The organism is Hymenobacter cavernae, assembly GCF_014641455.1.
Taxonomy (GTDB): domain Bacteria; phylum Bacteroidota; class Bacteroidia; order Cytophagales; family Hymenobacteraceae; genus Hymenobacter; species Hymenobacter cavernae.
The window spans coordinates 260,710-365,421 of the sequence record NZ_BMHT01000004.1; the positions used below are offsets into that span (position 1 = coordinate 260,710).

The window sequence follows — 104,712 nt, forward strand, 5'->3', positions numbered from 1 at the left end:
TTTGAAGCCACGATGCCCTACCGCGAAGGCTTCGTGAAGTACATCCGGACCAGCTACGTGCCCGACGTGCAGAACGGGCAGGTGCTGGGCTTCTACACGCTGGTAAATGACATCACCGAGCAGGTGCAGGCCCGCGAGCAGGTGCAGCGCCTCAACCAGGAGCTGGCTGCCATTAATGAGGAGCTGGCCGCCATCAACGAAGAGTTGCAGGCTAGCAATGAGGAGCTTATCGATGCTAACCAGCAGCTCCGCATCACCAACGCCGACCTCGACAACTTCGTGTACGCCGCTTCCCACGACCTCAAGCAGCCGGTGAATAACCTAGGTGGGCTGTTTGAGGAGGTGCGCCGCAGCGTGGTGTTCGTGGAGAAAGCCGAAGAGCAGATGCTGGTGCCGCTGATTGAAGGAACCCTGCGCCAGCTCAGCACCACCATCGACGATTTGGCCGCCCTGGGGCAGGCCCAGCAGGCCACGTCCCCACCCGAACCTATTGTGCTGGAGGAGCTTACCCACGAAGTACTCACTGTTCTGGAGCCGCAGGTGCGGGCCGTGCAGGCTCATATCACCACCGATTTCAGCGTGCAGCCGACCCTGACCTATGCGCGCGTACACCTGCGCACCATCCTGCTGAATCTGGTGGGCAATGCTCTGAAATACGCCGATCCGACTCAACCCAGCCGCATTCACATTGCCGTACGGCTCACGGCGGGGCAGCCGGTGCTAGTAGTGCGCGACAACGGCCTGGGGTTCGACGCCGACCGTCACCGCGCCGATCTGTTTCAGCTCTTTCGGCGGTTTCATACCACGCCGGCCGGTACGGGGGTGGGTTTGTACCTGGTCAACCGCATCGTGCAGGCCCACGGCGGCCGCATCGAGGTCGAAAGTCGGGAGGGGGAAGGTGCCCTGTTCCGCGTCACGCTGGGGCGAGCCTAGCACCTAGGTTGCGGGCCAGCGGCAGTGCCTGACCTAGGTTGCTGCTAATGGTTTTACCGGTACTTTAGCCTGGGGCGCGGCGGCTATGCGTGGCGCTTGCTGCCCTTGATGAATGGACTATTTGTAAACCAACGATGAAGGCCCAACTACTTCCCGAGGTGAAAACAACGACGTTGAGCGCCAAGCCGCACTATGCCATCTTGGACGGCCTGCGAGGCGTTGCGGCGCTCACAGTAGTAGCCTTTCACCTGTGCGAGGCGCACGCCACCAGCCACCTCGACCAGGTGATCAACCACGGCTACCTGGCCGTCGACTTCTTCTTTCTGCTGTCCGGCTTCGTTATCGGCTATGCCTACGACGACCGCTGGACCCGCATGACGCTGAAGGACTTCGTGAAGGTGCGCCTGATCCGGCTGCAACCGATGGTGGTGCTCGGCATGATTATCGGGGGCGTTTTTTTCTACTTTCAAGCGTCCAGCCTGTGGCCTACCATCAGCCAGGTGCCGGTTTGGAAGATGCTGCTGGTGATGATCATTGGCTTTACCCTGCTGCCGGTGCCCGTGTCGATGGATATTCGGGGCTGGCACGAAATGCACCCACTCGATGGGCCAGCCTGGTCGTTGTTCTTCGAGTACATTGCCAACCTATTGTATGCGCTCGGGGTGCGCAAATTCTCCAACACGGCGCTGGCGGTGCTGGTTTTCTTGGCGGGCGCGGCCTTGCTCCACTTCACCGTCACGAGTCCGGCCGGCGACGTCATCGGCGGCTGGTCGCTGGAGCCTGCGCAGCTGCGCATCGGCTTCACGCGGCTGATGTTTCCGTTTTTTGCCGGCCTGCTGCTTTCGCGCGTGGCAAACCTAGGTAGAGTCCAAAACGCTTTTCTGTGGTGTAGCCTGCTGCTGCTATTGGTGTTGGCGTTTCCCAGAGTAGGCGGTGCTGAGCATGTGTGGCTGAACGGTTTGTACGATTCGCTCAGTATTATTCTGGTTTTTCCGCTAATCGTATGGCTAGGTGCCAGCGGGCAGATTTTCGGAAAAGGAGCCGCCCGCCTCTGCACGTTCCTGGGCGATATTTCCTACCCGATCTACATCACCCATTACCCACTCATTTACACCTACACGGCCTGGGTAAGTGCCCGTAAACATGCTGTGGGCCAGGACTTTCCGCTGGCACTGCTCACGTTTGTCGCCAGTATTCTGCTGGCGTATGCCTGCCTGAAGTTTTATGATGAGCCTGTCAGAAGGTGGCTGAAAAACAAGCTGCTGGCGCGGGCCTGAACACGGCTGGCTGCTTACGGACTTTGGCCTTTTCTCGGGGTGGCCGAAACCTTGGCCCATGCTTAAAAACCTGTATGACAAATAGCTATATAGCCCCGCTGTCGAACTTTATTGTCTAGCTTCGCGTAGTATCCCCTCACGAGTGCGAATACCTGTTCCTGTTCTTTCATCACTTACACCAAAACACTGTGAAATCTACAAAAGCTTCATCCTGGACGGTTTGGACCACGGCTTTCGCCTTCTGCGCTGCCACTGCTCTTTCTTCCTGCTCGACCACGAGCACCGAGACGCCAACCGACTCTACCGGCACTACTACCACCGGTACCACCAGCGGTTCGGATGCCACTGGCACTACGTCGAGCGGTAGCACCACCGACGCCAGCACCACCGGCACTACGACTACCGGCACAACTGCTGGCACTACGACCACTGGCACCACTGCCGGTACTACGGCTGGCAGCACTACCACCGGCACTACGGCCGGTAGCACCACTGCTACTACCGGTACCACCAGCGGTACGACTAGTGGTTCAACTGGCGGCACAACTCGCTAGAAAACAAGAATAACCGCCCATCACGGCGCGGTACCATCAAAAAGCCAGCTGCTCGAATTCGGGTAGCTGGCTTTTTGCTTAAAGGGAAATCAGAAGCTAGGTTTTGCCCACGAAAGGAGGGCGGAACCTGGCTTTTTTGCTTCTGGTGAAGCTGGGTTTGGGCGTTGTCATTCCGAGCTAAGCGAGGAATCTGGGTTAGCGACCTAGGTCCGTTCCTCAGATTCCTCGCTTAGCTCGGAATGACACATCCGCTGGCCTTCAATACTGAACACGTTGTCCGGTTGTGGACAATATTTTAAAGCTAGGTTTTGCTTGATTTCTGTGCAAGTAACTGATATAAAGTAGTTTATGAATTTGGTGCGCTGCTTGGCTATTTCTATCAGCCGCCGCTCTGTGCTGGTGCAAAAGCGGACAATGCTTCTCCTAACCTAGCTTCGAAAACAAACCCGACGACCTCATGGAACCAACCCTGACCAAAAGCCCGCTGCTGACCGGCGCCCCCGCTGCCATCTTGCTCAAGAACACGCCCATGATCAAGCTGCTCGACATTGAAAAAGTGTACCACACCGACACCATCGAAACGGTGGCGCTGAACCGCGTGAACCTGACCATCAACAAGGGCGAGTTTGTGTCGGTGATGGGACCGTCGGGGTGCGGCAAATCCACGCTGCTGAGCCTGATGGGCCTCCTGGACGAGCCCACCGGTGGCACCATCGAAATCGATGGCCGCGCCGTGACGAGCTACTCCGACAAGGAGCTGGCCCGCGTGCGCAACCACAAAATCGGCTTCATCTTCCAGAGCTTCCACCTGATCAACGACCTCTCGGTGCTCGACAACGTGGAGCTGCCCTTGCTCTACCGCGCCGGTATGAGCGGCAAGGAGCGGCGGCAGCGCGCCCAGGCGGCCCTCGAAAAAGTCGGCCTGATTGCCCGCACCAAGCACTTCCCCAGCCAGCTCTCCGGCGGGCAGCGCCAGCGCGTAGCCATTGCCCGCGCCCTGGCCGGCGCCCCCGAAATCATCCTGGCCGACGAGCCCACCGGCAACCTCGACTCGGTGATGGGCGACGAAATCATGGACCTGCTGCTCGGCCTCAACCGCCAGGAAGGCACCACCATCGTGATGGTGACCCACGACGAAAACATGGCCCACAAAACCGAGCGCCTCATCCGCTTCTTCGACGGCAGCCAGGTGAGCTAGGGTCTTGGGGTCTTAGGGTCTTAGGTTGTCGTTCACCCCGGACTCCTGAAGCCCAGTTCCCATGTATCCAAGCCCTCAAAATCCAAGCCCCTAAGATCCCAAGCCCCCAAGACCCATGTTATTTAGTTATTTAAAACTCGCCTGGAAGGTGCTCTTGCGCCGCAAGTTCTTCACCTTCATTAGCCTCTTTGGCATTGCCTTCACCCTGATGGTGCTGCTGGTGGTGGTGGCTATGTTCGACTACACCGTGGGCGCCCACTACCCCGAGTCGCGCCTCGACCGCATGGTGTTTGCCAACTTCCTGCACGTCAAGTTCAAGGACGGAGGCAACATGAACACGCCGCTCAGCTACCATCTGCTCGATAAGTACGTGCGGACGCTGCGCACCCCCGAGAAGGTGGCCATTGCCTCGAACTTTCACGCCACCCCTAGCTACGTGGGCAACCGCAAGCTCGACCTGGACCTGCGCTACACCGACGCCACCTTCTGGCAGGTGCTCGACTTCAACTTCCGCGAAGGCAAAGCCTTTCAGGAAGCCGACGTGAAAGCGGCCGCCCACGTAGCCGTCATCAACCGCACCACCGCCCGCCAGTACTTCGGTACCGAAACCGGCGTGGTGGGGCGCACCATCGTCGTCAACCAGACGAATTATCGCGTGCAGGGCGTCGTGGATGATGTGCCGGCCATGCGCTTCTGCTCCTACGCCGATGTGTGGGTGCCCATCACGACCAGTCCCGACGACCTGCAACACGTGCAGCTCAACGGCGACTACCTCGCCATTATCCTGGCCAAATCGTCGGGCGATGTGCCGGCCGTGCAGGCCGAGTTTGAGCGGGCCATGAAGCGCGTGCCGCTGCCCGACCCCAAGGGCATGGACTACCTGGATCTGCACGCCGACCGGCTGATGGCCTCGTTCTCGCGGCAGCTGATGAGCCCGCTCACGGAGTACAAATCCGACGGCCTGGAGCTGCTCTACCCGATTCTGGCCGGTCTGGCGCTGCTCTTTATGCTGCTGCCGGCCCTGAACCTGATCAACATCAACGTGAGCCGCATCATGGAGCGCTCGTCCGAAATCGGGGTGCGCAAGGCGTTCGGCGCGACGGGCGGCAAGCTGGTGAGCCAGTTTCTGGTCGAGAATATCTTCCTGACCCTGATCGGCGGCATCCTGGGTTTAAGCCTGGCTTATGTGGCCCTGCAACTCATCAGCGGCTCCGACCTGCTGGCCTACGCTCGCTTCGAGCTGAACTGGCAGATTTTCGCCTGGGCGCTGCTCGTCACCGTCTTCTTCGGAGTACTCTCGGGCGTGTATCCTGCCTTCAAAATGTCGCGCCTCCAACCCGTGCAAGCCCTGAAAGGCAGCGGGAAATAAAGATGAAGGTTAAGTAGGAACAATAAAATAGAAACGTCATGCTGAGCCTGTCGAAGCATCTCTACCGCAATGGTAATCAGAGTGCTCTTGCAACGAAGCGGTAGAGATGCTTTGGCAAGCTCAGCATGACTCCTTAAGAAAGCCATAACCATGATACGTCACCTCTTTACCTTGATCTGGAACCGGAAACGGTCCAACTTCTTGCTTATGAGCGAGATTCTGCTGTCGTTCTTCGTGTTGTTTGCGGTGAGCGTGCTGCTGGTGAGCAACTACTACAACTACCGGCAGCCGCTGGGCTTTCAGTACGAAAACGTGTGGGAGCTTGACGTTAATCCCGGCCAGGATACCACCGATCACAAGGAGATGCTGCGCTTGCTGGTGCAGCGCTTGCAGAGCACGCCCGGCGTAGTGGCCGTTACGAACACCAGCACCAATACGCCGTTCTCGTTCAGCAACATGGACACCAACCAGTACACCTACAAAGGCAAGGCGGGACCCCAGACCGAGCGCTACGATACAGACGATGAAACGGCCAAGGTGCTAGGTCTGAATGTGGTAGCTGGCCGGTGGTTCGACCGCCGTGATGCCGCCGCCACGCGCCCGCCCATAGTCGTGAACCAGAAGTTTGCCGAAAAGCTGCTGGGGCAAGAAGCGCCGGTGGGCAAAGTGCTCGTTAGCAACGACGGCAAGCGGGAGTGGCAGATTATCGGGGTCGTGGACACGTACCGCTCCGGCAGCGACTTCGCCAGCAATGATCCCGCCGTATTCGACCGGCGTGCGCTGCAAGACACGGCTTTCAAAATGAGCAACAACGAAGTGCCCGTGCTGCTGGTGCGCGTGCAGCCCGGCAGCGGCGCCGTGCTGGAGCAGCGGCTCGTGAAGGAAATCAAGGACATCACCAAGGGCTGGGTGGCCAAAGTGAATACGCTGACAGAAAACCGCCACGACAAGCTCAAAGTCGTGCTGACGCCGATGATTGCCCTCGGAATCATCGCGCTGTTCCTCATCATCAATGTGGCCCTCGGTCTGTTTGGGGTGCTGTGGTACAACATCAGCCAGCGCAAGGCCGAAATTGGATTGCGCCGGGCCATGGGCGCCACCGGAGCCGGCATCGGCAAGCAGTTTCTGGGCGAGATGCTGGTAATAACGACGCTGGGTGTGTTGGGCGGCATGCTGCTGGCGGCGCAATTCCCACTGCTCGGTGTGTTTGGCATCGAACCCCCGATTTACGTGCTATCCATCCTGCTGGCGGCCCTGCTGATTTATATCCTGACGGCGGTGTGCGCCTTCCAGCCCAGCCGCATTGCCGCGGGCATTCAGCCGGCCGTGTCGTTGCGTGAGGAGTAGGCTAGGTTGTGGATCGAAATCGGGGGGCGGCCCCCGATTTCGACCTGATTTAGCTCGATTTCCGGGGTCGGAGGGCCGATTCCGAGCCAAAAAGGCTCGATTTAGTAGGTCTGACCCTCGAATTTGTGCCAGTTTGGGTCGAAATCGAGCCAAATCAGCTTAAAATTGGGCCAGACAGGCTCGATTTAGTAGGGCTGACTCCTTAAATTGAGCCTTTTTAGCTCGAAAAGGTACCTCCGACCTACTAAATAGAGCCAACACCGGCCGGTAGGCGGCGGTGCCGGCTCCTGAAAGCACCACCAACCTAGGTTTTTTGCCGGAGCTGCTCCCGTCGGCAGCCATTCATCGTTCTTTTTCTCCCTTACCGCTACGCTCAGGCGCTTATGATCCTCCTAGTCGACGACGATATTGCCGTGCGCACCTCGCTGAGTCTGCTGCTCAAGCAGGCTGGCTACGCCACCAAGGCCGCCGCCACGCCCGAGGAGGGACTGCGCATGGTGCGCGAAGCCGTGCCGCAGCTCGTGCTCATGGACATGAACTACTCGCTCGACACCTCCGGCCAGGACGGGCTGCGGCTGCTCGGGCAAGTGAAGGAAGTGGCCCCGCAGGTGCCGGTCATCCTCATCACCGGTTGGGGCTCCATCAGTCTGGCTGTGGAAGGGATGAAGGCCGGCGCGGCCGAGTTCGTGACCAAGCCCTGGAACAACGAGGCCCTGCTCCAAACCATTCGCACCGCCCTGAGTCTGGCCCAGGCCAGCGCCGCAGCGCCCGCCCCCGACGAAGCCAGCCTAGGTCGTCGCCAGCTCGATAAGCAGTTCAACTTCAAGAATATCGTGGGGCAGGATGCGCAGCTGATGCAGGTGCTGCGCAACGTAGGGCAGGTAGCGGCCACCGATGCGTCGGTGCTGATCGAGGGCGAATCGGGCACAGGCAAGGAGCTGATTGCGGAAGCCATTCACCAGAACTCGCACCGCCGCAACAAGCCCTTCGTGAAGGTGAACCTAGGTGGAATTTCGGCGTCGTTGTTTGAAAGCGAGATGTTCGGCCACCGGCGCGGCGCCTTCACCGACGCCAAAGCCGACCGCCAGGGCCGCTTCGAAATGGCGAACGGCGGCACCATCTTCCTCGACGAAATCGGGGAGCTGGACCTAGGCAGTCAGGTGAAGCTGCTGCGCGTGCTGCAAGACCGCACCTACGAAGTGCTCGGCGACTCGCGCAGCCGGTCGTTGGATATTCGCGTGATCTGCGCCACCAACCGCGACCTGGCTCAGGAAGTACGCGAGGGTCGTTTTCGGGAAGATTTGTTTTACCGCATCAACCTTATCACGGTGCGCCTGCCCGCCCTGCGCGAGCGCCCGGACGACGTGCCGCTGCTGGCTCAGCACTTCGTGAACACCCTGCGCACCACCTACAACCGGCCCGCCCTGAAGGTGAACACCCGCGCCCTGCATTGGCTGCGCGAGCAACAGCTGCCGGGCAACATCCGGGAGCTGAAAAACCTGGTAGAGCGTGCCGTGCTGGTGAGCGGCAAAGACGAGCTAGGTCCGGAAGACTTTCAGGCCCAGGCTCAGCGCGCCGTAACGAAAGCGCCCGAGCCCGGCGAACTGCCCGCCGTGGGCCTGATGACGCTCGACGAGATGGAAGCTCAGATGATTCGCAAAACGGTAGATTTCTACTCCGGCAACCTCTCGCGCGTGGCCAAAGCGCTGGGCCTGAGCCGCGGAGCGCTGTACCGGCGCCTGGAGAAGTTCAATATTCCGTACGATGCAGCGCAGTAGAGCCTTTCGTAGAGACGCAATATTTTGCGTCTCCTCGCTGCACGATTGATGCTAGCATGGAGCAGCCTCAACAACATCAGCAGACAAGAGACACAAAATATTGCGTCTCTACACCCTTCGGCGCATGACGCTACGCACCAAGTACATTCTGTTCGTAGTGTTCATTCACGCGGCCATTGCTGGGCTGGCGTTTCAGTTTCGGGCGTCGAACATGTGGCTGTTTATCGCCACCGAGGTGCTGCTGCTCATCACGGTTTACATCAGCATTCAGCTTTACCGCGGCTTTGTGCGGCCCCTGAACCTGATTGCGGCCGGCACCGAGGCCATTCGCAGCCGCGACTTTACCATGAAGTTTTTGCCCGTCGGCCAGACGGAAATGGACCAGCTCATCGGCACCTACAACACCATGATCGACGAGCTGCGGCAGGAGCGCATCACCCAGCAAGAGAAAAGCTTTCTGCTGGAGCGCCTGATTGCGGCCTCGCCGGCGGGCATTCTGCTGCTAAACTTCGATGGCAAGATTGAGGGCCTGAACCCGGCGGCGGAGCACTGCCTGCACCTGCCCGCGGCGGAGCTGGTGGGCCGCAAGCCGGCCGAGCTGCCGGGCGAGTGGGGGCGGAGCCTGGGCTTGTTGCAGCCGGGGCAGCCGCAGCTGGTGCAGCTCTCGGGCGTGCAAACCTACCGGGCCAGCACCTCGCACTTTCTGGATCGGGGCTTCACGCGCTATTTTATCGTGCTGGAAGAGCTGACCCAGGAGCTGATCCGGCAGGAAAAGCAGGCCTACGAGAAGCTGATCCGGATGATGTCGCACGAGATAAACAACTCCATCGGTGCCGTCAACTCCATTCTGCAATCCTTCCACTACTACGCCCCGCAGCTCACCGACGACGACCGCCCCGACTTCACGGAGGCCCTCGACGTGTCCATCAACCGCAACACGCACCTGGCCAACTTCATTGCCGGCTTCGCCAACCTCGTGCGCCTGCCCGCGCCCACGCCGCGCCCCACCGATGTGCACGAGCTGCTGAAAGCCACCTGCCGCCTGCTACAGGTGCAGAGCGAAAAGCGCAACATTCGGTGGCACTGGGACCTAGGTTCCGGTTCGCTATTCGCGGAGCTTGACGCGCAGCAGATGGAGCAAGCCCTGCTCAACATCTGCAAGAATGCCCTCGAAGCCATCGGCCAGGATGGCAACCTGTGGGTGCGCACGACGGCGCAGCCCGCGGCTATTTTCATCGAAAACGACGGCCCCGGCATTCCGCCCGAGGTAGCGCCGCGCCTGTTCACGCCCTTCTTCAGCACCAAGCGCGACGGCCAGGGCATCGGCCTGACGCTGATTCGGGATATTCTGTTGCAGCACAACTTCCGCTTCAGCCTCGAAACCCTACCGACCGGCCGCACGCAGTTTTTAATAGCAATGAACAATGAACAATGAGCAATGACGACTTAGGAATATAACTGCTCATTCTTCATTGTTCACTGCTCATTGCCTACGTCCAGCGGCTGAGGAACTGGTTGAACGGCTCTTTGTACTGGTCGCCGACGGAGATAGTGGCGGAGCCGATTTGCACGGTGTTGCGCGTCACGGCCCGGATCTGATCCAGCGCCACGATAAAGGAACGGTGAATGCGCATGAAGCGGCGGGGCGGCAGCCTGTCTTCCAGCGCTTTAAGGCTGGTGAGCGAGAGCAGCGGCTTGGAGCCATCGGCCAGGTGTACCTTCACGTAGTCCTTCAGCCCTTCGATGTAGAGAATCTCGCGAAACGCCACGCGCACCAGCTGGTATTCTACTTTCAGAAACAGGTATTCTTCTTCCGGTTCCGGCGCGGCGGGCGCGGCGGGCGCGGCGGGTGCGGGTAGGGCAGGAGCGGCGCCCGGCAGCTGAATCACCTCGGCGTAGGATTGCGCCTTGGTGGCGGCGCGTAAAAACTCCTCGTAGTTGAAGGGCTTTACCAGATAATCCAGGGCATCGACCTTGTAGCCATCGAGGGCAAACTGGTGGAACGCCGTGGTGAAAATGATGCGCGGACCTAGGCCCGGCCGGCCCTTGTCCAGCACCCGCGCCAGCTCAATGCCGGTTAGGTCAGGCATCTGAATATCCAGAAAAATCAGGTCGACGTCTTGCTCTTGCAGGCCGCGCAGGGCTTCTACGGCGCTGCTGTAGCGGCCTACCAGTCGCAGAAAAGGCGTTTGCTCGATGAAGGCGCACACCATGCCCAGGGCTAACGGCTCGTCGTCGACGGCAATGCAGTTTAAGGTCATAGGGGAGAGTAACTGAGTAATGATGGGATCTTGAACGGTGTAGCGCGAAGCTCCCGCTTCGCGCATCGTTGAACGATAATCGTTTGTATAACCTAGGTGCCAGTCGTTCAACGATGTAGCGCGAAGCTCTGCTTCGCTTATCGTTGAACGATTAATCGTGCATCAACCAACCTAGGTGCCAGTCGTTCAACGATGCGCGAAGCGGGAGCTTCGCGCTACATCGTTCAATGGATACGTGAAGCCGGTGCTTGGTGCTACAACCTAGCTCACCTGTAGCGTGAGCACCACCTGAAACTCGTTGTCAGTGGTCGACTCGGTGGTGGTCAGGTCGTAGCGGTCGGGGTAGAGCAGGTCGAGGCGGCGGCGCGTGTTGGTCAGGCCGATGCCGCTGCCGGTGTCCAGCGTGAGGGCGTGTTTGGGGAAAAGCGTGTTGCGCACTTCCAGGGCTAGCTCGGTGCCGCACTGCTGCACACTGACGTGAATCTGGCTGAGCTGGGTGGCACTCACACCGTGCTTAAAGGCATTTTCGACGAAGGGCAGCAGCAGCATCGGAGCCACGGGCACGTCGTGCAGGGGCTCGGGTTTGCTGAACGTGACGGTTACTTTATCGGTGAGGCGCAGCTGCATGAGGGCCATATAGTCTTGCAAAAAGGCGATTTCCTGGCTGAGCAGCGTGGTGCTGGCCTGCGTTTCGTAGAGCACGTAGCGCATCATGCGCGAGAGGGTGTGCAAGGCCTGCCGGGCCAGCTCCACGTTCACCACGGTGAGGGCGTAAATGTTGTTGAGCGTGTTGAAAAAGAAGTGCGGATTGATCTGGGCCTTCAAAAACGACAGCTCGGTTTTGGTGCGCTGCTGTTCCAGCTCCTGCCGCAGCAAGGCGTCGGTTTGCCACTTCTGCACCACCGTGGTGCTGGTGCTGATGCCGAGCACCAGCAGCGTAATCAGCAGGGCGCCAATGTCCAGAAAGCGCCGATTGGGTCGGCGCGGGCCGCCCCGCCCCTGAAAAATGTGCTCCATCAGCTCCGGCAGGTGCAGCCAGCGCTCCAGCCAGTAATTAAAGAAACAGAGAGCGGCCGTAGCCACCAGGGCCGTTACTACAAACCAAAGGGTATGGTCACGAAATAATAACCTAGGTACCCACACCAGCGAGTTCAGGTAAAACAAGCCAATCCAGAGGAAGAATAAGCTAGCCTGTTTAATCCAGAATTGAGGGGGCAACGGAAGCCAGCGCGGCTGCAAGAGCACCAGTACCGAGCCCATCACCACCCAAACTAGCACATGAATCAGCGGCGATACGTAGCGCTGCAACGAAGAAGAAGCCATTGAAGAATAGAATAGAGCTGCACGAAAAATCAGCCGTTAAACTTACAAGATGCTACCGATAAGCACCCGCCAGACCGGCCACGAGCCCGATTCTGCCGACCAGGAGGTGCTTTTTACGGTCGGGTATGCGCGCATAAGCCATTGTTTTTACAGTTTCTGCGTAAACAAATAGCTGTGAAGCGGTTATACCAGCAGCATCGGCAGAGAAACGGCGACTGGCGTCTGCCGGGTGGTTGAAATCAGCGTGCCTCCAAAGACAGAAAGGCTGCCTCCATCGGTATTCCCGGCCGCGCGGTCTACTTGGCGGTTCGCATGCTCGTGCTGCGCCGTTATTTTGCCAAACCTAGCTTTTAAATATAATCCCGTTTGCCAGCCGCTACGCTGCAACGGTAGCCCCACCAACGCCGTCGTATGGCACGCATCTTTCGGTAGCTAATTAGCAAGTTCCTTCCCCTCAAGTTAAGCCCACATTTGGGCGGCGTAAATCACTCATGAAAAAGCTTTTATTCGTTCTTACCCTGACTAGCTATTCGGCTCTGGCACAAGGGCCTCCTGCCGGTGCACCGGGTGGGAGCACCCGGCCGCAGCCAGCGGCGGCCGTTCTTTCGGGAACTTCAACCGCCGCGGGTAGTGGCAAAATCACGGGTACCGTGGTCGACGCGGCTACCAAGAAGCCTGTGCCGTTTGCCACGGTGGCCCTCATTAATACTGCCACCGGCAAGCCCGTGGACGGCGCTTCCTGCGACGACAATGGTAAGTTTACGATCAGCCAGGTAGGAGCCGGCACCTACCAGCTACAGGTAAGCTTTCTGGGCTACAAAACGGTAACGAATGGCCCGCTGACCGTGACGGAGCGGGGCGGTACGCTCAACCAGGGCACCATCGCGCTGGGAGCCACCACGCAGCAGCTCGGCGAAGTAGTGGTGCAGGGCCAAAAGCAGCTCATCGAGGAGAAAGTAGACCGCCTGGTGTACAACGCCGACCAGGACGTGACGGCCAAGGGCGGCGACGCCACCGACATCATGCGCAAAGTGCCGCTGCTGGCCGTCGACCTCGACGGCAACGTGACGTTGCGCGGCTCTTCCAACGTGACGGTGCTCATTAATAATAAGCCTAGCACCATCGTGGCTAGCTCAGTGGCGGACGCGCTCAAGCAGATTCCGGCCGACCTGATTCAGACGGTGGAAGTGATTACCAGCCCTTCGGCCAAGTACGACGCCGAAGGCTCGGCTGGTATCATCAACATCGTGACGAAGAAAAACACGCTGGCCGGCAAAACCCTGAACGTGGACATCGGAGGCGGCAACCGTGGGGCTAGCCTGAACCTGAACGGCAACTACCGCAAGGGCAAGATGGGCTTCAACCTAGGTGGTTTCGGCCGGAGCCAGTATAACGTGCACGGCTCCTTCAACAACAACCAGACGATTCGCTCCGAAAACGGGGATCTGAACACGATCCAATCGGCCGACACGCGCAACCGGGGTTTGTTTGGCAACTACCAGCTCGGCTGGGATTATGACATTACGGAGAAATCGTCGCTGACGGCAAACATCCGGTACGGGGTGCGTAACAACATCACGAACCAGGATAACCTGCTGACCGAGACCTACTCGCTGACGGACTACGCGCTGCTGAGCTCCAATGCCCGCAACGTAGAAACCAAGGACCTCTCGGGCACCGTCGACGCGAACCTGACCTACACACACACCTACGCGCCGCAAAAGGAGCTGAGCATCCTAGGTTTGTACAGCCGCAACAACCGCACGAACGACTTCGTGGCCGATCTGCTGACGAACGATGATATCAGCCAGCAGCGCAACAACAACGAGAGCTACAACCAGGAATCGACGATTCAGGTTGACTACTCGACGCCGTTGCAGAAAAACCAGCTGCTGGAATTTGGCGGTAAAGGCATCTTCCGGCAGGTGAACAGCCACTACACCTACTACCTCACGGAGCGCGCCACGGGCGCGGAGCAGGTGGATGTTAATCGCCCGAATAATACGCTGAACTACAATCAGAACATCACGGCCTCGTACCTCTCGTACACCTATACTACCCAGAACAAGTACACGCTGAAAGCCGGTGCTCGCTACGAGTACACGTTTATCGATGCGCACTTCAGCAACAACTCGGAAGGCCAGCTCAGCAGCATTCCGAACTACGGCAAGCTGATTCCGAGCCTGAACCTGTCGAAAAGCTTCGAGAAGGGCCAGACCATTAAGCTAGCCTACAACCGCCGGATTCAGCGGCCGGGTATTCAGTTTCTGAACCCCAACACCAACTCGTCCAACCCAACGAACATCACCGTCGGCAACCCGTATCTGGCCCCCGAGCTGACCGACAACTTGGAGCTAGGTTTCAGCACGCAACTGAAGGCGTTTTACATCAATGCTTCCGTATTCGGCCGGCGCAGCAACAACTCGATTACCAGCGTGCGCGATACGTTCAGCCTGCGCACCGGCGACCCGGTGAACCCCGTGTTGCAGCAGGGTATTCGGACGAGCTACCAGAACATCGGGCGCGAGGATAACTATGGTATCAACCTGTTTACCAACGCTACTTTCTTCTCGAAGTGGCAAATCGGCGGCGGCATCGACCTCTACTACGCCGACCTGACCAACAACGTAGCGGACCCGATCTACCGGGCTTCCAACTCGGGATGGGTAATATCAGGTCGCCTAAACAGCAGCCTCACGCTCCCGAACGACTGGACCATCCAGGCGTTTGGCGGGGCTCGCGGCCGGCAAATACAGCTGCAAGGCTACCAGGGCACCTTCGCTTTCTACAACCTAGGTATCCGGAAGCAGTTCAACGACAAGCGCGGCAGCTTCGGCATCTCGGGCGAAAACTTCGCCAACTTCCCCTTCGTGGTGCGCTCCGAGCTGACGTCGCCCATCCTGACGCAGAGCACCAAAACGAGTTTCTATAACGCCGGTGTGCGCTTCAACTTCAGCTACCGCATCGGCAAGATCGGCGTGGAGCAGCCCCGGAAGCGCCGCAGGTCGATTGAAAACGACGACATAAAAGGCGGCGACAATGGCGGCGGTGATGTTGGTGGTCAGCCCGCCGCGCCGCAGCAGGCAGCCCCTGCTGCACCAAGTGGCGGTCGACGCGGCGCACGGCCGTAGCTCACGCCTCCCACTAGCAAGTAGCCAAATTTTCAGTCTGCTTATAAAACAAAGAAGCCACCTAACAGGTGGCTTCTTTGTTTCTAGTAACTATCATGAAAATCGTTTGTAGTCGCTCTAGCGCTGGTTGATTACCTAGCTCAGTAACACGTCTTAACCATTTGCGGAGTGGGAAGGGCTAGCTATTTTTCTTCGCTAGATACTTCGTTAGAGGGCATTTCTTCAGCCCGCGCAAGCCTTCTACCACGGCCCCGGCGTTCATCTTCGCACCGGCCTCAATGGTGTGGGTGTGGTCGGTGGTGTTGAAGTAGGTGGCTTTCACTTTCTCCTCGCCTTCCTTGTCATATTGGTCGGCAATAATCTTGTTCAGGTCGATGAAGTACGCGCCGCCCTGCTTGGCGGCTTCGGCGGCCCACTGACCGTAGTCTGCGCTGGCACGGTTGGCTTTGCCATTCTGCCAAGTGTTGCGTGGAATGGGCGAGCAGACCAGCGTAGTGGCGCCTTTACCTTTCGCCTCGCTGATGAATTTGCGCATATACCAGCCGTAGGAGTGCACCACTTCCTGCTTCTTGGTGATGGGGTTGAACACTTCCTGACTTTCCTCGCCGTTACCCTTGATGGTGCCGCGCGCCCGCGCCGTGTCGGCTAAGGGACCGTTGTCGTTGTGGCCGAACTGCATGATGACAAAGTCGCCGGGCTTGATCTTGGTCAGTACCTTTTCCCAGTGGCCTTGGGTTTGAAAGGTGCGGCTGCTGGTACCACCTAGGGCATCGTTCTCCACCCGAATGCGGGTTGTGTCGAAGTAGGCGCCGATGTAGTTGCCCCAGCCCCAAAGCCCACCGTCGCCCTTGCCTTTGCCGTTCTTCACCGTGGAATCGCCAATGAGGTAGAGGGTCGGCTTGGGGCTAGCTTTGGGCGGCGCAAACGAGCAAATCAGCAGTGTCAGAAACAGCATACTCGCTGCCGTCCCGATCAGGGCAACAAGGCGCGTGCTACGGCTGATGCACGGGGTGGTGCCGTTAAGTTGCTCGAAAGAAGAGAGGTGTAAGTTGGTTTCCTCGGAGTAATTCATAAAGAATAGGTTAGCGTTTCGCCAAGTACTTATTCAGCTGTATTTTCTTGTTGGCCTTGATGCCATCCACGACCGAAGCCGCATTCACCTGAGCGCCGGCTTCGTTGGTGTGGGTGTGGTCGCCCGGGAAAAACTTCTTCACTTCCTCCGGACCTAGTTTGTCGTATTTGTCGGCCGTGATGCCGTTGAGGTCAATGAAGGCAATGCCCTCCTGCTGCGCTACTTCAGCGGCCCACTTGCCGTAATCGTTGCTGGCGCGCTGCACTTTGCCGTCCTTCCACTCGTTGCGTGGAATCATGGAGGCGATGATCGGCGTGGCGCCTTTCGCCTTGGTTTCGCGCACAAACTTGCGCAGGTAGTACCCGTAGGTGTGCACCGTTTCGGCGTGACCATCGGGCCAAGTGAGTTGCTTGATTTCCTCGCCGGTGCCTTTCAGCACGCCGCGCCGGCCAGCTTTGGTGGTATCGGGTGCACTACCTTCGTTGTGGCCGAACTGCATGATGACGAAGTCGCCGGGCTTGAGCATGGAATCGACTTTGGCCCAACGCTTTTCGGAAATAAACGTGCGGGTGCTACGCCCTGCCATAGCCCGGTTAACGACCGCTAAACGCGTAGTGTCGAAGAAGCTAGCAAGCTTGCTGCCCCAGCCCATTTGCGGGGCGTTGGTGTTGCGCACGGTCGAGTCGCCGATGAGGTAAAGGGTGGGGCGCTGCGGCTTTTGGAACGCCGCCAGCAAACCTAGCACCGCGAGCAGCACCGCAGTCCGGAGCCGGATATCCGCAAAACGGCGGGACGTGTTTCTGGGCATGGAAGTGAGAGGAGAAGTGCGGAGTGCCTGGCCTTGCAGTCGTTCGCAAAACCGTACCCACACGAAGGTGGAAAGAACAGTAGTGGAAGGTAGTGACCAGCACCGCGTTGTCGCCTCCTGTACTCTCCTGTTAGAAAGATGGTGGAAGGTAGTTCTACCGAAGTAGCAGCAGAACGGCAAGGCTAGGTTTGGCTAACCAAAGTTTGCCTTTCCCACATCTGTCATCTTCCCGCGTCTGCCATCTTCTCGCGTCTGTCATCCTGACGAAGGAAGGACCTTCCTCTCTTTATCCTCAACGCTTTTAAACGCCTAAGCCCTTAAAGCTAGCTTTAGTGCCTTATGAAAAGAGGTCGTTGGGCACACATAGTTAGACTTGGCGTTTATCAGAGGGAGATCCTGCGCAAGCTCAGGATGACAGACGTGGGGAAATGACAATAGGTAAAGAGAATATCAGATTAGTAAAAACAGATACACCCCGAACCAGCTATTGCCGACCCGGGGTGTCAAGGGTGTAATCTGTTTTAGTTATAGCTTGATAACTTGCCGCGTAGCGGTGCGGTGGCCATTGGTGGCTCGTAGTAGGTACGTGCCGGAGGCTAAATTACTGAGGTCAAAGGTATTGCGTTGGCTAGGTGCCAGCTTCAGGCCGGTGCGAACCGGGCGACCCATCAGGTCATAGAGGGTGGCTTCGGCGGCTAGGTCGGCTTCGATGGTGAGCTGGCCGCTAGTGGGGTTGGGGTAAGCTGAGAGACCGGTAAGTTCATTCGCTTTGGGCTCCGTAGCTAGCACCCGTTCGCCTTGGGTGAACCACACGCCCCATTTGGCCCCAGTGACGAGCACGGAAGGATTGCCAGCGGGCTCGATTTTGCTGGCTTGCAGGTCCGTCACAGCCACCACCGTGTCGCTGTCTATGTCGAGGGCGGTGAAGAGCATCTTGTCGTCTTTTTTGCTGAATGAAGGCGTGCCGGCTACTTCACTTTCCTCAAAAATTGTCTTTATGTCGTTGGTTTCCAAGTTAGCAGCCATCACGTAGAAGGGGTAGTCGCCGCCGTTGTCATCGAGCATATCGAAGGCCATGATGTTAGGCGAGTTCTTCGATAAAACCGGGTTGCCGATGCTAATGCCGTCGGGCAGGTTTTGCACCAGCTTCTGGATGCGGCCGTCGCCCCAGGTATTCTGAGCGTTATTCCACACCCGCAGAAAGCCGATGTCCCAGTAGCTTAGCGCATTGCCCTGCGCGTTCCGGATCGAATTAAAGGCATCATAAATCAGGTATTCGCCTGAGTAATCCCATTCCAGCGCGTCGGCATATACGACGCCCGTAGCGCGGCCACCCGCGGTGGTGGGCAGATACAGCCCGTAGCGCACAATCTGGTTGGTTTTCAGGTTGAAGATGTAGATAGAGGTGTCCTGTGCCGTCGTGACGGCGGCTAGCTTGCTGCCATCCTTTGAGATAACCACGTTGCTCCAGATCGGCTGATTCTGCACAATAGACTCGGTGGGTGAGCTTTTGAGCTGAACGGCGCGAATCCGGTGGGTGGCATCCACGAACACGGCCACGTTGCCCTGATCCGTGATGCTCGGTTTGGAAATTGCCTCCGTATTGGAGAGGCGACTAAAGCCAATGAGTTGTGGATCAGTTACATACAGCGTGCCGCTCACGCTTCGGTCGGTGTTGTAGAGCATCACGTAATCCTGACCAGGATTGGTGGGCAGAGTGCCCGGCGCGGGTTGGGTGGTGCCGTTCAGGATGCCGACAGCGTCGAAGGCAGCGCGGGCGGCATTTACCTCGCTGGAGTTATCGCCATAAAGGTCGGTGGCGGCCTGAATAACGCCGAGGCGCAGGTCCAGGAACTGAGAGGAGCGGGTCAGGTAGGTCGTCAGGGTGCGGTACCACACCTGCTCGGCGTGTTCCTTGCCGATGGCGGTGGCGAATTTGTAGAACGCCCAGTTCGGAATGCCGCTGTTGATGTGCACGCCGCCGTTGTCCTGCGAGCCGGTGTACAGCTCACTCATGGTGCGTGGCTGAAAGCCCCGGTCACTAAGGCTGCCGCCGCCATTATGTGGGTCTGATAACGAGCGGAGCGCGCCGCTCGGGAACGTGCTGCGCTTCACTACATCTTCGCCAATGTTCCAATCTTCGCGGTCCATCATGGTGCCGAATACGTCGGCGAAGCTCTCATTCAGCGCACCGCTCTGGCCCTGATACACTAGGTTCGCCGTTTTCTCGACTACGCCGTGCGTCATTTCGTGGCCCGCCACATCGAGGCCGCCGGCCAGGGGCGAGAAGCCGATGTTGCCTTCGCCGTAGGAGATAAAGCGGCCGTTCCAGTAAGCGTTGTCCATGCCGCTGCCATCGTCTTCGGCCACGCGCACCATCGAAATCATGGTACCGCCCTGGCCGTCCAAGGAGTTGCGGTTGTGCGTGTTGCGGTAGTAGCTGTAGGCGATGCCCGCGTTGTAGTGCGCCGATATAGCCGATTTTTGGCCTGCGCTCCACGTATTGTTGCTGCTGTTGACGTGCGTAATCACCGAGTTTTCGCCGTAGGTGTTGTTGGCATCCACGGTGAGCAGGCCGCCAACCGGCTGGTCGGGTAAGCTCGATTGACCTAGGTTGAACATCGGCTGCGAACCATCCAGCATATAAAATTTGCCGCTCAGCTCGTAGGTGTGCAGTGTCTGCGTCTTACCGTTGAGGTCGATGCCCGAAGCGGTGCGCGGCCCATCGGCCGTGCACGACGACTCATATTGGTTTAACACGGCGCCGGTGCGCGCATCCACAAACGACTCCCAACGCTGCACTAGCGAGGGGCGCGTGGTGATGTGCCAGGCCAGCACCGACGCGCTACTCGGCGTGGCGTGGTATATCACTAGCTCTGAGCTAGGCCCGTCGTAGGCGAGTAGCTTCTTGGCGTCGGCCGAAAGCGGCTTTACGTTGGTTTTGGTGCGGAGCTTAGTTTCGGCTTTGGCGGCAGCATCAGCGGCGGCCAGGGCGGGCGTTACGCTGGTAAGCGCCTTGGGCGAGCGGAAATGTCGGCCGCTGAAGAGCGTGGGCTGACCTTGCGCATCCAGGTGTACGATGACTTCGGAGCCATACACGGGCAGGCCTTTCCAGGTTTGGCGCAGGTGAACATGGGTCTGACCTAGGTTGTCGCGCGAAGCCTCGGTTACCTGAAACTCCTGCGCAGGCTGCTGCACACCTAGCTCCTGGCGTAGCTCCTGCAAAAAGGCCAAGCTAGCCGCCTCTGGAGAACCGGGCCGGGCAGCGCCGTTTGCTTTACTTTTCGCTTTAATCATCACCGGCAAGCCCGAATCCTGGGCGCGCACAGCCTGCACCATTGCTAGAGTGTGGCCGTTAGCTGCTGGGCGCGCCAGGGTTTTGAGGCGGGGCTGAGCAGCTTCTATTTGGGAGGAGCGCGCCGCCGCACCGTTTATAATGGCTTGCACGTGGGGGCGCTCGGCCAATGTGGCAACGCGGGTGGCCGATTTAAAGGGCTTGGCCGGAGTCTGCGCCTGCGCAGCTCCCAGCGTGCACGTAGCAGCCACGACAGCCACCACTTGCCAGGGGCGTAAAGTAGGTTTCACCAGGAAAGGAATAGGAGAAAAGAGTGAAGGATGAGGTATAGTATCAGCCGCTAATCGTAGCGGATGCGGAAAGCGCAAGAGGGGAAGAAGGTAGCGCCGTAAGCTGGGAGAGAAGTTGCTGGCGGCCGCTACTGATGCAAAAGTAGTCTGGTGCCCTAGTGCGCCGCAATCACATAATTGGGTGACGCGTGGGGAAATAGCTAGCTTATACTGCCAAGTAAGAATTGTACTCTTTAGCTAAGGTGCTAGTGAAGAAAAGCACCGGTTTAATAGAACGTCATTCCGGCGCTAGGAGGAATCTCGCGTGCCGTCGTTGTAGCGATAAACTCTGAAGGTTGGAACTGCTCCTGCACGCGAGATTCCTCCTAGCGTCGGAATGACGGTCCGACGAGGCTTGGCTCAACGGCTTTGTTACTTATCTTTCAGCTGGTCAGCGCTCGGTTGCTACCTTGCCGAAAACTCCCGATTGAGAACCTAGCCCGCAATCGTGTGCGCTGGTGCTAACGATTGCAGGCTAGGTTCTCAATCGCTTTGCGGTACTTTTCCAAGTAGCAGTCAGCTGACCTAGCTTCAGCAACGCACTGATTATGAAATAGAAATCTTTTGCCGAACCCCTGAAATCAACCCCTTCCTACTCACCGACCATCGAAACACGCATGGAAACCACTACCCGCCCGCCTGCTCAGGCTGCCGCTTTTACCGAGAAAAAGTACCTGACGACATTAGTCTTTGTTACCTCACTTTTCATGCTCTGGGGTATTGCCATCACGATGGGCGACGTGCTGAACCGCCATTTTCAGAACGTGTTGCACGTGTCGAAGGCGCAATCAGGACTGGTGCAGTTCTCCATTTTTGGAGCTTATGCAGTGATGGGGATTCCGGCGGGCTTGTTTATGAAGCGCTTTGGGTACAAGAATGGGGTGCTGTTTGGGCTAGCTTTGTATGCTATTGGGGCATTTTTATTTGTGCCGGCGGCCAATGCCGAGTCGTTTGGGTTCTTTCGGGTGGCATTGTTTATTCTGGCCTGTGGCCTAGCTACGTTAGAAGCCGTGGCGCACCCGTTTGTAGCCGCTTTGGGCGACCAGCGCACCAGCGACCAGCGTATCAATTTTTCGCAGGCTTTCAATGGTTTAGGGGCCGTGCTAGGGCCACTCATCGGCGGCTACTTCATCTTGCGCACCGGTCAGGAGCACTCCAACGACCTTGAGTCGGTGAAGCTGCTTTATCAGATTATCGGCGCCGTAATTCTGGCCTTGGCTGTTGCTTTTGCCTTCGTGAAAGTGCCGGCCCTCACCGACCCGCATAGCGTTGAGGCCGAGCAGGATGCTTACGCGGTGCCCACCACTCCCGAAGACCTGGCGGAACCCAAGAAGCTCTTGCAGTACCCGCATTTCCGGTGGGCTGTGCTGGCTCAACTTGTAAACACGGCCGCGCAGGGCGGTACCTGGGCTTTCTTTATCAACTACGGCGTCGAAAAGATGGGCTTCGCGGCCGAAAAAGCCTCCTACTACTTTGCCCTGAGCATGGTGTTGATGATGGTGGGCCGCTTCGTGGGCACGTTCCTCATGCGCTTTATCGCCCCAAATAAGCTGCTCGCCACCTTCGCCCTCGGCAGCATCACGATGTGTCTGATCATTGCGCAGAGCTTTGGCTGGCCTTCCTTTATTGCCTTGCTGATGCTTAACTTCTTCTTCAGCATCATGTTCCCGACCATCTTCAGCCTGGGGCTGAAAGGGCTAGGTTCGCGCACCCAGCAGGGCTCGTCGTTCCTGGTGATGGCGGTGGTAGGCGGCGCCATTTTCCCGCCCATCATGGGCCTGGTGGCTAACCACGACGTTGCGACGGCCTACTATCTGCCGATCATCTGCTACGTAGTTATCTTCCTGTTTGGGGCCCGCTTCTACAAGGTGCGAACCTAGGTTGCCGGGCAGGTAGCTAGAGGGTAGTTTATGATTGGAGCTGCGCGGTTGGCTAACTTTGTTGCATCTTGTCTATAACCAGGCCCACCGGATCAGCTTAGGTCCTGCGCTATTTCGCCCTTTATGCCAACGGCTCCATCATCTACTTCTCCCGATAAAGGCCCGCTAGAGGCGGAAAACCGCCTTTTGCGGGAGGAAATCGCCCGGCTTAAGCGTGAGCAGGAGACGCCTGTAGTGCCCCAAAATCAGGAACGCTTCCGGACGGTGTTTGAGAATTCGCCGCTCGGCCAGAAAATAATTGACCCCGACCTGACGATTTGCCAGGCCAACCAGGCCCTGGCCACCATGCTAGGTTTTGAACGCCCCGATGAGGTGGTGGGCCACCGCATTCTGGAGTTTGCCCACCCCGACCATATGGCCGACTGGCAAAAGCTCCAGCAGCGCCTGTGGGCACATAAAGAACCTAGCTTCGGGCTCGAAACCTGCCTGGTGCGTCAGGATGGCTCGTCGTTCTGGTGCCGCGTAACGTCGGTGCTTTTCCCCGACGACGGCCAGGAGCTAGGCTACACCACCCTGGAAGATATTGCCGAGCGCAAGAAGCTGGAGATTTTGCACAAGCGGCTTTATGATGCCCAGGAAACCATTCTGCACCTGGTTGCCCACGACCTGCAAAGCCCCATCAACAACATTCGGATGCTGGTAGATCTGCTGCTCGATGACCCTGCCGTGCGGGCCATCGAGCCGGCCAGCGCCCAGCAGAACGTGCGGGAGCTGCTGAAGCTGGTGGAGCGCGCGTGCACCGAGGCGGGCGTATTGCTGAAAGACGTGCTGTACCTGGGCCAGATGGAGGCCAACCGCCTGGAAAAGCACCGCACCGACCTCGGCGCCTTCCTGAACGAGCGCCTGATCGTGTTTCGGGTAGCTGCTCAGGAAAAAGACATCGAGCTGGTGCTGGAGCTGCCCCCGACGCCCATTCACGCCAACATCCACGCCGATAAGTTTGGCCGCATCCTCGACAACCTGCTCACCAACGCGTTCAAGTTTACCCCGGCCGGCGGCCAGATTCGCGTCCGCCTGCAAGAGCACGAGGGCCGGGTGCGGCTTATTGTGCAGGATACGGGCCTGGGCATCCCGGAGGAGTTGCAGCCCCGCGTCTTCGACAAGTTCACGGCCGCATCGCGCCCCGGCCTCTACGGCGACACCACCACAGGCCTGGGCTTGTTCATTACCAAGCAAATCGTGGAGCTGCACGAAGGCAAAATCTGGCTGGAAAGCAAGGAGCACCACGGCACCACGTTCTTCATCGACCTGGCCTAGGTCTTGCGGCTGGCTTGCTGCAAGCTGCTTGAAGACAGCCCAAGAGAATAGAAAGAAATATAGGCCAGCCAGAAAAACCTGTGGCCGAACCTAGCCTGGCTGCCCCGGCGCGAAATAGGTCTTCAGCACGCCCGCGACTTTCTCGACGGTGAGGGGCTTGTTGAGGATGTCCGTCACGGGGAGCTGCCGGAGGCGCCGCATCTTTTCCGGGAGCAGCGGCGTGGTCAGCATCACGATGATGATGGCGTGCCCGATGCGTGGGAGCTGCTGGTAGGCTTCCAGAAACTCAAGGCCGCTCATCACGGGCATGTTCATGTCCAGAAAGATAAGGGCGGGGCAGTCGGGCGTCGTGTGCTGACTGTGTGCCGCCAGCTGCTCCAGGGCCTGCTGCCCATTGCGGGCCACCAGCACCTTGTCAGTAACGGCTAGCTTTTCGAGAGTTCTCTGATTGAGATAGTTAGTAGTCTGGTCGTCGTCGACCAATAGCGTAAAGGTGGGCGTAGGCATGAAGAAAGCGCGTAGCGAGAGGGGCTACTAGCGTTTAAAGTAAACGGAAAAAGTGGAGCCCTGGCCCGGTTCGCTTGCTACCTCCACCTTGCCGCCGGCGTTTTCCACCATTTTCTTGACCATATAAAGTCCCACGCCCGAGCCCTCGACATGGGTGTGAAACCGCTGAAACATGGTGAACAGCCCGCGCCCCCGACTGAGATCTAAACCTAGGCCATTATCAGCGACGGTAAGCACGGAGTAAGGTCCTTCAATCCGGCAGGCTATCCGCACCAAGGGCGCACGGTCAGGGTGACGGTATTTGAGGGCATTGCTGAGCAGGTTGTACAGCACCGAGCGCAGGTTTTTCTCCGAAAAAGAAACCGTGGGGCAGGCCTCCACATCAGGCTCTATTTGCGCGCTCGTCCCGGCAATCAGCGGGGCCAGGTCCAGGCAGACATCGCGCAGCACCTCTTCCAAGCGAACCTGCGGAGCAGTCTGGCCGTGTTCCTGTTGCAGACGCGATACGTCGGTGAGGTGTTCGATGGTGCGCTTGAAGCGGTTGACGGAAACCTGCATCATTTCCAGCAGCACAGGCACGACGCCCGCCTGACCGGCAGGCGGCAGCTCCTGGCACAGGGTGGTCAGCAGGCCTTCAATGTTGATAATGGGTGCCTTCAGGTCGTGGGAGGCCGTGTAGATAAACGCGTCCAGGTCGACGTTGGTGCGTGTGAGCTGGGCGTTGGTGGTACCTAGGTCGCAGTTGGCGCTATGCAGCTCCTGATTGATAACGGCAAGCTGCTCGTTCAGAGCCTGCACCTGCTGGCGTGCCCGCACCTTTTCAGTGGCCTCCACGATAAAAACCAGGATGGCATAGGGTTGCTGCTGCTCATTGAGCAGCGGCTGGTACACAAAATCAAGATAACGCTGCTCGGTCTGGCTGGTGGCGGGGTTGTAGAGCAGTATGGGTTTCTCATTGGCCCGAAAAGGCTGCCCCGTGGCGTACACCTGATTCAGCAGCGGCAGAAAATCCTGCTCGGCCAGCTCCGGGAGCTGCTCGGCTACCGTGCGCCCGAGTTGGGCGCGCCCGGCCGTCAGGGCGTGGTAGCTGGCGTTGAAAAACGTGTAGCGATGCTCGGGCCCGGTCAGCGTGGCAATAGAAGCCGGTACCTGCCCCAGAATATGCTGTAGCATCTGCTGCTGCTGCCGAAGCTGCTCGCGCTGCTGCTCGGTTTCGCGCAGGGCGGCTTGCAGCTGCCGGGTGCGGGCGGCTACGTGCGCTTCCAGCTCCTGGTTCAGTTCGCGCAATTGCTGCTGGGTGTGCTCCAACTGCAAGTTCAGCAGGTTAAGCTCTTCATTGCTCGTCACCAGCTCTTCGTTAATCGAAGCCAGCTTGGCGTTGATGGAAGCTAGGTCGGCATTCAGGTGCTGAACCTGCTGCCGGGCTAGCACCTGCTCGGTCACGTTGTAGGCGAAGTTCAGGATGCCATCCGGGTTGCCTTCCGCGTCGCGGAGGGCCTGAAAGGATACGTTGAAATAGCCTTCTTCCAGCAAGCCGGTGCTGGTGTAGTCAATCCAGGTTTCCATCTCATAGCCGTAGAACGGTTCCCCAGTCTGGTACACGCGGTCGAGCGCCTCAAAGTAAATCTTGCTTTCCAGCTCGGGCAGCACATCCCGAACCGGTCGTCCCAGCAACGTCCGACCGGGGAATAGTTTCTGGTAGCGCGGATTCACGAACTCATAAACATGATCAGGGCCGGTGAAGAGCGCAATATTAGCCGGGGCTTCCATCAGCACATCGTGCAGGCGCCGGCGGCGGATTTCGGCCTGGCGGCGAGCCTCCTCCTGGCGGGCCTGGTTCTGCTGCAACGCCTGCCCGACGACGACCTGCGTGTCGGTAAAGCTTGCTATCAGTCGCGAGCCGGTACGCTGAGCCATCACCTGGAAGTAGTGGTCGATGTTGTCGAGCTGGTAATGCAGGTCGTAGTGGCTCACTTCGCCGCTCTTAAACACCTGCTGGTAAAAAGCGAAAAAATTGCTGCTCTGTGTGGTAGGGAAGCGCGTGAGCACCGTGACGCCCGGACACTCCGGTAGCCCAAGCTTGTGCTGTGCGGCCGTATTGAGGTAGTCCAGCGCGAAATCCACCGGTTCGCTGCCGTCGGGTCCGTAGACGGGACTCAGCATAATAACCCCGTTAAGAGAAACGTGGAGCAGCGTCTGGAGCAACTCGTCGGCAGAGGTTTCGGCAGGTAGCTGAACCATAGAAAGTTGGGTGGTAGAGGGTGGGGTAAGAAGCCAGTTGGCTCAGGAGCAGTTAGACGGTGTATACTTACTCATTAAATACGTATCAAAACAGAGACGTTCCGGGATTTTAGCAGGAGCGTGTCGTGGCCTGATTACCACCTAGCTATCTGCGTGGTCAGGTAGCTGAGTAAACCGGAAACGCCCCGGCGCTTGCCCAAAAACTTTGTTTCATGGGCAAGCGCCAGGGCGTTGAAAAACCGGTGGGCGAGAGAGGGCGCCTACCGCGACTGACCGGCGTAATCGGTAACGGGCCGGCCAGCAGTTGGCTGACCTAGGTTCGCCAGCAGCTCATAGGAGCGCAGGCGCGCCGCGTGGTCGTAGATGTGCGCCACGGCCAGCAGCTCATCAATCTGGGTGGCATCCACGAACTGCTGCACCTGCCGCTGCACGCGGGCCGGGCCGCCAATGAAGGAGTAGGACATCATCTGCCCCACGGCTTCCTCTTCCATGTCGCTCCACACGCCTTCCATGCTGTCGATGGGCCGTTGCAGGGGCTTGCTGGTGCCTCGGATGATGCCCAGCGCCAACTGGTAGAAAGAGGTAGCCAGGCGGTCGGCTTCTGCGTCGGTATCGGCCGCAATAACGTTCACGCAAGCGGCAGCGTACGGCGCGGCCAGGTACTGCGACGGACGGAAATTGGAGCGGTACAGGTTCAGGGCGGCCTGCAAGTGCGTGGGCGCGAAGTGGCTGGCAAAGGCAAACGGCAGACCCAGGTAGCCGGCCAGCTGCGCGCTGTAGGTGCTGGAGCCCAGCAGCCAAACCGGCACATCCGACCCTTCGCCCGGAATGGCGCGCACCCGGCTCGTGCGGTTTTCGGCCGACAGATACGTCAGTAACTCCTGCACATTCTGGGGGAAGTCGTTCACCGAGCCCTGCAAATCGCGGCGCAGGGCGTGGGCCGTCAGCTGATCGGTGCCGGGCGCGCGACCCAAACCTAGGTCGATGCGGCCGGGGTAGAGCGTGGCCAGGGTGCCAAACTGCTCGGCCACCACCAGGGGCGCGTGGTTGGGCAGCATGATACCGCCCGAGCCTACGCGGATGGTAGAGGTGCCGCCCGCGATGTGGCCGATCAGCACCGACGTAGCGGAGCTGGCAATGCTGGCCATGTTGTGGTGTTCGGCCAGCCAGAAGCGCTTGTAGCCCCAGCGCTCGGCGTGCTGCGCCAAATCCAAGCTGTTGCGGAAGGTGTCGGCGGGCGTGTAGCCGTCCCGAATAGCCGCCAGATCCAGAATAGAAACGGGCAGCTCAGCAATATTTTTAGGCATGATGCGCGGAAATACAATGGTAATTCTGGTAAACAGGCTACCTAGGTCGGTTGTTCCGCGGCTGCGCTGTTGGCTACTGGTGGGTAAGTAGTAGAATGCGCTTAACAGCACGTCATTCCGACCAGCGGGAGGAATCTGGCGTGCAATGGTAAACCGGACGATTGGAGCTACTACTGCACGCGAGATTCCTCCCGCTGGTCGGAATGACGTTCTCGCAACCTAGCTTGTGGGGCCTTTATCTACGCTGGCTTCCAGTGTTTTCTGCACGGCGGTCGGCACGGCGGAAAGCAGATCGTAGCCGGTGGCCTGCTCGATGGCATCGACGGTGGTGCGGTAAGTGGCCCAGTTGGTGTTCACGGTGTTGTCGTTGGGCACGTTGATGGCAATGACGCGGGTGCTGGTGCTGATGCGCTGCACGTCGTTGGTGCCCACGGGCAGTACCACGACCACTTTCCAGCAACGGTCCGGCACGGTCACGCGGCCATTGTCCAGCGTGGTGGCGGCGCCATTGCTGCCCACGCCGCCCCGTCCGTAGCTTCCGCAGATGATGTACAGCTCGTTGCCCTGGTCGACGAGCGTGCGGCAGTAGTTTTCCAGCCCCACCCAGGTGCGCTGGTTGTTGTTGGGGGCTTGCGGCGTGATGTTGGTCATCAGAAACGTGGCCGAGTTGTCGGCCGCGGAGCTGGTGCGGTCGGCCGAAGGGCAGTTGTGGCCCCGGTCGAAACCCGAGCCGGTGTAGCTGCTGGTGGTCACGCGGTACCAGCCGGCGGGCAGCTCATTATCAGCCGCGAAGTTGTCCTGCCGGTCGGCCGAGCCAAGCCAGGCGCTGCTCAGGTGCCAGCTCACCCAGTTCGGGATGCCTCGGTCGCGGTGGTAGCTGAGGGTATACTGCGACTTGACTAGCAGGTAATTAGTGGGGTTGTTGGCATCGGTGGTGGCGCCGCTGGGGTTGCCCAAAGCTAGGTTTTCGTCGCGGGTAGGCGTAGTCGGCGCGGGCGAATCCTTTGAGCAGCTGATAGCCAGTAGGCCGGCAAACAGGTAGGAGAGAAGGCGGGAACGAGAGTACGGCATAAGGCAAAGGTGAAGAAAAGCAGGCATTCCTGGCAGTGGAAGCCTACCTATTGCCTTCTATAGACAGCGCTTCCCACCAGTGCTCCTGCGGCAGCAGCGCCCCGAGCACCACCGGCTGGCCCAGGCGCGGGGTGGTGAACAGCAATTCAGGATGCGCCTTCGCGGCAGCCGAGGCGCGCCGCACCGGCTCGTTCCAGGGGTGGCGCGCCTCCGTGAAGGCGCCCCAATGCACGGGCAGCATCACGCGGGCGCGCACGTCGAGGGCCGCTTGCACGCTCTGCTCGGGCCGCATATGAATCTCTGCCCAGTCTTCGTTGTATTGCCCACATTCGACCAAAGCTAGGTCGAAGGGGCCGTACTGGCGACCAATATCGGCGAAGTGCGCGCCGTAGCCGCCGTCGCCGGTGTAGAACAGACGCTTAGCAGCAGACTTTATCACCCACGAAGTCCACAACGTCGAGTTGCGGTTGCCGAGGCCGCGCCCCGAAAAGTGGCGGCTGGGCGTACTGGTCAGCGTGAGGCCCGGCAGACGCACACTGTCGCCCCAGCTTACCTCCCGAATGTGCTCGGGTGCCACGCCCCAGGCCCGCAGGTGCGCGCCAATACCTAGGGGCACGCAGAAGACACCCACTTTATCCTTGATCTTCTGCACCGTCTGGTAATCGAGGTGGTCGTAGTGGTCGTGGGAGATGAGCACGGCGGCAATAGCCGGCAGCTGCTCGGGCCGAATGGCCAGCTCGGGGTTGTAGCGCTTAGGCGTCGCCCAGCGCGCCGGCCCCATCCCGATGCTCAGCATCGGGTCGAGCAGCACGTTCTGGCCGGCAATTTCCACTAACGTGGCCGAGTGGCCAAACCACGTCACGCGCACCAGCTCGGGTGTTTTCTGGGTGATGGTCAGCGAATCCAGCTTTTGCAAAGGCAGCGGACCGGGCGGGTCGGCGTGGGGCGTGGTCTGGGTCAGAAACTTCCACATCGTGCTGATGGTGCTCCCGCCGGTCATCACCTCGGTGGGTTGCAGGTTCCGAAATTCGCCGTCGCGGTAGTGGCCGGTGCGGGCGAAGGCGACGCGCTCGGCCTTCGTGGGCTTGCCACCTAGCTCGGGGCTCAGAAAATTGAAGGCCACAGCAGCCAGGAGCAGGGTTCCGAGTAGTCCGCCGGTGGTCATGAGGAAAATCTTGAAGGGCTTACGCATTCGCAGGGAGTTGTAGGTTGCCATACGCAATACACAGCTTTCTTAGAGGCTGTTTAAGTTAGCTTAGTTAATCGTCTGATATTGGCCAGGTGGAGCCAGGCGTTGGCATGGGCAGTTTTGCGTTCGTAGTCTTTGGCTAAGCGCCGATTATTGCTCGCCCAGGCAATGCTGCGCTCGACCACCCAGCGCTTGGCGTGGATAAAAAAGCGGCCTTTCTGCGCGAGCACGCCCGTAGGCACTTGCGCTTGGATACCTCGCTGGTCTAGGTGCTGGCGGAAGTGACGGCCAAAGCCGCCATCCACGAATACGGTTTGCACTTGATCGAGCAACTCATTGCCCAGCACTAGGGCGTCCCACACTCTTGCGGCGGTGGTCCCGTCATGACAACTGGCCGCTACCACGCAGCTAGCTAGTAGATTACCTAGTGTGTCCACCAGAAAAAAGCGTTTGCGGCCCTTGATACGTTTGCCGGCGTCGTAGCCTACGCTGCTCGTGCTAGTAGCCGTATTTTTCACGCTTTGACTGTCGAGAATGGCGACGGTGGGCTGGGCCTTTTTTTTGCCCGCTCCCGGGCGCTAATCGTCAAACAGGCACTGACCCGCTGCCAAGTGCCGTCAGCAGTCCATTTGGTGAAATAATAGTACACCGTGGGCCAAGGCGGAAAATCGGCTGGCACATCACGCCACACGCATCCATTCTTGAGCACGTAAAAAATCCCGTTTACCACTGCCTGTAAGGGCCATTTGCTCGTGCGCTGTACCACCAACAAAGGCGCCAGCTTCGCCCACTGACGTTCCGTCAAATCCGAACTGTAACGCTTTTGCTGCATGCCCAAAGCTACGTGCTAACTTAAACACCTTCTAAGCTATTTTCCCGGATAGAATAGGCTAGCGAAGTAGGAACGCGCCACGGCGCGTTCGTCGTTGAACGATGCCGCTTAGCACCTCCTGCGGGCACGTCGCCCAGACGAGAACGCGCCGTGGCGCGTTCCTACAGCGCTTCGACCTCCGCCTCTACTCGAAATAACGCAACCCGCTGACTTATAGGCTGGCTTTCAGCTCCACGGCTTTCCCGCTCAGTCCCGGCGATTGCAACGATACTTTCACCGGCCCGGCTCCTGTGGCCTGCACATACACCAGCAACCGGCCGCGGTACGCCTGCCGCTTGGTGCCTTTGTAGTCTTCGTGGCTGGCTAGGTCGCCGCTCTCGATGCCGAGCAGCTTGGCTGGGCCTTCCACCGCCACGGTCACTTCGTTGGTGGCCGTGTTTACCGGATTACCGTTTTTGTCGACTACCATTACTTCAATCTGAGCTAGGTTGTGGGCTTTACCAGACAGCGCGGTGCGGTCGGCGGTGGCTTGGATAGCGGCGGGCGCTTCCACGGTTTTCAGCACCGTGCGGCTTACTTCCTGCTCCTTTTTGTAGCTCTTCGCCAGCAGCTCGCCGGACTGATAGGCTACGTCCCAGGAAACTTCGCGGCCCTGCTTTTTACCCAACGACTTCCCGTTCAGAAACAGCTCCACGGCGTCGCCGTTGGTGAAGCTCACGACGCGGACCTGGTCGCCGGCGTTCCAGTTCCAGGTGGCGTTCAGCTGCCGGTGGCCGCCGCGCTGTTGTTCTTTCGGCAGCGGCATAGCACCTAGGTACACCATCGGTTTGTCGGACCACAGGCTTTGACGGAAGTAATACTCCGGCTTCGGAAAGCCCGCCAGGTCGAGCAGACCGGCGCCATTGCTGCGCTGGGGCCACTTGCCGGCCTCACCCAGGTAGTCGATGCCGGTCCAGAGGTATTGGGCCGAGATGTAGGCGTTGGAGTCGACTGCGGCCCACGCACTGCGCGCCATGCCGTTCTCGCTGCCGTAGGTAACGCGGTTTGGGTACTTCTGGTGGTCTTCGGGGTAGCGAAACTCCTGGTAATTATAGCCCACAACGTCGAGCGAAGCGGGATAATCCGTGAAGTTAGACATCACCACGCCGGCCAGCGCCGCCGTGATGGGCCGCGAGGTATCGTACTTTTTGGCCACGGCTACCAGGTGCTTGGAAAGCTCGCCCAGGCGGCTGGCGGCGGGGTGGTCGGGCAGGTAGCCTTTGCCGTAGATCTGCGGGTTGCGGCCGGTGTTCAGAACCTCGTGGGAGTAGGGGTCGTTGGGGTAGTCAATCTCGTTGCCGATGCTCCACATGATGATCGACGGCCGGTTGCGGTTGCGCAAAATCATGTCACGCAGGTCGCGGTCGGCCCACTCCTTGAAGTACTGGTGCGAGCCGAATTTGGCGGGCGTGCCCACGTTCCAACCTTCCACCCACTTGTTTTTGCCCTCTTCCCACTCGTCAAACGCCTCGTCCATCACCAGAAAACCTAGCTTGTCGCACAGGGCGTAGAAGTAGTCGGCGTGGGGGTTGTGGCTCATGCGGATGGAGTTGCAGCCGCCTTCCTTTAACGTTTTCAGCCGCCGCTCCCACACGTCCATCGGCACGGCCACGCCGAGTGCGCCCGCGTCGTCGTGCAGGCATACGCCCTTGAGCTTTAGGTTATTGCCGTTCAGGAAGAAGCCTTGGTTGGCATCGAAGCGGATGCTGCGCACGCCTACTTCCTCCACCACTTCATCCGTCACCTTGCCTTGTACCGAAAGCGCCACCCGTAGCTTGTAGAGGCTAGGTTTATCCACTGACCATAGACTAGGTTTGCTGATTTTCAACGTCATAGCAGCGGGCGTATCTATCTTGGGTTTAGCCTGCACTTGCTGCTGCGCGGTGGCTACTACCTTGCCCTGCGGATCTACGAGCGTGCTTTTTACCAAAACGGTAGCTGCGGCGGCCGTCATGTTGTTGACAGATACCGTGACCTTGCCCGTAGCAGCGCTGGCCGACACATCGGGCGTGGTGAAGCCGACGCCCCAAAGGCCAACGTGCACGGGATCAGTCGCTAACAAGTACACATTGCGGTAAATACCCGAACCCGTGTACCAGCGCGAATCGGCAAATTCGGTGTGGTCGACTTTCACCGCCAGCACGTTTTTGCCGCTGGCTTTCAGGTACGGTGTCAGCTCATACTGGAAGGAAGCGAAGCCGCTGGGGCGCTTGCCCAGGAAGTGGCCGTTGAGCCAGACTTCGCTGTTTTTGTACACACCATCGAAGTACACGAAGACTTTTTTTGAGCGGAAGCCGGTGGGCACGTCGAACGTCTTGCGGTACCAGCCGATGCCGCCCGGCAAGTAGCCGGTGGCACTGGCCCACTCCTGACTAAATGGTCCTTCGATGCTCCAATCGTGGGGCAACTCCAGGCGGCGCCAATCAGCATCGTTGAAATCAGCCTTTTCGCCCGCCGTCACGTCGCCTTTGTGAAACTTCCAATCAGCGTTAAATAACAACTGTTGGCGGGGCGCCTGAGCCTGGACCCTGCTGGAGAGCAAGCTGCAAACCAAGAGGAAAAGGAGTAGAAAGTTGGTTTTCATTGAAGCGGACGTTTTGGGTGGGGAATGACAGTTTTAGCGGTGGGCCGTTGAAGCGCTGTATGAACGCGCCACGGCGCGCTCGTCGTTGAACGGTTGCCGTTCGAGCCGCTTAGCGCCTACTGTGGGTATGTCGTCCGGACGAGAACGTGCCGTGGCGCGTTCCTGCAACAGACCACCATCTTCTAGCGAATGTCGCTGACCAGCGTCGTAATGGAGCGCGGGGCCAGGTGCACCGGTTGATCGGCTTTTATAACGGTGCCGGGTTGCAGATTGGTAGTGGCGGAGGTGGTGTAGGTGCGCACCGAACCTAGCTTTTTCTGGCCGAGCTTCAGCCGCAAATCCGTTGGCGTAGTGGCCGAGTTGACAACCACCGTTATCAGTTGCTTGCCGGTGGCGCTTCTGTAAGCTGACACCAGTAGCTGGTTGTCGATACCTAGGTTTTGCTCAAGGCGAGCATCGACGCGGACGGCGCCAGGGCGAATGTAGCGGCTGTAGTTGCCCAGCGCCCACAGCATCTTACTCACCTGATAGTTGCCGTCGGCTTTCGTTTTGTCAATGTAGATCAGACCGTCTTTGTAATCGTAGGGCGAGATGGCGAGCCACCACTGCCAGGCCGCCGCATTTGCCACCGCGAGGTCCATGTGAATGGTGCGCGCCAGGTACAAGGCTGCTTCCATACCTAGGTCGCGCTTGTTGCCGTTGATTTCGCCGGCGTTATCACCCAAAATGCAGTACTCCGACTGCCAGTAGTTCAGCTTATCAACCGTTGCTACTTTGTCGGCTAGCTGCTGGCGCGTTGCAACCGCCTGGTTGTAAGGTGAAGTGGTAAAATAGCTGTGGGCAGCAATGGTGCGGGCTACACTGGGTAGGTTGCCCACGTACGTGGAAGCAGTTGGGCTGAAGAAGGCATTAATCTGCTCGCCGCGGTCGGGCTTGTCTTCCGTGGCAAACAGGTAGTTGATCTTGCCGGCTTCCGTGAGCAGGATTTTGGTAGGCAACTGTTGAGTAATTAGTGCCTTATCCAACGCCTTAGTAAGGCCGGAAATTTCCTCGTTGCGGAACGGGCTGCCTTCCTGCTTCGGGTCGCTCCAATCCCACTGCGGCTCATTGACTGGGCTGACATAATCGAAAGTAATGCTCGTGGTCTTCTTCACGCCTTGCACCACATTGGCAATGAACGTGGCCGTAGCCTCGTAATTAGCCGGAGCTAGGTTGGTTTTGCCGCCCTCGGCAAAGGCTCTGCCCGTGATAGTATACTGCACGGGCGGGCTGTTCAGAAAACCCAGAAACTGCTTGACGCCCCGCTTCTTAGCAGCTTGCAAAAACCAGACCTGCCCGGCCTGCCGCGTCCAGTCGTAGCGGCCATCAGGCAGCATAAACGACTCGGCACGGTGCCACTCGTCGCGGATGCCGCTTTGCTCGCCCTGCTGCGTACTGCCCGCCCCAATGTTGAAGCGCCACATCGACAAGCCGATACCCTTGGGCTGGCCGCCGGCCTTGTCATCAATGCTGAACAGCAGGTCCGCTATGGCGTCCTTCTTGGCTGCGGGCCACTGGCCCACAAACTGACATGCCCACGCATCCGACGCGCTGAAGTTGTCGATGGTCTGGTACGTCTTCGTATCATCCAGCAGCACGGTTATGGCTTTGGCTACCCCAGCAGAGCTAGGTTTGGTAGACTGCCCTGTACTCGTTCCGGTAACAGCCAGCAGCACAAGCGCGCTTAAGGTCAAGCGTGGCTTCGTGATGCGCGACCTGCTAAAAAGCAAGCTAGGTAGCGAAGCTACTGCACTAGAATTAAGTAGTGTTCTCATTACAAAGCTTTTATAAAGGGCTAGCACAAGACCAAAAAAGAACGTAGCCAGCAACAAGGAGCAAGCGGCTTGTCCTTATTGCTGGCTGCGTCAACCTAGGTTAGTACCCAGGGTTCTGCTCCACATTGCCGCCGGAGAGCTGAATCTGCGGGGTTGGAATGGGGAAGAAGTTGTTCTTTTCGGTTATCTGGTCTTTCACTTTGCCCTTATCGTAAGGGTCGGTGCTGGTCACTTGTGCGGCATTGAAGGCCTGAATAACAGCCACTAAGCGGTGCTGCCGCACCAGGTCGTAGTAGCGGTGGCCTTCCATAGCTAGCTCCAGCCGGCGCTCCAACCAGATGTGGTTCAGCAGCTGCGTGCCCGTAGAAGTGCGGGGTAGTACGGTGCCGGGCTTCAGACGATTGGCGCGGGCGCGCACCAGGTTGAGCGAGGTGCGGGCTTTATCTTCCTGACCCAGGCGGTAGGAGGCCTCGGCGTGCATCAGCAGCAAGTCGGCATAGCGCAACTCGATGCGGTTGAGCGGCGAGTGGTTGCTCTCGTTGGCCGGCCGGTCTTTCAGCAGCAGAAACATCTTGCGGCTGATGCGGCCCGATTCGTTCTCGGAGGGCTTAGTGTCGTACTTGGAGTAGTCGAAGCTGGCCGTTTTCACGTCCACACTGTCGCCCTGCTTGATGATGGTCCACTTCAGGCGTGGGTCGTTTTCCCGCACAAACGCCTGCTCCAGGTTGCTGCTCGGCGTGTTGAAGCCCCAGCCGCCGTCGGCCCGGCTCCGCATCACCACGGTGAGGGACGTACCTAGGTTAAAGGTCTGATTGGCATTGTAGTTAAACTCGAAGATGGATTCGCTGCCGTTGGGGTTGCTCACGCTCCACACCCGGCTGAAGTCGTCGTTCAGGTTGTATTGATTCGAGCTAATCACTCTCTCGGCGTACTGCTGCGACTCGGCCCATTTCTCCGTAAACAGGTAAGCTTTAGCCAAGTAGGCATTAGCCGCGCCTTTCGTAGCGCGCCCCTTGTCGATAGCGGCGCGGGCGTTCTTCTCAGGTAGCGCGTCGGCAGCGTCTTTGAAGTCCTGAATGATCTGGTTGTAACACTCTTCGGCAGTAGCGCGCTTGTAGGTCAGCGCTTCTTCGGCCGTCACGGGTTGTAGCACCAGCGGCACACCGCCAAAGCCTTTCACCAGCTCGAAGTAGTTGTAGGCCCGGATAAACTTCACTTCGCCAATGAGTTGCTTCTGCAACTCGGCATCAATCGGAGCCTTGGCAATGCCCACCAGCGCGGCGTTGCAGTTGCCGATGGCTTGGTAGAGGTGGGTGTAGCGGTTGTCAAACCACTCATTATTAGGTAGCCAGAAGAAGCGAGAGAAGTCGCCAAACTCGCGCTGGTCACCGGCAATGGCGTTGCCCTTCCAGGCATCATCGGAGCCTACGTCGCCGAGCATGCGGGTGCGGTCGAGCTGCCACCAGTCGCTCTGGTCGGAGAGGGAGTAGCAGCCCATCACGGCCGCTTTGCACTCGTCGGCGGTGGTGTAGTAGTTGTTGGTATTCTGCTGACCGCGAGGTGGTTCGTCCAGAAAATCCTTACAGGCTTGCAGGCTCAGGCCGAGCACCAACGTGAGAAGGAAGCTATATTTTTTCATGATTGCAGCGGCTGTGAGGGAATTAGAAAGCAATGTTGGCGCCTACCAAGTAGGTGCGGGAGGTGGGGTAGTTACCTAGGTCAACGCCGCGGTTGAGAGCCGAAGGCGTATCGGTGTAGGAGCGGCCGTAGCCGATTTCGGGGTCGAGGCCGGAGTAGTTCGTAATGGTAAACAGGTTCTGAGCACTCACGTACACGCGCAGGCTGCTGGTGTGCAGGACCCTGGAAGCCGACTGCGGCAGCGTGTAGCCGAGTTGAAGGTTCCGCATGCGGGCATACGAGCCATCCTCCACGTAGAAACCAGAGAAGCGCGTGAGGTTCTGGTTGTTGTCGTTGGCCACGATGCGGGGCACCGTGTTCGAGGTGCCTTCGCCGTGCCACGCCTCATCTTCCAGGCCGGCGATTTTGTTGTAGTTGTAGCTGCCCGAGTACCACCAGCCTTTGTTGGCATTCACGATGTCGTTGCCGAGGCTGCCCACCAGCGAAACCTGCAAGTCGAAGCCCTTGTAGCCCGCGTTCAGGTTTACGCCAAAGGTCAGGTCGGGCGTGGGGTTGCCGATGTACTTCTGGTCTTTGGCGTCAATCACGCCGTCGTTGTTGAGGTCGGCGAAGCGGAAGTCGCCGGGCTTGGCGTTGGGCTGTACCAGCGCACCCGTTGGCCCTTTGTAGGCGTCAATGTCACCCTGATTCTGGAAGATGCCCTGGCTCTGGTAGCCGTAGAAAGCACCCACGTAGCCGCCTTCTTCGGTTTTAGAAGGACGTCCGAAAACAGGGGTGTTGCCCGAGTACAAGGCTTGGCCGTTAGCTAGCTTTTTGATCTTGCTGATGGCGCGGGTCGCGTTGATGTTGGCGCCGTAGGTGAAGTCGCCCGTCGATTTGGCGTAGCCCACCGAGAAGTCTAAGCCGTTGGTTTTCATGCTGCCGATGTTGGTCACGGGGCTGTTGTAGCCGTAGCCCGCGTGGCCTGGAATAGACTGGCTCATCAGCATATCAATGGTATTGCGGCGGAACACGTCGGCCGTCACGGTCAGCCGGTTTTGCAGGAAAGCTAGGTCCGTACCGATGTTGTAATCCTCCACCGTTTCCCACTTCACGTTCGGGTTGGGCACGTTGTTCTGAATCACGCCGAGCTGCTCGGTGCGCGTGTCGCCGGTCACGTAGTACACCCGACCTAGGGTGCCGATATAGGCGCTGTTCGTGATGCTGCGAATGTTCTGGTTGCCCACCCGGCCCCAGCTCGCCCGCAGCTTGAAGAAGTTAACGGCGCTTATGTCTTTCATAAAGTTCTCGTCGGAAAGCAGCCAGCCGGCTGAAACCGAAGGGAAAACACCCCAACGATTAGCCGATGGAAACACCGACGCGCCGTCGCGCCGGATGCTGGCGCCCAGCAGGTAGCGACCCTTGTAGTCGTAGTTGACGCGCCCAATCAGCGAGGCGATAGTGTTCACAAAGTCATTGCCTTCTATGCTGAAGTTGGCCGTGGCCGCGTTGGGGTAGCGCAGGTCGGGCGAGTTGCTCGGAATGGCCTGCCCGAGGGCAGCATTCGTGCGGGTGGTGAATTTCTCCAGCGTCACGGCGGCCAGCGCCGAGATGTTGTGGTCACCTAGGTTCTTGGTGTAGTTCAGCGTGTTGGTGTTGTTCCAGTTGATTTCGATGTTGTGCTCCCTCCGTAGCGAGTTGACCTGGGTGCGTTCGTTCGGGTCAATGGTATAGAACGGGCTGAAGAGGTTGCGCTCGTACACGTTGTTATTAGAGCCAAACCGAGTCTCGAAAATCAACCCCGGAATAAACTCGTAGTTGGCGTACACGGTGCCCACCAGAAAATACTGGTTACGCTTGTCGTCGTTGCGCTCCACAACGGCCAGCGGGTTGGCGAGGTCCGTAGGCGATGCGCCGTAGTAGTCGTAGGGGTTGCCCGACGTGCCCGGCACCCGCGCCGGCGTGATGGGGTCGTCGTTGAAGGCGTCGCGGAATAAGCTGCCGCTGTTCAGGTACTTCTGATTCGTCATGGAGATGTTGAAATCCTCGCCGACTTTCAGGTGCTTACCCGCCTGGTACTCCGACTTCATGCGCAGCGAAAGACGCTCAAAATCGGAGTTGCGCACTAGGCCCTGCTCCTTGAAGTAGCTGATGCCGGTCGAGTAAACAACCTTGTCGCTGCCGCCCGACAGGCCCACCGAGTAGTTCTGGGTGCTGCCGCGGCGCGAAATTTCCTTCCACCAGTCGGTGCTTTGCGTGAACGACGCCGGATCGGGGTACACCGTCGGCCGGCCCGAGTTGGTGGCCGCCAGGTTCATGATGCGAGCGTACTCGCTGGCGGATGCCATGTCCGGAACCTTGGTCGGGTTCGACACACCGTAGGTCACGTCGAGCGTAATTTTTGGCTCGCCTTTCACGCCGGCTTTGGTCGTAATCAGAATAACGCCGTTGGCCGCCCGCGAACCGTAAATAGCTGCCGAAGCCGCGTCCTTGAGCACGCTCAAGCTAGCTATGTCTTTCGGGTTCAGGTAATTGATGTTCGCCACCGGCAGGCCATCTACCACGTACAGCGGACTGTTGCCGTTGATGGTCGAAAGTCCGCGGATCAGGATTTGCGGTGAAGAGCCCGGCTCCGAGCCGGCGCCTACCACCGATACGCCCGCGGCTTTGCCTTGTAGGGCGCTGCCTACGTCAGCCACCGTGAGCTTGGAAAGCTCCTGGCCTTGCACCGTCGTAACGGCATTGGTGAGGCTGCGCTTTTCCTGGGTGCCGTAGCCAACGACCACGACTTCGTCAAGTGCCTTGGTATCAACACCTAGGGTCACGTCTACGGTCGTGCGGCCGGCAATGGCTACCTCCTGCTGCTTGTAGCCCACAAAGGAGAATTGCAGCACGCCGGTGGCAGGGTCGGGTACGCTCAGCGAGAAGTTTCCCTGCGTGTCGGTGGCGGCGCCGATGGTGGTGCCCTTTAACAGCACCGTCACGCCGGGCAGGCCCGCGCCGGTGTTGTCTTTCACGGTTCCTTTGACGGTAGTCTGGGCAAAAGCCGCCGTCATGGAAAGGAAGAATAGAAGAAAGCACACGAAGTGTTCCTTCCTAGGTATATAGTTTTTCATAAAGTGTTAGGTGGGAAGTAGAGTGAGAAATAGTGAGAAAGTGGCGGCGGTACTCAGTCGAGTTTTCCCACGGCCGGCGACGGTAAGCTGCTCAGAATGGGTTTGGGTAAGCTCTTCAGCGTGTTTTGCTCGGGCTTCAGCAGCTCCAGCACAACGACTTCATTTTCACCTTTCTTGAGCCATTCCACCGGCACGTACAGCGTCTGTTGGGGGCCGGCTTGCCAGTAGCGACCTAGCGAGTGCCCATTGATCCAGACGGAACCTTTGCCCCAGGTGCGCATGTCGAGGTAGGTGTCGCCGGTTTGGGTGAGGGTGAAAGTGCCGCGCTTGACGGCGGGGCCGGCAAGGGCTTTAGCGGCGGTTTTGGCCTTGAACAAGGAGGCGTCGGCCCGCTCAAACGGTAAGCTGAACATCTGCCAGTTCTTCACTTCTTTGCCGCCCAGCAGCACTTTCTCCGTAATGCCCTTGCGGTTCTGCAGCAGGTACTTGCCGAAGTTGATCCGACCTAGGTTTTCCACCAGGATTTCCAGTCGGGCCGAACCTTTGGGTAAGGTGAGGGTCAGGCTTTCCTGCTTCAGGCGGCGGTCCAGCACGCCCACACGCTTGCCATTCACGAAGACCAACCCATAATCCCGCAGGTCTTTAATCTTCAACGTGCTAGTCGTGCCGCCCGGCACCGTAGCGCGGTACAGCATGTAGCCGTAGGCCTGACCTAGGTCTTCGAAGGTGAGCGGCGTGGTGCTGGCTTTCGGGGCGGGCAGCATGTCGAATACGCTCACGGCTTGCGTGAACTGCACCGCCGGCAGCGTGATGGTCGGCTTGGCGGCCGGCACCGGGGGCAGCTTCACGCCCACGGGCAAGTGCTTCTCGATAACGCTGCGAAACGCCATAAACTTCGGCGTAGCATTGCCGGCCTCGTCGAGGGGCGCGTCGTAGTCGTAGCTGCTGATCTGGGGCTCGTAGGCCACCGAGTCGCTGAAGTTGGCGCCGTTCATGAAGGCCCGCGTGGTGCCGCCATGAAACATGTACATGTTGATGGAAATACCCGCGGCCAGCACCGTATCGAGGCGGCCGGTGTACTTGGCGGCCGGCACCGTGTGGTGCGGCGCCCCCCACCAGTCAAACCACGCCGGGTACCACTCGGCAATGAAGTATGGGCCTTTGCCGCCGTGGTTTTCGCGCACGACTTGCTTCACTTTCGCGGGGTTGTCCCAGCCATTCACGGCCGGCAGCAGACCTTCCAGGTGACCCTCCTTCACCTTGGCGCCGGGGTCGCAGGTGTAGAGCAGGCCATCAAAACCAGCATCCTGGAACAGCTTGCGGTTGATAGCCAGGTATTCTTTGTCGCTGGCGTAGAAGCCGTACTCATTCTCGACCTGCACCATCAGCACCGGCCCGCCGTGGTTGATCTGCAAGGGGGCCAGCTGCTTCCCAACTTCCTGAATGTAAGCCTTGTATTCGGCCAGGAACTGCGGCGACTTGCTGCGTACCACCAGTCCTTTTTCGTTTTGGAGCCAATACGGATAGCCGCCAAATTCCCACTCGGCGCACACGTAGGGGCTAGGTCGGAGCACCACCCAGAGGCCTTCTTCCTGGGCCATCTTCACGAAGGCGGCAATGTCGTTGTTGCCGCTGAAGTCGAACTTGCCTTTCTGCGGCTCGTGCAGGTTCCAGAATACGTAAGTGCCTATCGTGTTCAGACCCATGGCTTTGGCCATTTTCATGCGGGCCCGCCAGGCTTCCCGCGGCACGCGGGGGTAGTGCAGCTCGCCCGAAATCATCTGGAACGGCTTACCGTCGAGCAGAAAGTGTTCGTCGCCGAGGGTGAAGGTGTGCTTGATCACCTGGGCATTGCCAGCCAGGGGCAGCAGCCAGATACTGAAGAATAGAAAGAGCCAGGAAAGATTCCGCATGGGTAGTTTAGGGAAAGAGGTCGGGTGATGTATGAAATAAGGATAGGAGCTAGCTGAAGCTGAGCACACAAACGTTTGTGAAAACCTAGGTAGTCGGAGTGGGCAAACTGCTCTGTTGGCTATTCACTGGGTGGCCCAGACGAAGGCGCGTGAGGCACCTCTTATAGGATAGAGTCAGACGAAGGAGCTACAGCAGGGTGGGAGAGAGGAGAGCTTCAGATTGTGCCGGGCTGCACTTGCTGAAGCAGGACGCCGAGCTGTTGAAAAGGCCGAACCCCTGGATTATCTGCACTCCTTTTGGCGAGCAAACAAGACTGTTATCAGGAAAAGGAAAAACGGATTATCAGCGCCCTAAAAGTACCTGACTGGTATTGCCCAAAGGCGGGATGTTTTAGGCAAAAAGTGGAGCCAAATTCGTCTGAAACTAGTGTTATTTGACTTATTTCAATTTTAACTGGTATAATGTCATGTAAATATGGCGTTTCTGGTGGGTAAAGACCGTTTTGAAGCTGTCTTGGAACCTAGGTGCTAACCCATAAAAACAACCGAGCCTCAGCAGGACGGCACCTAGGTCCCAACGACGGCGCCGCCCCGCCGAGGCTCGGTTGTTACTAGCTGGCAGATGCTGCCAGGATGCCACCCGGCCGGGGCGGCTCCGCCCACGTAGCCTTTCGTCTTCTGCCGATTTTGGGGGCGCTTTCTGACCAGTTTACCGCCTCTAGCTGGCGGGTTATTGCTGTAGCTTTGCCGTAGTGAGCTGCCGGTTATGGCTGGTCCGAACGGCGGCTTCGTTTCACCTACCTTCGTCTAACGCCCTATGCTTGCCCACCCCACGCTACGCCGCCCGAACACTGGCTGGCTGCTCTTGCTCTTAGTAGGCTGCCTGCACTTTTCACTAGCCGCGACGGCCCAGCGAACAGGACCTCCGGTCTTGAGGAAAAATGTTCCGCTGGATTCTATCGGCCTGAGCGACCCGTTCATTCTGGCCGACGCGAAGACGCATCTGTATTACATGACCGGAACAGGTGGGCTGTTGTGGAAGAGTAAGGACTTGCGGCTCTGGGACGGACCTTATCAGGTCGCCAAGCCCAACCCCGCCTCCTGGATGGGACCAACGCCGATGATCTGGGCCGCTGAAATTCACCCTTATAAGGGTAAATACTACTATTTCGCCACCTTCACCAACCGGGCCATCAAGATTGATACCGTGCAGGGAAGCGCCCTGGAGCGGCGGGCCAGCCACGTGCTAGTGAGCGACAAGCCCGATGGCCCCTTCGTGCCCATGCAGGATGAAACCTATCTGCCGGCCAACAAGTCGACTTTAGACGGTACTTTTTGGATTGATAAGGACGGCAAGCCGTACCTGGTTTACTGCCACGAATGGGTGCAGGTCCTGGATGGAACCATCGAAAAGATAGCACTAAAGCCTGATTTGAGCGGCACGACCGGGGCAAGCAAGATCCTGTTCCGCGCCAGCGACTCGCCCTGGAGCCGGGAAAAGGACGCTGCCGGCCACGACCGCCCTAATAAAGTGACCGATGGCCCCTACCTGTTTCGGACGAAAACCGGGCGACTGGGTATGATCTGGACCAGCTGGGTGTATGACGTGTACACCCAAGGCGTGGCTTACTCAGCAAGCGGCACGCTCGACGGCCCCTGGCAACAAGAAAAAGACCCCATCACCCCGCCCAATTACGGGCACGGCATGCTATTCCGCACCTTCGATGGCAAGCTGCTAATGTCTATTCACAGCCACAAAGACATAAAAGGGCATTACCGCCGTATTCCGCACTTGTTTGAAGTTGACCTATCCGGTGATAAACTAGTGGTCGCCAAGCCATATCGGTCTTAAAGTCAATGAGGTATAGATGCAATAGTTTGCGTCTATACCTCATTGATAATAGTAAAATCAGCTTAGCTACGGCAGCAGTGTGAACTTGCCTTCCAGCCGAATATCGTCCGATGCACTGCCGAGCATGAGGTTGAAGTCGCCGGGTTCGGCTACCCATTCCAGCTTTTGGTTGTAGAAAGCTAGCTTTTCCTTGTCAATGGTGAAGGTGATGGTTTTGCTTTCGCCGGGCTTGAGCATCACTTTCTGGAAATCCTTCAGCTCTTTCAACGGGCGCACAGTGGAAGCTATTGGGTCGTGCAGATAAAGCTGCGTCACTTCTTCGCCGGCCACGTTGCCGGTGTTCGTCAGGGTAAATTGCACCTGAATGGATTCGGCCGCCGTCATAGTCGGGCTGCTGAGTTTCAGGTCGGAGTAGCGGAACGTGGTGTAGCTCAGGCCGTAGCCAAACGCGTAGCGCGGCGTGTTGGGCACATCAATATAGGCCGACTTATACTTGATCTGACCGGGCATCGTCACGGGGCGTCCGGTGCTGTACTGCGTGTAGGCAACGGGAATCTGCCCGACTGCGCGGGGGAAGGACGAGGGCAGCTTGCCCGCGGGGTTGTAGTCGCCGTAGAGCACGTCGGCCAGGGCATTGCCGCCTTCCGAGCCCGGCCACCACGCGTACAGAATAGCCTCGGCACGGTCGGCTATATTATTGAATATCAAGGGGCGCCCTGCCAGCATCACCGCCACTACTGGCTTTCCAGTGGCTTTTAGGGCATTGAATAACTCCTCCTGCACGCCCGGCAGGTGAATATCGGCCCGCGACTTAGCTTCGCCGGTCATGTCCCAAGTTTCTCCTACCGTCAGCACGACTACATCGGCTTGCTTGGCGGCTTCCACGGCAGCGGCAAACCCTTGGCGGGAATTGCCTTCTACGTCGCAGCCTTTTGCGTAAAGCACCTGCGTATTCTTGCCCGCTCTCTTGGTCAGGCCATCATATATAGAAACGATTTCGGTTGTGTCGGCCAGCACCGTCCAGCTGCCACCTAGGTCGCGTTTCGCTTTGGACAGCGGACCGATAAGGGCAATCTTACGGAGCTGCTTTCCCAAGGGCAGCGCATTGTTTTCATTCTTCAGCAGCACCATCGATTTCTGGGCCATCTGCCGGGCCGCCACGCGGTTCTGCGGATCGTTCAGCACCTTCTTTTCGCGCTTGGCATCCGAGAATTTGTATGGATCGTCGAACAAGCCTAGCTCGAACTTCTTGCGCAGGATACGGCGCACGGCTTCATCTACTTGAGCTACGTCTACCTTGCCATCTTTCACGAGGTGAGCTAGGTTCTGGTGATAGGCGTCGCTTTCCATGTCCATGTCGCTGCCGGCCGCAATGGCTTTCTGTGCGGCATCAGCTAAATTTTGGGCGTAGCCCCACGGTACCATTTCGCCGATGCTGCCCCAGTCTGATACTACAAAGCCCTGGTACTTCCACTGGCCTTTCAGAATGTCGCGCTGCAGGTAGCTGCTGGCGGTGGCCGGAGTACCGTTCAGGGTGTTGAACGAGTTCATGAACGTGGCCGCGCCTGCATCTGCCGCCGCTTTGAAGGGCGGGAGGTAGGTTTCCCAGAGTTGCTGTTGGCTCATATCTACGGCGTTGTAGTCGCGGCCGGCAATGGCGGCACCATACGCGGCGAAATGCTTGGCGCAAGCCATCACGGCATCGGTGCCGCCTAGCTTCTCTCCTTGAAAACCGAGCACACGAGCCTTGGCGATCTGCGAGCCTAGGTAGGTGTCTTCGCCAGCGCCTTCCATCACGCGGCCCCAGCGTGGGTCGCGGCCTACGTCCACCATCGGCGCAAATGTCCAGTGGATGCCCGAGGCGGCAGCTTCCTTGGCTGCCACATGCGCGCTGAGCCGAATAGCGGCCATGTCCCAGCTAGCGGCTTCGGCCAGCGGCACCGGAAAGACCGTCTTGTAACCGTGAATAACATCGAGACTGAACAACAGCGGAATCTTCAAGCGCGACTTCAGCGCCTCCGCCTGGATTTCACGTGTGTCCTTCACGCCCTTTACGTTCAGCATGGAGCCCACTTGCCCGCTCCGAATGCTGTTGAGCAGATCGTTCTTGCGGTTGCTCGCCGGCCCAGTTAGCTCGCGGCCGGAGTACTGGTTCAGCTGACCTACCTTCTCCTCCAGCGTCATTTGCTGGAGCAAGGCCGTTACCTTTTGCTCGATGGCCGCAGAGCTAGGTTGCTGTTGCGCGAAAGCAGAGGCGCTGACCGAGAGTAGCAGGAAAGAAAAGAATAGGCGTTTAGAAGAAGGCAAAGGCATTCGGTTAGAAGTTAGAAAAGCAAAAAGGCACGTCATTCCGACGAGAGGAGGAATCTGGCGTGCAATGGTAAACCTGACGATTGGAGTTACTATTGCACGCCAGATTCTTCCTCTCGTCGGAATGACGTTCAACGACTGCACGCAAAATTTCTCACTCAGCTCGGAATGACGTTATTGGTATAGGGTCTTACTGCAAGGCCTCCACGATGCCGTCGTAGGCGGGCTTGCGCTGGTAGTTGTCGTCGAAGGGCAAAGGCCAGTCGGAGCAGCTGCAAAAGCCGCGGATCCAGGTGTCGGCGTCGCCTACGTTCCAGGTCGTGATGCCGAAGCGCTGGGCGGCGGGCAGGGCTTTGAACGCTTGCACAATGGCTTTGTACTTCGCTTTTTGCGCGGCGGCCAGCTCCGGCGTGAAGGTGAGGCCAGCCTTTTTATCAGGATTCAACGCAATATCGAGTTCGGCAATGTGGACTTTCAGCCCCGTTTGGCCGGCTGTGCTGATGGCGGTAGCTAGATTCGTATCGGCGCGGTTGATGTTGGTGTGCATCTGCAAGCCGATGCCGTGAATTGGAATACCGCGGTTTTTCAGGCCGTTCACTAGGTTCAGAATGGCGGTGCGCTTGGTGGGGCCCCACTCGTGGCCGTAGTCGTTGTAGAAAAGCAGGGCGGCGGGGTCAGCCTCGTGAGCGTATTGGAAAGCGCGGGCAATGAAGTCGGGACCTAGGTGCTGGCGCCACACGCTGTTGCGCAGGGTGCCGTTGTCTTCGAAGGCTTCATTTACCACGTCCCAGGAAGCCACTTTGCCCTTGAAGTGCGCGACGACGGTTTGAATGTGGGTCTTCATTAGGTTTTCCCACGCCGCCGAATCGCCTTGAAAATTGGTCACCCAACTCGGCAACGACTTGTACCACACCAGCGTGTGGCCGTGCACCCGGGCGTTGTGCTGCTGCGCGTACGTCACAAGGTAGTCGGCATCGCTCCAGGTGTAGGTGGTCTGACTCGGATGCAAGGAGCCGAACTTCATGGCGTTTTCCCCAGTCAGGCTATTGTACTCGGTGGCGACTGTCTGCTCGTAGGCGGGCCGGTTTTTCAGCAAACTCACATTCACCGCTGCGCCCATCGGAAACGGAGCCAGTTGCTTTAAGCCAGTCACGGCGGGCGTGGTGGGGCTAGGGTTGTCCTCACCGGTTTGCTGATTAGGAATGCAGTACGTCAGCAGACCTAGGCTGAGGATGCTCAAGAAAAGTTGTGTTTTCATGCGTGGTGGGTTTTAGCGTGCTTTGTGGTCGGGGTTTGAGTAGCGCGAACTTTGTAGTCCGCGCTGGTGACTTGTGCAGCCTCATGCGCGGACTACAGAGTCTGCGCTACTTGCTGTCGTACTTCTGGGCTTGCTGGCGGTAGAACTCTTGCAGCACGTAGAAGGCCTTTTTCTTTTGGCCCGAGCTTGAAATCAAGCCTTTGCGGTTGAAGCCGTTCTGGTACACAGGGTGCTGGCGGCGAGTGGCGCGGAAGTCCGTCAGGATCCAGGGCGTCATGCCGCGCAGGTTGCCGATGGTGCTCAGCATTTTAAGCTGATTTTGGTACAAAGCCTCCTGGTATTCTTCGCTCCAGCGCGTCTCGGCGTCGCCGTGGTAGCCGGCCAGGGCATCGCCGCCAAACTCGCTGATAACTACTGGCTTGTTGTACTTGATATTGAAGGTATACTTGGTGATTTCACTCGGCTTGCCGCCCCAATACCAACCAGCGTACTCGTTGATGCTGGTTAGGTCGAGGTACTCGCCCAGCGGGTCATCCACGATGACATTGTTGCCGTCGCGATGCAACTCTAGGGCGGCCGAAATCAGACGGGTGTCGTCTAGCTCGCGGGCTTTTTTGGCGAGGCTGCTCATGAACTTCAGACGCGGGTCACTCAGCGGCGTTTCGTTGCCCACGGACCATACCACGATGCCCGCCCGGTTCTTGCCCATCGAAATGAGGTCCGAGAGCTGGGTTTCGGCGTTTTGGTAGGTAGCGGGGTTTTGCCACGAAATCGTCCAGTACACCGGCACTTCGGCCCACACCATCAGGCCTAGCTCGTCGGCTAGCTTCAGCATGGTTTCGTTGTGCGGGTAGTGCGCCAAGCGCACAAAGTTGCAGCCTAGCTCCTTGGCCCAAGTTAGCAGCATGCGCAAGTCGCCTTCGCCACGCGCCCGGCCCGGAATGAGTGGATTTTCATCGTGGATGGAAATACCGCGCAGGAATGTCGGCTTACCATTAAGCAGCACGTCGGCGCCGCGGGTCTGGATGCTACGGAAGCCAATGTGGTCCTGCACCGCGTCGCTGCCGCTGCTCAGGCTCACGGCGTACAGCTTGGGGCTCTGCGGCGACCAGCGCGTGAGCTTCTTAGCCGGCACGCTGAAGCTAGCTTTGCCTTCGGCGTCGGTTTTGAGTTGCTGACGAATCTTGGCCTCGGCAATATCGAGTGTCACGGTTTGGCCGGCCTTGTTGTTGCCGCTGAGCTGTACATAGCCCGCCAGCGTATTCGGGTCGTTTTTGGCCAGTTGCACCTTGTAATCAGTGATGTAGGTCTCGGGCGTTTCGGCGATGAAGGCGCTGCGCGTGATGCCGCCGTAGTTCCACCAGTCGGTGTTGATGGTCGGTACCTCATCCTGGCGGCGGGTGTTGTCGGCCTTCACCACCACAAAGTTGTCGCCGTCGGGGCTGAGCCGGTCGGTGATGTCGTACTGAATCGGCGTGAAGCCACCCTTGTGCATACCTAGCTTCTTGCCATTCAGGTAGATGTGCGACTCGTAGTTGATGGCGCCGAAGTACAGGAAGTAGCGCTTGCCGGCTTGCGGCTTCAGGCTGAAGCTTTTCTTGTACCAGATAGTGCCTTCGTAATACAGCAGCTTGGGATCTTGCGAGTTCCAGTCGCCGGGTACTTGCAGGGTGGCCGAGTGGTCGAAGTCGTACTCGATCAGTTCAGGCTCCTGCTTGGAGCTAGGTTTCTGGTTGTCGTAGTAGCCGCCCTTGCCCGATTTCGATTGGTCGAATGGCTCGCGGCGGTAGTCGTAAAAGCCGTTTTCGTAGGGGTCGATGATGTAATTCCAGTTGCCATCGAGGCTGAGCACGCGCCGCGCGGGCATGTTCTGAATAAGGGTAGACTGTGCTCGAAGCGGTTGAACGGCCCACGAGCCAAGCACAAGCAGCACGGCCAGTAGTGCCTTTTGTAAAGGTTGGTTTTTCATGAAAGGTGTTGTGGTAGTAAGACAGCGCAATGCTAGCCTTATTTCTGGATCGAGGGCTAGGTTGTTTTACACCTAGTACCCTGGGTTCTGCGTCAGCACAGGATTGGTTTGTATTTCCTGAATCGGTACAGGGAACAGCAGGTCGTGGCTGTCGATGGTGTTGGTAGAGGCGTTGCGGGCGAAGTAGGCGTTCATCACCTGAATAGCGCGGTTCGTGCCGTTGCGCTCGGTGCGCACGAGGTCGAACCAGCGGTGCCCTTCCATGTTCAACTCCAGGCGGCGCTCTAGCTCTAGCCGGTCGCGCAGCGTGGCTTGGGTGGTCGCGATGGGCAGGTCGACGGTGGCGTTGGCGGTAGTCGCGGGCAGGTTGCGCGAGCGACGAATGACGCGGTTCACGGCGTCGAGGGCTTGCGTGGTGGGGCCACTGCGTTCGTTTATTGCTTCTGCGTACATCAAAAGCACGTCGGCGTAGCGTAGCACAATCCAGTCGTTTTCGGCGTCGGTCGAGCTAGTGGGCGTGTCGATGTATTTCTTGGTGTAGTACACTGTGCGGTTTTGGCTGTCGGTGCCGGTGCCGTAGGAAGCGGCGGCGCGCACGTCGGTGCTGCCACTGGCGGTAAAGGCAGCCACCAAGTCAGGATCAACGGAGTTGAACTGCTGCGGACTACCCGACCCACCGTTCACGGCCGTTACCGCAATGGGCAGAAACCAGTTGGTGAACGGGCTGCCAATACCTAGCCCGCCCTTGCTGTAGCGCACCGCAAACAGAATCTCGTTGTTCATCTCGTTGCTCGTCAAGAAGATATTGGCGTAGCTAGCCTGCAACGAATACGTAGTGCCCGTGACAAGCGGCTGGAGCTTGTCGGCGGCTTGCTGGTACTTCTTCTGCGTGAGATACACCTTGCCGAGCAAGCCCGTAGCGGCTCCTTTCGTAGCCCGACCTAGGTTGGCCGCAGTTTGCGTGACGGGCAGGTTGTTCTCGGCAAAAGCTAGGTCCTCTTCAATCAGCGCGTACACCTGCTCGGCTGGCACGCGGCCAAATTGGTAGGCGTCGGGGATGGAAGCAATTTCGCCGGTCACCAGCGGCACATCGCCCCAAATGCGCACGGCGTTGAAGTACGTCAGGGCCCGGATGAAGCGCGCTTCCGCGTAGAGGCGGTTGCGCGTGGCCTCCGTCAGCTTCACGGCGCCGGCCCGGCTCAGCACAATGTTGCAGCGGGCAATGGCGCGGTACGTGGCCAGCCAGTGGCTTTGCAGGTGCGTATTGTCGCTGACGAGGGTGAAGTCGTTGAACTCGTTGAGCCGCTCGCCCGAAGTCAGCGCGAAGCTATTGTCGGAAGTCACTTCGGCGTACAGAAAAATGCCCCGGTTGCTGGGCGACGACTTGCCGTAGAGCTCCTGCAAGGAAGAGTAAGCGGCCGTCACGGCGGTCAGAATGCTCAGCGAATCGTTGTAGCCTTCGGTGGTCGGCACCCGCGTCGGGTCATTCAAGTCGATGAACTCTTTGTTGCACGAGGTAGTGCCCAGCGCACCCAGGCCAAGCAGCGCCGCCACGCTGATGCTGGCGAGTATATTCTTGTAGTGGAAAGTCATGGGAGGGAGAGGAAATTTTGATGCGCTGTTTAGAAGCCAACCTGGATGCCCAGCGTGAGGGTGCGGTTCATGGGGTAAGAGCCCTGATCTACCCCGTAGGTGGGATTGGTCGAGTTGCCGTAGTTGTTCGCTTCGGGGTTGTAGCCGATGTACTTGGTGAAGGTGTACACGTTCTGAGCCGAGGCGTAGACATTGGCGCTTTGCAGACCAACTTTCTTAGACCAGCTATCGGGCAAATTGTAGCGCAACGTAATGTTGCGGATGCGCAGGAACGAAGCGTCGTGGATGAAATACGAGTTGAACTGCGTGCGCAACGACGAAGCCGTGGTAGCGCGGGGCGTTTTGCCGTCGCCGGGGTTTTCCGGGCTGCGCCACCGGTCGAGCAGGGCGGTGCGGCCGTTCACTTGGCCGGGGAAGTTGAACGTGTATCGGTCGCCGCCGTAGAGCACGTCGTTGCCCAAGGAGCCTTGCAGCGTCACGCCCAGCGACAACGCTTTGTAGCCGAAGGTGTTCTGCAAGCCGTAGGTGAAGTTCGGAAACGGATTGCCAATGACGCCAATGTCCGCCGCGTTGATCTGGCCGTCGCCGTTCTTGTCGGCAAACTTGAAGTCGCCGGGCTGCACCGCTAGGTTGCTAGCCGTCCACTTGGGGCTGTTGTCCACGTCGTTCTGGTCGCGGTACACGCCGGCTTGCTCGTAGCCGTAAAACACGCCCAGCGGTTGCCCCGGCACCACCCGAATCGAGCTGGTGTAGCCGAATATGGCGTCGAAGGTGATTTGCTCGTTGGTGCCCGCTAGCGCTAGCACCTTGTTGCGGTTGAGCGTGAAGTTGGCCGCTGTGCTCCAGGTAAAGTCGCCTTTCACGATGTTGGCCGTGTTCAGCTGGATTTCTAGGCCGCGGTTGCGCACTTCGCCCACGTTGGCCAACGCCCGCGTTGAGAAACCTAGCACCGCCGGAATATTACGGTTGAGCAGCAAGTCGGTGGTGTTGCGCTGGTAAGCGGCCACCGTCAGGTACACCCGGTCGCGGAACAAACCTAGGTCGAAGCCGGCGTCAAACTGCGTGTTGGTTTCCCACCCTAAGTCGCGGATGGCCACGCCGTTGGGCGAGAAGCCATAGGCGCGGGTGCCGGTACCAGCGCCGAACGCGTAGTTGGTCGCCGTCTGGTAGCTCTGGTAGTTATAGTCGCCGATGTTGTTGTTGCCCGTTACGCCGTAGGAAGCGCGCAGCTTCAACTCACTGATGGCCGGAACGGCCTTAATAAAGTTTTCCTCGCCCACGCGCCAGGCCAGCGCCAACGACGGGAACGTGGCAAACCGATTATCGGGGCCGAAGCGCGAGGAGCCGTCGGTACGCAGGGCCGCCGTCAGGATGTAGCGTTCCTTGAAGGCATAATCGAGGCGGCCGAATACCGATGTCAGCGAGTTGGCCGCGTACGACGCTTGGCCGAAAATCTGGCCGGCGGCGGTTACGTACTCTAGGTCGGTGTTGGTGTAGGTGCCGGTCTGGCCGAGCACTGTGCTGCCCTCGTTGGTGTTGCGCTGAGCCGAGTAGCCGGCCAGCAGCGTCACGCTGTGGTCCGTGGCAAAAGTGCGGTTGTAAGTCGCCGTATTTTCCCACACCCAGTTCAGGTTCGTGCTGTTGAGCTGCCGGGCGTCGATGTTGTTCAGCGTAGGGTTCGAAAGATTAGCGAGCTGGTTGCTGGCGGTGCCTAGGGTAGCCGGCACGTAAATACCGCGGCGGGTGTTTAGCAGCTCGGCGCCGAAGTTGGTGTGCAGCGTTAGCCCTTTTGCCACCTCATAATCGAGGGTGGCGGTACCTAGGCCGCGCACAGCATTGGCGCGGTCCTTATACAGGTCGATAGCGGACACCGGGTTTAGCAGATCGAGCGGCTGCGTGAGGGCACTACCCACGCCATTGCGCACGTTGGCGTAGTCGCCGTTGGGAAGGCGCACCGGCACGATGGGTGGCATAATCAGCGCTGACGTGATGATGGCCGTTTCGCCGCCCGGCCCGCCGCCCGAGATGTTGCCGCCGTTGTAGCTCCCCGAAATCGGCTTCACGTCGGTGCGGGTGAAATTGGGAGCTAGGCTCAACCCTAGCTTTACTTTTTTGCTTAGCTGGGCGTCGTAGTTGGCGCGCAACGAAAAGCGTTCAAAACCGGTATTACGCACCACACCGGTTTGCTTGAAGTAACCGCCCGAGATGTAGAAGCGCGAGTTGTTGGTGCCGCCGCTGGCCGACAGCTGGTATTGCTGTTGCACGCCGGTGCGGAAGATTTCGTCCTGCCAATCAGTAGCAGGTAGGGCAGGTGCGCCGGGTTGCAGGCTAGCCGGCACGGCCCTGTTGGTCGCGGCAAACGAGTCGCGGAGGTAATCTAGGAACTCGTCGCGATTCATCAAGTCGATGCGCTTGGCTACCTGGATAATGCCAGAATTAGCCGTGAAGTTGAAGCGCGTTTTCCCATCCTCGCGCCCGCGCTTGGTGGTCACGATAACGATGCCGTTGCCCCCGCGCGAACCGTAAATGGCACAAGCCGCCGCATCTTTCAGAATCTGAATCGATTGAATGTCGCCCGGCGGAATCTGGTAGTAGCTGTCGGGGCTGTTGAGCGGGTAGCCATCCACCACGTACAGCGGACTATTACCCGCCGAAATAGAACCTAGCCCCCGAATGCGGATAACGGCGCCCGCGCCCGGTTCCCCCGAAGGCTCCGTGATTTGCGCCCCCGCCACCAAGCCCACGAGCGCTTCGGAAGGAGAAGCTACTGGCAGCAGCTCCACATCCTTCGCCGCCACCGACGAAATAGAAGTAGCCAGCAGTTTTTTCTCCTGCACGCCGTAGCCAACAACTACCACTTCGCCCAGGGCTTTGGTATCTTCGGCGAGCGTCACGCTCAAGTTGCTAGTAGCGCCTGTAATCGGGACTTCCTTACGCGTGTAGCCTACAAAGCTGAAAACCAGCGTGCTGTTTTCCGGCACGTTGAGGGTAAAGCTGCCATCGGGGCCAGTGCCGGTGCCAATGGCTGCGCCTTTCACCACCACCGTCACGCCTGGTAACCCTTCTCCCTTGGCGTCCACCACTTTCCCCGAAACCGGCACATCCGCCGTCGATTTGCCGGGGCTAGGCTGACTCAGGATGATGCGGTTGTTGCGCACTTCGTACTGAATCTTGCGGGGCGCCAGTAGCTCATCCAGTACCTGCGTGAGCGGCTTCTCCTCAACCTGCAAGGTCACGCGGCGGTCGGAGCCGATGAGCGACGGACTGTAGACAAACCGCACGTTGAGTTGCTTTTCCAGCTGGTTGAGCACTGACTCAATCGTTTGCGCTTCGACAGAGAAAGATACTTTGCGCTCCAGCACCACCTGCGCAATGACTGGTCTAGGGGCGGCTATACTAGCTAATGGGCTAGTCAGCAACAGACTACACGCAACTAGCCGAGCGGGATACCAGCGTCGCGTGAAAGGTACACGGTTTTTCATAGGCCGAAATCGTTTGCAGTGGAAATAGATGGGTTTTTAGAAGGCAAAGAGAACCTAGCACGCTTGCCTTGCGCGTGTTGCCTGGTTGTTTATCGTCATCAACTCCTCGGAAGGAAGTACTGATTGGTTGCTGAGTGGGAAGCGGGCTATGATCAAGGAAAGCCAGCATCAGAAGAAAGCCGAACTACGATCTACTGGACTTGCAGCCGGTGCTCTCAAAGATTATCTGCGCGTCATCCGCTCGTTTGTAGCTGCCATTCAGTGCCTTACATAAGACATCGAGCTGCTCAAACAATGGCCCATCATCAAAGGCGATGGTGATGGTGCACTCGCGGAGCTTAATTGGGTCATACACGATATTCACGCCGTAGGCTTTCTCCAAAGCTGCCAGTACTTCCGTCACGGGGCGCTTCTTGAAATCCAGCACCTGCGCCGCCAGGATTACAGGTTTCGTAACCAGTTCCTTTTCTAAATGCTGCGTCTTAGTAGAGTACACTGCCTGCTGGTTGGGCAGCAGAACTACGCCGTTGAAATTCGGGTGAGCAGGGGTGGCGTTCAGCTGTGCACCTTTGCGCGCCTGCACTGCCACGCGACCTTCCCGGACCGCTACCCTAGCTTCATTGCCGGTATAAGCCGTCACTATAAAGCTGGTACCTAGCACGGTTGTGATTACTTTATCGGTGTACACCAGAAAAGGACGGGCTGGGTTCTTGGCTACTTTAAAGAAGGCTTGCCCGGTTAAGTGCACTTCGCGGCGGGCACCGGTCAGGCCAACTTGGTAGCGCAGGTGGCTGCCGGGGTACAGCGTTACGCGGCTGCCATCCACCAAGTCGAGCGTTTGGGCCTGCTGAAGCGTATTGACCTGATCCAGCCACTGCGAAGCTGCCGTTAGTGTAGCTAGCTCTGTATTGCGCTGATGCCGTTGGAGCAGCCACCAACCTAGCCCCATGCTGAGAACAAACACGGCAGCTGCCGCCCAGCGGCTGGCTTGCGTGCGCCAGAAGGAAAGGGGCCGCATTAGTACGGGTGTTTCGACCAACTCTTCCTGCTCCTCGCCGTCCGTGAGCTGCACGATGCGGCGCCACATCTCAGCCCGAACTTCCTCGTGCAGGCTGCGGTCGAGGATCAGGTTTTCCTCCTGACCTAGCTGCTCACTCCATTTCTCCACCAGCTGCTGCTCACCGGGCCGGCTCTGGCCGTCGAGGTAGCGTTGGAGCAATGATTCGAATTCAGCTTGGGTCATCATACGGGAGCAGGAGGGCGTCTATTGAGGAAGACGCGCAACTTCTGGTAACCCCTAAATGCCTGGTGAATTTTTTTCTGGTGTATTACTGCTTGCTGTATATGTATTTGGCATTCAACAAATTGCTGTGTAAAATATTTACCGAATAAATAGAAAAATCGTAGCTGCCAGCGTGAAGTCTCGCAGATAGGTGCGCAACAACTTTAAGGATTTGGTGAGGTGATACTCCACGGCTTTCGGCGATAGATTCAACTGCGTCGCAATGTCGGCTACGGGAATGTGCTCCAGGCGGCTCAGCCGAAAAATCTCCCGCGACTGTTCAGGCAAGCGTAGCAACGCTTTGGCAAACGCCTCCGATAAATCGGTGGCGGCAAGCAGGTGTTCGGTTTCCTGGCTAGTCTCGGTCTGGTAGCGGCGGCAATAATCGGCGTAGGCCGCCCGCACCTGATGGGCGCGCAAATACCCGATGACCCGGCGGTTGATGGCGGCCAGTAAATAGTACTCTAGCTGCTGAATGGCCTGCTCGGCCCGTTTGTGCCAAAGCGTCGCAAATAAGTCCTGCACCAGCTCCTCGGCTATTTCGCGGGATTTTAGCTTGCGGTAAGCTACCGCAAACACGCGGTACCAATACCGTTCATAGATTTCTGCGAAAGCCGCGCGGTTATCGGCTGCCAAGGCTGCTAGTAGTGCGTCGTCAGTCCAGGAAATACAAGCTCGCAGCGGTACAGAAGTCACGAACAGGAAAGATGAGCTAGGTGATAAGCGGCCTATAGTATAGCTTTTTCGTTTGTAAAATGGTCAATTTATTTCCAGTCAAGATAAAGTGAGTAACACAAAAAACCACTCCCACAGCTGGTCTGCGTGAGAGTGGGTTTTGTTTACGGGCTAACAGCATACGTCGCGGCTATGCATGCCGGCCTTCGCGGAATAACGTCCGCGCTGTGCCGGCCGCTAGCCTAAAAGCTCATTCAGCAAGCCGGCAAGCCGGATGCCGGCTTGCAGCACGCGCTGCTCTACCAGTGTTGCGTGCGCCGGGTAGTAGCGAAAGTCAAAGGTATTGTTCTGCGCCGCGGCTTCCTGGTAGAGGGGCGCACTGAGTTGGTACGATTCGAACAGCCACGTTATAGGCGCGTCGTGCTGCCACTGTCGAATCTGGGCGCTGCTGGCGTGGTCGTAGGCACGGGCCAACTCCAGGTAGGTCAAGCCCTGGTACTCGATCAGGCCACTATCCCAGAGGCCATGCAGGTTGGTGTCTTTTCCCTGAAACTTGACCTTGATGTCGTTGCCGCCTTTGTCTTCGGCGTGGCTGGCGTGCATGGGCTGGTGAATGTCGCCGACCAGGTGCACGATAAACTTTAGGGCAAACGCTCTATCCTCCTTCGCCTTAGTGGGGTCTTTCACCTGCTGCATCATCTGTTGCAGGGCCGAGTAGGCGTTTGGCTCTGTTAGCGCCTGTACGGCCTTCGCATAGGGCGCGTAAGCTAGGCCCGACAGGTGTTCGAACTCCGTATAGTGCCAGGGCGACGTATAGCGAAACTCCGGGCGAGAGCGGATTTCGTCGGGAAAGGTGCTGACCAACGCCAGGGTTTCGTGGCCGAGCAGCTGCGCCACTTCCCGGCGAGCTTTGGCGCTCAGATGATGCTCGGCAATAGTGCCAATGGCACGGTGCCCCACCACGCCCCAGGCCAATAGCTGCAAGGGCAAAAGCAGGATGAGGAGCAGCGCACTGTATTTCTTAAACATGAAAAAGAGTTTTAGGAGGAAGGAGAAGCGGCAAAAGTAAAGAGCCTGCTGAATTGCCTGGATAGTAGGAGAGAGGATGGTGGAATTTCCCTGGGCTCTGTTTTTAGAAGCAGCTAAGATTAGAAGGAGCAGTCAGGCTCACTTGCATGCGCGTTTGAGTGCCGCAAAGCTAGGTGACCTAGGTTGCGCAAGTGTTCATCTTGGCGCTGCTGATGGCAGACTATGCTTAAACATAACCGCTGCGTCATACTCTGGTAACAGCGGCGCTGCACCTTTGCAGCGTAAGAAAGCGATACAATAAGAAGATACTAGTATTCATTAGCTGAATCAGCCCCGGCGCTGCAACGTCGGGGCTTTTGCGTTGTTCTAAGTTACCCGAGCGGTTTTGTTTTCTGCACAGCTAAACGCTTGAAACGCAGTCATCAGTAACGCTGATCAGGCTTGTGCAGTCCTGGGAAGGTGAAAACGTAACACGGAAAAATGCCGCTACGGTGGAGCTGCGTGTCGAAAACTGCTACCTTTGGGGCAACCTAATCACCCTATGGAACCTACTTCTACCTCTTCGCGCGACGAACTGATTGTTGTCGTTTTCATGGCCAGCATGGTTGTGCTAGCCGCCTTGTATTACTTGCTGGCTTAGGGCTCACTTCATTACAAGTGAGTTTGCTCTTTGCCGGCCGTCAATCATCCTAAACTACTTACCACCCCCCAGAAGCCGCAGCCACTTGGCCGCGGCTTTTGCATTTCAGCGCGCCGGCCGCTTCGGTAACAATTTCTTCATGGCGGCGGCGTGCCCCCGAGCTTGGCCGCTACGTTGGATGAAGTACGCGCGGCAAATGCTGCGTGCTCCGTCCGTATGGCTTCTTCCTTGTTATCCATCATCTTGCTCGGTGTCAGCGGCTTGGTGCTCTTCCTGTATGCAGTGAGCCGCTTGGCGCTGGCTTTGCGGCACGTGGCCGGCGAGCGGGTGAAGAGCGTGCTGGACCGTTTCACCAAAACGGTGCCCATGGCCATCCTGACCGGCACCGTCGTGACGACCCTGCTCGACTCCTCATCGGTGGTGATTATCCTGGCTATTGCGCTGGTCAGTGCCGGCGCGCTGCCGTTCCGCAATTCGCTGGGAGTGGTACTCGGCGCCAACATCGGCACCACGATTTCCAGCCAGCTCTTCGCCTTCGACCTAGGTCAGTACGCGGTGGTGGCGATGCTGCCGGGGTTGCTGCTACTGACCTTGAGTAAGAAGCGTCAGGGCCGCACCATCGGGCGGGCGCTGTTCTGCTTTGGGCTGTTGTTTTTCAGTCTGTACCTGATTGGAGAAGCCGTTTCGCCACTCAAAGACTACCGAGGCGTGCAGGCGTGGCTGCTCAAGTTGGAAAGCCCGGTGCGCGGTGCCGGCGCAGGGGCGCTTCTCACGCTGATTATTCAGTCGTCTTCGGCTACGCTGGGCATGGTCATTAAGCTGGCGGCCAAGGGCCTGCTCACGCTGCCGGCTGGCATTGCCGTGATGCTGGGCGCCGAGCTAGGTACCTGTTCCGACACGTTGCTGGCCACCATTGGTCGGGGCCGGGCAGCCCTCAAAACGGGGCTATTTCACCTCAGCTTCAACCTGATTTCGATTACCATTGGGCTGCTGCTGATTGCGCCGTTCACGGCCTTGGTGGTGCGCCTTGCTGGCCACGCCGATGTCGCCCGGCAGATTGCGCACGCGCACGTACTCTTCAACGTGGCAGGCGTGCTGCTGTTTGCGCCACTGCTGCCGCTCTGCCAACGAATGCTGGATGCTTGGCTTCCCGAGGAAGAACCGGTAAAATCTTTGGTTGTGCAAGCCGCTCAGCCAGCATAATGGCCGGGGCTGATTGCTGCTAGAGGTGCCTCTGAATGCAATATGGAAATTAGCGTAGTTACGCAGATCTAACTCAACTTATTCTGTAATATGTCCATAACACCTAGGTAATAAGCCTCCTGTACCTTCGCCGGCAAACTAAATAATTTTAGTATGTCGGAGAATAATACAAAGAAGTTTAATCGCCGGGAGTTTCTTAAGAATACGGCTCTGATTTCGGGAGGTGTGGCGCTGCTGCCAACCATGCTCACCAGCTGCGACGACGATGGCGAGTTGCCCGGCTTGCCCGGTTCATTCGGCTTTCTGGAGGGCGTCGCCAGCTTCGATCCTTCGCAAACCAATGTTATTCTCTGGACCCGCTACACGCCCTTGCTGAGCGAAGCAGGCGATGCCACCATTCGGTGGGAAGTAGCCGAAAGCAGCAGCTTTGCGCCCATCCTGCAAAGTGGCAGCGGCACTGCCTCGGCGGCGAAGGACTACACGTTCAGCGTGGATGTGGCGGGGCTCACGCCGAACAAAAAGTACTTCTACCGCTTCCAAAACGAGCTGAGCCAAGTGAAGTCGGTAGTGGGCGAAACGCATACGCTGCCCACGGCCGGACAGGTCAGCAGCGTGAAGCTAGCGGTGGTTTCGTGCTCCAACTTTCAGGCGGGTTTGTTCAACGTGTACGGGGCGGTGGCCGAATCTGAGGCCGATGTAGTGGTGCACCTCGGAGATTATATCTACGAGTACGGCCGGGGCGAGTACGGCACCAACCCCGCCACGGCCGCCCTGAACCGGGGGCACCTGCCTACCGTGGAGGTCATCAGCGTGCAGGACTACCGCACCCGCTACAAACAATACCGCAGTGATAAGCAGCTCCAGAAAGCGCACCAGCTCAAGCCCTTCATCTGCATATGGGACGACCACGAGCTAGCGAACGATGCCTACATCGACGGCGCCGAAAACCACCAACCCAACGAAGGCGATTTTCAGCAGCGGAAGAAGAACGCCCAACAAGTGTGGCACGAGTACCTACCAGCACGCGTCATCAGTCCCGAGAAGATATTCCGCAGCTTCGACCTAGGTGGCCTGGCCAATCTGTTGATGCTCGATACGCGCATGCTGGGCCGCGACAAGCAGTTAGATTATACCAATTACTTCGGCCCTGGCAACGTATTCAACACGGCGGCTTTCGCGGCGGCTTGGCTCAATCCTAACCGCAGCATGCTTGGGGCCGAGCAGCGCACGTGGCTAGCTGCCTCGCTGGCAGGCAGTCAGGCTAAGTGGCAGGTGCTGGGCTCGCAGGTGCTGATGGGCAAGATGTACATTCCCGCCGAGCTGCTGCCACTCATTGCGCAGCTAGCTTCGGGCGGCGCTACCCCGGCTCTGGTAGCGCAGTACACGGCCGTAGCTACGCAGCTTATCGCTATCAAAAGCCGCATTCAGCAGGGCGACCCTACGGTGACGCCCGCCGAGCGCGCCCGCGTGGAAACGGTGCTGCCCTACAACCTGGACGCCTGGGACGGCTATCCTGCCGAGCGGGAAAAGCTCTACGCTGCCGCCAATGGCAAAAAGTTAATTTCCCTGGCCGGCGACACGCATAACGCCTGGTACAACGACCTGCGTGATGCTAGCGGCCGGAAAGTAGGTGCCGAATTTGCCTGTCCTTCCGTCACGTCCCCTGGTTTTGAAGCCCTGTTCGGGGGCAATGCAACAGCGGCGCAAGCCTTTGGTCAATCGACGGAGCTGCTCATCGACGACCTCAACTACCTGGATGCGTATCAGCGCGGCTACGTGCTGGCTGAGTTTACGGCCACCAATGCCACCTCACAGTGGAAATACGTTGCCAGCATTCTGAGCGCGGGCACGGCAACCACCACGGGTAAAGTTGTAAATGAGGCGTAAGGAAGAACGCACGAACGTAAGCTATACAAACAGCAATAGCAGAGTGCAGTAGCCATCGCACACTAATAGGTTAGGTTGCCTCTTTGCTCAGGCAGCGGATTGCAGGGAGCTGCTAAGCTTCATTAAATCGTCACAACACCAGCACATTGATTTAACCTAGGGCGCCGAATTTTGCGGCGACAACCGTTCCACGCTATGAACACTCGCAAGCAACCTTCGCGCACGCATTGGCTACTGCGCCTCGCCGCGCTGATCCGGCCGGCTAAATCGGCCGCTACGATGGGCACCACCAGTCTCTTCGTGTGAAAACTGGATTTCCGTGCAACCTCAAAGCACTCTGCTTAGGCCAGACCAATAATAAGCCTGAGCAGAGTGCTATAGTTGAGCGAGCGGGTAGGAGGGATGAGGAGGCCTATTGAGCGGCCAGGATTTGTTGGGCGATGTCCGTGTGCTTGTCGTCGGCTTGCTTGGCTTCCTGCACCGAAGCTTTCAGCTCCTGCTCGGTTTGGGTAAAACCAGCCGAGGCCGCGTAAGAGGCCACCGTGCCGAACGAAGCAATCCAGTAGTGCAGCGCTAGCTGGCCGCTAGCAATAATACCTAGGTCGCGCGCGTCGTCGGTTTCGGCTTTGCCGCGAATCTCCTTGCTCACTTGGTAGTGAGCTTCCAGGATTTCGTTGTTTTGTTCGTCTACGCCACCCACTTCGGCAATGGCGCGTTCAATGCGTTTCGTCCACTCTTTAGACGTTTCGTTTCCTTGTTGGAGGGCTTGCTTCAACGCAGGATGTTTGGCGTCGTTCTGGATTTCATCCGTAGCAGTAGCGGCTACTTTGCTACCAGCTTGTTGGGCAGATAAGCCGTCTTTGATCAGTTGTTTTAGGGCTTCGGTGTTCATGGAATGATACTATATAGTTCGAATGGCAGGAACATCCTGCATGATCAGCTTAACGGATGCTGCGCACAGTGGTTTAGATTCTGATCAAGGCAATATGTTTTGCTGTCATGTGTTAGTTATCAATATTTTGCACATTTATTCTTGCCTGCTTCTAAGCTCGTTACCTACTCGGTAGAAGTACGAGTAGGAGATAATTACAATTTCATATTCTATGCGCTGCTTATAAGAATAATATAAATTAATGCATCTGAGCACAAGGCTGATTATCAGTTATATATTGATTGTAGCTATAAAGGATTTGTGTAAAAATCTGGAGCTAGGTAGTCACTTCCAAAACCTCATTTAGTGACACAATGCGGGAGAGTTGAAAACCGCGAACGTACACCTAGGTAGTAAGTCACCAGCGCCGTAAACCGCCAGAGGTCATACAGCAAGAGAGGGGAAAGAAGCCAAGATTTTGTAGGCAAACTGAGCTTCCGCATCGCCGCTCGCGAAGCGCTGATTTTCACCAATCTAGCCTGCGCCAGCGGCATCACCTTGCTCTTGCCCAGGCTTATTGGCACGCAGCAGAAATACCAGCGGGATGGCCAGCAAACAGGCAAACCCTAGTAGATAGAACGCATCGAGGTAAGACAGAACGCTGGCTTGCAACTGAACGGCGCCATATACGGTGGCTTGAGCTCGCTGTGGGGCATCTGCCAGGCTGCCACCCGCGGCGGCCTGGCTGGTAGCTAGGTCCTGAAGATTGGTCTCGTAGATCGGGTTGGAAAATCCCCGCCGTCCGCGTCTTTTGCTTGCTGCTCATTCGTCGTTGTTTTGCCCGAGTCTTCCACACCCATTTCGGCCAAGGTATTCTCCTCGAACCAGCAACGGATGTAGAAAGGCCTTCAATGCGAGTCTCGGCTACAATGGCGTACTGAAACTCGACGGGTCCGTCGGGGCGATGCACGATCAGGTAAATGCGATGCTGGTCCAGGAGAGGCGCAGTGCCTCGGCAAGATCAAAATCGGCTCGGGCGGCGGCTACTTCCAGGCGACTGCGCTGAGCGCTGAGGTAGGCCAGGGCCACAAACGTTGCTACTTGCTCACGGGCTAGCTGCGCCGTGAGGTCGGCGACCTGCACGGCCGCTTTGCTGCTTTTATATTCCCGCAGGGCAGCTATGTTCAAAATTGTTTGGGAGAAATTGAGCCGTGCATCGAAGGTGTTGAAGGGACCAATAAAAGAAGGAATGGCAGGAGCGCCCCCACCCATACCTCCACCCGCGGGTTCCCCGCCTCCGCTGGAGAAGCCCTGGGCAGCTAGGTTGACGGTGCGGTTCTGTTGGTAGGCAGTGCCGCTGATGTTGGGTAGCAAAAATGAGCGAACCTGTTGTTGCAGCGCCCGGGCCTCCTCGGCTCGTTCGCTGGCGAGGAGCGTTGTCAGGTTATTATCCAGGCCAATGGCAATGGCTTCGGCTATGCTCAGGCTGGCAGGTGCAGTCGTCAGCACGCGGGCCGCACCGGTCTGCATGCCTGACAGACTACCGCCCGATGGGCTGCTTCCCAGCGGAGCACGGGGTGTAGTAGCGCCCCGCGGTTCGCCGGGCAGGCTAGTGCCCCTAGGTGCGGCAGGCGCTCCGCCCACCGCCGGCTGACCGGCGGCAGCGGGAATAGGTGCAGCAGGTGGCGGGGGCTGCGGCTGTTCACTGGTTTGTTGCATCTGCTGCCGCCGACGCTGCAATTCCTGTTGTTGCTGTTGGCCCGCAGGTGGCCCCCGAAGGTTTGCTGACTGCCGCTCTGCGCCGGGGTAGCCGGTGATGTACCGTTGGGTAGCCCCTGCGCTGCGGCCTGCATCGTTATCAGTAGTACAGCTAAGCCAAGGGTACCGGCTCGTTCAGCACAAGAAGCTCCTGTATATCTTTTTGCTATAGTCACGTAGTCAATGTGTTACCTGGCATTGGTTTCTTCTGCATGGAACCGTGTGCCTGTTGACGTAGCTTCTGCATAAGCCGCGTTAATCAACGGCGCTTAAGATGTTATTGTTTTCGGAACGGTGCGGAGCAGGTAACAGCTTCCTTGTTCGTTAGATAATAGAGAAGCCAGGGGCCACTTTAGAAGGGCGATTCAGGTACGGCTAACGTTTGGTAGCCAACGCAGTCTTTGAATCGTGTCCTGTTCTCGTCTTGCTCAAAGCTCATTGCACTGTTTGGTCATGCAAGTGGTCATGGCAAAACAACATAATACAATTTAAAGCTCGGTAATGTTTTTAAAATAGCATTTAATTTAATTTTAATCCTATTTCATTAGTCGGGTATTACCTTTGCGACGTAAAAAGTTAGTGCTTTCAAATACCATCTCCATCCCAAAAAGCTAGCTCTTCTCTTCCCGCCAGCTGTTCTTGTTCTATAGTCCAGCTTATCGGCGCAGCTTTCTTAGTGTAGGCGCGTGGCATGCGCCGCATACTGTCCCCGGCTCCCACTTTATTTGCATGGCTTCTAAAAACGCACTCTTACCACCGCCTACTCCTTGGCAGCGCCTCACGCGCATGCTCGATACCGAACGCCGTTCCATCCGTTATATCATTTACTACGCCATCCTCTCGGGCCTCATCAGCCTTACGCTACCGCTCGGCACCCAAGCCGTGTTCAACCTGGTATCGACGGGGGCCGTGTTTGCGTCCACCTATATCCTGATTGGGGTTGTCGTGCTTGGGGTGCTGCTGGGTGGGTTTCTGCTCATTGGGCAAATGACGCTGGTAGAATCCATTGAGCAGCGCCTGTTTGCTAAAGCCGCCGTCGAGTTTGCCTACCGCTTGCCCCGCATTGAGCCAAAAGCCCTGGAGGGCGAAAACCCGCCCGAGCTGGTCAACCGCTTCTTCGATATCCTGACGGTACAAAAGGGCCTTACCAAGCTCCTGATTGACCTGACGTTCGCGGGCATTCAGGTAGTATTTGGCGTGATTGTGCTGTCGTTTTACCACCCTATTTTTATCGGGCTAGGTTTATTCACGCTCCTGATGCTGGTGTTTATTTACTGGCTAAACTACCAGCGGGCCCTGCGCACGAGTCTGGAGGAATCGTCGTATAAGTACAAGACGGTTGATTGGCTGGAGAAAGTGGCCGGCGCTCTACCAGAATACCGCGACAATCCCGAGCAGCAACACCGCGCCATGCAGCGCACCGATGAGCTTACGGCCGACTACCTGCACGCGCGCAACGACCACTTCCGGGTGCTGAAGCAATACTTCGGCTGGTCGGTGGCCCTGCGCACGGTGCTGACGGGCGGCCTGCTGATAGCCGGCACCTTGTTCGTGGTATCCCGCCAAATGACCCTAGGTCAGTTCGTGGCGGCCGAAGTGCTTATCGTGCAGATTAGCAACTCCATCGAGAAGCTGGTAACTGGCGTGAGCACCATCTTCGACATCCTGACCGGCGTGGAAAAGCTTGCCGTGGTAACGGATTTACCCCTCGACGAAAAAAAGACCTCCGAAGTACATGCTTAATCTATCGAATCAACGTGTAGACGCGGCTGTCTGGGATGAAGAGCTCAGTCGCTCGCAAAAAGAACTACTTGACCCGAAAGGCGGCCGGCGTATTGGCCGCGTCATGACGGTAGTGGGGGGCGTTTTCCTGATTATCTTGTTTTTGCCCTGGCGACAAACCATTGAAGGCACCGGCACGCTCACCACGCTAAGCCCCCAAGATCGGCCCCAAACCGTGCAAAACGCCATTGCGGGTCGTATTGAGCACTGGGCCGTGCGCGAAGGCCAGTTAGTGGCGAAAGGCGATACAATCCTCACGATTTCCGAAATCAAGGACGAGTACTTCGACCCCAACTTGCCCCAACGTTTGCGCGAGCAGCTAGCCGCCAAACAGGGCAATGTGGCGGCCAACGCGGCCAAAATCAGCGCGACCGATCAGCAGCTGGCCGCCCTGCGCACTACGCTGGAGGTACAGCTATCGGCCGCGCGCAACCGCGTGACCCAGGCGCGCAACACCGTTTCGATCGACAGCGCAGACTTAGTGGCCGTGAACAATGCCTTCCAGATTGCCCGGGCCCGCCTGGCGCGCTACGAAGAAGGCTATAAAAACGGGTTGTTCTCGCTGACGGATATTGAGTCGCGGCGCTTGAAATTACAGGAAGACCTAGCTAAGGTGACGGCCCAACGCAATAAGTTGCTGAACTCGCGGCAGTCGCTCGCCAACGCTAGCATCGAGCTCGCTAACCTGCGGGCCAAGTACGAGCAAGACATTGCCAAAACCCAATCGGACCGCAGCTCGGCCGTGTCGAGCTTGTCGAGTTCGGAGGGTGAAGTCGCCTCGTTGCGCAATAAAATCAGCAACGTAGAGGTGCGCCGCGGTATGTACGTCGTGCGGGCGCCGCAAGCAGGCTACGTGGTGCGCACGCTCAAAGCCGGTATCGGCGAGACGATTAAAGAGGGCGAGTCTATTGCAACCCTGCAACCCGACGCCCCGGTACTCGCTGCCGAGCTGTACGTACGCGCCATGGATGTGCCTCTTATTCAGCGCGGGCGCACGGTGCGCTTGCAGTTTGATGGTTGGCCGGCAGTGCAGTTTTCGGGCTGGCCGTCGGTGGCTGTCGGCACATTTGGCGGCACCGTGACGGTCATTGACGTGGTCAGCACCACAAATGGCAAGTACCGGTTACTAGTGCGCCCCAAGCTTGACCGCGCCAATAACGACGGGGCGTGGCCGGCCCAGCTGCGCCTAGGTTCGGGCGTGTATGGTTGGGTCATTCTGGATTCGGTGCCGGTGTGGTACGAAATCTGGCGGCAGCTCAATGGCTTCCCACCTAGCTTGCAAGCGGCTCCGCAGGAGGCTCCCATTAAAAACAAAGCCGAGGACAAGAAATCATGAGAAGGCCCTTTTTAGCTGGGCGCCCTACTTCGCGTTGGCTGACGTTATTCAGCCTGTTGTCGCTGGCCTTTGGCGCCCAAGCGCAGCTAAAATCTCTCCCGGTACGCGCGCCGGGCACCGGCGCGCCGGCGCCGCTCCAAACGCACCAGCTCGCCGCCGACCGCTCTGCTACCGATACGGCACGCGTGTTCTCGCTGCAAGACCTGGCCGAATTAGTCTTTGCCAATCACCCCGTGGTAAAGCAGGCGGCCCTGCTCAGCGCCGACGCGCAGGCGCAGGTGCAACAAGCTCGCGGTGGCTTCGACCCTAAGCTAGGTTCGGGCTTCGACCGCAAGCTGTTCGGCGGGACCGACTACTATAACCTTTGGGGTAATGAGCTGAAGGTGCCGCTCTGGCCGGGCGGCATCGACCTGAAAGCCAGCTACGACCGCATGGTTGGCACCTACGTCAATCCTGAGCACCGCACGCCGCTCAATGGCTTGGCAGGTGTAGGAGTGTCGGTGCCCCTAGGCCAAGGGCTGCTGATCGACGCCCGGCGCAGCACCTTGCGCCAGGCGCGCATCATGATGACGGCCGCCGAGGCTGATAAAGTAAAGCAGATCAACGAGGTGTGGCTGCAAGCGGCCAAGGATTACTGGAACTGGTACTACGCCTACCAGCAATCCGAACTGATTCGGGAGGGTGTCGAACTCGCCGATACGCGCTTTCGGGCTACCAGCCGGCGCGCCATCCTCGGCGACCAAGCACCCATCGACTCGGTGGAAGCTCGCATTACGGTGCAAGACCGCCTGGTGCAATCGGAGCAGCTCCAGGTAGAGCTGCAAAATGCTCGCTTGGTGCTCTCGAACCATTTGTGGAACAAGGACGCCCAACCGGTAGAGTTGCCGACCTACGCCGTTCCGCAGGTGCCCCGCCTCACCGCGGTCGACACGACACAGTTTGCGCAGCTGCAAGACCTAGCTTCCAACCGCCATCCTACGCTCATCAAGCTCGACGCCAAGATTCGGCAGCTCGGTATCGAGGAGCGCTACCAGCGGGAAATGCTCAAGCCCGTCATCAACGTGACGGGCAGCCTGCTCAGCCGCGGTGACTTCTACCGCCCCGAACTACCGGGGTACTACGACGTCGGTTGGAACAATTACAAGCTAGGGGTTGACTTTGCCTTCCCGCTGTTTCTGCGTAAAGAGCGCGGCAAGCTTCAGCAAACTCGCCTTAAAGTGCTGGATGCCACGCTGGAACAACAGCAAAGCCGTCGCACCATTGTCAACCAGGTTAAGGCCGTGTACAACACACTGAAGGCCTACGAGCGGCAGCTCACGGTGCAGGCCCAAACCATTGCCAACCAACGCACTTTGCTGCAAGCGGAGCTGCAAAAATTTGAATTAGGCGAAAGCACCATTTTCCTCGTTAACAATCGCGAAACCAAGCTTATCGACTTGCGGCTAAAGCAGGAAAGCATGCGCGCCAGCTACGAAAAGACGCTGGCTGAACTCTACTATTATGCCGGCACCCGCACCCTAGGTGCCGAACCGGCTAATGAACCGTAAGCGTTGCGGCAAGCCAGAGCAAGCGCGCCCGACCTAGGTACCTAGGTCGGGCGCGCTTGTTACCATGTCCGTTGGTCCGATACCCTGAGGTATCAGCGTTACGTGCGATAGTTCCTGTTCGTGGCTGAAGCGTAGGGCAGATGCACGGAAAAAGTCGTTCCTACGCCTAGCTCGCTCTGCACCTCAATGCGGCCGCCCACGTTTTCAACCATGCGTTTCACCATGTACAACCCGATACCCGAGCCTTCTACGTGGTTGTGCAGGCGCCGAAACATGGCGAAGAGCTCCGGGTAGCGGCTCTCCCTGATGCCTAGCCCATTATCCTGCACGTACAGCACGAACTCCTGGCTTTCCGGGGCAGGGTGGCAGTAGATGCGCACGCGCGGCGGTCGCTCGGGGTGATGATACTTGAGCGCGTTGCTGAGCAAGTTGTAGATAACCGAGCGCAGGTTCTTGGGCGAGAACAGGACGCTGGGACAAGCGGCCACGTCTACTTCTACGTGCGCCCCGGTTTGCACGATGAGTGGCTGTAAGTCTTGGCGTACATCCTCGATAACGGGTTCCAGAAGCACCTCCGTAATAAGTGGGTCATACTCCTTTTGCAGCTTGGTAATATCGCTCAGGTGGTCGATGGTGCGCTGAAAACGAGCCACCGAATTTTGCATCATCTGTATCAAGGGTAGCAGCTGCTGCGCGAGTGGCTTATCGGCCGGTAGCTGATACTCCAACTCCTGGAGTAAGCCTTCGATGTTGGTGATGGGCGATTTCAGGTCGTGGGAAGCGGTGTAGATAAAGTTATCTAGGTCGACGTTGGTGCGCGTGAGCCGCTCGTTGGCGTGCTGAAGTTGTTGCTGCGAATGCCGGAGCGCCTCTTCCGCCCGCTTGGCTTCGGTGATGTCGAGCACAAACTTGACAGATTCGGTCTCGCTCAGGCGCTTGCCCGCCGACAGTCCCCACCAGGGCGAGCCGTCGGGGCGCAGGTACTGCTTCTCAGATGGGGTGCTCTCCCCGGTGGTGCGCAACTCCTGTAAGGCTTGGTGCGTGGCTTGGATGGATTCCGGCGCCGTTAATGCGTCCAAATACGCCTGACCCTGAGCTAACTCAGCACGGCTGTAGCCGCTTATGCGCTCGAAAGCGGCGTTAGTGTCGTGGATGCGACCTTCCAGGTCGAAGAAGAGCACCCCCACTGTGTCGATGGACAGGGCCTTTTGGAGCCGCTCTTCGCTGCGACTTACCGCTTCTTCCGCTTGCTTGCGGTCGTCTATGTCAACAGAAGAGCCGAACCACCGGATAATCTGCCCGCTTACCGGGTCGTAGAACGGCTCGGCGCGCACCAAAAACCAGCGATACGTGCCATCGGCAGCCCGAATGCGGTGCTCGACCTGGAAAACGGTATTGGTGCGACGCGCTTCCTCAAAGGCCTGCATCGTATGGGCACTATCCGCCGGATGCACAAACCCGCCCGCCACCGCGGCGGCGGTGCTCGGCTCATAAGGTACGCCTGTGTAGTTGCTCCACTGCTTATTGAAGAACTCCGTGCGGCCTTCCACATCCGTGATCCAAATAATCTGTGGCACGGCGTCGGCCATGATCCGGAACCGTTCCTCCGACTCGCGCAGAGCCGCTTCAGTGCGGGCGCGCATCACGGCAGCCCAGGTGCGCTCGGCCGTTTCCGCGAGTAAGGCTAGCTCGTCGTTGGCCCAAGTGTGGGCCGTCGGATAGTGCATAAAAAGCACAGCAATAAGCTTCTCATCCTTAAGCAGCGGCAGGTTGACCGTGGCCCCGAGCTGTAGGGCCGCGTGGGCTGCCTTTTCCTCGGCGGTGAGCGTCGGGTCGTGGGCAATGTCGGGGCGCACGACGGTTCGACCTGCTTTGAAGGCGCGCAGCAGCTCCTGCCCGTAGTCGTCGTAGTGGTAGCGGCCTTCGATGCTAGGTACGCCGTTAGTGTAGTTGCGCGTGACCACAATGTGCTCGTTGTCACCCTGATCCTCGGCGTAGCCCACGCGGCTGGCACTTAGGTACTCTCCCAGAGCACAGGCCGCCTGATACTGAATGTCGGCCGCGTCGGACAACGGGCGCAGCCGGTCGCTGAGCTGGAGCAGAAAGGCCTGCTGCTGCTCGCTTCGGCGCAGAGATTCTTCGGCCTGGCGCCGCTGAGAGATGTCGTTGAACAGGACGGCTACCTGGTGCTGACCCGGCTCCCCCACGCGGAAGGCGTACGCGTCGAACCAGCGCTGCAATGGCTCGGCCCGCTGCTCGAAGCGCACTGGCTGGCCCGTCAGCGCCACCTGGCCGTAGATATCAAACCAGTGCTGCTCGAGCTCAGGCGCCATCTCCCCAATGGTGCGCCCGGTGGCATTCACCAGCCCGGTCTGCCGCTCAAAGGCAGGATTGACCTCCGCGAAGCGGTAGTCCACCGGCTGCTGCTGGTCGTTGAAGAGAACCTCGATCAGGCAGAAACCTGCGTCTATGGTCTCGAACAGCATGCGGTATTTGGTTTCGCTTATGTGCAGGGCAGCCTCGGCCCGGCGGCGCTCCGTTACGGATTGGGTGCGACCGGCTACGGCTGCCACCACCCCGTTGGCGTCGAGCAGGGGAACAAAGGTGTACTCGTACTCGCCCGTGGGGCTGGTTTGGGCTGTTGCTCCCGTTACTGGCTGCCGGGTGGTGGCTGCCTGCTGAATCTCTGCTTGCAGCTGAGCAGCCAGTGGCGTAGGATAATTGAGGTCGAAGAAGTTCTTGCCGATAGCCTGCTCCAGCGTCAGCCCCCATAAATCGAGCAGGGGCTGGTTTACGTAGCGAAAGCGCCCATCAAGGTCGAAGAGGTACACAAACTCTTGCAAGCTGCCCAGCACCGCGTCGGTGCGCTCCAGCTGCTGGCCGCGCTCGGCCGAGCGGCGGCCTGCCGGCTCCGAAACCCCAGGAGCTGCCTCTGGCAATGCAGGCGCCTCGCTAAGGCTGAGCAGCAGCCCGCCGCCCACGCGCTGGCTTACTAGGTGCAAGCGCTGCTGGTGACCAGCGACGGAGCGAGTGAGCTCGAAAGAGTGCGGCTCGCTTGAGAAAAACGCATCGCGGTGAAATGGCCAGCTTCCATCCGTGAGGCTGTTGGGAAACTGCTGCGTGAAGGTAGTGGTCGGCTGGGCCGGCAACCCCAACAGGCGTTGCGCGGCCGGGTTGAGGTAAGCAAAAGCTAGGTCTACGAGGGTGCCAGCCTTGTCGTATACGGGCGTGCAGAGCACGATGCCGCTAGGCGACAGGTCAAGCACCGTGGTGAGTAACGGCTCAGCGGGGAACAGGTCGAGAGCCGGGAACGTGGAAGTAGTAGACATAGCAGCGCAAAGTGGGTCGTGAAAATACACCCCCACCAAGTGAGATACGTACGCATACCCCGCGAATACGTCTCAGAATCACCTTCCGAAGCGCCAAAGGCCAGGGCCTAGGTTTGTCATTGTCTCACTGCTGGCAGAATGAAGCCATTACTCCCGCCAATCTGATACTGCCTGAAAAGCTAGGTAGTCGGTCCTGGCGGGAAGTGCGTGTGTAATAATCCGTGGACTTTCTCCGGAGTCAGGGGCTTGCTGACGAAACCCGATACGATGCCGAGCTGCTCGACGCGCTGCACGTCGCGCGGGTGCAGCGAGGTGGTCAGCATCACGATGACGATGGCGCCTTGGGCAGCGAGCGGCAACTGCTGGTACTCTTCCAGAAACTCAATGCCGTTCATGCCGGGCATGTTCACATCCAGCAAGATGAGCATCGGACAACTGGGCGTAGGCGGCAAGCAGTACTGACCTAGGTTGCGCAGGGCCTGCTCCCCATCTTGCGCGACGAGGATGCGTTCGGCCACGCCCAGGCGGGTGAGCAGCGAGCGGTTAAGAAAATTGGTGGTTGTGTCGTCGTCGACCAGCAGCACACACGGCAAGGGCATCATCGGCAGAGATGGATACGAGGAATAAGGTTGATAGCTCAGGTAGCGTCGCTTATACGGCCCTTAGCGCGGAAAGTAGACGCCCAACGAGAACCCACCTCGGGCGCATAGATGATTTTCCGCTGACTGCCAGCGGGTTTGGCCTTACGCACAATGCCCGGTACTTTCGCGGGCTGGAACGCAGCGTTACCGGTATTTCTACGAAGGTGCTGTCCAAGGAACTCAAGGAGTTATACAGCAAAGCAAAAGGCTGGCTTAACATCGCTATTGCGCAGCTGGTAGCGGCTAGCACTATCCAGAAAATGTAAAAGCGAAAAGCCCCGATATCATCGGGGCTTTTTTTGTAGTCTAACAAGTAGAGTAGTTACTTGGCTGATGCTGTTTCCTTTGCTTTCGTGTTGTCAGCTGGGGTAGCGCTAGTAGGAGAGGATTGTCGGCCATACAAAGGGCACAACGCGCCGGCGACGCCATCGGAGTAGGCAGACCAGTAGGCATAATCATCCCAGCGGCCTTGGCTTTGCGCCTGCTCAGCCAGAAACCAAGATTCCCTTATGGAGCGCTCCCGGCCGTCAAGGTTGCCACATAGAGATACACCTACTTCATTGCCGCGGGTAGCACCTAGGTTTGAACACTGCGCGGCACCGCCTAAGGTGCAGAAGCTTTGAGCGGAGGCTGAGACGGCGTTGCCTAGGAGCGCGCCGCCCATCATAGCGAAGAATAAAGCTAGTTTTTTCATGGGAATTGGTGGAGAAGTGAGATACTTATTAGGATGATATTAAACGGGTGCTACCGACAGTCGGGATAGTAGGAAAATTCGCCTTCCTGCACCTCGCCTGTGGGAGCGTAAGTAACACTCACAAACGAGCCGTGCACGCCGTAGCCCAGGTAAAAACGCACAATTGGAATGGTGCTTCCTGGGAAGGTTTCGAGTTGCCCATGGGCAAACTCCCCTAGGTCCGTGCGCAGAAAGTAATTGCTGTTAACGCCCCCAAACAGACCAGTCAGGACAAAGTCTATGGCGCACCGATCATAACGGTTGTTCTCGTACCACCCTTGCACATAATCGGACTGTGCCTGTAAATGGAGCAGGGTGCCCAACTGCGCGAGCGGGGTAAACAGGCTGGCACTGGCCGGTAGCGTCAGCTTGCTGGCAGCAGCCTGCGCATTGCCGGCGAGCAGCAGACCCAGCGTGAGCAGGCAGCCTGCCCAGCGCGGGGGCAAAGAGAGGAATTTTTTCATGGGAATTGGTGGGTGGTTAACGTGTCACCAATATCACCCAGAAGAATGTATCAGGGAAAGGAATAAGCCTGCCAGAATGTGACAGCAAGACGCTGTAAATGAGAATATCACAATCGTTTTCGATACGGCTCGTAGCCATCAATCTTAACAGTAGAACCAGCCGTTACCCTGCTGAAGGAAGAGAAATTTTTACTCTTACGGGGTCCCGGCTGCCTCTGTAATGTTGCAAAGCCGCTGCCCGAAAAGGCTACTGCTTGTGACATTTATTGCGGTATGCTGTCGCCCAGTAGGGAGTGTCAGCGAATAATGGGATATGCAATTGGAGCGAAAGGTGAGGTGGTCTAGCAACGCCGGACAGAACGGAGAAGTGGTTTGAAGCTGGGCTGCAAAGTAGTTGAAGGTGCAATAGCCGAAAGCTGAATGGCGCTGCTCAGCATTGTGATAGGCGATGTAATGGCTGATTTGCAGTCGCGCTTCCTTCAAGTTAGCGAAGCTGTCCTCATCTAATAATTCGGGTTTGAGCCGGCTCCAAAACGATTCGGCGTGGGCGTTTTCGTAGCAATCACCACGTCGACTCATGCTTTGCTGCTCCAGCCACGTAGCTAGATAGAGCGAGCCGCCACCCTGACGGGGCAAATACGTGATGTCGCCGACCTAGACCTGGTTTGGAGCAGCGGGAGCCGGTTGACCTGACAAGCAGTTAGGCGCCGCCCATACTGCTGCATCGGAGTTCGTGATGCGCAGTACGAACGAGCGTGGCTGCTGGGCACGCAGAACGTGGTGAGCGGCCAGCGTGCGCCGGCTGCGCCAGCAACCAACTTGTACCTGTCGCTCCGTGCGTAGCCGACGGGTGCTATAGCGACCCGAGTGTCGTCGCTGATGGCCAACTTGCGGGCAGCGGCTTGGGTTGAACGACTCTCGGCGCAAGGCTTCGGCTTTGAAGGTGACATCGTACTTACGCCCTTTATCGGGTGACGTCCCGTTCTTTTTTGCGGTCATGACAAAAGAAAGATGCGTTCTTCTTCTGTCTGCCTAGCTTATACCACCTCATCCACATAGTGCATTAACCCAAAGGTTCTTTGCTCGTTTGTTCGCAATACGTACGTTCGCTTCAACAGAAAATCTTGCCTGACATACTCAACGGATCCATAACAATGCCGTAGCTTTGCAGCATGCTTCAACCAAAAAACTTGTTGATGAAGCGCGGCACCCTCCTCGGCTGGGAACCGCGAGTGGGCCGGAAGGCCCTCGCTACCATCGGTTCTCCCGATTTTGCCACTGGTATTTCCGTTGTTTTTTCTGGGTGTTGCCCCGCTACCGTTTCGGATTCCGAAACGGTTTTTTTATGCTCGTTGGGTTCGTCGACTGTCGCTCCGCAGCCGATTACTACCTCCTACGGACGCCAACACCCTCTCCGCCTACCGTGGTGGCTGCCACCATCGTCTCAGCCTACACTGGTAGCCAGTTTCTCCGTCGTGGGTAATGGCAGATAAGGCTTCACACTGTCCATTTTAGCTAGACAACCTCACTTTCCCTCAATTCCGGTATGGCACGTAAAGACCTGCTCGACATCGCCTCCCTCCACCGTGAGGAAATCGAGTTTTTGCTCGACCAATCCACGTCCTTTAAAAAATTGTTCACCCACTCGGTGAAGAAAATTCCCGCCCTCGAAGGCAAGTCCGTGCTCATGCTGTTCTACGAGGCGAGCACCCGGACGCACTCTTCCTTCGAGGTCGCGGCCAAACGCCTCTCGGCGGAGGTAACGAATTTCGACGTCGCCCACTCCTCCATCACCAAGGGCGAGTCGGTGCGCGAGACAATTGAGACGCTCCAGGCCATGCGCACCGACTACATTGTCGTCCGTCACAGTCACCCCGGCCTACCCGGCATGATTGCCCGCCAAACCACGGCGTCGGTTATCAATGCCGGCGACGGAGCACACGAGCACCCCACCCAGGCCCTGCTGGACGCCTTCACTATCAGGGAGAAATTCCCCGATCCTAGGGGCAAAAAAGTCCTCATCATCGGGGATATTCTCCACTCCCGCGTCGCGCGTTCTACCAGCACTTTGCTGCAAAAGCTAGGTATCGAAGTCGCTTACCTAGGCCCGGGCTCGCTGGTACCCAAATACGGCCCGTCAACTATCCCCCGCTTCACCGACTATGAGGCGGCCATGGCCTGGGCGCCCGATGTGGTGTACCTGCTTCGGGTGCAGTTGGAGCGCCAGGACGTGCAGTTTTTTCCCAGCGTCCGCGAATACCACCGGGTTTACGGCATCACCACCGCCCGGCTGGCGGAAATCCGCGACCGGGGCCTCTACATCATGCATCCCGGCCCTGTGAATCGCGGAGTCGAGCTGTGCGACGCCGTCATGGACTATGAGCGCAGCCTGATCACCAACCAAGTCGAAAACGGCATTTCCATCCGCATGGCCGTGCTCGACTGGCTTACGCCCGGCGGGGAATTTCCGCGGCAGGAATCGTACGCCGCGCGGCAGCGAGCTAGCTCAACGGTGATTGTGCCCTAACTGCCGGACGCGGTTGGGTCCGCCCGTGTATTTTCCTCTTCAACAGCCAGAATATTCCCTCACCCCCTTGCCAGTTTACAGCACTCATAAATTCATGCTTCTCCTTCAAAATGCCCGCATCGCCTCCGAAAATTCACCCGTACTGCTTGAAGGCGATGTCCTGATTGTCGAAGGAAAAATCCAGGACATAGGCAGCAACCTGGCCATTCCCGAGGGTGCCCGCGTCATCGACGCGCGCGGTCGGGTGCTGATGCCGGCTATGTTTGATGCCCACGTCCATTTCCGCGCCCCCGGGTTTGAGAACAAGGAAACCATTACCACGGGGAGCGAGGCGGCCATCAACGGCGGCGTGACCGGCGTAGTCATGATGCCCAACACCCGCCCGGCCCTCGACTCGGCCAGCTCGGTAGCCTCCGTGCTGGAAAATGCCAAGCACCGGTCCCGCATTCCGGTGTACACCTCCGGCTGCGTCACCAAGAACCGCGAGGGCAAGGAGCTGGCGGAAATTGAGGGCATGCGGGAGCTCGGGGTGAAAATGCTCACCGACGACGGCGATACCACCAGCGACCCGGCGGTGCTGCTGCGGGCCATGCAGTACGCCACCGAGTTTGGGATGTTTTTCGCCAGCCACTGCGAGGTGCCGGAACTGGCCGGGCCGCGTGCCCTGAACGAAGGCGTAATGAGCTACCGGCTCGGTATCAAAGGCTCGCCGGCCTGCGCCGAGGAAATCATCATCGACCGCGACATCCGCCTAGCCCGGGCGGCGGGCGCGCACGTGCACATCCAGCACGTATCCAGCAAAGAGGGCATGGAAACCATCCGCTGGTGGAAATCCAGGGGCGATGTGAAGGTGACGGCGGAAGTGGCCCCGCACCACCTGCTGTTCACCGACGAGCACATCGGCGACTACGACACGAACTACAAAATGAACCCGCCGCTGCGCACCCAGGCCGATTGTGATGCCCTGCTCGAAGGGCTCAAGGAAGGCGTCTTCGACCTCATTGCCACCGACCACGCCCCGCACACGCCGTTCGAAAAGGCCCAGGATTTCATCAGCGCGCCCAATGGCATCACTGGCCTAGATACAGCCCTGGTGTCACTCCATCACTTCTTCGTGGAGCCTGGCAAATTCGGGTGGGACCTAGTGGTGAAGCGCTACTCGGCGGAGCCCCGCCGCCTGATGGACCTGCCGGTACCCACCATTGAAATCGGCCAGGAAGCTAACTGCGTCTTGTTCGATACCGAAGCGGAAACCACCTTTACGCGGGAATTCATGAAATCGAAGTCCCAGAACACCCCCTTCATCGACCAAACGCTGAAAGGCAGCGTGGACCTAGTGGTTTTAGGCACCGAAATCCTGCTGGAGCGCTAACCGTTAGAGCCTAGCTGAAAAAAGACCGTCATGCTGAGCTTGTCGAAGCATCTCTACTGCTTCGTTGAATTGTCTTACTTGACTCATTAGAGCAATGAATGCGAATCAGTACAAGCAGTTGAAAGAACGCGAAGATGTTCTAGATTTTGCCACTCTGAATGCTACACGCAGAATCTTGGCGCAACATGACCAAGCGCACCTTGCTGACCGTATTACCCGCATTCTGTCAAACGACAAGATTGATAAACCTAGCTTGCACAACGCCTCACAGGAACGCTTTTCAGATTTCTATCGGGTCAGCTTAGCAGCTGAAGATGTTGCAGCTATTGTTTCAATCCTATTCGACTTCGAAGCTGAAATAATTGATACTAATCCATCAGCAGCTGACTTGACTGACAAATGGAGTAGCCTTAATGAGCTAACGAAGCAGTAGAGATGCTTCGACAAGCTCAGCATGACAACAAATATTTTTCAATGAACACCCATTCCATCTCCGACACCACTAGCTCCAGCGCCGTCCCAAACACCCCCCTGATCGGCGTGATCATGGGCTCCAGCAGCGACTGGGACACCATGCAGCATGCCGTGCAGATTCTCACGCAGTTTGGCGTGGCCCACGAAGCGCGCGTGGTGTCGGCCCACCGCATGCCCGACGACCTGTTTGCTTACGCCGAACAAGCCGCGCCGCGCGGTTTGCAGGCCATTATTGCCGGCGCGGGTGGTGCCGCCCACTTGCCGGGCATGATGGCCGCCAAAACCACAGTGCCCGTGCTGGGGGTGCCGGTAGCCAGTCGCCATTTGCAGGGGGTGGATTCGCTGCACAGCATCGTGCAAATGCCCAAAGGAGTACCCGTGGCCACGTTTGCTATTGGCAATGCCGGGGCAGCCAATGCGGCTTTGTTCGCGGTTAGCATGCTAGCCCTGCACGACCCGGGCCTGGCGGCCAAGCTGCAGGCGTTTCGCGCTGAACAAACCGAAGCCGCCCGCGCTATGACGTTGCCCGTATGAACGCCACTAGCAACACTGGGGCAATGACCCCGATTTTTCCGGGCAGTAAGGACGCCGCCGGCTGCAAGGCTACTCTAGGGGTGATGGGGGGCGGCCAGCTGGGCCGGATGTTTGTGCATGCCGCCCAGCGACTGGGGTACTTCACCGCCGTGCTGGACCCCGACGCGCAAAGCCCCGCCGGACTGGTGAGTCACCACCATATCCAGACCGACTACAACGACCCAGCCGGGCTGGCGCAACTCGCCGACCTGTGTCAGGCCATTACCACCGAGTTTGAAAACGTGCCCGCCCAGGCCCTTCAAACGCTGGCGCAAACCCGGCCCGTGGCGCCGGGCGCGGCCGTGGTAGGCATTGCCCAAGACCGCATCGAGGAAAAAGACCACTTCGCAGCCTGCGCCGACATCTCGGGGGTGACTTGCGCGCCCTACGCGGTGATTGAAACGCCCGCCCAGCTGCAGGCCGTCCTGGAGGAAAGGGCTGATTTGCTGCCCGGCATCCTGAAAACCGCCCGCATGGGCTACGACGGCAAGGGTCAGGTCCGTGTTAGAACTGCCAGTGAACTGGCCGCCGCCTGGGCGGAGCTGGGCGGGGTGGCCTGCGTGCTGGAAAAGATGCTGCCGCTCACCGCCGAGTGCTCGGTGCTGGTGGCGCGCGGCTGGGGCGGGCAGGTGGTCAGCTTTGCCCCGCAGCGCAACGTGCATGTGGAGGGCATTCTGGCCGTAACCCACGCCTACGAAGGCAATATGCCGCTCGCCCTGGCCACCAGTGCCCGCGACGCGGCCATTGCCATCGCGCAGCATTTGGGCTATGTGGGGGTGCTGTGCGTTGAGTTTTTTGTGGTGGACAATGGCAGCGCGCACGGCGGCCTAGTGGTCAACGAAATGGCCCCGCGCCCGCACAACAGTGGCCACTATACCCTCGACGCCTGTGACGCGTCGCAGTTTGATCTGCAGGTACACGCTATGGCGGGCTTGCCCTTGCCGCAGCCGCGCCAGCACTCCCCGGCCATCATGCTCAATTTGCTGGGTGATGTGTGGTTTGACGCCAGCGGCCAACAACGGGAGCCGGACTGGCACAGCGTGCTGAGCTTGCCGGGAACCCACCTGCACCTGTACGGCAAGTTGGACGCGCGCGTAGGCCGCAAGATGGGCCACCTGACCATCACTGGCCCCGATGTTGCCAGTGTCAAAACTGTGGCTCGACGCGTCGCCGAGCTGCTCGGCTTGCCGGGGCTGGATGCCATCTAGGTGCCATTGTCTGAACTTGAAAAAGTCAATCTGACGCCGATGGTCTTCTTACTTCTGTCTATCATCTCTAGACCACTTCAAGCTTTCGTGTACCGAGCCTGCCACCCGTTTAACAGCGCCATTTTTTAGGAAGTGTTAACAGTAGGAATTGTACGATTTCCCGTTCGGTAAGCCAGTGATCAGTGGAAGTTAAGCGGCTTGTTTAAACTCAAGTGGGGTCATGAAATTCAAGGCTTGGTGGAGCCGGTGCGTGTTGTAGTCGAGCATCCACTCGTCTACGAGTTGGCGCACGTGGGCCAGCGAACGAAACAAGTGGACGTCGAGCAGTTTGTGGCAAAACGAGCCGCTAAAGCACTCGGTGCAGGCGTTTTGGGTCGGCTTGCTGGGCTGAATCCAGGGCAGCGCGCTGCGCCTCGCACCACTCTCAACCGGGCGCTGATAAACTCTGGGTCATTATCGGTGCATAGCTGCGTGGGTCGGCCTTGGTACTCGACTAAGAGGGCTCACAAAATCAGCGAACATCTTTTGAGACGGTGCTTCTCTTCTTCTAGGTGCTTAAGCCAGGGCAGCTCCGCCACGCTCGCCCCGGCATACTTGCTTCTCCAGACATAAAACGTCACCTCACTCAGATCATGCTCCCGCACGATTTGCGCCACGGTCTAGCCATTGGTTTGCTGTTGTAGAATGGCCACAATTTGGGCTGTGCCGAATCGTTCCTTTTTCATGTCGCGGTTGTTAGGTAGTGAGAATACGCTTTTCTCTACTCACAACTGGCTCTTTAATTTAGGGAAGCATACACCTAGGCTAGGTGCGTTTTGGTATGATCGGCATTGAAAAAGCGTAGTGATGGCTGAAGCTGTAAACTAGAGTTTGATAATAAAATTGTTGGACGTTTAGGTAATTGCCAGGAATGCGGTAGCTAATACGTGGCTACCATTACTTGTGCGCTGTAACGAAAGAGACTATTAGGGCGCTGTATCTATCATAAGTTCAAAATAGTGTGTACCCCTAGGTGTACCTCAGGAAAACAAAAACCCCGTTTCTAGGCTAGAAACGGGGTTTTATGCAGAGAGGATGGGATTCGAACCCACGATGACCTTTTGGGCCATACACACTTTCCAGGCGTGCTCCTTCGACCACTCGGACACCTCTCTGGGTCAGTAATCTGGCGCAAAGTAACGGGCATTTTTCCGGAAACGCAAACCTAGGCTCCAGCTACAGCAGAGTAATCTCGCCGCGCAGGTCTTGCACGAGCAGCTGAGCGGTTTCGGCGTGACTTTTTTGCAGGCCTAACACAAACATCAGCTTGGTGATAGCCGCTTCCGTGGTGATGTCGTCGCCGCTGAGCACGCCGCAGCCGGGGAGGGAGGCGCTGGTTTCGTAACGGCCTTGCTCTACGCGGCCTTCGTCGCACTGGCTCACGTTCAGGATGTGGATGCCCCGGTCGTGGGCTTCTTTCAGGCATCTCAAAAACCACGACTTCGTAGAGGCGTTGCCCGAACCGAACGTTTCGAGGACGCACCCGCGCAGCTCCGCCACGTTCAGAATACAGTTAAGCACCCGCTCGGTAATGCCTGGAAACAGCTTGAGAATCGTGACGTTGTCATTGAGTTGGGTATGGATGCGCAGGGGTGCCGTGGGCAGCGGACGAACTAGCGCGTCGTTGTAGGTGAGGCGGATGCCGGCTTGGGCTAGGGGCGGCATGTTGTCGCTGCGAAAGGCGCCGAAGTGTTGGCTTTCCACCTTCTTGGTGCGGTTACCGCGCATCAGCATGGTGTTGAAAAACAACGAAACTTCCGGCACGCGGGTGCTCCCATCGGGGTGGCGAGCGGCGGCAATTTCCAAGGCCGTGATAAAATTCCGTCGGGCATCGGTGCGTACGCGGCCGGCCGGCACTTGAGCGCCGGTGAATACTACGGGCTTGGCTAGGTTCTCGAGCATATAGCTCAGGGCCGAAGCCGTGTAGGCCATCGTATCGGTGCCGTGCAGCACCACAAAGCCGTCGTAGTGGTCGTAGAACTCGCCAATGAGGCTAGCTAGAGTTACCCATTCAGTAGGCGTAACATTAGAAGAGTCGATGGGCTGAGGCATGGTTACCACCGATACGCGCATGCGCATGTCGCGCAACTCGGGCATCAGCTTGGTGACCTCGCTGAAGCGCATGGGGGCTAGCAAGCCTTGGTCGTTGTAAGCCATACCCACAGTGCCACCCGTGTAGATCACGAGAATGGAAGCAACCGTGTGGTCGGTGGGGGAAGCAGCTGTTTGAATGGTAACGATGGAGGGCAAAGGCAAATAGGCTAGAGGTTGAACAAGGCCTTGGCATTCTGGGCAGTAGCTTCGGCTACGGCTGCTTCGTCGGTGCGAAGCAGCTCGGCTACGCGGCGGTTAATCAGGGGGAGGTAGGCCGGCTCGTTGCGCTTGCCGCGGTAAGGCACGGGAGCTAGGTAGGGGCAATCGGTTTCGAGCAGCAGGTGCTTGAGGTCGATGTCGGGGAGCACTTTGTCGAGGCCGCCGTTTTTGAAGGTAGCTACCCCGCCGATGCCTAGGTAGAAACCTAGCTTAATGACCCGTTCGGCTTCTTCTTTGGTGCCGGAAAAGCAGTGAAATACACCCCGCAAGCTGCCGTCTTGGGCGGCCTCGATGAGGTCGGCTGACTCTTGGAAGGCTTCGCGGGTGTGCAGTACCAGAGGCAGGTTATGCTTTTTGGCGAGGTCAATTTGCACGCGCAAAGCTTCCTGCTGCTGCGGGAAAAAAGTTTTATCCCAAAATAGATCAATGCCGCATTCGCCTACGGCGGCAAACTTGCGTCGACCTAGCCATTCTTCTACCAGGTACAGCTCGCGCTCTACGTGCTTGCCTACCGAACACGGGTGTAAACCCATCATGGCAATGCACTGTTCGGGGTGCCGCGCCTCCGTTTCCAGCATTACGTCGATGCTGGTGTGGTCGATGTTGGGCATCAGGATGGTGCTCACGCCGGCTGCCAGCGCGCGCTCCAGCATGGCGTCGCGGTCGTCTTTGAACTGTTCGGAGTAAACGTGGGCATGGGAGTCAGTCAGTTGCATAGCAGGCGAAAGTAGCGTAGAAATGTTAAGTTTTGAAGGATAAATGTTGAATTAAGGTCTACAAAGGGTAAGTCATGTTGAGGCTGATGGAGCATTTCCAGCGCTTCGTTGCCCGATGTAGAGACACCTACTTGTGTCTCCTCGCGGTTGCAGATGTTGTTTACCTAGGTTGTTCTAAGCCAAATCGTTCAACGGGGAGACGCAAGTAGGCGTCTCTACATCGGGCTGGCGTTTGCAGCGTCTAATTCACTATTTAGAACCCAACACTTCAAGAGTAGCGTCGGCCTTTCCAGTCGAACGACAGCGGCAGCAGGCGAAACAACGTCAGGCTAATAGTGAGCAGCAGTGTGTACGCTTCAAAAACAGGTAGCAACTCCAGGGGTGGCCGGCGACCCACGCGGCGGAAGCAGAGTGTTGCTAGAAGGCCTTGCTGCACCATTTTGATACCTAGTATGATGGCAACCGCCAGCGGCCCGCCAACCCAGGCCAGCAGGGCTACAGCTAGGTAGAAGCTGCCGTAGAAAGCGAGGCCCATTTTCAGCCACCACGGCAGCTGCTCCACGCCGCGCATCCAGCGGCGGCGCTGGTGGAGCAGGCGCCGAAACGTGGGAATGGGCAGCGACTCAGCCAGCACTTCAGGGCGGAAGATGTTGCGGAAGCTAAAGCCGTGGCGCAGGGTAGCCCGGAACAGTTCGTAGTCTTCGGTGATGGAAGGCGGCAGGCGCTCGTAGCCACCGGTGGCCTCGTAGGCTTCGCGCGTCACGAGCATGTTGTTGCCCATGGCCGTAACGGGCGCCCCCGTATCCGATACCACCTGCACCAAACCGAGCGAGAGCAACCAATCGAGCCCTTGGAGCCGGTGAAACAACCTAGGTCCGTGCACCAGCGTGATGCCCGTTACGGTGCCGACGCCCGGCTGCGCGTGGGCTAGCAACCCCTGAATCCAGGTGCGGGGCACGGCAATATCGGCATCGGTAATAAAGAAATAGTCGGTGGTGGCTTGGTGAGCTAGGTGGGCTAGCACGTTGCTTTTGCCGTGGGCGGTGCCCAAGACGTCGGTAATGGTAAGACAGCGGAAATTTCCAGCGTAGCCTTGCATAGCGGCCTCCGCCACGGCGCGGGTGGCGTCGGTGGAGGCATCATCGCCCAGGAGAACTTCTACTAACTCGGGTGGGTAATCGAGCTGGCGGAGGCTAGCTAGGCAGCGCCCGATGGCGGCTTCCTCGTTGCGGGCGGCAATCAGGATGCTCACGCGGGGCAGGGGTGAGGGCAACTGGGTGCGTTGGCGCCGCCGCTGCTGCACGGCAAAAAGCATAGTACACGCACCCAATACCAAAAACCACAGGATGAAGTAACCCGTCAAGAAAGTCAGCATAGGGCGCTAGAGTGAGGCAAACTGATACCCTAGCCCGGCGTAATGCGCGAGGTAGCGGGGCAACACATAGCGCATGTTGCGGCTCGCCTTCAAGCTGTCGTGAAACACGACGATGGAGCCTGGGCGGGTGTAGTGCAAAGCGGCGCGCAGGCACTCTTCGGGGGCGAAGCTGCGGTCGTAGTCGCAGGTCAGCGTGTCCCACATCACCACCTGATAGCTAGGTTTCAGCTCCCGCACGAGGGGGCGGGTGATGCGGCCGTAGGGCGGCCGCATCAGCGGGCGCAGGTCGGGGGCGGGGCGAAGTGCATCCAGGGCTTGCTGGCACTCGTTTACTTCGGCCAGGTAACTCGCCCGGCTGCGCGACCAGCCGCTGACGTGGTGAAAGGTGTGGTTGGCAAGGCGATGTCCGGCAGCTAGCACCTGACGAGCTACGGCGGGGTGGCGCACCACATTGTCGCCCACGCAGAAGAACGTGGCTTTGGCTTGATAGGCGGCCAGCGTTTCGAGCACGAAAGGCGTCTCTTCGGGGATGGGGCCGTCGTCGAAGGTGAGGTACAGCGTCTGGCTGGTGGCGGGCATCGTCCAGAGGCAGTCGGAAAAGAGACGCCGTACCGGGGCCGGCATTCGAAACAAATGCATAGAACGTGAGCTAAACCCAAAAGTAGAAAGGATTAGCCCATGTAGCGCGAAGCTTGCGTTTCGGGCATCGTTAGGTGACCAAAGCTAGGCCGAACGGATGCCGGACCGCTCGGCCGAACGGGGAGAGGCTGGGCGCGGTAAGCAACAGTCCCCTGTAGCGCAAAGCCTGCGCTTCGCGTGTCGTTGAACGGTAATCGTTGGTTGTACTTCCAAGCGAGTCGTTCTGCGACACGCGAAGCGCAGGCTTCGCGCTACAGGGGCTAGGTTATAGCTCAATCATCGTCGTCATCGTCGCGGCGCTTTTGCTCGAACTTCAGGAAGGCTCCCCGACGTGGGGCGGGCACTACAGCATCTTCGCCTTTGATGGCTTTCCACATCACTTCGGTGAGCTCCAGGTCCGGAATGGCGTCCTCGCTGGCTAGGTTGAAGCGCTCCGATTTTTCGGCGCTCTTGTTCCACGCCACGTTGCGCGCATTGAGGTTCACGCGGGCGGCGCGGGCCTGGTAGGGGGCTAGGTTGGGCGTGGTCGTGAAGCAGTCGTACATCGGCAGGGCGGCCGCGTCGTACTGGCTCATGGGCGGCAACCCTAGGATCAGCTCCATCGTGCGCAGGGCGCCGGAGGTGGAGTACATCGTGTGGTTGGCGGCGCCTTTGCGGGTGTAGGGACTAATCACGAAGGCCGGCGTGCGGTGCGCGTCTACGTGGTCGGGGCCGTTCTGAGCGTCGTCTTCCAGCACGAAAATGGCCGACTCCTTCCAGATGGAGCTTTGCGAAATGTGCTCTACCAACTGACCTAGGGCTAGGTCGTTGTCGGCCACGGCGGCGATGGGCGTGTACTTGCCTTTGCGTTGCCCGCTGGTGTGGTCGTTGCTGAGGCGGATGGTGCTGAACTGCGGCACGGCGCTTTTAGCCAGCAACGAGTCGAAATCCTGCTTCCAGATGCGCACCCGCTCAATATCCTGAATATCCATGTTGAAGCCGGGCGCTTTGGGGCAGATATGGCCTTCCAGGGACTTGAGGTTGGCTTTGCCGTTGTCGGCAAATTCGCCGTAGCTGCGGTAGCTCAGGCCAGCGCGCTGGCAGTAATCCCAGATGTAGCCGTCGCGCGGGTAGGCAATTTTGCGGGTGCCTTCGTAGTCGTAGGTGCCGCCGCGGCCGCCGTAACTGATGGGCCAGGTTTTCTCGGTGTAGTCGGTGGCGTAGGCGGCCATGCTCCAGTTATGGCCGTCGGCGCTTACTTCGGCATTCACATAAAAGTTGTCGAGCAGCCCAAACTCACGGGCGAGGGCATGGTGGTTGGGCGTCACCTTCTCCGGAAACACGCACAGTGTGGAGTCGCCGTTGCCCTCGGGCATGTCGCCGAGCACTTGGTCGTAGGTGCGGTTTTCCTTAATGACGTAGAACACGTACTTGATCGGCGACTTCTCGCCGGCCTTGCTCGGCACGGGGTTGCCGGCCTCGCGCTTGCCGTGGGCCTGCGCCTCACCCGTGAAGGGCGTATTGGCATACACCTGCTTCGAGTAAGTGGTCAGCTGCTCGGGGCTAGGTTGCTTGATGAACGACAAGGTGCCCTTGAACAGGCTGCCGATATACTGCACTTCCTGCTGGCCCGTCACGCCCACGTGGGAGCCGCTGTTATCGGTTTTCTTCACCGGCGACGGCCCAGCCGGGTTGGCCAAGGAAGAAAAGCCTTTGCCATTGGCTACCAATATTTTCGAGCCTAGGGTCTTCACGCTCGTTGGGTACCAGCCAGTCGGGATGAAGCCACGGGCCGCGCTTTTGCCCGGCGTCTTCACGTCGAATACGGCCAGGCAGTTGTTGTCGGCATTGGCGATGTAGAGCGTCTTTTCGTCGGGCGAAAGGGCGAGGCCGTTGGTGGTAGAGCCGGTAAGCTTGGTGGGGTACAAGGCCGTGGCAATCACCTCTAGCACCTTGCGGCTGCGCGTGTCGATGATCGACACCGAGTTGTCGTTGGCATTGGCCACGAATAAGTAGCGGCCGTTTTTGGTTTGGAGCAGCTCGTTGGGGTGGTTTTCGGTGACAATTTCGCCCGCGAGCTGGCCAGTTTGGGTGTTGTAGAGGGCTACTTTGTCCCCGCCCCAGAGGGAGATGTACAGCGTCTTTTTGTCGGGCGAAAGCAAGCAGCTGTAGGCCTCATGCCCTAGGTTTATTTTCTTGAGGATGGCCTTTGTCTTGAGGTCGAACACGTACAAGGAGTTGTCCTCTTTCGTGACGGTGTAGAGTCGGTTTTGGGCGTCGTCTACCTCAATGCCGGTGGGGCTAATCTTGTCTTTCGGCCAAGTTCTGCCTAGGCGCAGCGTGTCGGCTAGGTTCAGCTTGTTCTCAACGATGTTGTAAACGAGAATAACATTGTCGTTGCCGCCCGAAGCGTACAGCTGCTTGCCGTTGGCGCTGAATTTCAGGCCGTACCACGATTTAGCAATTGGCTTCTCATCGAGCAGCTTCTCCGTTTTGGGGTCAATCAGCTGAAGGCTTTGTTTGCCCTGCCCGTTGTTGGTCACGGCCAGCAGCTTGCCGTTCTTGGTGAGCTGCATGTTCAGGGGTAAGTCGCCGAGTTGCAGCGACGTGCCCACCGGACTCAACGACCAGCCATTGGGCAGCAGAATGCGGTCGGCTTTCGGGTTGTTAATAGGCTGCTGGGCTAGGGTCGGCAGCCCGTGCAGTGCGGCGAGCAGCGAAACCCAAAGGGCAGTTTTGGAGGCGGTACGCATGAGGGTAATAGTGTAGAGGCACATACTTGTGTCTCGTCGTTGTTGATGTTACTTACCTAGCTTGCTCAACGCCAAGTCGTTCAAGTAAAGGACACAAGTATGTGTCTTTACGATTGCTATTTAGCGCTGAGCAAATCAGGATAATCGGTGATAACCCCGTCAACCTGCTGCTCGATCAACTTATTGATTTCGGCGGCTGAGTTTACCGTCCAGGGAATGACTTTCACGCCTTGTTGGTGGCAACTCTGCACTAGGTCGGGTGTAACTAGCTTGTAAGCAGGGCTGTAGATGCTCGGTTTGAAGGTCAGGCGCTTCAAGTTATACTCCAGCCCCTTGATGTTTTCGACCAATAAAGCGGTTTGCACGGCGGGGTACAGGCGGTGCACCACCTCCAACGTGCGCGGGTCGAACGACTGAATCGTGACCCGGTCCAACACTTTTTTAGTCACCAACACTGGCATAAGCAACTGCACAAACTCCTCCGGAGCGGGGTGAAATTGGTTATCGCCTTCGGGCGAAACTTTCGTTTCGATGTTGTAGCGCGGCAACGCTAGGTGCTTGCGCCGGGCATAGGCCTCCGCCGAGTCGATAACTTCGGCCAGCAACGGCTTATACGTCTTGAGCTTCTGCTGGCGCGGAAATTTCGGGTTGCCGTGGCTGCCCACGTCGTAGCGCCGAACCTCGCGGTAGGGCATCCCATAAATGCGGTAGTTCTTCTCCTCCGCTTTCGGGATGGCGCTGCCATCGGGGCGGTACACGAAATCGGCGTTCAGAAACGGGTCGTGGGAGAGCAGGGGCTGCTTGTCCTGGCTGATGGCAATGTCCATTTCCAGGGTCGTCACCCCTAGGTCCTGGGCTTTGCGCATGGCCGGGATGGTGTTTTCGGGCATCAAGCCGCGGCAGCCCCGGTGGCCTTGCACATCGAGTGAGCGTTGCGCGGCGGCGCTGAAGGTGCTCAGGATCAGTAGAAAGAACAGCGGACGTTGCACGGGTACAGAAGTTAAGCGTAGTTAAAAAGGACCGTCATTTCGACCAGCGGGAGAAATCTCGCGTGCAAGAGTAATCAGTTACCATTGCACGCGAGATTTCTCCCGCTGGTCGAAATGACTGCCTATCGGGACGGGCGCTAAGCCGGCATTACGTCGCTGTACACCTGCCCGAACCGGTCGGTCACTTCGATGCGGATTTCCTTGGCGTTTTTGGAAGGCTTGGCGAAGAATAGGTGGTCGGTGAGGGTGGGGTCGACCCACTTGTGCTTAGCGGGAAGCTTCTCGCCGGCTTGAAGCTGCACGGCCATCGGGTCGAGGGCAGTTTGCTGGTGCATTTCGCCCTGGCGGGTGCCGTTTTCAAACCAGGTCACTTTCCACTCAGGGTCCCAGTTCCACACGTTTACCACGATGTCGTCGGGGCGCTCGGGCACGGCGCCTTTGGGGTAGGCGCGGAACTGGTGCTTGCGGTCTTTGCCGAATGATTTGTAGTACCACTTCAGCTCAGGGCCGTTCACTTCGTACACGCCGTAGCCGCTGGGCGTGCCGTCGGTGCAGATGGGCCCCGTCCACCAAGCGCCGCACACGGCCCCGTGAATGTGCTCGATGGTGTTTTCTCCGATTACCTTCTCGCATATGTGGGTATGGCCCGACATGATGTGCGTTTTATAAGGCTTCAGGATGCGGTACAGCTCGGCCCGGTTCGAGACCACGCCGCCCAACGATTCTTCCTTGAGCTTGTTGCGCCGCTTGTCGCCGCTATCCACCGGAATGTGCAGGGCCACGACCACCGTGCTGCCGGGCTTCACGTGGGCTAGGTCTTGCTCCAGCCACTGCAACTGCTTCTCCGTCAGGTAGCCAATGTACTTCTTAGGCGGCCCGATGAAGAACACATCGTCGAGGATTACATAGTGAATCTCGCCGCGGTTGAAGGAGTAATACGTGGGGCCGAAGAGGCTTTTGAACGTTTGGGCCGAACCGTCGTCGGAGCGGGCGGTGATATTCATGTCGTGGTTGCCGATGACTTGGTAGAAGGGCAAACCCGTAACTTCCACCGCCTTTTTGTAGTCCTCAAACAACTCAAAATGGTCCCACACCAAGTCGCCGCAGCCGATGGCGAACATGTTCTGGTCGTACTGCGTGGCCAGTTCCTTTAGGTCGGGCGCCGATACGGTGATGAGCTGGTTCGTGTCCTTCTTGTCGATCATCTGCGGATCGGCCCACACCACGAAGGTGTGTTTGGTGTCGTCGGCAGCTAGCTTTTGCAGGGCAAAGTCGGCCGTCATGCCCGAGCCGCTGGCCTTTAGCGGTTGATAAAACTTGGCAATGCCTTTCTCGTGCGGAATGGCGTAGCCGCGCGGCACCGTGATGTACACGAACTCGGCGGTGGTGTTGCTTTCCAGCGTGTATTTGCCCGCCTTATCGGTCAGCACGATATTGTAGCCATCCGTGACGGGCACACCCGCAATGCCCGCGCCTTTCTGGTGCACTTTGCCCTTGATGGTGACAGGTGATAAGCTGAGTTTGTGCCCGGCTTCAGCTGCCGGTGCTTTTTCCTCGGCAAGTACCGCCGGCGCCAAGGGCAAGCTAGCCGTTAACCCCAAGGTACCTAGGCTCTGCAAAAACTTTCTTCTGAACATGATATAGATGGTTTGAAGCGCTTAGAAATCGTGTGCCGGTCTGACGTACACAGATTAGTTTTCGTAAATGGCAATGTCATCGAGCCCGAGGCGGCCGTTCGAGACGGCGGGCGGGTTGCTCGTGCCCAGACCTAGCTTGTTGATGCGGAAGCGCACTGGCCCGCTGATGTCCATCAGGAAGGTGATGGAGCGTTGCCAGTTGCCGGCGTCGGTGATGGTTTGGCCGGTTTGTTTCCACGTTTTCCCCTGATCTTGCGAGTACTCCAACTTCCAGGAGCTAGCTGGGTCGGTGTAGTAAGCGCCGTAAATGAGGGTGACTTTGGTGGCGCCGTTCGGCACGTCGAACTTCATTTCCACGTAAGCCGATTCGCTGAGGTTCTGCTGTATGCGGATGCCTTGCGCCCCCGTGTACCGGTCGCGGCCGGAGGTGTTGCCCAGGATAGATTGGTACAGCTTCCAAGGACCCGTGCCGAAAGTCACGGTGTTGTCGGGCACGGCGGCGGTGTTCATGTTGTAGCTGCCTTTCGTGGAAGCAGGCACCGCTTCAAAGCTCTCCGGGAACTTGGCGTAGATGGGTCCGCTCGGGTCAAGGGCATCGGCGGCGGTGCGCATCCAGAGCTGCGGTGCGGCTGATGCACCCATCGGGATGCCAATGAACGTAGCGCTGGCCGGCATGCGCCGTGCGGCGAAGGAGGCATCGGCCTCGGTGTGCAGCACGATGCTGTTGTTAGAGCCATCAGCTAATACTTTATCACCTTTGTACATATCGCCGGATACCGGAACCGGGGTCAGGCTGCCGCCCGTGATGCGCACCAGCGTGCCTTCGTAGGTGTCGAGGTTAGCTAGCAGCGTTTGGATGTTCACCTCCCGAAGAGCTGCCTTTTTGTTGCTGCCTACCTTCTCGATGTTGGCGGCCGAGAGGCCTTCGATGCGCAGGGCACCGCTGGCTTTGGAGAGGGTCGCGCCGGCAATATCCACCACCACCGAGTCGCCGGCAGCTAAGTTCGTAGGAGTGTCGTTCAGCGGCAGAATGATGCCACGGATGGCGCCGCGCCGCTTATTTTGAAGCACGACGGTGTTCGGGCCGCCGGGCACGTTCTTCCCGCTCGGGTCCGAAATTACCACGCCGACGATTTGGTGGGCGCCCGCCAGCTTACCGGTTTCCAGCACCACGTCGCTGCCTTGGTAGAGGCGGCGCACGTCTTCCAGGGAGATGATGGGGCTAGGTATGCCGGCCGCGTAATCGGGGTTGTCTTCCAGGCAGCTGGTGAAGGCAAAAGCGCTTGATAAAAGAGCTAGGGAAGCAAGGATCTTGGTTTTCATGTTGCTTGAGTTAGGCTTGCCTATTCCTGCCACCACACTTTCGTGTTGATATTATCGGCGCCTTGGTCGGCCACGGCATCCTGGTAGTTCTGCTGGTTCAAGGACTGCACGTATATAGGGTAGTTCAGGCGCGCCGGCATCTGACGGTTGTTTTTCAGGCCCGCACCTAGGGGCATCATGGGGTGGCCGGTGCGCCGGTATTCAAACCACTGCTGGAAATCGGTGAAGAACAGCGCGTAGTACTTCTGTAAGTGAATCTGGTCCAGCTTGCGCTCGTCGTTGCTGCCCGCTTCCCACTTGATGTCGCCGTTGTTCAGGTAGTTTGCAGGCACCGTCAATTTCCAGAGGGTAATGCCGTTGGTGGTGCCGGTTTCGTAGTAGGTTTTGGCGTCGCCGGAAATCCAGCCGCGTAGGGCCGCTTCGGCTAGGTTTAGCTGCACTTCCGGGTAGTTGAGAATGTTACCTAGCAGCGGCTCGGTCATGAGCGCCGCCGGGTAGGTGGATTTGGCCACCGGAATCTGGTTTACCTCGTAGCCGCTCGGAATGCCTTCGTATTTGCCATTATAAAGCGTCGCCCATTTGGGTAAGCGCGGGTCATTCCACTCTGCCAAGTTGTTGACGAAGAACTCGCTGAGCGAAGTAAAAGAGCTGAAGTCGGCGGTGCGCCAAGTCTGGAAAACGGACTGATAAGGCGCTGTGCCCGTCCAACGCATAATGGCCGATTCGTCGTTGTTGGCGATGAGCGGGTAGTCGTTGGGACGCGTGTTTACCATATCGCGCAGCTTCGCTTGCGGTGACATCCCGTTGGCAATGGCGTCGGTTTTGCGCGACACGCGCAGCAGCAAACGCAGGTAAAGCGAGTTGCCGAACTTGCGCCACTTCAGCGCACTTCCCTGATACAATGGATCGAGCTGCGCTTGGTCGGCTGTCAGGTTTACGTTGGTGGTGAGCAGCGTATTAGCCTCTTCCAGCTTATCGAACAGATCTCTGTAGATGTCCTCTTGCCGGTCGAACTGTGGCTGCAAAATACCCTGGCGACCCGAAATAGCGGCCGAATACGGCACATCGCCGAACGTATCGGTCAGCAGCGAAAACGTCCAGACCTCACAGATGCGCGCAATAGCCATGAACGTGTTGCTGTTCACGGCCTCGGCGCTGCTGTACATGTTGCGGAAGTCGGTGAGCTGGGTGTACCAGCCGTTCCACATGTAGTCGGCTTCAGCAGGGCGAATCACGTAGCGGTGAATTTCGTCGTTGTCGTTGCGCGCCACGTGTACCTGCATCAGGTCGTTAGTAATGCGCATGCACCGGTCCATGTTGCGCTTCACCAGGTCGGTGAGGGCAGGGGCCAGGAGCGTTTCCGGTACCACATTGGGGTTTTGATTCGGGTTCACGTTCATCTCCTCGAACCCATCGGTGCAACCCGCTACAGTACCTAGACCTAGGATGGCTAGCAAGCCCCAGGCAATTAGTTGTATCTTTTTCATAGTTGAAGTTTTGTGTTGCCGCCTCTTCCAGGGTTGAAACCCTGGGAATTCTGAGCATGACGTTCTGGTGAGATAGGGCTGCTAAATGCCCACCGTCAGGTTGATGCCCATGGTGCGGGTCGAGGGGAACTGACCTAGCTCGAAGCCCATATCAATGGTGCCGTCGTTGAGGGTGCCAAACTCGGGGTCGAAGGCAGGCCACTTCGTGAAAATGAATAGGTCGCGGCCGTAGATGCCCAGCGACGCCCTCGTCAGCTTGAGCTTTTGCAGCACACCAGCGGGCAGGTTGTAGTCGAGCCGCACTTCGCGCAGCTTGATGAAGTCGGTGCGGAACAGGTTGGCTTCCACATTGTCGCGGCCGTAGTGAGCGGTGTAGTAGGTCGGAATGTTCTCGGCTATCACGTCGTTGGGCCGGAACGAGCCATCCTCATTGCGGATGACGCCGTTGCCGATAATGCCGTTGTAGCGGCCCGGCAGCGTGTTCTTGGTCTTGCCCTGTTCAGCCAGAACGGAGTGCGTCATGGAATAAGCTTTGGCCCCGAACTGCGTGTCGAACAGCACATTCAGGTGTAATTGCTTGTAGCTAACCTCGGTGCCAGCGCTGGCTTTGCCTTTTGGCAAGGCATTACCTAGGTATTTGCTTGCGTCCGTCAGCAGTGGGTAGCCGTTCTCGTAGATGATCTGCCCATCGGGGGCGCGCTGGTAGCCGCGGCCGTAAATGGCGCCCATCGAGCCGCCGGGCCGGGCCTCTACCGTGCCCCGGCCGCCGGGGCCGCGCTGAAGCTGGTAGGTAAATACGCTGTCGGCTAGCTCTACCACCATGTTGCGGTTAGCGGTGTAGGTGCCGTACACTTTCCAGCTGAAGCTCGACGGCTGCGTAATCAGCATGGCATTGGCTTGCACCTCCAAGCCTTGGTTGCGCACCAGGCCGGCGTTGAGCGTGGCGTAGTCGTAGCCCGACGAACGGTCGAGGGGCACGTTCAGGATCTGGTCGAAGGTGTTGTTGCGGTACACGGCCACATCCACGCCGATGCGGTTGTTGAGGAAGCGCAGATCGGCACCTAGCTCCACGCTGCGCGTGGTGCGGGGCACGAGGTCGGGGTTGGCAATATTGGCCGGATTGCTCAGGCCGGAGGCAAAGCCCGTGGCGGGCGCATAGGTGTACGACGTGAGGTAAGGCGTAGTGCCGCCGCTACCCACCTGAGCCCAAGACCCACGCAGCTTCGCAAACGAAACAACTTCCGGCAGCGGCAGAATTTGCGACAAGATGGTGCTCAAGCTAGCCGACGTATAGAGCGGAATAGGCGTGATGCCGTTGGGGCCGGCCAGAGTGCTCGACCAGTCTTTGCGGGCCGTCAGGTCTAGGTAGAGGAACTTGTTATAACCTAGGGTGGCTAGGCTGTACAAGCTATTCACCGCAAATTCAGCCCGGTAAGGCAGGGCCAAGGGCAGGTCGCGGCTGTTGGCGAAGGTGAAAATGCCAGGGTATAGTAGGCGCTCGGCGCGCAACTCGTCGCGGTTGTAGCGGTTGTGCAGGCGGCTACCACCACCCGAAATCGTGGTTTCGAGGCGTCCGAACGTGTGGGCATATTGCAGCAGGAAGTCGCTGTTGATTTCCTGGGAGAAGATGTTCTGCGTCCGGTACATGCCCTCCTTGTACTTCTCCGTATCCTTGGGCCGCTGCTGCGAGCGGGCTTCGTAGGAGTAGTCGATGGCCGAGCGCAGCATCAGGTTCCAATCTTTGGAGAACTTGTAGTTGGCCTGCACGTTGCCGGTGATGGAGTTGCGGTTCGATTTGTTCAGCATCTCGTGGGTAATCAGGTACGGATTGTCCACGAGGCTGCTGAAGGGGTAGCGCTGCGTAATGCCTTCGGCACCCGGCACCCAGTAGTTCTTCAGCCAGTCTAGGTTGCCGTTGGGTACCTGCAAAATCGACCAGTAGATGATCGTCTGGTTGTTGTAACCGGTCGAGGGCAGGTTGTCGCTGTAGCGGTTCGTGTAGTTGACCTTGGTCGAAACTTGCAGCTTGTCCGTAATTTTCTGGTTCACCGACAAGGCTACCGTGTTGCGGGTGTAGCCCGTGTTCGGAATAATCCAGGTATTCTGGAGGTTGGTGAGCGACAGGCGCACGGCCGTGCGGTCGGTGCCACCATCTAAGGAGATGGTGTTGGTGAAGGTTTTACCCGTCTCAAAGAAGTCCTTCCGGTTGTTTTTGTACGGAACCCAGGGCGTGCGTTCCGTAGCGCCGGTGTGAGTGGCAGGGTCATACTGGAAGAAAGACTGCCCGTCGAACTTCGGCCCCCAAGCCGAGCTGGTGCTGCGGGTGCTAGGTCCGTCGGCGGTAGCGCCGAACGAGTAATAGTTCTGGCTTGCATCGCCTTGGCCATACTCATACTGATAGTCGGGCCAGCGCGAAATCGTTTCGATAGCGGCGTTGGAGTTCAGCGTTACGCCAATGCCTTTTTTCCGGGCGTGGCCGGATTTGGTCGTGATGATAACGGCCCCATTGCCGCCGCGTGCACCGTAGAGCGCCGTCGCAGCCGGCCCTTTCAGCACCGACACCGATTCAATGTCTTCCGGGTTGATGTCGTTCAGGCTGGTGCCGAAGTCGACCGGCGAATCGGTTTGCAGGTAAGCCGAGCTGCCGGTACCCGACTGTCGGTTGCTGCCGCCCAACACCACGCCATCTACCACGATTAGGGCGTCGTTGTCGCCGGCCAGCGAGCTTTCGCCCCGCAGAATGATCCGGTTGGAGGCAGCCGGTCCGCCACCCGACCGTACCAGGTTGAGACCTGCTACTTTGCCAGCCAGCGCGTCGGTCCAGTTATTGGATTTGGCCTGCGTGAGGGCCGAGCTATCGAGCTTCGCCACCGAATAACCCAAGGCCTGTTCTTCCCGCTTGATACCTAACGCCGTGACAACGACCTCGTTGAGGCTAGTTGCATCTTCCCGCATCACGACGTCATAGGCTGTTTTGTTGCCCACCGTTACCTGTTGCGCTTCGAAGCCGATGAACGAGAAAACCAGCACGTTGCCCGGCTCTACCGAAAGCTGGTAGGCGCCATCAACACCTGTTGAAGTGCCGATGGTGCTGTCTTTCACCCGGATGGTAACACCCGGGAGCGGTTGCCCTTTTGCATCGGCGACCCTGCCTTTCACCACGATGGGGTTGGCCGCGGTAGTGTTTTTCTGCGCCGCGCCTTCCACAGCCTTCACCACGATGCGCTTGTTTTGGGGCGTAAACTGCACACCGGCTTGCTTAGCAATGAGTTGCAGCACCGCATCTAGGTTGCTGTGCGGGGCTTCCACGCTAATCTTGCGGCTCAGCAGGTTTGTTTGGTCCACGTACAGGAAGCGGTAGCCGGTTTGCTGCTCAATGCTCGCAAATATCTCGGCCAGTGGCTGTTGCTTCACCGTGAGGGCGCACGGCACAGAACCTAGGCCCTGCACCAATACCAGTTTGGTAGCGGCGGCGAGGGTGGGGGCCGCGTTCGAAACGGTCAGGCTTAGGCCGCACAGCGCACCCAGCCAGTTGCCCCGCATGATAGGGTACCTCGTTTTTTTCATAGATTTGGGCGTGAGCGTTTTTTAGATGACACAAGATGTAAGGACCTCCAACCGACCGGCAGGTGCGAACTGCCGGCCTTTTTACTGGGAGGCGGCGTGTTTCCGCACGCTGCCTCCCTGACGGAAAAGCACTATTTCAATGGCGCTTGCGGCGCCTGTTGGCTCAGGTAAATCACACGTCCTTCGCGGCGGCATGTCAGGGAGCCGGCGAGCTGCAAGGCATCGAGCACGGCGGGCAGGGGTTCGTTGTCGAAGGAAGCCCAGAGCCGTACTTCCGCCGTGGCCGAATCAGCAAACACCAGCTTCACGTCGTAGAGGCGCTCGATCTGGTTGGCCGCTTCGGCTAGCTTCTCGTTCTTGAAAATCAGCTTGTTGTGGCGCCAGCCCGTCACTTGCTCCGCATCGAACGCCTGCCGGTAGATGCGGCCGGTAATTTGGTCGGCACGGAGCTGCTGACCAGGCGTGAGCAGGTAGCTATTCTGGTGGTCGAGCACCTGCACCTTGCCTTCCACCAGCGACACGGCCGTGTGCTGCCCCCGACCAAAAGCGCTGACGTTGAACCTGGTACCAAGCACCTGCGTGGTCAGGGTGCCGCTGTGCACCCGGAAAGGACGATGCGCGTCTTTACTTACTTCAAAAAAGGCTTCACCCTCTAGGTACACGTCGCGGTAAGTGCCGCCGAAAGCAACCGGGTACCGCAAGCGGCTTTGCGGGGCTAGGGTCACGCGGGAGCCATCGGCCAAGCGAATGGTCTGCTTTTGCCCGGCCTGGGTCTGGCTCAGCTGGTAAGCGGGAGAGCTAGGTTGGGCGACGAAGTACCACAGGCCACTCACAGCCGCTAACACGACGAGTACCAAGGCCGCGAGTTGATACCTAGGTCGCCGTGGCAAGTGAGCTGGCGTAGGCTCGGCGGCGGGTAGCCCTAACCTAGCTTTCACGTGGCGCAGGGCCGCGGCTGTTTCGGCGTTTGCTGCTGGCGCTTTGCTGCTTTGCCACACGGTTTTCAGCTGCTCAAACGTCCGCTCGTTTTCCGGCGACTGGGCCACCCACGTGGCGAGCCATTCGTTCTCCGTCGAGGAGGTCCGGCGGGCTAGGTAGCGGGTGATGAGTAAGTAAAGTTCTTCCTGTTCCAAGCGGTGAGGCGCGGGCTAGTTAGCCGCCATAGACCTCAAAGACGCCCAAACCCGCTGAACTCGTGACAAGGAAAATCAGACTTAACAGAAGGGTAACAGCCTTAACAGTAAGGTAATATGAATGGACATAGAACGTCATGCTGAGCTTGTCGAAGCATCTCGCGTGCAATGGTAATCCTCAATAATTGGGTTACTACTGCACGCGAGATGCTTCGACAAGCTCAGCATGACGTTCTCCTTAGTTTCTAGAAAACACTATAGCTAGCTCCTACAAAGCACCCGATACGTGCAGCGCAGATTTTAGAAAACGCAACGCTCTGAACATGTGCGTTTTCACGGAGTTGATGGAGATGACCAGCAGGGAGGCAATTTCCTCGTAGGTGAGGTTGCCGTCGCGGTGCAGCTGAAATACGGTGCGCGTGCGCTCTGGTAGCCTATCAATAAGCTGGAGCAGATGTTGGTCTAGCTCCTGGAAGGCTAGGAGCTGGTCGGGCTCCAGGTAGGAGGCTGCGGGTTGAAAATTGAGAAGCTCGTCTTCGGGCTCTAAGGGCGTGCGGCGTTGCTGACGTAACTTATCGTAGGCGCGGTGCTTTATGGCGGCGTAGAGGTAGCCCGCCACCGAGCCCTGCACCATCAGGTGAGCCCGATTGGTCCAGAGGGTGCAGAATACGTCGGCCGTCACGTCTTCGGCGGCATCGGTGGGGTAGGGCAGCAGGCTCTTAGCGTAGCGCAGCAAGCCGGCATAAAAGCGGGTGAAAAGCGCATCGAAAGCCGACTCGTCGCCGAGCGCAAGGGCTTTCAAATAGTGTTGATCTGAGGAGCTGGTCGCGAACGTCATATCAGTTGACAAAGCTACCAGCTACCGGTGTAAGGCTAGGTTATCCTTTTATTATGATTGAATAGAAGAATAAGAGGGCTGGCTGCTGACATTGCACCGGTAGGCTTACTAGTTCAAGCCTACCTTCCCCTTCATCGACTCAAACAGCTTCGCCGAGTCGAAGCCCACGCCGTTCTTGAAAACCGTCTCCATCTGGCGCACTTGCTGAATATCCTTCTCCGGGTCGCCGTTGATTAGGATGAGGTCGGCTTGCTTGCCGGCCTCAATCGTGCCGATTTCCTTTTCCCGACCTAGGTAAATGGCGCCGTTCAGCGTACTGATCTTGATAGCTTCGACCGGCGTGAAGCCGGCTTCCACGAGTAGCTCGATCTGCCGCCGGTTGGCGTAGCCGGCAATGGTGCGGCCCGCACCGGTGGGGTCGGTGCCGGCTACTAGCAGGCCACCTGCTTGGTAGAACTGCTTTTCCCAAGCCATTTCTTTCTTGAACAAGCGTGTGCTAGCCGTGTCCTTCTGCTGATTTTGCTGCCAAGTGGCTTTTTCGCGCTCTTGTAGCTGCGGCACCAACGCCTCCAGGCCGCCACCTAGCACCACTTCCCGGCCCGTGTAGGGTTCGAACACCGGTAAGGTAGAGGTGAGGGCCACCTTCTTGCTGACCAAGTAGTTGATCAGGTTTTTCATTTCCGGGCTGTTCACCGGCAGCTTCAGCAGCGCCGTCCGCCCGTTGGGGTAGTCGCACACGTCGACGGACTTACCTTGCTCGAAATCGGAGCTAGCCATGAAGCCGTGCTCCAGGTTGTCGATGCCGATTTCGGCGGCTTCGCGGTAGGTGATGGAACAGAGATGGCCGGTCACTTTCAGGTAGCGGGCGTGAGCCTCGCGCACCACGGCACCTAGGTCGGCGCGGGTGGCGTGCATGTACATCTTGAACGACGTACAGCCTTTGTTCGCCCAAAAGATGGTTGAAGCGGCGGCATCCTCGGGACCTTTAATCGTGTTCAGGGCCGGAATATCCATGCCGGGTTCTTCCATGTAAGGCGCCGTCACGTCCATATTGGGCCCGATAAGCTTGCCTTCCCCGATCATGCGCTTGATAGCTAGGTCCGTCTGCGGCTCGATGCTGCCGGCCGTGCGGATGGTGGTGGCGCCGCCGGCCAGGTACAGGCGCGGGAAGGAGTAAGGCATCTGGGCAATATTGAAGTAGCCGCCCACCGGCATCGTATAATAGAGGTGTTCGTGCAGCATAACCAGGCCCGGAATCAGCGTTTTGCCCGCGCAGTTAATCACCTTGACGTCGGCCGGCACCTTCACTTTTTTCGTGGGGCCGACCTGCACGATGTGACCTTTTTGCAGGAGCACGGTTTGATGAAGCTGCGCCGGTTTGCCGGTGCCGTCTATCACTTTAGCGTCAATAAGGGCCACGGAAGGCGCATTGACGCTGATAAACTCCTGCACCTGCGGGGTGAACTGTTGCGCCTGGCCTGGCAAAGACGTACCGAGGCAGAGTGAAACACCCAAGAGCAAGCGGCGCCGAATAGAAAACTGCATACGCGGAGAAAGTGAAGTCGATGAGAGGAGCAGTAGTATACAACATCTTCTCCTGATCTGAACGGCACAGCGGTACCTAGGTCGGGCAGCCGCTTCTAAAGGGCGGTCACGCAGCCGGTGCCCCCATCTGAAAGCAGTAGATACACCTGCAAAAGGTGGAACTGGTATACTAAACGAGTATTTTGGAAAAATGCCTATGACTTGCATAGGGTGTTTGCATAAAAATCAAGGTTTTTGTAACAAAGTACCTAAAAATAGAAGGTGTATTTTGATAAAGTGATGCATTTAGTTGTAGATTGCCATCAAATCAGCAACATGCTTGCTGGCAGATGTGTCTTTGCGCTTTAGCTGCCGCGCCGGAACATGGTGGGCTTCTTTTTCTCTGTTATCTATAGCACCGATTATGCACTATTCGCAATCGGAATATTGATGTGCGGAGTACTCATAATTCGTTATTGCAGCCAAAAACATAAGCAGCCCATCGGGTAAAAAATACCCCGGGTGGTTATGACGTAACGTAGTCTTTCGAAACTTAAATGCCTTATGATATTGTGAAACAGCTTCTGTGAAAAGAGTAGCTGTTATAAAATAAAAATCAGAGGCTGAGTAGAAGAACTATTGATTTCTGTTAAAAGAAGTAAGTAGTAAAACTAAGTAGCAAGTTGAAGTAAGTTATTCTACAGAGTAGCGTGCCAAAGTGCGGTAGATTGAGGCAGAAGTGAAAATACAAGTCCCACATTACATGTCTTTTATTTTTCACCAAATACATCGCCTGCATGCTTGTTCTTTCCGCTGCATTATCCTTGCTCGCATCTGTTGCAGATAGTACGCAAGAGCCTACTCGTCCGCTGCCGCTTAAATTATCCGGATCGGTGGATGCGTATTACCGCTACAATTTTCAAAACCCCAGAGAGGCGCCGTATAATAATTATACGAGCTTCACCAATACTCATAATTCCTTTGAGCTAGGTATGATTTCCGCGAAAGCAGAGCATACCATCGGGAAAGTAGGAATGGTAGCCGATCTTGGGTTTGGCCGTCGCGCGGAAGAGTTTTCGTACAACGATTCAAACACGCGCTTTGCTATTAAGCAGCTGTTTGTCACCTACTCGCCCACGGCCAAAATCAAGCTCACGGCCGGCAGCTGGGCCACGCATATTGGCTACGAATCCGTTGATCCTTACCTGAATCGCAATTATAGCATGAGCTATATGTTCTCGTATGGGCCGTTCTTCCATACGGGCTTGAAGGCGGATTTTACGGTTAGCGACAAAACCACGCTGATGGTTGGCGTCGCAAATCCGACCGACCTGAAAAGCGCCAGCGGAATGCCGAAAATGGGCATCGCGCAATTAGCTACCGGCACCAAAGATGATAAGCTGAAAGCCTATTTTAATTACCAGGGCGGCAACCTGAATGATTCATTGCGGCTGCACCAGGCCGATGTCGTTCTGACGTTTGCGGCTTCATCTAAATTCAGTTTGTCGTACAACGGCACGGTGCAAACCCGGCAGTCGAAGAGTGAAAGCAGCTGGAGTAATGTTCATAGCTGGTGGGGCTCGGCGCTATATGCCAACTTGGATCCGGTATCATGGTTTGGCCTGACGCTTAGGAGCGAATATATGGGCGATAAAAAAGCAGTTATTGGCTTTGATGGTGGTGTGTTTGAGACGACGCTCTCTTCCAATATCAGGGTTAATAATTTGACAATTATTCCTGAATTTCGGGTAGATAGTGGTAATCGTGACCCTAGGTTGTTTACGAATAGGGGCGGCATTGCCAAGAAAACAACAGAAAGCGTTTTGGTAGCTGCTGTATATAAATTTTGATGCTTACTGCTGCCATTAGTTAATTTCATCAGCCGTTAGAATAGTGGCTATAGCTGTAGCTTAAAAATAAATTAATTGCGTGCTGTTTTATTTAGCGAGTTGTGCTGAATAGAATTTGCTTTTGCATCAAAATTAATTTGAACCTAGGTAGCGCCTTTTCTCCGGTTTTCTTCATCTACATTTTCTAGTAACCAATCAGCTTTTATGGACACTTCTTCTACCAAATCTGCTTCTAGCGCGCTGATGCTCCTGGTGTTGTTGGCACTGAGCGGAGTAGCTGCCTTTGTGCCGGTTGACCACCCTTCCGCGGGTAGCACCAGTACCCTCAACGCTGCCGACGTGGCCTGGATGCTGACGGCCACCGCCCTCGTGCTGCTGATGACGCCGGGTCTGTCGTTCTTCTATGGCGGCATGGTGCGACCTAAGAATCTCATTTCCACCATGTTACAAAGCTTTGTGGCGATGGGCGTCATCTCGGTGCTGTGGTATTTTGTGGGCTTCTCGCTGGCCTACGGCGACAGCTGGCACGGGCTCATCGGCAACCCGCTCACGTTTGCCTTGCTGCGCAACGTGGGCACGGCGCCTAACCCGGCTTTCGCCGCGGGCATTCCCTTTATTCTCTACTTCGCTTTCCAGCTGAAATTTGCCATCATCACGCCGGCACTCATCACGGGTTCCTTCGCCGAGCGCGTGAATTTCAAGGGGTACCTGGCTTTCATGGTGCTTTTCGGGCTGTTCATTTATTGCCCGCTGGCGCACTGGACCTGGCACCCCGAGGGTTTCCTGCACAAGTGGGGTGTGCTCGATTTTGCCGGCGGCACTGTGGTGCATATCTCGGCTGGAGTAGCTGCGCTGGCGGGCGCCCTCGTTATGGGTCCGCGCCGCATGAACCGGCAGACTTCTTTCTCGACTCCGAACGTGCCTTTCGTGCTGCTCGGCACGGGTTTGCTGTGGTTTGGCTGGTTTGGCTTCAACGCGGGTTCTTCGCTGGGCGCCAATGAGCAGGCTGCTCTCGCTTTTGCAAACACCAACCTAGCTTCGGCCGCCGCGCTGATTGCCTGGATGCTGGTGGAAGTAGCGCGCGGCGGCAAGCCCACGGCGGTAGGCGCCTGCATCGGAGCGGTAGTCGGCCTGGTGGCTATCACGCCGGCCGCGGGCTTTGTGAATTACGGCCAAAGCATCCTGATCGGGGTGGTGGCCTCGCTCATCAGCTTTGCCGGGGTGCATTGGAAAAATAGCCGCACCAACATCGACGACACGCTGGACGTGTTTCCGTGCCACGGGCTGGGCGGCATTGTCGGGATGATCCTGACGGGCGTATTTGCCGACAAAGTAGGCCTGGTGCACGGCACTACCACGCTGTTTGGCTACCATCTACTGGCGCTGGTGATTGTAGTAGGCTACACCTTCATTGGCTCCTGGATTCTGCTGAAAGTGACCGACATGCTGTTCGGCCTGCGCGTGAAAGCCGCCGACGAAGAGCTAGGTCTGGACCTGAGCCAGCACGAAGAATCCACTTACAACGTGGATGAAGAATACGAAAGCACCCGCAAAGAGCTGGTGACCGAACGCCATTAGGGGCGCCGCCAACACCTAGGTTTTACACCAATATTTCCCCTTACACTTCCAGTTCCTGCATGTCGATTCTGCGCTTTAAAGCTCTCGAACTAGTTGACCGACGCGAGCCAGTTCCGGTAGCCACCCCTACGCAAGGGCGGTCGGAGATTTTCGGTAAAAACGTCTTTAATAGTGATGCAATGCGGGCCACTATGCCCGGTACCTACCTCAAAAAGCTCGAAACGGCCATTAAAGAAGGTACACCCATCGAGCGACCAGTGGCTGATGCGGTAGCGTCGGCGATGAAGACGTGGGCCATGGCCAAAGGGGCCACCCACTACACGCACTGGTTTCAGCCGCTGACGGGCGCCACGGCCGAAAAGCACGACTCCTTCTTCGACCTGAACTCCGACGGGCGCCCGATCGAGAACTTCAAGGGCTCGGCGCTGGTGCAGCAGGAGCCGGATGCGTCGAGCTTCCCCAACGGGGGCATCCGCAACACCTTCGAGGCGCGCGGCTACACGGCCTGGGACCCCACTTCCCCCGCCTTCATCCTGGAAGCCCCCGGCACCAAGACCCTGTGTATCCCCACCATCTTCGTGGCCTACACCGGTGAAGCGCTCGACTACAAAGCGCCCTTGCTCAAGTCCTTGGCCGCCCTGGAGCGGGCCGCCGTGGACGTGTGCCAGTACTTCGACAAAGACGTGCAGCGCGTGCATACCACCCTGGGCATTGAGCAGGAGTACTTCCTGGTCGACAAAGCCTTGTATGATGCGCGCCCCGACCTGGTGATGACTTCGCGCACGCTCTTCGGCCACGCCCCGGCCAAGGGCCAGCAGCTGGAAGACCACTACTTCGGCTCCATCCCCAGCCGCGTGCACGCCTTCATGGTCGAGTTCGAGGAGGAAGGCACCAAGCTCGGCATTCCGCTGCGCACGCGCCACAACGAAGTAGCTCCGAACCAGTTTGAGTGCGCCCCCACCTTCGAGGACGCCAACCTGGCCGTGGACCACAACCAGCTCCTGATGGACCTGATGGACCGCATCGCCGAGCGCCACCACTTCAAGGTGCTCCTGCACGAGAAGCCCTTTGCGGG

71 protein-coding genes, 1 tRNA gene and 2 pseudogenes (1 of these 74 only partly in view) are annotated in these 104,712 nt (G+C 58.0%); 25 read left to right on the plus strand and 49 right to left on the minus strand.

The genetic code is table 11. The features are described from left to right. From IEX74_RS12220 to IEX74_RS12255, 8 genes are all read left to right on the plus strand, one after another. Window positions 1–933, plus strand: the end of a protein-coding gene (locus IEX74_RS12220) for a PAS domain-containing sensor histidine kinase (RefSeq protein ID WP_188814277.1). 1,677 nt of this gene lie to the left of the window's left edge; only the last 933 of its 2,610 coding nucleotides appear in the window; its start codon lies beyond the left edge, outside the window; its stop codon occupies window positions 931–933. 134 nt (window positions 934–1,067) lie between these two features. Then, entirely contained in the window at window positions 1,068–2,210 is a 1,143-nt protein-coding gene (locus IEX74_RS12225; protein WP_188814278.1) for an acyltransferase family protein, read from the plus strand. A gap of 188 nt (window positions 2,211–2,398) precedes the next feature. Further along, complete coding sequence (locus IEX74_RS12230) at window positions 2,399–2,764, plus strand: hypothetical protein (RefSeq protein ID WP_188814279.1); 366 nt, start codon at window positions 2,399–2,401, stop codon at window positions 2,762–2,764. A 529-nt stretch (window positions 2,765–3,293) separates the two neighbouring features. After that, window positions 3,294–3,962, plus strand: coding sequence for an ABC transporter ATP-binding protein (locus tag IEX74_RS12235; protein ID WP_188814541.1), 669 nt, complete (start codon window positions 3,294–3,296; stop codon window positions 3,960–3,962). A gap of 115 nt (window positions 3,963–4,077) precedes the next feature. Continuing rightward, the gene (locus tag IEX74_RS12240) at window positions 4,078–5,331 is read left to right on the plus strand and encodes an ABC transporter permease (protein WP_188814280.1); all 1,254 of its coding nucleotides are present in this window, start codon (window positions 4,078–4,080) and stop codon (window positions 5,329–5,331) included. A 207-nt stretch (window positions 5,332–5,538) separates the two neighbouring features. Then, window positions 5,539–6,678, plus strand: coding sequence for an ABC transporter permease (locus IEX74_RS12245; protein WP_188814281.1), 1,140 nt, complete (start codon window positions 5,539–5,541; stop codon window positions 6,676–6,678). Window positions 6,679–7,061: 383 nt separating this feature from the next. Further along, window positions 7,062–8,456 carry a sigma-54-dependent transcriptional regulator gene (locus IEX74_RS12250; protein ID WP_188814282.1) on the plus strand — a complete coding sequence of 465 codons (1,395 nt, stop codon included), beginning with the start codon at window positions 7,062–7,064 and terminating at the stop codon, window positions 8,454–8,456. A 124-nt stretch (window positions 8,457–8,580) separates the two neighbouring features. Next, a complete protein-coding gene (locus IEX74_RS12255) occupies window positions 8,581–9,891 on the plus strand; it encodes a sensor histidine kinase (protein ID WP_188814283.1) in 1,311 nt (436 codons plus the stop codon). Window positions 9,892–9,946: 55 nt separating this feature from the next. On the opposite strand, the gene IEX74_RS12260 is transcribed toward IEX74_RS12255, so the two are convergent. Together IEX74_RS12260 and IEX74_RS12265 are read right to left on the minus strand one after the other, a co-directional pair. After that, window positions 9,947–10,717 (minus strand): LytR/AlgR family response regulator transcription factor, encoded by a 771-nt coding sequence (locus IEX74_RS12260; RefSeq protein ID WP_188814284.1) that lies wholly within the window; start codon window positions 10,715–10,717, stop codon window positions 9,947–9,949. Window positions 10,718–10,978: 261 nt separating this feature from the next. After that, a complete protein-coding gene (locus IEX74_RS12265; protein WP_188814285.1) occupies window positions 10,979–12,040 on the minus strand; it encodes a sensor histidine kinase in 1,062 nt (353 codons plus the stop codon). Window positions 12,041–12,531: 491 nt separating this feature from the next. Between IEX74_RS12265 and IEX74_RS12270 the strand changes: the two genes are divergently transcribed. Beyond that, window positions 12,532–15,171: a TonB-dependent receptor gene (locus IEX74_RS12270; RefSeq protein ID WP_188814286.1), complete on the plus strand. Its 2,640-nt coding sequence runs from the start codon at window positions 12,532–12,534 to the stop codon at window positions 15,169–15,171. 178 nt (window positions 15,172–15,349) lie between these two features. Here the strand turns inward: IEX74_RS12270 and IEX74_RS12275 are convergent, their stop codons facing one another. The 3 genes from IEX74_RS12275 to IEX74_RS12285 form a co-directional block, all read right to left on the minus strand. Continuing rightward, complete coding sequence (locus IEX74_RS12275; RefSeq protein ID WP_188814287.1) at window positions 15,350–16,243, minus strand: rhamnogalacturonan acetylesterase; 894 nt, start codon at window positions 16,241–16,243, stop codon at window positions 15,350–15,352. Between the two features lie 10 nt (window positions 16,244–16,253). Continuing rightward, window positions 16,254–17,051: a rhamnogalacturonan acetylesterase gene (locus tag IEX74_RS12280; protein WP_188814288.1), complete on the minus strand. Its 798-nt coding sequence runs from the start codon at window positions 17,049–17,051 to the stop codon at window positions 16,254–16,256. A 525-nt stretch (window positions 17,052–17,576) separates the two neighbouring features. Continuing rightward, window positions 17,577–20,636 (minus strand): M4 family metallopeptidase, encoded by a 3,060-nt coding sequence (locus IEX74_RS12285; RefSeq protein ID WP_188814289.1) that lies wholly within the window; start codon window positions 20,634–20,636, stop codon window positions 17,577–17,579. Between the two features lie 656 nt (window positions 20,637–21,292). On the opposite strand from IEX74_RS12285, the gene fucP reads away from it, so the two are divergent. Together fucP and IEX74_RS12295 are read left to right on the plus strand one after the other, a co-directional pair. Beyond that, entirely contained in the window at window positions 21,293–22,555 is a 1,263-nt protein-coding gene (gene fucP / locus IEX74_RS12290; RefSeq protein WP_188814290.1) for an L-fucose:H+ symporter permease, read from the plus strand. A 123-nt stretch (window positions 22,556–22,678) separates the two neighbouring features. Next, complete coding sequence (locus tag IEX74_RS12295; protein WP_188814291.1) at window positions 22,679–23,872, plus strand: PAS domain-containing sensor histidine kinase; 1,194 nt, start codon at window positions 22,679–22,681, stop codon at window positions 23,870–23,872. A gap of 90 nt (window positions 23,873–23,962) precedes the next feature. On the opposite strand, the gene IEX74_RS12300 is transcribed toward IEX74_RS12295, so the two are convergent. The 12 genes and pseudogenes from IEX74_RS12300 to IEX74_RS12355 form a co-directional block, all read right to left on the minus strand. Then, window positions 23,963–24,379: a response regulator gene (locus IEX74_RS12300; RefSeq protein ID WP_188814292.1), complete on the minus strand. Its 417-nt coding sequence runs from the start codon at window positions 24,377–24,379 to the stop codon at window positions 23,963–23,965. A gap of 27 nt (window positions 24,380–24,406) precedes the next feature. After that, window positions 24,407–26,620: a PAS domain-containing sensor histidine kinase gene (locus tag IEX74_RS12305; protein ID WP_188814293.1), complete on the minus strand. Its 2,214-nt coding sequence runs from the start codon at window positions 26,618–26,620 to the stop codon at window positions 24,407–24,409. A gap of 260 nt (window positions 26,621–26,880) precedes the next feature. Next, window positions 26,881–27,927 (minus strand): LLM class flavin-dependent oxidoreductase, encoded by a 1,047-nt coding sequence (locus tag IEX74_RS12310; RefSeq protein ID WP_188814294.1) that lies wholly within the window; start codon window positions 27,925–27,927, stop codon window positions 26,881–26,883. Window positions 27,928–28,146: 219 nt separating this feature from the next. Continuing rightward, window positions 28,147–28,998 (minus strand): DNA/RNA non-specific endonuclease, encoded by an 852-nt coding sequence (locus tag IEX74_RS12315; RefSeq protein WP_188814295.1) that lies wholly within the window; start codon window positions 28,996–28,998, stop codon window positions 28,147–28,149. Window positions 28,999–29,041: 43 nt separating this feature from the next. After that, window positions 29,042–30,190, minus strand: coding sequence for an MBL fold metallo-hydrolase (locus IEX74_RS12320; protein ID WP_188814296.1), 1,149 nt, complete (start codon window positions 30,188–30,190; stop codon window positions 29,042–29,044). Between the two features lie 53 nt (window positions 30,191–30,243). Next, window positions 30,244–30,726, minus strand: a pseudogene (locus tag IEX74_RS12325) (transposase); the annotation flags it as partial. Continuing rightward, window positions 30,702–31,019, minus strand: coding sequence for a transposase (locus IEX74_RS23490; RefSeq protein ID WP_188814298.1), 318 nt, complete (start codon window positions 31,017–31,019; stop codon window positions 30,702–30,704). The gene IEX74_RS23490 and the pseudogene IEX74_RS12325, both read right to left, overlap by 25 nt. 211 nt (window positions 31,020–31,230) lie before the next feature. Next, window positions 31,231–33,642, minus strand: a complete 2,412-nt coding sequence (locus tag IEX74_RS12335) for a glycoside hydrolase family 2 TIM barrel-domain containing protein (protein WP_188814299.1) — start codon at window positions 33,640–33,642, stop codon at window positions 31,231–31,233. Between the two features lie 182 nt (window positions 33,643–33,824). Then, a complete protein-coding gene (locus IEX74_RS12340; RefSeq protein ID WP_229755250.1) occupies window positions 33,825–35,456 on the minus strand; it encodes a glycoside hydrolase in 1,632 nt (543 codons plus the stop codon). A gap of 100 nt (window positions 35,457–35,556) precedes the next feature. Then, the gene (locus IEX74_RS12345) at window positions 35,557–37,095 is read right to left on the minus strand and encodes a RagB/SusD family nutrient uptake outer membrane protein (protein WP_188814301.1); all 1,539 of its coding nucleotides are present in this window, start codon (window positions 37,093–37,095) and stop codon (window positions 35,557–35,559) included. 22 nt (window positions 37,096–37,117) lie between these two features. Further along, window positions 37,118–40,189 (minus strand): SusC/RagA family TonB-linked outer membrane protein, encoded by a 3,072-nt coding sequence (locus tag IEX74_RS12350; protein ID WP_188814302.1) that lies wholly within the window; start codon window positions 40,187–40,189, stop codon window positions 37,118–37,120. A 53-nt stretch (window positions 40,190–40,242) separates the two neighbouring features. Further along, the gene (locus IEX74_RS12355) at window positions 40,243–42,102 is read right to left on the minus strand and encodes a glycoside hydrolase family 35 protein (protein WP_188814303.1); all 1,860 of its coding nucleotides are present in this window, start codon (window positions 42,100–42,102) and stop codon (window positions 40,243–40,245) included. Between the two features lie 817 nt (window positions 42,103–42,919). On the opposite strand from IEX74_RS12355, the gene IEX74_RS12360 reads away from it, so the two are divergent. After that, window positions 42,920–43,954, plus strand: coding sequence for a glycoside hydrolase family 43 protein (locus tag IEX74_RS12360; RefSeq protein ID WP_188814304.1), 1,035 nt, complete (start codon window positions 42,920–42,922; stop codon window positions 43,952–43,954). A gap of 66 nt (window positions 43,955–44,020) precedes the next feature. Here IEX74_RS12360 and IEX74_RS12365 read toward each other — a convergent pair whose 3' ends face one another. From IEX74_RS12365 to IEX74_RS12400, 8 genes are all read right to left on the minus strand, one after another. Continuing rightward, window positions 44,021–46,261: a glycoside hydrolase family 3 N-terminal domain-containing protein gene (locus IEX74_RS12365; protein ID WP_229755251.1), complete on the minus strand. Its 2,241-nt coding sequence runs from the start codon at window positions 46,259–46,261 to the stop codon at window positions 44,021–44,023. 193 nt (window positions 46,262–46,454) lie between these two features. Next, window positions 46,455–47,522, minus strand: coding sequence for an endo-1,4-beta-xylanase (locus IEX74_RS12370; protein WP_188814306.1), 1,068 nt, complete (start codon window positions 47,520–47,522; stop codon window positions 46,455–46,457). 106 nt (window positions 47,523–47,628) lie between these two features. Then, window positions 47,629–49,491: a glycoside hydrolase family 2 protein gene (locus tag IEX74_RS12375; RefSeq protein ID WP_188814307.1), complete on the minus strand. Its 1,863-nt coding sequence runs from the start codon at window positions 49,489–49,491 to the stop codon at window positions 47,629–47,631. A gap of 72 nt (window positions 49,492–49,563) precedes the next feature. Then, a complete protein-coding gene (locus IEX74_RS12380) occupies window positions 49,564–51,084 on the minus strand; it encodes a RagB/SusD family nutrient uptake outer membrane protein (protein ID WP_188814308.1) in 1,521 nt (506 codons plus the stop codon). A 29-nt stretch (window positions 51,085–51,113) separates the two neighbouring features. Beyond that, window positions 51,114–54,566, minus strand: a complete 3,453-nt coding sequence (locus IEX74_RS12385; RefSeq protein WP_188814309.1) for a TonB-dependent receptor — start codon at window positions 54,564–54,566, stop codon at window positions 51,114–51,116. Window positions 54,567–54,750: 184 nt separating this feature from the next. Next, a complete protein-coding gene (locus tag IEX74_RS12390; RefSeq protein ID WP_188814310.1) occupies window positions 54,751–55,812 on the minus strand; it encodes a FecR family protein in 1,062 nt (353 codons plus the stop codon). Between the two features lie 135 nt (window positions 55,813–55,947). Next, window positions 55,948–56,544 (minus strand): RNA polymerase sigma-70 factor, encoded by a 597-nt coding sequence (locus IEX74_RS12395; protein WP_188814311.1) that lies wholly within the window; start codon window positions 56,542–56,544, stop codon window positions 55,948–55,950. 216 nt (window positions 56,545–56,760) lie between these two features. After that, a complete protein-coding gene (locus tag IEX74_RS12400; protein WP_188814312.1) occupies window positions 56,761–57,552 on the minus strand; it encodes a S1/P1 nuclease in 792 nt (263 codons plus the stop codon). Window positions 57,553–58,408: 856 nt separating this feature from the next. Here IEX74_RS12400 and IEX74_RS12405 point away from each other — a divergent pair. Then, on the plus strand, window positions 58,409–59,395 hold the full coding sequence (locus IEX74_RS12405; protein ID WP_188814313.1) for a Na/Pi cotransporter family protein: 987 nt from the start codon (window positions 58,409–58,411) through the stop codon (window positions 59,393–59,395). 153 nt (window positions 59,396–59,548) lie between these two features. Next, window positions 59,549–61,282 carry an alkaline phosphatase D family protein gene (locus tag IEX74_RS12410; protein ID WP_188814314.1) on the plus strand — a complete coding sequence of 578 codons (1,734 nt, stop codon included), beginning with the start codon at window positions 59,549–59,551 and terminating at the stop codon, window positions 61,280–61,282. A 412-nt stretch (window positions 61,283–61,694) separates the two neighbouring features. Here the strand turns inward: IEX74_RS12410 and IEX74_RS12415 are convergent, their stop codons facing one another. Then, a complete protein-coding gene (locus tag IEX74_RS12415; protein ID WP_188814315.1) occupies window positions 61,695–62,174 on the minus strand; it encodes a DUF892 family protein in 480 nt (159 codons plus the stop codon). Window positions 62,175–63,125: 951 nt separating this feature from the next. Then, the gene (locus IEX74_RS12420; RefSeq protein WP_188814316.1) at window positions 63,126–63,872 is read right to left on the minus strand and encodes a TolC family protein; all 747 of its coding nucleotides are present in this window, start codon (window positions 63,870–63,872) and stop codon (window positions 63,126–63,128) included. A 768-nt stretch (window positions 63,873–64,640) separates the two neighbouring features. Between IEX74_RS12420 and IEX74_RS12425 the strand changes: the two genes are divergently transcribed. Genes IEX74_RS12425 through IEX74_RS12435 form a run of 3 tightly spaced genes read left to right on the plus strand, consistent with a single transcriptional unit; the run spans window position 64,641 to window position 68,576 of the window. Further along, window positions 64,641–65,654 carry an ABC transporter transmembrane domain-containing protein gene (locus IEX74_RS12425; protein ID WP_229755252.1) on the plus strand — a complete coding sequence of 338 codons (1,014 nt, stop codon included), beginning with the start codon at window positions 64,641–64,643 and terminating at the stop codon, window positions 65,652–65,654. Further along, complete coding sequence (locus tag IEX74_RS12430) at window positions 65,647–67,029, plus strand: HlyD family secretion protein (protein ID WP_188814317.1); 1,383 nt, start codon at window positions 65,647–65,649, stop codon at window positions 67,027–67,029. Before IEX74_RS12425 ends, IEX74_RS12430 begins: the two co-directional genes overlap by 8 nt. Beyond that, complete coding sequence (locus IEX74_RS12435; protein WP_188814318.1) at window positions 67,026–68,576, plus strand: TolC family protein; 1,551 nt, start codon at window positions 67,026–67,028, stop codon at window positions 68,574–68,576. Before IEX74_RS12430 ends, IEX74_RS12435 begins: the two co-directional genes overlap by 4 nt. Before the next feature lie 98 nt (window positions 68,577–68,674). Here IEX74_RS12435 and IEX74_RS12440 read toward each other — a convergent pair whose 3' ends face one another. The 6 genes from IEX74_RS12440 to IEX74_RS12465 all read right to left on the minus strand — a co-directional run bounded on the left by IEX74_RS12440 (window position 68,675) and on the right by IEX74_RS12465 (window position 74,742). After that, entirely contained in the window at window positions 68,675–71,905 is a 3,231-nt protein-coding gene (locus IEX74_RS12440) for a PAS domain S-box protein (protein ID WP_188814319.1), read from the minus strand. Between the two features lie 179 nt (window positions 71,906–72,084). Further along, window positions 72,085–72,507, minus strand: coding sequence for a response regulator (locus tag IEX74_RS12445; protein ID WP_188814320.1), 423 nt, complete (start codon window positions 72,505–72,507; stop codon window positions 72,085–72,087). A 361-nt stretch (window positions 72,508–72,868) separates the two neighbouring features. Continuing rightward, on the minus strand, window positions 72,869–73,240 hold the full coding sequence (locus IEX74_RS12450) for a hypothetical protein (protein WP_188814321.1): 372 nt from the start codon (window positions 73,238–73,240) through the stop codon (window positions 72,869–72,871). A gap of 50 nt (window positions 73,241–73,290) precedes the next feature. Further along, window positions 73,291–73,743 (minus strand): hypothetical protein, encoded by a 453-nt coding sequence (locus tag IEX74_RS12455; protein ID WP_188814322.1) that lies wholly within the window; start codon window positions 73,741–73,743, stop codon window positions 73,291–73,293. Between the two features lie 195 nt (window positions 73,744–73,938). Then, a complete protein-coding gene (locus IEX74_RS23495; protein ID WP_188814323.1) occupies window positions 73,939–74,322 on the minus strand; it encodes an integrase core domain-containing protein in 384 nt (127 codons plus the stop codon). 75 nt (window positions 74,323–74,397) lie between these two features. Continuing rightward, a complete protein-coding gene (locus IEX74_RS12465; protein WP_188814324.1) occupies window positions 74,398–74,742 on the minus strand; it encodes a hypothetical protein in 345 nt (114 codons plus the stop codon). 547 nt (window positions 74,743–75,289) lie between these two features. Here IEX74_RS12465 and IEX74_RS12470 point away from each other — a divergent pair. The 5 genes from IEX74_RS12470 (at window position 75,290) to IEX74_RS12490 (ending at window position 79,897) form a co-directional block, all read left to right on the plus strand. Further along, on the plus strand, window positions 75,290–76,270 hold the full coding sequence (locus IEX74_RS12470; protein WP_188814325.1) for an aspartate carbamoyltransferase catalytic subunit: 981 nt from the start codon (window positions 75,290–75,292) through the stop codon (window positions 76,268–76,270). Window positions 76,271–76,364: 94 nt separating this feature from the next. After that, window positions 76,365–77,642, plus strand: coding sequence for a dihydroorotase (locus IEX74_RS12475; RefSeq protein WP_188814326.1), 1,278 nt, complete (start codon window positions 76,365–76,367; stop codon window positions 77,640–77,642). A 94-nt stretch (window positions 77,643–77,736) separates the two neighbouring features. Beyond that, complete coding sequence (locus IEX74_RS12480; protein ID WP_188814327.1) at window positions 77,737–78,075, plus strand: hypothetical protein; 339 nt, start codon at window positions 77,737–77,739, stop codon at window positions 78,073–78,075. 41 nt (window positions 78,076–78,116) lie between these two features. After that, the gene (gene purE, locus IEX74_RS12485) at window positions 78,117–78,650 is read left to right on the plus strand and encodes a 5-(carboxyamino)imidazole ribonucleotide mutase (protein ID WP_188814328.1); all 534 of its coding nucleotides are present in this window, start codon (window positions 78,117–78,119) and stop codon (window positions 78,648–78,650) included. Further along, window positions 78,647–79,897 carry a 5-(carboxyamino)imidazole ribonucleotide synthase gene (locus IEX74_RS12490; protein ID WP_229755253.1) on the plus strand — a complete coding sequence of 417 codons (1,251 nt, stop codon included), beginning with the start codon at window positions 78,647–78,649 and terminating at the stop codon, window positions 79,895–79,897. Before purE ends, IEX74_RS12490 begins: the two co-directional genes overlap by 4 nt. Window positions 79,898–80,086: 189 nt before the next feature. On the opposite strand, the gene IEX74_RS12495 is transcribed toward IEX74_RS12490, so the two are convergent. The 16 genes from IEX74_RS12495 to IEX74_RS12570 all read right to left on the minus strand — a co-directional run bounded on the left by IEX74_RS12495 (window position 80,087) and on the right by IEX74_RS12570 (window position 100,230). Next, complete coding sequence (locus tag IEX74_RS12495; protein ID WP_188814543.1) at window positions 80,087–80,299, minus strand: integrase core domain-containing protein; 213 nt, start codon at window positions 80,297–80,299, stop codon at window positions 80,087–80,089. A 101-nt stretch (window positions 80,300–80,400) separates the two neighbouring features. Further along, a complete protein-coding gene (locus tag IEX74_RS23500; RefSeq protein WP_188814330.1) occupies window positions 80,401–80,553 on the minus strand; it encodes a transposase in 153 nt (50 codons plus the stop codon). Window positions 80,554–80,963: 410 nt separating this feature from the next. Continuing rightward, window positions 80,964–81,051: transfer RNA gene (locus tag IEX74_RS12505), tRNA-Ser, on the minus strand. A 61-nt stretch (window positions 81,052–81,112) separates the two neighbouring features. After that, window positions 81,113–82,186: a type I asparaginase gene (locus IEX74_RS12510; RefSeq protein ID WP_229755254.1), complete on the minus strand. Its 1,074-nt coding sequence runs from the start codon at window positions 82,184–82,186 to the stop codon at window positions 81,113–81,115. Between the two features lie 11 nt (window positions 82,187–82,197). Beyond that, the gene (locus IEX74_RS12515) at window positions 82,198–82,965 is read right to left on the minus strand and encodes a TatD family hydrolase (RefSeq protein WP_188814331.1); all 768 of its coding nucleotides are present in this window, start codon (window positions 82,963–82,965) and stop codon (window positions 82,198–82,200) included. Between the two features lie 268 nt (window positions 82,966–83,233). Next, window positions 83,234–84,340, minus strand: coding sequence for a glycosyltransferase (locus IEX74_RS12520; protein WP_188814332.1), 1,107 nt, complete (start codon window positions 84,338–84,340; stop codon window positions 83,234–83,236). Window positions 84,341–84,346: 6 nt separating this feature from the next. Further along, window positions 84,347–84,979: a polysaccharide deacetylase family protein gene (locus IEX74_RS12525; RefSeq protein WP_229755255.1), complete on the minus strand. Its 633-nt coding sequence runs from the start codon at window positions 84,977–84,979 to the stop codon at window positions 84,347–84,349. A 272-nt stretch (window positions 84,980–85,251) separates the two neighbouring features. Next, window positions 85,252–87,711, minus strand: a complete 2,460-nt coding sequence (locus IEX74_RS12530) for a bifunctional YncE family protein/alkaline phosphatase family protein (RefSeq protein ID WP_229755256.1) — start codon at window positions 87,709–87,711, stop codon at window positions 85,252–85,254. Between the two features lie 116 nt (window positions 87,712–87,827). After that, entirely contained in the window at window positions 87,828–88,700 is an 873-nt protein-coding gene (locus tag IEX74_RS12535; protein ID WP_188814334.1) for a glycerophosphodiester phosphodiesterase family protein, read from the minus strand. Between the two features lie 137 nt (window positions 88,701–88,837). Beyond that, window positions 88,838–90,337, minus strand: a complete 1,500-nt coding sequence (locus IEX74_RS12540) for a calcineurin-like phosphoesterase C-terminal domain-containing protein (RefSeq protein WP_188814335.1) — start codon at window positions 90,335–90,337, stop codon at window positions 88,838–88,840. Window positions 90,338–90,391: 54 nt separating this feature from the next. Continuing rightward, window positions 90,392–91,660 (minus strand): DUF5689 domain-containing protein, encoded by a 1,269-nt coding sequence (locus IEX74_RS12545; RefSeq protein ID WP_188814336.1) that lies wholly within the window; start codon window positions 91,658–91,660, stop codon window positions 90,392–90,394. 20 nt (window positions 91,661–91,680) lie between these two features. After that, a complete protein-coding gene (locus IEX74_RS12550; RefSeq protein WP_188814337.1) occupies window positions 91,681–93,147 on the minus strand; it encodes a SusD/RagB family nutrient-binding outer membrane lipoprotein in 1,467 nt (488 codons plus the stop codon). 81 nt (window positions 93,148–93,228) lie between these two features. Then, the gene (locus tag IEX74_RS12555; protein ID WP_229755257.1) at window positions 93,229–96,714 is read right to left on the minus strand and encodes a SusC/RagA family TonB-linked outer membrane protein; all 3,486 of its coding nucleotides are present in this window, start codon (window positions 96,712–96,714) and stop codon (window positions 93,229–93,231) included. Between the two features lie 131 nt (window positions 96,715–96,845). After that, complete coding sequence (locus tag IEX74_RS12560; RefSeq protein ID WP_188814338.1) at window positions 96,846–97,847, minus strand: FecR family protein; 1,002 nt, start codon at window positions 97,845–97,847, stop codon at window positions 96,846–96,848. Between the two features lie 268 nt (window positions 97,848–98,115). After that, window positions 98,116–98,649 carry an RNA polymerase sigma-70 factor gene (locus tag IEX74_RS12565; protein WP_188814339.1) on the minus strand — a complete coding sequence of 178 codons (534 nt, stop codon included), beginning with the start codon at window positions 98,647–98,649 and terminating at the stop codon, window positions 98,116–98,118. A gap of 144 nt (window positions 98,650–98,793) precedes the next feature. Further along, a complete protein-coding gene (locus IEX74_RS12570; RefSeq protein ID WP_188814340.1) occupies window positions 98,794–100,230 on the minus strand; it encodes an amidohydrolase family protein in 1,437 nt (478 codons plus the stop codon). 776 nt (window positions 100,231–101,006) lie between these two features. Here IEX74_RS12570 and IEX74_RS12575 point away from each other — a divergent pair. The 3 genes and pseudogenes from IEX74_RS12575 to IEX74_RS23240 all read left to right on the plus strand — a co-directional run. Continuing rightward, window positions 101,007–102,059, plus strand: coding sequence for an outer membrane beta-barrel protein (locus tag IEX74_RS12575; RefSeq protein ID WP_188814341.1), 1,053 nt, complete (start codon window positions 101,007–101,009; stop codon window positions 102,057–102,059). A 204-nt stretch (window positions 102,060–102,263) separates the two neighbouring features. After that, the gene (locus tag IEX74_RS12580; RefSeq protein WP_229755258.1) at window positions 102,264–103,637 is read left to right on the plus strand and encodes an ammonium transporter; all 1,374 of its coding nucleotides are present in this window, start codon (window positions 102,264–102,266) and stop codon (window positions 103,635–103,637) included. A gap of 59 nt (window positions 103,638–103,696) precedes the next feature. Next, window positions 103,697–104,712, plus strand: a pseudogene (locus IEX74_RS23240) (glutamine synthetase III domain-containing protein); the annotation flags it as partial.

Coding starts and splice junctions, on each gene's coding strand:
- IEX74_RS12225 (WP_188814278.1), top strand. CDS start 1,068: ATGAAGGCCCAACTACTTCCCGAGGTGAAAACAACGACGTTGAGCGCC.
- IEX74_RS12235 (WP_188814541.1), top strand. CDS start 3,294: ATGATCAAGCTGCTCGACATTGAAAAAGTGTACCACACCGACACCATC.
- IEX74_RS12240 (WP_188814280.1), top strand. CDS start 4,078: ATGTTATTTAGTTATTTAAAACTCGCCTGGAAGGTGCTCTTGCGCCGC.
- IEX74_RS12245 (WP_188814281.1), top strand. CDS start 5,539: ATGAGCGAGATTCTGCTGTCGTTCTTCGTGTTGTTTGCGGTGAGCGTG.
- IEX74_RS12250 (WP_188814282.1), top strand. CDS start 7,062: ATGATCCTCCTAGTCGACGACGATATTGCCGTGCGCACCTCGCTGAGT.
- IEX74_RS12255 (WP_188814283.1), top strand. CDS start 8,581: ATGACGCTACGCACCAAGTACATTCTGTTCGTAGTGTTCATTCACGCG.
- IEX74_RS12260 (WP_188814284.1), bottom strand. CDS start 10,717: ATGACCTTAAACTGCATTGCCGTCGACGACGAGCCGTTAGCCCTGGGC.
- IEX74_RS12265 (WP_188814285.1), bottom strand. CDS start 12,040: ATGGCTTCTTCTTCGTTGCAGCGCTACGTATCGCCGCTGATTCATGTG.
- IEX74_RS12270 (WP_188814286.1), top strand. CDS start 12,532: ATGAAAAAGCTTTTATTCGTTCTTACCCTGACTAGCTATTCGGCTCTG.
- IEX74_RS12275 (WP_188814287.1), bottom strand. CDS start 16,243: ATGAATTACTCCGAGGAAACCAACTTACACCTCTCTTCTTTCGAGCAA.
- IEX74_RS12280 (WP_188814288.1), bottom strand. CDS start 17,051: ATGCCCAGAAACACGTCCCGCCGTTTTGCGGATATCCGGCTCCGGACT.
- fucP (WP_188814290.1), top strand. CDS start 21,293: ATGGAAACCACTACCCGCCCGCCTGCTCAGGCTGCCGCTTTTACCGAG.
- IEX74_RS12295 (WP_188814291.1), top strand. CDS start 22,679: ATGCCAACGGCTCCATCATCTACTTCTCCCGATAAAGGCCCGCTAGAG.
- IEX74_RS12300 (WP_188814292.1), bottom strand. CDS start 24,379: ATGCCTACGCCCACCTTTACGCTATTGGTCGACGACGACCAGACTACT.
- IEX74_RS12305 (WP_188814293.1), bottom strand. CDS start 26,620: ATGGTTCAGCTACCTGCCGAAACCTCTGCCGACGAGTTGCTCCAGACG.
- IEX74_RS12310 (WP_188814294.1), bottom strand. CDS start 27,927: ATGCCTAAAAATATTGCTGAGCTGCCCGTTTCTATTCTGGATCTGGCG.
- IEX74_RS12315 (WP_188814295.1), bottom strand. CDS start 28,998: ATGCCGTACTCTCGTTCCCGCCTTCTCTCCTACCTGTTTGCCGGCCTA.
- IEX74_RS12320 (WP_188814296.1), bottom strand. CDS start 30,190: ATGCGTAAGCCCTTCAAGATTTTCCTCATGACCACCGGCGGACTACTC.
- IEX74_RS23490 (WP_188814298.1), bottom strand. CDS start 31,019: ATGCAGCAAAAGCGTTACAGTTCGGATTTGACGGAACGTCAGTGGGCG.
- IEX74_RS12335 (WP_188814299.1), bottom strand. CDS start 33,642: ATGAAAACCAACTTTCTACTCCTTTTCCTCTTGGTTTGCAGCTTGCTC.
- IEX74_RS12340 (WP_229755250.1), bottom strand. CDS start 35,456: ATGAGAACACTACTTAATTCTAGTGCAGTAGCTTCGCTACCTAGCTTG.
- IEX74_RS12345 (WP_188814301.1), bottom strand. CDS start 37,095: ATGAAAAAATATAGCTTCCTTCTCACGTTGGTGCTCGGCCTGAGCCTG.
- IEX74_RS12350 (WP_188814302.1), bottom strand. CDS start 40,189: ATGAAAAACTATATACCTAGGAAGGAACACTTCGTGTGCTTTCTTCTA.
- IEX74_RS12355 (WP_188814303.1), bottom strand. CDS start 42,102: ATGCGGAATCTTTCCTGGCTCTTTCTATTCTTCAGTATCTGGCTGCTG.
- IEX74_RS12360 (WP_188814304.1), top strand. CDS start 42,920: ATGCTTGCCCACCCCACGCTACGCCGCCCGAACACTGGCTGGCTGCTC.
- IEX74_RS12370 (WP_188814306.1), bottom strand. CDS start 47,522: ATGAAAACACAACTTTTCTTGAGCATCCTCAGCCTAGGTCTGCTGACG.
- IEX74_RS12375 (WP_188814307.1), bottom strand. CDS start 49,491: ATGAAAAACCAACCTTTACAAAAGGCACTACTGGCCGTGCTGCTTGTG.
- IEX74_RS12380 (WP_188814308.1), bottom strand. CDS start 51,084: ATGACTTTCCACTACAAGAATATACTCGCCAGCATCAGCGTGGCGGCG.
- IEX74_RS12385 (WP_188814309.1), bottom strand. CDS start 54,566: ATGAAAAACCGTGTACCTTTCACGCGACGCTGGTATCCCGCTCGGCTA.
- IEX74_RS12390 (WP_188814310.1), bottom strand. CDS start 55,812: ATGATGACCCAAGCTGAATTCGAATCATTGCTCCAACGCTACCTCGAC.
- IEX74_RS12400 (WP_188814312.1), bottom strand. CDS start 57,552: ATGTTTAAGAAATACAGTGCGCTGCTCCTCATCCTGCTTTTGCCCTTG.
- IEX74_RS12405 (WP_188814313.1), top strand. CDS start 58,409: ATGGCTTCTTCCTTGTTATCCATCATCTTGCTCGGTGTCAGCGGCTTG.
- IEX74_RS12410 (WP_188814314.1), top strand. CDS start 59,549: ATGTCGGAGAATAATACAAAGAAGTTTAATCGCCGGGAGTTTCTTAAG.
- IEX74_RS12415 (WP_188814315.1), bottom strand. CDS start 62,174: ATGAACACCGAAGCCCTAAAACAACTGATCAAAGACGGCTTATCTGCC.
- IEX74_RS12420 (WP_188814316.1), bottom strand. CDS start 63,872: ATGCAACAAACCAGTGAACAGCCGCAGCCCCCGCCACCTGCTGCACCT.
- IEX74_RS12425 (WP_229755252.1), top strand. CDS start 64,641: ATGGCTTCTAAAAACGCACTCTTACCACCGCCTACTCCTTGGCAGCGC.
- IEX74_RS12430 (WP_188814317.1), top strand. CDS start 65,647: ATGCTTAATCTATCGAATCAACGTGTAGACGCGGCTGTCTGGGATGAA.
- IEX74_RS12435 (WP_188814318.1), top strand. CDS start 67,026: ATGAGAAGGCCCTTTTTAGCTGGGCGCCCTACTTCGCGTTGGCTGACG.
- IEX74_RS12440 (WP_188814319.1), bottom strand. CDS start 71,905: ATGTCTACTACTTCCACGTTCCCGGCTCTCGACCTGTTCCCCGCTGAG.
- IEX74_RS12445 (WP_188814320.1), bottom strand. CDS start 72,507: ATGATGCCCTTGCCGTGTGTGCTGCTGGTCGACGACGACACAACCACC.
- IEX74_RS12450 (WP_188814321.1), bottom strand. CDS start 73,240: ATGAAAAAACTAGCTTTATTCTTCGCTATGATGGGCGGCGCGCTCCTA.
- IEX74_RS12455 (WP_188814322.1), bottom strand. CDS start 73,743: ATGAAAAAATTCCTCTCTTTGCCCCCGCGCTGGGCAGGCTGCCTGCTC.
- IEX74_RS23495 (WP_188814323.1), bottom strand. CDS start 74,322: ATGAGTCGACGTGGTGATTGCTACGAAAACGCCCACGCCGAATCGTTT.
- IEX74_RS12465 (WP_188814324.1), bottom strand. CDS start 74,742: ATGACCGCAAAAAAGAACGGGACGTCACCCGATAAAGGGCGTAAGTAC.
- IEX74_RS12470 (WP_188814325.1), top strand. CDS start 75,290: ATGGCACGTAAAGACCTGCTCGACATCGCCTCCCTCCACCGTGAGGAA.
- IEX74_RS12475 (WP_188814326.1), top strand. CDS start 76,365: ATGCTTCTCCTTCAAAATGCCCGCATCGCCTCCGAAAATTCACCCGTA.
- IEX74_RS12480 (WP_188814327.1), top strand. CDS start 77,737: ATGAATGCGAATCAGTACAAGCAGTTGAAAGAACGCGAAGATGTTCTA.
- purE (WP_188814328.1), top strand. CDS start 78,117: ATGAACACCCATTCCATCTCCGACACCACTAGCTCCAGCGCCGTCCCA.
- IEX74_RS12490 (WP_229755253.1), top strand. CDS start 78,647: ATGAACGCCACTAGCAACACTGGGGCAATGACCCCGATTTTTCCGGGC.
- IEX74_RS12515 (WP_188814331.1), bottom strand. CDS start 82,965: ATGCAACTGACTGACTCCCATGCCCACGTTTACTCCGAACAGTTCAAA.
- IEX74_RS12520 (WP_188814332.1), bottom strand. CDS start 84,340: ATGCTGACTTTCTTGACGGGTTACTTCATCCTGTGGTTTTTGGTATTG.
- IEX74_RS12525 (WP_229755255.1), bottom strand. CDS start 84,979: ATGCATTTGTTTCGAATGCCGGCCCCGGTACGGCGTCTCTTTTCCGAC.
- IEX74_RS12530 (WP_229755256.1), bottom strand. CDS start 87,711: ATGCGTACCGCCTCCAAAACTGCCCTTTGGGTTTCGCTGCTCGCCGCA.
- IEX74_RS12540 (WP_188814335.1), bottom strand. CDS start 90,337: ATGTTCAGAAGAAAGTTTTTGCAGAGCCTAGGTACCTTGGGGTTAACG.
- IEX74_RS12545 (WP_188814336.1), bottom strand. CDS start 91,660: ATGAAAACCAAGATCCTTGCTTCCCTAGCTCTTTTATCAAGCGCTTTT.
- IEX74_RS12550 (WP_188814337.1), bottom strand. CDS start 93,147: ATGAAAAAGATACAACTAATTGCCTGGGGCTTGCTAGCCATCCTAGGT.
- IEX74_RS12555 (WP_229755257.1), bottom strand. CDS start 96,714: ATGAAAAAAACGAGGTACCCTATCATGCGGGGCAACTGGCTGGGTGCG.
- IEX74_RS12570 (WP_188814340.1), bottom strand. CDS start 100,230: ATGCAGTTTTCTATTCGGCGCCGCTTGCTCTTGGGTGTTTCACTCTGC.
- IEX74_RS12575 (WP_188814341.1), top strand. CDS start 101,007: ATGCTTGTTCTTTCCGCTGCATTATCCTTGCTCGCATCTGTTGCAGAT.
- IEX74_RS12580 (WP_229755258.1), top strand. CDS start 102,264: ATGGACACTTCTTCTACCAAATCTGCTTCTAGCGCGCTGATGCTCCTG.